This window comes from Streptomyces sp. NPDC005262 (genome assembly GCF_042872425.1).
In the GTDB taxonomy this organism is placed as follows: domain Bacteria; phylum Actinomycetota; class Actinomycetes; order Streptomycetales; family Streptomycetaceae; genus Streptomyces.
Map to the genome: position 1 here is coordinate 682,962 of NZ_JBIAKK010000002.1, position 112,384 is coordinate 795,345.

At 69.1% G+C, this 112,384-nt stretch carries 104 protein-coding genes, 4 tRNA genes and 4 pseudogenes (1 of these 112 running past the window's edge); 58 read left to right on the plus strand and 54 right to left on the minus strand.

Annotated elements, in window-relative coordinates; translation table 11 throughout:
- Nucleotides 1-662: 662 nt before the first annotated feature.
- A complete protein-coding gene (locus ACFYP5_RS08260) occupies nt 663-1,235 on the minus strand; it encodes a hypothetical protein (RefSeq protein ID WP_389032176.1) in 573 nt (190 codons plus the stop codon).
- Between the two features lie 25 nt (nt 1,236-1,260).
- Nucleotides 1,261-1,431 (minus strand): annotated as a pseudogene (locus tag ACFYP5_RS08265) (GntR family transcriptional regulator); the annotation flags it as partial.
- 31 nt (nt 1,432-1,462) lie between these two features.
- Between ACFYP5_RS08265 and ACFYP5_RS08270 the strand changes: the two are divergent.
- Entirely contained in the window at nt 1,463-2,452 is a 990-nt protein-coding gene (locus ACFYP5_RS08270; protein ID WP_389032177.1) for an NAD(P)H-dependent flavin oxidoreductase, read from the plus strand.
- A 413-nt stretch (nt 2,453-2,865) separates the two neighbouring features.
- Here the strand turns inward: ACFYP5_RS08270 and ACFYP5_RS08275 are convergent, their stop codons facing one another.
- The 4 genes from ACFYP5_RS08275 to ACFYP5_RS08290 form a co-directional block, all read right to left on the minus strand.
- Entirely contained in the window at nt 2,866-3,600 is a 735-nt protein-coding gene (locus ACFYP5_RS08275; RefSeq protein ID WP_389032179.1) for a translation initiation factor IF-2, read from the minus strand.
- Nucleotides 3,601-3,687: 87 nt separating this feature from the next.
- Nucleotides 3,688-3,870 (minus strand): hypothetical protein, encoded by a 183-nt coding sequence (locus ACFYP5_RS08280; RefSeq protein WP_389032182.1) that lies wholly within the window; start codon nt 3,868-3,870, stop codon nt 3,688-3,690.
- A gap of 263 nt (nt 3,871-4,133) precedes the next feature.
- Nucleotides 4,134-4,538: a VOC family protein gene (locus ACFYP5_RS08285; RefSeq protein WP_389032185.1), complete on the minus strand. Its 405-nt coding sequence runs from the start codon at nt 4,536-4,538 to the stop codon at nt 4,134-4,136.
- Nucleotides 4,539-4,664: 126 nt separating this feature from the next.
- Nucleotides 4,665-5,648, minus strand: a complete 984-nt coding sequence (locus ACFYP5_RS08290; RefSeq protein WP_389032188.1) for an aldo/keto reductase — start codon at nt 5,646-5,648, stop codon at nt 4,665-4,667.
- Nucleotides 5,649-5,767: 119 nt separating this feature from the next.
- Between ACFYP5_RS08290 and ACFYP5_RS08295 the strand changes: the two genes are divergently transcribed.
- From ACFYP5_RS08295 to ACFYP5_RS08305, 3 genes are all read left to right on the plus strand, one after another.
- Nucleotides 5,768-6,346, plus strand: coding sequence for a TetR family transcriptional regulator (locus ACFYP5_RS08295; protein WP_389032190.1), 579 nt, complete (start codon nt 5,768-5,770; stop codon nt 6,344-6,346).
- Between the two features lie 5 nt (nt 6,347-6,351).
- A complete protein-coding gene (locus ACFYP5_RS08300) occupies nt 6,352-6,696 on the plus strand; it encodes a hypothetical protein (protein ID WP_389032193.1) in 345 nt (114 codons plus the stop codon).
- A gap of 672 nt (nt 6,697-7,368) precedes the next feature.
- On the plus strand, nt 7,369-7,710 hold the full coding sequence (locus ACFYP5_RS08305; RefSeq protein ID WP_389032196.1) for a hypothetical protein: 342 nt from the start codon (nt 7,369-7,371) through the stop codon (nt 7,708-7,710).
- 527 nt (nt 7,711-8,237) lie between these two features.
- On the opposite strand, the gene ACFYP5_RS08310 is transcribed toward ACFYP5_RS08305, so the two are convergent.
- On the minus strand, nt 8,238-10,133 hold the full coding sequence (locus ACFYP5_RS08310) for an immunoglobulin domain-containing protein (RefSeq protein ID WP_389032198.1): 1,896 nt from the start codon (nt 10,131-10,133) through the stop codon (nt 8,238-8,240).
- 287 nt (nt 10,134-10,420) lie between these two features.
- Here ACFYP5_RS08310 and ACFYP5_RS08315 point away from each other — a divergent pair.
- Nucleotides 10,421-10,597, plus strand: a pseudogene (locus ACFYP5_RS08315) (site-specific integrase); the annotation flags it as partial.
- Between the two features lie 282 nt (nt 10,598-10,879).
- Here the strand turns inward: ACFYP5_RS08315 and ACFYP5_RS08320 are convergent.
- A complete protein-coding gene (locus ACFYP5_RS08320) occupies nt 10,880-11,317 on the minus strand; it encodes a hypothetical protein (protein WP_389032200.1) in 438 nt (145 codons plus the stop codon).
- A 463-nt stretch (nt 11,318-11,780) separates the two neighbouring features.
- On the opposite strand from ACFYP5_RS08320, the gene ACFYP5_RS08325 reads away from it, so the two are divergent.
- The 3 genes from ACFYP5_RS08325 to ACFYP5_RS08335 all read left to right on the plus strand — a co-directional run bounded on the left by ACFYP5_RS08325 (nt 11,781) and on the right by ACFYP5_RS08335 (nt 15,405).
- Nucleotides 11,781-12,353 carry a flavoprotein gene (locus ACFYP5_RS08325; protein ID WP_389032202.1) on the plus strand — a complete coding sequence of 191 codons (573 nt, stop codon included), beginning with the start codon at nt 11,781-11,783 and terminating at the stop codon, nt 12,351-12,353.
- Between the two features lie 220 nt (nt 12,354-12,573).
- Nucleotides 12,574-14,586, plus strand: coding sequence for a TerD family protein (locus ACFYP5_RS08330; protein WP_389032983.1), 2,013 nt, complete (start codon nt 12,574-12,576; stop codon nt 14,584-14,586).
- A 372-nt stretch (nt 14,587-14,958) separates the two neighbouring features.
- Entirely contained in the window at nt 14,959-15,405 is a 447-nt protein-coding gene (locus tag ACFYP5_RS08335; RefSeq protein WP_389032204.1) for a hypothetical protein, read from the plus strand.
- Nucleotides 15,406-15,411: 6 nt separating this feature from the next.
- Here ACFYP5_RS08335 and ACFYP5_RS08340 read toward each other — a convergent pair whose 3' ends face one another.
- From ACFYP5_RS08340 to ACFYP5_RS08355, 4 genes are all read right to left on the minus strand, one after another.
- The gene (locus tag ACFYP5_RS08340; protein ID WP_389032207.1) at nt 15,412-15,609 is read right to left on the minus strand and encodes a hypothetical protein; all 198 of its coding nucleotides are present in this window, start codon (nt 15,607-15,609) and stop codon (nt 15,412-15,414) included.
- Nucleotides 15,610-15,815: 206 nt separating this feature from the next.
- Nucleotides 15,816-19,670 (minus strand): NACHT domain-containing protein, encoded by a 3,855-nt coding sequence (locus tag ACFYP5_RS08345; RefSeq protein WP_389032210.1) that lies wholly within the window; start codon nt 19,668-19,670, stop codon nt 15,816-15,818.
- A 757-nt stretch (nt 19,671-20,427) separates the two neighbouring features.
- On the minus strand, nt 20,428-20,904 hold the full coding sequence (locus tag ACFYP5_RS08350; RefSeq protein ID WP_389032213.1) for a hypothetical protein: 477 nt from the start codon (nt 20,902-20,904) through the stop codon (nt 20,428-20,430).
- A gap of 12 nt (nt 20,905-20,916) precedes the next feature.
- Nucleotides 20,917-21,387, minus strand: a complete 471-nt coding sequence (locus ACFYP5_RS08355) for an NUDIX domain-containing protein (protein ID WP_356713375.1) — start codon at nt 21,385-21,387, stop codon at nt 20,917-20,919.
- An 18-nt stretch (nt 21,388-21,405) separates the two neighbouring features.
- Here ACFYP5_RS08355 and ACFYP5_RS08360 point away from each other — a divergent pair, with 18 nt between their 5' ends.
- The 13 genes from ACFYP5_RS08360 to ACFYP5_RS08420 all read left to right on the plus strand — a co-directional run bounded on the left by ACFYP5_RS08360 (nt 21,406) and on the right by ACFYP5_RS08420 (nt 29,398).
- A complete protein-coding gene (locus ACFYP5_RS08360; RefSeq protein WP_356713377.1) occupies nt 21,406-22,185 on the plus strand; it encodes a GntR family transcriptional regulator in 780 nt (259 codons plus the stop codon).
- A 139-nt stretch (nt 22,186-22,324) separates the two neighbouring features.
- Nucleotides 22,325-22,678: a hypothetical protein gene (locus tag ACFYP5_RS08365; RefSeq protein ID WP_356713379.1), complete on the plus strand. Its 354-nt coding sequence runs from the start codon at nt 22,325-22,327 to the stop codon at nt 22,676-22,678.
- Between the two features lie 2 nt (nt 22,679-22,680).
- Entirely contained in the window at nt 22,681-24,036 is a 1,356-nt protein-coding gene (locus tag ACFYP5_RS08370) for an FtsK/SpoIIIE domain-containing protein (RefSeq protein ID WP_389032216.1), read from the plus strand.
- Between the two features lie 83 nt (nt 24,037-24,119).
- Entirely contained in the window at nt 24,120-24,323 is a 204-nt protein-coding gene (locus ACFYP5_RS08375) for a hypothetical protein (protein ID WP_356713383.1), read from the plus strand.
- Complete coding sequence (locus ACFYP5_RS08380) at nt 24,323-25,009, plus strand: DUF2637 domain-containing protein (protein ID WP_389032986.1); 687 nt, start codon at nt 24,323-24,325, stop codon at nt 25,007-25,009. The genes ACFYP5_RS08375 and ACFYP5_RS08380 overlap by 1 nt, the downstream gene beginning before the upstream one ends.
- A 21-nt stretch (nt 25,010-25,030) precedes the next feature.
- Nucleotides 25,031-25,222, plus strand: coding sequence for a mobile element transfer protein (locus ACFYP5_RS08385; RefSeq protein ID WP_389032219.1), 192 nt, complete (start codon nt 25,031-25,033; stop codon nt 25,220-25,222).
- A gap of 19 nt (nt 25,223-25,241) precedes the next feature.
- Complete coding sequence (locus ACFYP5_RS08390) at nt 25,242-25,397, plus strand: hypothetical protein (RefSeq protein WP_106972736.1); 156 nt, start codon at nt 25,242-25,244, stop codon at nt 25,395-25,397.
- Between the two features lie 23 nt (nt 25,398-25,420).
- A complete protein-coding gene (locus ACFYP5_RS08395) occupies nt 25,421-25,741 on the plus strand; it encodes a SpdD-like protein (protein WP_356713388.1) in 321 nt (106 codons plus the stop codon).
- Between the two features lie 89 nt (nt 25,742-25,830).
- Nucleotides 25,831-26,382, plus strand: coding sequence for a GGDEF domain-containing protein (locus ACFYP5_RS08400; RefSeq protein WP_389032222.1), 552 nt, complete (start codon nt 25,831-25,833; stop codon nt 26,380-26,382).
- Nucleotides 26,383-26,482: 100 nt separating this feature from the next.
- Complete coding sequence (locus tag ACFYP5_RS08405; protein ID WP_356713392.1) at nt 26,483-26,677, plus strand: hypothetical protein; 195 nt, start codon at nt 26,483-26,485, stop codon at nt 26,675-26,677.
- Nucleotides 26,674-28,056, plus strand: a complete 1,383-nt coding sequence (gene repSA / locus ACFYP5_RS08410; protein WP_356713394.1) for a replication initiator protein RepSA — start codon at nt 26,674-26,676, stop codon at nt 28,054-28,056. The genes ACFYP5_RS08405 and repSA overlap by 4 nt, the downstream gene beginning before the upstream one ends.
- Nucleotides 28,053-28,262 carry an excisionase family DNA-binding protein gene (locus ACFYP5_RS08415; RefSeq protein WP_030970352.1) on the plus strand — a complete coding sequence of 70 codons (210 nt, stop codon included), beginning with the start codon at nt 28,053-28,055 and terminating at the stop codon, nt 28,260-28,262. The genes repSA and ACFYP5_RS08415 overlap by 4 nt, the downstream gene beginning before the upstream one ends.
- Nucleotides 28,262-29,398 (plus strand): tyrosine-type recombinase/integrase, encoded by a 1,137-nt coding sequence (locus ACFYP5_RS08420; RefSeq protein ID WP_389032226.1) that lies wholly within the window; start codon nt 28,262-28,264, stop codon nt 29,396-29,398. Before ACFYP5_RS08415 ends, ACFYP5_RS08420 begins: the two co-directional genes overlap by 1 nt.
- Before the next feature lie 100 nt (nt 29,399-29,498).
- Here ACFYP5_RS08420 and ACFYP5_RS08425 read toward each other — a convergent pair.
- Nucleotides 29,499-29,573, minus strand: a tRNA-Val gene (locus ACFYP5_RS08425).
- Nucleotides 29,574-29,773: 200 nt separating this feature from the next.
- On the opposite strand from ACFYP5_RS08425, the gene ACFYP5_RS08430 reads away from it, so the two are divergent.
- The 4 genes from ACFYP5_RS08430 to ACFYP5_RS08445 all read left to right on the plus strand — a co-directional run bounded on the left by ACFYP5_RS08430 (nt 29,774) and on the right by ACFYP5_RS08445 (nt 32,897).
- Entirely contained in the window at nt 29,774-30,544 is a 771-nt protein-coding gene (locus tag ACFYP5_RS08430; RefSeq protein WP_389032229.1) for a DUF4097 family beta strand repeat-containing protein, read from the plus strand.
- A 71-nt stretch (nt 30,545-30,615) separates the two neighbouring features.
- Nucleotides 30,616-31,983, plus strand: a complete 1,368-nt coding sequence (locus ACFYP5_RS08435; protein ID WP_389032232.1) for a hypothetical protein — start codon at nt 30,616-30,618, stop codon at nt 31,981-31,983.
- 72 nt (nt 31,984-32,055) lie between these two features.
- Nucleotides 32,056-32,655 (plus strand): DUF4383 domain-containing protein, encoded by a 600-nt coding sequence (locus ACFYP5_RS08440; RefSeq protein WP_389032234.1) that lies wholly within the window; start codon nt 32,056-32,058, stop codon nt 32,653-32,655.
- Between the two features lie 29 nt (nt 32,656-32,684).
- Nucleotides 32,685-32,897, plus strand: coding sequence for a zinc ribbon domain-containing protein (locus tag ACFYP5_RS08445; protein WP_313937139.1), 213 nt, complete (start codon nt 32,685-32,687; stop codon nt 32,895-32,897).
- A 20-nt stretch (nt 32,898-32,917) separates the two neighbouring features.
- On the opposite strand, the gene ACFYP5_RS08450 is transcribed toward ACFYP5_RS08445, so the two are convergent.
- The 4 genes from ACFYP5_RS08450 to ACFYP5_RS08465 form a co-directional block, all read right to left on the minus strand.
- Nucleotides 32,918-33,577, minus strand: coding sequence for an O-methyltransferase (locus tag ACFYP5_RS08450; protein ID WP_389032237.1), 660 nt, complete (start codon nt 33,575-33,577; stop codon nt 32,918-32,920).
- 53 nt (nt 33,578-33,630) lie between these two features.
- Nucleotides 33,631-34,524 carry an HAD family hydrolase gene (locus ACFYP5_RS08455; protein WP_389032989.1) on the minus strand — a complete coding sequence of 298 codons (894 nt, stop codon included), beginning with the start codon at nt 34,522-34,524 and terminating at the stop codon, nt 33,631-33,633.
- Between the two features lie 83 nt (nt 34,525-34,607).
- Nucleotides 34,608-37,151, minus strand: a complete 2,544-nt coding sequence (locus tag ACFYP5_RS08460; RefSeq protein WP_389032240.1) for a phosphoribosyltransferase — start codon at nt 37,149-37,151, stop codon at nt 34,608-34,610.
- Between the two features lie 10 nt (nt 37,152-37,161).
- Nucleotides 37,162-38,325: an HpcH/HpaI aldolase/citrate lyase family protein gene (locus ACFYP5_RS08465; protein ID WP_389032243.1), complete on the minus strand. Its 1,164-nt coding sequence runs from the start codon at nt 38,323-38,325 to the stop codon at nt 37,162-37,164.
- Between the two features lie 220 nt (nt 38,326-38,545).
- Between ACFYP5_RS08465 and ACFYP5_RS08470 the strand changes: the two genes are divergently transcribed.
- Nucleotides 38,546-39,409, plus strand: a complete 864-nt coding sequence (locus ACFYP5_RS08470) for a TerD family protein (RefSeq protein WP_389032246.1) — start codon at nt 38,546-38,548, stop codon at nt 39,407-39,409.
- 107 nt (nt 39,410-39,516) lie between these two features.
- Here the strand turns inward: ACFYP5_RS08470 and ACFYP5_RS08475 are convergent, their stop codons facing one another.
- The 6 genes from ACFYP5_RS08475 to ACFYP5_RS08500 form a co-directional block, all read right to left on the minus strand.
- Nucleotides 39,517-40,251, minus strand: a complete 735-nt coding sequence (locus tag ACFYP5_RS08475) for a Tellurium resistance (RefSeq protein WP_389032247.1) — start codon at nt 40,249-40,251, stop codon at nt 39,517-39,519.
- A 139-nt stretch (nt 40,252-40,390) separates the two neighbouring features.
- Nucleotides 40,391-41,533 (minus strand): DUF475 domain-containing protein, encoded by a 1,143-nt coding sequence (locus ACFYP5_RS08480; protein WP_389032249.1) that lies wholly within the window; start codon nt 41,531-41,533, stop codon nt 40,391-40,393.
- A 70-nt stretch (nt 41,534-41,603) separates the two neighbouring features.
- Nucleotides 41,604-42,179, minus strand: coding sequence for a TerD family protein (locus ACFYP5_RS08485; protein ID WP_030925921.1), 576 nt, complete (start codon nt 42,177-42,179; stop codon nt 41,604-41,606).
- A gap of 173 nt (nt 42,180-42,352) precedes the next feature.
- Nucleotides 42,353-42,928 carry a TerD family protein gene (locus ACFYP5_RS08490; protein ID WP_277326038.1) on the minus strand — a complete coding sequence of 192 codons (576 nt, stop codon included), beginning with the start codon at nt 42,926-42,928 and terminating at the stop codon, nt 42,353-42,355.
- Between the two features lie 170 nt (nt 42,929-43,098).
- Nucleotides 43,099-43,557 (minus strand): peroxiredoxin, encoded by a 459-nt coding sequence (locus tag ACFYP5_RS08495; RefSeq protein WP_277326039.1) that lies wholly within the window; start codon nt 43,555-43,557, stop codon nt 43,099-43,101.
- A gap of 189 nt (nt 43,558-43,746) precedes the next feature.
- Entirely contained in the window at nt 43,747-44,184 is a 438-nt protein-coding gene (locus ACFYP5_RS08500; RefSeq protein ID WP_030925917.1) for a DUF3052 domain-containing protein, read from the minus strand.
- 499 nt (nt 44,185-44,683) lie between these two features.
- Between ACFYP5_RS08500 and aceE the strand changes: the two genes are divergently transcribed.
- Entirely contained in the window at nt 44,684-47,416 is a 2,733-nt protein-coding gene (gene aceE / locus ACFYP5_RS08505; protein WP_389032253.1) for a pyruvate dehydrogenase (acetyl-transferring), homodimeric type, read from the plus strand.
- A 95-nt stretch (nt 47,417-47,511) separates the two neighbouring features.
- Here the strand turns inward: aceE and ACFYP5_RS08510 are convergent, their stop codons facing one another.
- Nucleotides 47,512-47,898 (minus strand): peptidase inhibitor family I36 protein, encoded by a 387-nt coding sequence (locus tag ACFYP5_RS08510; RefSeq protein ID WP_389032255.1) that lies wholly within the window; start codon nt 47,896-47,898, stop codon nt 47,512-47,514.
- 196 nt (nt 47,899-48,094) lie between these two features.
- Nucleotides 48,095-49,705: an MFS transporter gene (locus ACFYP5_RS08515; RefSeq protein WP_389032257.1), complete on the minus strand. Its 1,611-nt coding sequence runs from the start codon at nt 49,703-49,705 to the stop codon at nt 48,095-48,097.
- Nucleotides 49,706-49,822: 117 nt separating this feature from the next.
- Between ACFYP5_RS08515 and ACFYP5_RS08520 the strand changes: the two genes are divergently transcribed.
- The 3 genes from ACFYP5_RS08520 (at nt 49,823) to ACFYP5_RS08530 (ending at nt 52,999) form a co-directional block, all read left to right on the plus strand.
- A complete protein-coding gene (locus ACFYP5_RS08520) occupies nt 49,823-50,518 on the plus strand; it encodes a TetR family transcriptional regulator (protein WP_389032259.1) in 696 nt (231 codons plus the stop codon).
- Between the two features lie 224 nt (nt 50,519-50,742).
- Nucleotides 50,743-51,963 carry an alpha/beta hydrolase gene (locus ACFYP5_RS08525; RefSeq protein WP_389032261.1) on the plus strand — a complete coding sequence of 407 codons (1,221 nt, stop codon included), beginning with the start codon at nt 50,743-50,745 and terminating at the stop codon, nt 51,961-51,963.
- Between the two features lie 76 nt (nt 51,964-52,039).
- A complete protein-coding gene (locus tag ACFYP5_RS08530; RefSeq protein ID WP_389032263.1) occupies nt 52,040-52,999 on the plus strand; it encodes a DUF4429 domain-containing protein in 960 nt (319 codons plus the stop codon).
- An 82-nt stretch (nt 53,000-53,081) separates the two neighbouring features.
- Here the strand turns inward: ACFYP5_RS08530 and ACFYP5_RS08535 are convergent, their stop codons facing one another.
- Nucleotides 53,082-54,095: an aldo/keto reductase gene (locus tag ACFYP5_RS08535; protein ID WP_389032266.1), complete on the minus strand. Its 1,014-nt coding sequence runs from the start codon at nt 54,093-54,095 to the stop codon at nt 53,082-53,084.
- A 5-nt stretch (nt 54,096-54,100) separates the two neighbouring features.
- Nucleotides 54,101-54,556 (minus strand): MerR family transcriptional regulator, encoded by a 456-nt coding sequence (locus ACFYP5_RS08540; RefSeq protein WP_030925902.1) that lies wholly within the window; start codon nt 54,554-54,556, stop codon nt 54,101-54,103.
- A 112-nt stretch (nt 54,557-54,668) separates the two neighbouring features.
- On the opposite strand from ACFYP5_RS08540, the gene ACFYP5_RS08545 reads away from it, so the two are divergent.
- Nucleotides 54,669-55,493, plus strand: coding sequence for a serine hydrolase domain-containing protein (locus tag ACFYP5_RS08545; RefSeq protein ID WP_389032268.1), 825 nt, complete (start codon nt 54,669-54,671; stop codon nt 55,491-55,493).
- 31 nt (nt 55,494-55,524) lie between these two features.
- Here the strand turns inward: ACFYP5_RS08545 and ACFYP5_RS08550 are convergent, their stop codons facing one another.
- On the minus strand, nt 55,525-56,181 hold the full coding sequence (locus ACFYP5_RS08550) for a pirin family protein (RefSeq protein WP_389032271.1): 657 nt from the start codon (nt 56,179-56,181) through the stop codon (nt 55,525-55,527).
- Between the two features lie 171 nt (nt 56,182-56,352).
- Here ACFYP5_RS08550 and ACFYP5_RS08555 point away from each other — a divergent pair, with 171 nt between their 5' ends.
- From ACFYP5_RS08555 to fabF, 5 genes are all read left to right on the plus strand, one after another.
- Nucleotides 56,353-57,552, plus strand: a complete 1,200-nt coding sequence (locus ACFYP5_RS08555) for a CdaR family transcriptional regulator (RefSeq protein WP_030970314.1) — start codon at nt 56,353-56,355, stop codon at nt 57,550-57,552.
- An 89-nt stretch (nt 57,553-57,641) separates the two neighbouring features.
- Entirely contained in the window at nt 57,642-58,556 is a 915-nt protein-coding gene (locus ACFYP5_RS08560; protein WP_389032274.1) for an ACP S-malonyltransferase, read from the plus strand.
- Nucleotides 58,557-58,569: 13 nt separating this feature from the next.
- Entirely contained in the window at nt 58,570-59,571 is a 1,002-nt protein-coding gene (locus tag ACFYP5_RS08565) for a ketoacyl-ACP synthase III (RefSeq protein WP_389032276.1), read from the plus strand.
- A 63-nt stretch (nt 59,572-59,634) separates the two neighbouring features.
- Nucleotides 59,635-59,883, plus strand: a complete 249-nt coding sequence (locus ACFYP5_RS08570) for an acyl carrier protein (RefSeq protein WP_030925892.1) — start codon at nt 59,635-59,637, stop codon at nt 59,881-59,883.
- 77 nt (nt 59,884-59,960) lie between these two features.
- On the plus strand, nt 59,961-61,223 hold the full coding sequence (fabF, locus tag ACFYP5_RS08575; RefSeq protein ID WP_030925891.1) for a beta-ketoacyl-ACP synthase II: 1,263 nt from the start codon (nt 59,961-59,963) through the stop codon (nt 61,221-61,223).
- A gap of 164 nt (nt 61,224-61,387) precedes the next feature.
- On the opposite strand, the gene ACFYP5_RS08580 is transcribed toward fabF, so the two are convergent.
- Nucleotides 61,388-61,882 (minus strand): DUF3145 domain-containing protein, encoded by a 495-nt coding sequence (locus ACFYP5_RS08580; protein WP_389032279.1) that lies wholly within the window; start codon nt 61,880-61,882, stop codon nt 61,388-61,390.
- Between the two features lie 351 nt (nt 61,883-62,233).
- Between ACFYP5_RS08580 and ACFYP5_RS08585 the strand changes: the two genes are divergently transcribed.
- A complete protein-coding gene (locus tag ACFYP5_RS08585) occupies nt 62,234-63,151 on the plus strand; it encodes an SGNH/GDSL hydrolase family protein (RefSeq protein ID WP_389032281.1) in 918 nt (305 codons plus the stop codon).
- A 24-nt stretch (nt 63,152-63,175) separates the two neighbouring features.
- Nucleotides 63,176-64,174, plus strand: coding sequence for an aldose epimerase family protein (locus ACFYP5_RS08590; protein WP_389032284.1), 999 nt, complete (start codon nt 63,176-63,178; stop codon nt 64,172-64,174).
- Between the two features lie 80 nt (nt 64,175-64,254).
- Here ACFYP5_RS08590 and ACFYP5_RS08595 read toward each other — a convergent pair.
- The 7 genes and pseudogenes from ACFYP5_RS08595 to ACFYP5_RS08625 all read right to left on the minus strand — a co-directional run.
- Nucleotides 64,255-64,624 (minus strand): annotated as a pseudogene (locus ACFYP5_RS08595) (fibronectin type III-like domain-contianing protein); the annotation flags it as partial.
- Nucleotides 64,625-64,725: 101 nt separating this feature from the next.
- Nucleotides 64,726-65,334 carry a LysE family translocator gene (locus ACFYP5_RS08600; protein ID WP_267005318.1) on the minus strand — a complete coding sequence of 203 codons (609 nt, stop codon included), beginning with the start codon at nt 65,332-65,334 and terminating at the stop codon, nt 64,726-64,728.
- Nucleotides 65,335-65,355: 21 nt separating this feature from the next.
- Nucleotides 65,356-66,144 carry an EI24 domain-containing protein gene (locus ACFYP5_RS08605; RefSeq protein ID WP_389032287.1) on the minus strand — a complete coding sequence of 263 codons (789 nt, stop codon included), beginning with the start codon at nt 66,142-66,144 and terminating at the stop codon, nt 65,356-65,358.
- A gap of 4 nt (nt 66,145-66,148) precedes the next feature.
- The gene (locus tag ACFYP5_RS08610; RefSeq protein WP_389032290.1) at nt 66,149-66,406 is read right to left on the minus strand and encodes a hypothetical protein; all 258 of its coding nucleotides are present in this window, start codon (nt 66,404-66,406) and stop codon (nt 66,149-66,151) included.
- Nucleotides 66,388-66,846: pseudogene (locus tag ACFYP5_RS08615) on the minus strand (alpha-L-arabinofuranosidase); the annotation flags it as partial. The gene ACFYP5_RS08610 and the pseudogene ACFYP5_RS08615, both read right to left, overlap by 19 nt.
- 212 nt (nt 66,847-67,058) lie before the next feature.
- Nucleotides 67,059-67,487 (minus strand): organic hydroperoxide resistance protein, encoded by a 429-nt coding sequence (locus ACFYP5_RS08620; protein ID WP_389032292.1) that lies wholly within the window; start codon nt 67,485-67,487, stop codon nt 67,059-67,061.
- Nucleotides 67,488-67,575: 88 nt separating this feature from the next.
- The gene (locus tag ACFYP5_RS08625) at nt 67,576-68,595 is read right to left on the minus strand and encodes an NADP-dependent oxidoreductase (protein ID WP_376509080.1); all 1,020 of its coding nucleotides are present in this window, start codon (nt 68,593-68,595) and stop codon (nt 67,576-67,578) included.
- Nucleotides 68,596-68,755: 160 nt separating this feature from the next.
- Between ACFYP5_RS08625 and ACFYP5_RS08630 the strand changes: the two genes are divergently transcribed.
- Complete coding sequence (locus ACFYP5_RS08630; RefSeq protein ID WP_389032295.1) at nt 68,756-69,208, plus strand: MarR family winged helix-turn-helix transcriptional regulator; 453 nt, start codon at nt 68,756-68,758, stop codon at nt 69,206-69,208.
- A gap of 174 nt (nt 69,209-69,382) precedes the next feature.
- Here ACFYP5_RS08630 and ACFYP5_RS08635 read toward each other — a convergent pair whose 3' ends face one another.
- Entirely contained in the window at nt 69,383-70,336 is a 954-nt protein-coding gene (locus ACFYP5_RS08635; protein WP_389032297.1) for a hypothetical protein, read from the minus strand.
- 78 nt (nt 70,337-70,414) lie between these two features.
- Here ACFYP5_RS08635 and ACFYP5_RS08640 point away from each other — a divergent pair, with 78 nt between their 5' ends.
- The 3 genes from ACFYP5_RS08640 to ACFYP5_RS08650 all read left to right on the plus strand — a co-directional run bounded on the left by ACFYP5_RS08640 (nt 70,415) and on the right by ACFYP5_RS08650 (nt 73,766).
- Complete coding sequence (locus ACFYP5_RS08640) at nt 70,415-70,990, plus strand: hypothetical protein (RefSeq protein WP_389032299.1); 576 nt, start codon at nt 70,415-70,417, stop codon at nt 70,988-70,990.
- 130 nt (nt 70,991-71,120) lie between these two features.
- Nucleotides 71,121-72,158, plus strand: a complete 1,038-nt coding sequence (locus ACFYP5_RS08645) for a rod shape-determining protein (protein WP_389032301.1) — start codon at nt 71,121-71,123, stop codon at nt 72,156-72,158.
- An 18-nt stretch (nt 72,159-72,176) separates the two neighbouring features.
- On the plus strand, nt 72,177-73,766 hold the full coding sequence (locus ACFYP5_RS08650; RefSeq protein WP_389032304.1) for a GAF domain-containing protein: 1,590 nt from the start codon (nt 72,177-72,179) through the stop codon (nt 73,764-73,766).
- Here the strand turns inward: ACFYP5_RS08650 and ACFYP5_RS08655 are convergent.
- Nucleotides 73,744-74,175: an Lrp/AsnC family transcriptional regulator gene (locus tag ACFYP5_RS08655; RefSeq protein WP_277326066.1), complete on the minus strand. Its 432-nt coding sequence runs from the start codon at nt 74,173-74,175 to the stop codon at nt 73,744-73,746. The genes ACFYP5_RS08650 and ACFYP5_RS08655 overlap by 23 nt on opposite strands.
- 129 nt (nt 74,176-74,304) lie before the next feature.
- On the opposite strand from ACFYP5_RS08655, the gene ACFYP5_RS08660 reads away from it, so the two are divergent.
- The 4 genes from ACFYP5_RS08660 to ACFYP5_RS08675 all read left to right on the plus strand — a co-directional run bounded on the left by ACFYP5_RS08660 (nt 74,305) and on the right by ACFYP5_RS08675 (nt 79,384).
- Nucleotides 74,305-75,543 carry an MFS transporter gene (locus ACFYP5_RS08660; protein ID WP_389032306.1) on the plus strand — a complete coding sequence of 413 codons (1,239 nt, stop codon included), beginning with the start codon at nt 74,305-74,307 and terminating at the stop codon, nt 75,541-75,543.
- Between the two features lie 9 nt (nt 75,544-75,552).
- Entirely contained in the window at nt 75,553-77,028 is a 1,476-nt protein-coding gene (locus ACFYP5_RS08665; RefSeq protein WP_389032309.1) for an acyl-CoA synthetase, read from the plus strand.
- Nucleotides 77,021-78,385, plus strand: coding sequence for a carboxyl transferase domain-containing protein (locus tag ACFYP5_RS08670; RefSeq protein ID WP_389032312.1), 1,365 nt, complete (start codon nt 77,021-77,023; stop codon nt 78,383-78,385). The genes ACFYP5_RS08665 and ACFYP5_RS08670 overlap by 8 nt, the downstream gene beginning before the upstream one ends.
- A 198-nt stretch (nt 78,386-78,583) precedes the next feature.
- Nucleotides 78,584-79,384 carry a VOC family protein gene (locus tag ACFYP5_RS08675; RefSeq protein ID WP_389032314.1) on the plus strand — a complete coding sequence of 267 codons (801 nt, stop codon included), beginning with the start codon at nt 78,584-78,586 and terminating at the stop codon, nt 79,382-79,384.
- A gap of 89 nt (nt 79,385-79,473) precedes the next feature.
- Here the strand turns inward: ACFYP5_RS08675 and ACFYP5_RS08680 are convergent, their stop codons facing one another.
- From ACFYP5_RS08680 to ACFYP5_RS08705, 6 genes are all read right to left on the minus strand, one after another.
- A complete protein-coding gene (locus ACFYP5_RS08680; RefSeq protein WP_389032316.1) occupies nt 79,474-80,742 on the minus strand; it encodes an MFS transporter in 1,269 nt (422 codons plus the stop codon).
- 42 nt (nt 80,743-80,784) lie between these two features.
- Nucleotides 80,785-82,668, minus strand: a complete 1,884-nt coding sequence (locus ACFYP5_RS08685) for an ABC transporter ATP-binding protein (RefSeq protein ID WP_389032319.1) — start codon at nt 82,666-82,668, stop codon at nt 80,785-80,787.
- A gap of 261 nt (nt 82,669-82,929) precedes the next feature.
- On the minus strand, nt 82,930-83,124 hold the full coding sequence (locus ACFYP5_RS08690) for a hypothetical protein (protein ID WP_389032322.1): 195 nt from the start codon (nt 83,122-83,124) through the stop codon (nt 82,930-82,932).
- Between the two features lie 885 nt (nt 83,125-84,009).
- Nucleotides 84,010-84,083 (minus strand) — tRNA-Ile (locus ACFYP5_RS08695).
- Between the two features lie 224 nt (nt 84,084-84,307).
- Nucleotides 84,308-84,380: transfer RNA gene (locus ACFYP5_RS08700), tRNA-Asn, on the minus strand.
- Between the two features lie 5 nt (nt 84,381-84,385).
- Nucleotides 84,386-84,458: transfer RNA gene (locus tag ACFYP5_RS08705), tRNA-Asn, on the minus strand.
- A gap of 204 nt (nt 84,459-84,662) precedes the next feature.
- Between ACFYP5_RS08705 and ACFYP5_RS08710 the strand changes: the two genes are divergently transcribed.
- The 4 genes from ACFYP5_RS08710 to ACFYP5_RS08725 all read left to right on the plus strand — a co-directional run bounded on the left by ACFYP5_RS08710 (nt 84,663) and on the right by ACFYP5_RS08725 (nt 90,303).
- Nucleotides 84,663-84,968, plus strand: coding sequence for a YtxH domain-containing protein (locus ACFYP5_RS08710; RefSeq protein ID WP_326608456.1), 306 nt, complete (start codon nt 84,663-84,665; stop codon nt 84,966-84,968).
- Between the two features lie 60 nt (nt 84,969-85,028).
- Nucleotides 85,029-86,474 carry an FGGY family carbohydrate kinase gene (locus tag ACFYP5_RS08715; protein ID WP_389032324.1) on the plus strand — a complete coding sequence of 482 codons (1,446 nt, stop codon included), beginning with the start codon at nt 85,029-85,031 and terminating at the stop codon, nt 86,472-86,474.
- A gap of 170 nt (nt 86,475-86,644) precedes the next feature.
- Nucleotides 86,645-88,378 (plus strand): ABC transporter ATP-binding protein, encoded by a 1,734-nt coding sequence (locus ACFYP5_RS08720; RefSeq protein WP_389032326.1) that lies wholly within the window; start codon nt 86,645-86,647, stop codon nt 88,376-88,378.
- On the plus strand, nt 88,378-90,303 hold the full coding sequence (locus tag ACFYP5_RS08725; RefSeq protein ID WP_389032328.1) for an ABC transporter ATP-binding protein: 1,926 nt from the start codon (nt 88,378-88,380) through the stop codon (nt 90,301-90,303). The genes ACFYP5_RS08720 and ACFYP5_RS08725 overlap by 1 nt, the downstream gene beginning before the upstream one ends.
- 16 nt (nt 90,304-90,319) lie before the next feature.
- On the opposite strand, the gene ACFYP5_RS08730 is transcribed toward ACFYP5_RS08725, so the two are convergent.
- The 6 genes from ACFYP5_RS08730 to ACFYP5_RS08755 form a co-directional block, all read right to left on the minus strand.
- Nucleotides 90,320-91,447 carry an RNA polymerase sigma factor gene (locus ACFYP5_RS08730; protein WP_389032331.1) on the minus strand — a complete coding sequence of 376 codons (1,128 nt, stop codon included), beginning with the start codon at nt 91,445-91,447 and terminating at the stop codon, nt 90,320-90,322.
- 235 nt (nt 91,448-91,682) lie between these two features.
- Nucleotides 91,683-93,587 carry a DNA primase gene (gene dnaG, locus ACFYP5_RS08735; RefSeq protein ID WP_389032334.1) on the minus strand — a complete coding sequence of 635 codons (1,905 nt, stop codon included), beginning with the start codon at nt 93,585-93,587 and terminating at the stop codon, nt 91,683-91,685.
- A 150-nt stretch (nt 93,588-93,737) separates the two neighbouring features.
- Nucleotides 93,738-94,997 (minus strand): NAD(P)/FAD-dependent oxidoreductase, encoded by a 1,260-nt coding sequence (locus tag ACFYP5_RS08740; RefSeq protein WP_389032337.1) that lies wholly within the window; start codon nt 94,995-94,997, stop codon nt 93,738-93,740.
- Nucleotides 94,998-95,441: 444 nt separating this feature from the next.
- A complete protein-coding gene (locus tag ACFYP5_RS08745) occupies nt 95,442-96,752 on the minus strand; it encodes a deoxyguanosinetriphosphate triphosphohydrolase (RefSeq protein WP_389032340.1) in 1,311 nt (436 codons plus the stop codon).
- A 36-nt stretch (nt 96,753-96,788) separates the two neighbouring features.
- Nucleotides 96,789-97,724, minus strand: coding sequence for a sirohydrochlorin chelatase (locus ACFYP5_RS08750; RefSeq protein WP_389032342.1), 936 nt, complete (start codon nt 97,722-97,724; stop codon nt 96,789-96,791).
- A 66-nt stretch (nt 97,725-97,790) separates the two neighbouring features.
- A complete protein-coding gene (locus ACFYP5_RS08755) occupies nt 97,791-98,618 on the minus strand; it encodes a Cof-type HAD-IIB family hydrolase (protein ID WP_389032345.1) in 828 nt (275 codons plus the stop codon).
- Between the two features lie 193 nt (nt 98,619-98,811).
- Here ACFYP5_RS08755 and ACFYP5_RS08760 point away from each other — a divergent pair, with 193 nt between their 5' ends.
- Both ACFYP5_RS08760 and ACFYP5_RS08765 read left to right on the plus strand, forming a co-directional pair.
- On the plus strand, nt 98,812-99,516 hold the full coding sequence (locus ACFYP5_RS08760; RefSeq protein WP_389032348.1) for a vancomycin high temperature exclusion protein: 705 nt from the start codon (nt 98,812-98,814) through the stop codon (nt 99,514-99,516).
- Nucleotides 99,517-99,649: 133 nt separating this feature from the next.
- Nucleotides 99,650-101,740: a molybdopterin oxidoreductase family protein gene (locus tag ACFYP5_RS08765; RefSeq protein WP_389032350.1), complete on the plus strand. Its 2,091-nt coding sequence runs from the start codon at nt 99,650-99,652 to the stop codon at nt 101,738-101,740.
- Here the strand turns inward: ACFYP5_RS08765 and ACFYP5_RS08770 are convergent.
- The gene (locus ACFYP5_RS08770; protein ID WP_389032353.1) at nt 101,700-102,167 is read right to left on the minus strand and encodes a gamma-glutamylcyclotransferase family protein; all 468 of its coding nucleotides are present in this window, start codon (nt 102,165-102,167) and stop codon (nt 101,700-101,702) included. The genes ACFYP5_RS08765 and ACFYP5_RS08770 overlap by 41 nt on opposite strands.
- A gap of 2 nt (nt 102,168-102,169) precedes the next feature.
- Nucleotides 102,170-102,508 (minus strand): divalent-cation tolerance protein CutA, encoded by a 339-nt coding sequence (gene cutA, locus ACFYP5_RS08775; protein ID WP_389032355.1) that lies wholly within the window; start codon nt 102,506-102,508, stop codon nt 102,170-102,172.
- Between the two features lie 205 nt (nt 102,509-102,713).
- On the opposite strand from cutA, the gene ACFYP5_RS08780 reads away from it, so the two are divergent.
- Nucleotides 102,714-104,363, plus strand: coding sequence for a M4 family metallopeptidase (locus ACFYP5_RS08780; RefSeq protein WP_389032358.1), 1,650 nt, complete (start codon nt 102,714-102,716; stop codon nt 104,361-104,363).
- 59 nt (nt 104,364-104,422) lie between these two features.
- Here ACFYP5_RS08780 and ACFYP5_RS08785 read toward each other — a convergent pair whose 3' ends face one another.
- Nucleotides 104,423-105,040: an NADPH-dependent FMN reductase gene (locus ACFYP5_RS08785; RefSeq protein WP_389032361.1), complete on the minus strand. Its 618-nt coding sequence runs from the start codon at nt 105,038-105,040 to the stop codon at nt 104,423-104,425.
- Nucleotides 105,041-105,114: 74 nt separating this feature from the next.
- Here ACFYP5_RS08785 and ACFYP5_RS08790 point away from each other — a divergent pair, with 74 nt between their 5' ends.
- The 3 genes from ACFYP5_RS08790 (at nt 105,115) to ACFYP5_RS08800 (ending at nt 107,909) form a co-directional block, all read left to right on the plus strand.
- Nucleotides 105,115-105,906, plus strand: a complete 792-nt coding sequence (locus tag ACFYP5_RS08790; RefSeq protein ID WP_389032364.1) for an aminotransferase class IV family protein — start codon at nt 105,115-105,117, stop codon at nt 105,904-105,906.
- Nucleotides 105,907-106,348: 442 nt separating this feature from the next.
- Complete coding sequence (locus ACFYP5_RS08795) at nt 106,349-107,182, plus strand: hypothetical protein (RefSeq protein ID WP_389032367.1); 834 nt, start codon at nt 106,349-106,351, stop codon at nt 107,180-107,182.
- Between the two features lie 103 nt (nt 107,183-107,285).
- Nucleotides 107,286-107,909, plus strand: a complete 624-nt coding sequence (locus ACFYP5_RS08800) for a class F sortase (protein WP_389032370.1) — start codon at nt 107,286-107,288, stop codon at nt 107,907-107,909.
- A 15-nt stretch (nt 107,910-107,924) separates the two neighbouring features.
- On the opposite strand, the gene ACFYP5_RS08805 is transcribed toward ACFYP5_RS08800, so the two are convergent.
- Nucleotides 107,925-108,710 carry a sulfite exporter TauE/SafE family protein gene (locus ACFYP5_RS08805; RefSeq protein ID WP_389032373.1) on the minus strand — a complete coding sequence of 262 codons (786 nt, stop codon included), beginning with the start codon at nt 108,708-108,710 and terminating at the stop codon, nt 107,925-107,927.
- Nucleotides 108,711-108,903: 193 nt separating this feature from the next.
- Between ACFYP5_RS08805 and ACFYP5_RS08810 the strand changes: the two genes are divergently transcribed.
- A complete protein-coding gene (locus tag ACFYP5_RS08810; RefSeq protein ID WP_389032376.1) occupies nt 108,904-110,127 on the plus strand; it encodes an NAD(P)/FAD-dependent oxidoreductase in 1,224 nt (407 codons plus the stop codon).
- Nucleotide 110,128: 1 nt separating this feature from the next.
- Nucleotides 110,129-112,384 carry the 5' portion of a nitrite reductase large subunit NirB gene (gene nirB / locus ACFYP5_RS08815; RefSeq protein ID WP_389032378.1) on the plus strand. 333 nt of this gene lie beyond the right edge of the window, so only the first 2,256 of its 2,589 coding nucleotides appear in the window; it begins with the start codon at nt 110,129-110,131; the stop codon falls past the right edge of the window.

Below are 112,384 nucleotides of genomic sequence, written 5' to 3' on the forward strand. Positions count from 1 at the left end.
ACAGCCGACCACCGCCCAGTGATGGACCGGACGCCGTGTGAGCTCTCCGCCAGCGTCCTGCGCCCGTAGTTGGTCGTTGGCCTCGATCGGCCATGAGCCCTCATCGGTTCCCTGATGAGGGCTCATGTGCCTGTGTGGTGCGTTCTCTCCGGAGCGGGAGCCGTCTGGCGGCCCGGCTGTCGCGTGAGGTCAGCGCCGCCGGGATTCGAGTGGCGGCGGCCGGTGTACGCGGGCCAAGGGCTGTCCCGTAACCCCTGGCGGCCAGGGATTACGGGACAGCCCTTAGCGCTCTGCTGTCAGTAGTTTCGATCCACGGCGAGAGCCCGTTTTCGTCAACTTTCCCGATGATCGTCACAAAGATTGCCGGTAGCCGATCTTCCTCACGGCGACTGTTGCGGATGGTTATTACCGGAGACCTCTACTCCTAGGATGGTCGGTTTCTTGCTGTGCGCTCGGCCGAGTGTGAAGCTCCTGCTGGGAGCAGCGCTCGTCCCTAAGAGGTGTTGAGAGGGGACACCGTTCGTGAACGAGCGCCTGTCTTTCGCTCCGGTAGTCGAAGGGAGAAAGTCATGCGTGGCAAGCGGTACCTCGTCCGGCTCAGCCCACTGCTCATCGCTTCTCTGGCGTTCCCAGCAGGTTTCGCCGCGGAAACGGCCAGTGCCTCACCCCCAGCCGCTGTGGCGGCATCGGCCCCCGCGAAGGCAGCGCCAACGACCATCGACCAACCGCGTTTCCCGGGTCAGCAGCAACAGCAGCGGGGCGGCCTGCCGTGCTTCCCTGCGCAGCAACAGCAACAGGGCGGACAGCAACAGCAGCAGGGCGGCCTGCCGTGCTCCTTTGTGCGGCAACAGCAGCAGGGAGGCCGGCAGCAACAGCAGCAGGGCGGCCTGCCGGGCTTTGGCTTCGGTGGGCAGCAACAGCAGCAGGGCGGCCTGCCGGGCTTCGGCTTCGGTGGGCAGCAACAGCAGCAGGGCTAGTCGCTCTGTGCCCGAACTGCCACGCCCCTCACGGCCTACGGCCACAACAGGAAGAAGCTCCGACACCTCCTCGCAGCTATCCATGACTGCGTTGTGGAAGTCGAGCTCGGCGGCCCGGCAGGGTGCAGCGAAGAACATCTCCTGAGCTTGGGCGAGCCCGCATCCGACAACCTGCATGGTGGTCACGACGGCGTCCACCCCATCGCAGCCTTGCTCCTTCCAGAACTCCTGCAGGGCTGCACCGTCGCGGCTCTCCACCCAGACGGGTCCTGCCGCCGTCGCCGGTGATGCCGATCTCGGCCATCCGGTTCACGACGCCCGTCCCGGCGTGAGGCCCGCCCTCGGGGAGGACTACGAGGGTGCCGGTGGTGAGGTCGTACGGCTCCCAACTCGTCGACAGCTGAACGGGCCGACCGTCGGCGAGGAACTCGTACACGGTGCGGACGCACAGGTCTCTCCATGATCCTGCTGAGGCGGAGGCAGTGATGTTCTACACCCCGTTGTGTGAACTGCTCGGCATCGAGACGCCCATTATTTGCGCCCCGTTCGGTCCCTGGGACGAAGTCGCCCTGGCTGCTTCCATTTGCACTACGGGCGGTCTTGGCAGCCTGGGCAGTGCGGCTCGGACCGTGCCTGAGTTGAGGGGGCAGTGGTCCCGATTGCGTGAGCTGACCGATCGCCCCTTCGCGGTCAACCACACGACACGGCCGTTCGATGAAGAAGCCTTTGAGGCCACGCTCGAAGAAGGGCCCGCGGCCATCTCCTTCCACCTGGCGGTTCCCGAGGACCTGATCGCCCAGGCTCATGCTTCAGGAATCATGTGGATCCAGCAGGTGACGGACGCTCGCCAGGCGGCTCAAGCGCTGGACGCAGGAGCCGACGTCTTCATTGCCCAAGGCAGCGAAGCCGGAGGCCACAGTGGCGACGTGAGCACCATGGTGCTGGTCCCGCAGGTCGTTGACATGGCAGGCGACACTCCGGTCGTCGCTGCCGGCGGCATCGCAGACGGCCGGGGCGTCGCCGCGGCGTTCGCTTTGGGGGCCCAGGGCGTCTCGATGGGCACGCGCTTCCTCGCCTCCACCGAGATGAACATTTCCGACGAGTGGAAGCAACGGATTGTCCGGGCGGACGCTGTGGACGCCGTCAAGGCCCTCAACAGCGAACGGGTCCTCCCGCCCTACTCGCGTCCCGGCAGCTACGGCGTTCCCCGCGCGCTGCGTACCGATCTGGTGGATACCCTCCGTGATCACCCTGAGCAAGTGAACCCCGAGGACGCCATTCCGCGTTTGATGGAGGCCATCAGCCGCGGGCGCGGCGATGAATATCTGCCCTTCACCGGCCAATCTGCCGCACTCGTCCACGACATCCTCCCCGCAAGCGAGATCCTGCGCGGCATCTTGCAGGAAGCAGAGACTGTCCTCACCGCAGCTGCAGCACTCACAGATAACCGTGCTCCGAAGCGAACTCGGCCTTGAGCCACTCCTGCGGCATGAACTTGACAGCCACACCCAGTGCCCCTGGGCCTCCCGATCCTACGAGTGACCGGAATCAACCCATCATCAACGTAAGGAACTTGAATGAGCGATATCGGGCCGGCGAGGTCCACGGCTGATCCGCCAAGACTCGTGCGTGACGAAACACGAAGCAGACTTGCTGACCCTGTTGCGCGAACTCGATGATCCCGAGTGGTTGGAGCGGCCAGAGGCGAGTTCGCCGGTTGCGGTGTTGCGGCGGATCAGGCGCCGGTTCTTGTCGGCTCCGGTCTGTACCCATGCCCAGTCGTAGTAGCGCGGTCCTTTCGCTCCGGCGCCGGTGCTCGCGATGGGCGACATCGCGGAGGCCACGGGGAAGGTGCAGGCGGCTTTTCGCCGAAGCCAGGCACCCCCGTTCAGTGCGGTGACGGTCTCGGGTCCAGGGCGTTGCCGATGGTGCAGCCGCCCTCTCCGGGCATCCGCTGGATCCGGGGCGGCACCCACACCTCGGTGGCGCCGGGGCCCACGCGGGCAAGAAGGCAGTCCTGCGCGTCGAAGCCGTTGCCCTTCACCGACAGGAGAACGCCGACCCGGCCTCCGGCCGCCTTCACTTCGGTACGGATCGCCGGATGCAGGTCCAGGGCGGCGAGCGTACGGCGCACCTCGGCCTCGTCCACACGGCCGCCCTCCGGCACCCGGGGAAGTTTCGCGCGGAGCTCCTCGTAGGGCAGCCGGGGCGGTTCGGGTGGCGGGGCGAAGGTCAGCGGCGGGCCATCCGGGCAGTCCACGTCACGGGGATCCTCACGCCACTCCGACTTGGGTGACACCCGCACCGCGAAACAGCGCCGCACGACGACCTCCTCAGGGTCGAGCCATCCGTCGTACGCCGAGCCGGTCGTGCGGACGACCACGTCGACGCCGTCCCCGTCGTGTGTCGAAGTACCCGTCACCCGCAGTACCTCCACCCCGTCGATGCCGGAAGCGGAGCGCCCGACCTCCTCCGCCGTGCGCGGACGCTGGCCGTAGAGCCGTTCGCCGGCCTTCCTGGCCACCTCCCGTGCGGCGTCCGTCGCCTTGTCCTCGGAGGACGGCACCACCCCGCAGGCGACGGCGAACAGCAACAGCGGGGCGAGCAGCAGCAGTCGGCGCATGCGTTCACCCTTCCGGCGCCGCGCGCGGCGGGCAACCACTCGCGTACTCAGACCGGCGTAGGTGATCGTACTCAGCCGGTGCAGCGATCAGAGGTGGGGGCACCCCGTGAGGTTTCGGCAGCGGGTGTGCACCTCGATGTCGATCCTCATCCGGGGGTCGGCGAGGCCACAGACCATCATCTTGGTGGCGGGCTGAACGTCGCCGAAGCGGCCGCGTAGCAGGGGCCGGCCCAGCTCGAAGTCGTCGCGGTTGGGGAGGAGATGACGCACCTGGACGGCGTCCGGTGCGGTCCGCTTCCTTCAGCGCGCATTCGATGTTGCGGAGGCACTGCTCGGCCTACTCGACGACGTCGTACGAGATGGTCATCGTGCGGTGGTCGAAGCCGGTCGTCCCGTTACGCGCGCCCAGTCGCCGTCGACCACGGATCGGGCGTAGCCGATCTGCTCCTCGTAGGTGCCGGTGCTGGAGCTGCCGCCTTGAATCGGAGCAAGCCGGACCACCGCCCGTCAACGCGACCTTGCGAAAACCCAGGTCAGTCCTTGGAGTACTGCCACGCCTTGTACGTGAACTCAAGGCTGTACCCATCAGGATCGAAGACGCTGGCCGCGTAGTACCCAGGAGCGTAGTAGGGACGGTCCGCGGGTGCGCCGTTGTCGGTCGCACCCGCCGCCATGGCCGCCGCGTACGCCGCGTCGACCGCCTCCTTCGACGGCGCGGTGAAGCCGACGTGCGCGGCACGTCCCTCACTGACCCCGTCGCGCAACCAGAACACAAAAGCCGTGTCGGTACCGAACCCCTTGAGGTCGGGGTGGCCCTCCGGACCGGTCGAGCCGTCGAAGTCGATCACGTGGCTCATACCCAGTGGCTTCAACGTCCGGTTGTAGAAGTCGACCGAGCGGTCCATGTCGCTCACCGTCAGGAAAACATGATCGATCACTGTACTCATCTCTTTCTGGAGACTGAGGACGCCACCAACGGGAGCGTCCAGGAGTGGTTGTTGCTGCAGCTCGGCCTCCGGGAGAGACCGTGCCGCCGGCATGCCGCCTGCCGGCGTGCCCGGTACTCAGCCGTTGAGAAGCCGCATCTGTTCGGGGGTGTAGCGGTCGCCGGAGACGATCCCGTGCGGGGCGACCGCGTCGATGGCGGCCAGTTCGTCCGCGGTGATGGTTACGGCGGCAGCGACGCTGTTCTCCTCCAGGTAGCGGCGGCGCTTGGTGCCGGGGATGGCGACCGCGCCCTGGTGGAGGACCCAGGCGAGGGCCAGCTGGGACGGCGTGACCTTCTTGGCGGCGGCCATCCGGCGGACCTCGTCGACCACGGCCAGGTTGCGGTTGAAGTTCTCGCCCTGGAAGCGAGGGTCGGTGCGGCGGTAGTCGTCGGCGGCGAAGTCGTCCGGGCCGGTGATCGCGCCGGAGAGGAAGCCGCGCCCTAGCGGCGAGTAGGCGACCAGGCCGATCCCGAGCTCGTTCAGGGTGCCCATGACCCCGTCCTGCTCGATGCCGCGCTCGAAGAGCGAGTACTCGGTCTGGACCGCGGTCAGCGGGTGGATGCGGTGGGCGCGGCGGATGGTCTGCGGCGCGACCTCGGACAGGCCGATGTGACGGACCTTGCCGGCGTCCACCAGCTCGCCCATGGCGCCGACGGTGTCCTCGATCGGCACCTGCGGGTCGACCCTGTGCAGGTAGTAGAGATCGACGTAGTCGGTGTTCAGGTGGCGCAGGGAGCGGTCCAGAGCGCGGCGGATGTACTCGGGGCGCCCGTTGAGGCCGGTCACCGCACCGTCGTCGCCGATCTCGATTCCGGTCTTGGTGGCGATCACGGCCTGATCGCGGCGGCCGGTGAGCGCCTTGCCGAGTAGCTGCTCGTTGATGAAGGGGCCGTAGATCTCGGCAGTGTCGAACAGGGTCACGCCCAGTTCCAGGGCGCGGTCGATGGTGGCCAGCGATTCGGCCTCATCGGTGCTGCCGTAGAAGGCGCTCATCCCCATGAGGCCGAGCCCCTGGGCGGAGACGGCGAGGCCCTGGCTGCCGAGCGGGCGGAGTTCCATCGTGATCTTCCTTGTGTCGAGGTCATCCAGCAGAAGCTAACCAACTGGATGGTTTTCATAGTGGGGCACACCTCCAGAGGTGTCAAACCAACTGGATGGTTACTTGCTAGAGTGACGGCATGCCCCGAGATTCCGCCGCGACCAAGGCACGCCTTCTGGACGCCGCCTTCGCCGAGTTCGCCGCGTACGGCCTGGCCGGCGCCCGGGTGGACCGCATCGCCGAGGCGGCCAACGCGAACAAGCAAAGGATCTATGCCTACTTCGGCAACAAGGAGCAACTGTTCGACGCCGTGATCGACCGGGTGCTCACCGTGGGCGCGGAGACAGTGCCCTTCGACGCCGCGGACCTCCCCGGAGTCGCGGGACAGATCTTCGACAACCTGGTCGCCCACCCCGACCTGATGCGGCTGCTCTCCTGGAAGCTGCTGGAGCGCCCCGGCGCCACCGACCAGGAGGCCGCCACCTACACCGCCAAGATCACAGCCGTGGCGGCGGCCCAGGAACAGGGCCGAGTCGAGCCGGAGTTCGACCCGGAGGACCTGGTGGCTTTCGTGCTGACGCTGACCCAAGCCTGGTTCAGCCTCACAGGCGGCATGAGCCCAACCAGCGGAAGCGACCCATGGTCAACGCGACGATTGGGCCGGCACCGCGACGCCATCGTCGACGCGGTACGGCGGATCACCACACCGCACAGATAGAACAAGTGGCGGATCACTCACACTGGCTGCCCAAGCTCGTCGACGATGGCACTGTCGAAGCTCTCGGCCATGTTCACCAGGCGGTCGACTTACTGCCGCCCGGGGTAACCGAGCACGGACTGGACGACATGGTCGCAGCCGTGCTTCGCGCCAAGCGACCGGAATGCGGCAGAGTGTCGACGAGCAGGAGCGTGTTCCCCAACAGACAACTCATCAGGGGGAATTGGAAGATCAAACCAGTCGAACTGGATCTCCTCGCGCGGCGGGTGAGCGATGATCGCGACGTCGCGACCCTTGGTCGTCTGGTTCACAGCGCGGCCGCACGTCGTGGCGGCGCAGGGCTCGCGTGAACGCGCACCCGCCGCCCGCCGCCCGCCGCCCGCCAGACTCGTCGGGCGGATGACGACCACAGGCAGGTATCCAGACACGCTCAGATCCAGGAGACGGAAGATGAAACGCCCCACGGAAAATTGATACTGATGGAGAAGGTGGGGTTTGTGAGGATATGCCCCAATTTGTTTAGTTGGACAGTCAGCAATGTAACGATGCGCACGAGCAGTTGGGTGACACGTCGCGAAAAGCCTGCATAGCGCAGCGGGGACTGTGGAGCGTACGTACGGGCGACCGCGTACGACGCCAACGACGCCCACTCCTGAACATCAACAATCACTTGCGCCGAAGGTTCCTCGAGAACACGCCTCCCTTCAGATTGAGAGAGGGCGTGGAGAATTACCTCAAGCGCGGCCGCAGCCTCGTCCTCGGAGTCACCCGCTGCCTCGCACACCTCGTTGCGTACTCGCGTGGGGACTTCCACATTGCCTCCAAGACACAAGATTTCGACGGTCCCATCTTTCGTCCGGATGCGCGCGGATGCATCCGGACACCGCCACCCGGAGCAGCGCGAAGCCCCCCGGCCGGGTCATGGTCGAAGGCTCTGTCGTGATGGAGATCGACGGGCCTCATCACAACGCACGCCGAGCGCTCGATGTGACCAGAGAGCACTTGCTCTGCAGCGGCGTGACGTGGACCTCGAACGGCGGACCGTCTCCGTACGTCGCGCGCTCGCCGAGACGCGGACAGACGTGCTGCTGATCAAAGCCCCAAAGAGCGCGGCTGGCGTCCGTGCCGTCGCGTTCCCGGCGTCGCTGAGGAGCGAGCTGGTGGCGCATCTCGACAAGCATGCCGAGCCGAGCCGCACCGGTCTGGTCTTCACCGGAGCACGAGGCGGCCAGCTTCGTCGGAGCAACTTCCGCCGCATCTGGCTGCGGGCTGTCGAGGAGGCCGGACTCGGGGACGTGCACTTTCACGGACCTCCGGCACACGGGCAACACCCTCGCGGCGACCGGTGGCGCAACAACGCGTGAGCTGATGCAGCGCATGGGGCACTCGTCGGCCCGGGCGGCGCTGATCTATCAGCACCTGGTCAACGGACGCGACCAAGCCATCGCCGCTCATGTCGACGAGCAGATCAAGAAAGTCCGGCCGGCAGACACAACCGCGCACGAGCCCGGGGAGGCATCTGGCACGTAAGTGGCACGACGCCCCTCCCCCGCCGTAATCGCGGAGGAAAGATCAAGGCCCAGGCTCCCGGTTTACTTCCGGTGACCTGGGCCTTTGTCGTGCCTACTGCTGGTGGGCGCGGACGGTTTCGAACCGCCGACATCTGCTTTGTAAGTTCGATCTCCGGCTTCCGCGATGCCCGTGAACGTGGGTTCAGCGTGCAGTCCCGAGTGTGCCGATGACCTTCTCGATCCACCGCTGTCCGGCGTCGTTGATGTCAACGGTGGATGTCAGAAGGCCTAGTGTTCCTCGGGCGGTGGGTCCCGTGGGTGTCGTACCCGCTCGTCATTGGCGCCCATGGCGGCGGGGTTGGTCCCAGCCTCGGTGAGGCTCAGCGATGGTGGTGATGTGGCCAGTGGTGGTGGGGTCGGTGCCATGTGACCGTGAGGGTGGCGGTCTGGGTGGTGGCGGTGCCGGCCGGGTTGGTGAACACGGCGCGGTACTGGCTGCGGTTGTCGGCCCGAGTGGCCTTCGTCAGGGTGTAGGCGTTTTTGGTGGCGCCGGGGATGTTGGCCCACGCCGCGTTGTCGCCACTGCGGCGCTGCCACTGCACCGTCGGAGTGGGCTTGCCCGACGCACCAGCGGTGAACGTGGCGTCCTCGCCGCGGCTGACCGTCTGGTCCTTCGGCTGCTCCACGACGACCGGTGGGGTATTGACGGTCAGGGTGGCGGTCTGGGTGGTGGCGGTGCCGGCCGGGTTGGTGAAGACCGCCCGGAACTGACTGCCGTTGTCGGCCGACGTCGCCTTGCTCAGGGTGTAGGAGTTCGTGGTGGCGCCAGGAATGTCGGCCCACGCCGCGTTGTCGCCACTGCGGCGCTGCCACTGCACCGTCGGAGCAGGCCTACCCGAAGCAGCAGCAGTGAACTTGGGGTCCTGACCGGGGTTGACCGTCTGGTCCTTCGGCTGCCCGGTGATGACCGGCAGTGTGTTGACAGTCAGAGTCGCGCTCTGAGTGGCGGTCTTACCGGCCGGGTTGCTGAAGATCGCCCGGAACTGGCTGCCGTTGTCGGCCGACGTCGCCTTGCTCAGGGTGTAGGAGTTCGTGGTGGCGCCAGAAATGTCGGCCCACGCCGCGTTGTCGCCACTGCGGCGCTGCCACTGCACCGTCGGAGCAGGCCTACCCGAAGCAGCAGCGGTGAACGTGGCGTCCTGACCGGAGTTGACCGTCAGGTCCTTCGGCTGCCCGGTGATGACCGGCGGGGTGTTGACGGCCACAATCGCCAGACTGTGGTAGCCGCCGGCGGCGATTGCGGTGACAGTCTTGCCGACCAGCGACGCAGGCACATTCGTCTGCCCGATCTGATTGTCGCCCCAGGCGGTGACCTCGCCGTCGTCGGTCAACGCCAGACTGTGCAAATCCCCGGCGGCGATCGCGATGACGGTCTTGCCGTTTAGCGACGCCGGCGGCACATTCGGCAGATCGAAGCCCCCGTAGTAGAAGTAGCGGCCCCAGGCGGTGACCTTGCCGTCGGAGGTCAACGCCAGACTGTAACGACCCCCGGCGGCGATCGCGGTGACGGTCTTGCCGTCCAGCGACGCCGGCACATCCGTCTCCCCCTCGACGTTGTGGCCCCAGGCGGTGACCTTGCCGTCGGAGGTCAACGCCAGACTGTGCAAATCCCCGGCGGCAATTGCGGTGACGGTCTTGCCGTCCAGCGACGCCGGCACATTCGTCTGCCCTTCCTGATATTCGCCCCAGGCGGTGACCTTGCCGTCGTCGGTCAACGCCAGACTGTGGAAGAATCCGGCGGCGATCGCGGTGACGGTCTTGCCGTCCAGCGACCCCGGCACAGTGGCCTGCCCAGAGTCGTTGGAGCCCCAGGCGGTGACCTTGCCGTCGGAGGTCACCGCCAGACCGTTATGACCCCCGGCGGCGATCGCGGTGACGGTCTTGCCGTCCAGCGACGCCGGCACATTCGCCCCCGAGGAGCCCCAGGCGGTGACCTTGCCGTCGTCGGTCAACGCCAGACTGTGCAAATACCCGCCGGCAATCGCGGTGACGGTCTTGCCGTCCAGCGACGCCGGCACATTCGTCTGCCCTTCCTGATATTCGCCCCAGACGGTGACCTTGCCCCCCTCACCCGAGGGTGGCACCCCGACCGGATCCGCCACCGCGGAGCCCGCCGTGGCCACCAATAGAGCCATGAGGCCGGCCAACAGACCACGTACCACCATCGCCGACCGCCACGCCGCAGCCACCCCGCCCGCACGCCCCAGACCCACCACGACCGCACACCACCCAATCGACGGAGTTCGACTCTCCCATGAACGATCACGGAAAGTAGCATCGACGTGACTCTATGTATCTCACCGAAGGTGTCGGCGTGGCGGATCCGGCGAGCTCTTCCCCGTCCGCCGGAGGCGGACGGACGTCAGCGGGGACGGCTGGCGGCCGCCATGCTCGACGACGCACCTCGGGCGGAAGCGCGAAGCCGACTATTGGCGCTATCACTTCCGCAGCCCACCACTTCCACTTGCGAGGCCAAGACCGCCGGGCTCCGCGTCAGTCATCCGGCTGCGCGACCCTGCTGACCGCCGCCGGAGTCGCTCCCCGCGTCGTGATGGAGATCCTCGGGCACAGTCAGATCGCCGTCACGATGAACGTCTATGCCCACGTCGTCCAGGACACACAGCGCGAGGCCGTGAGCCACCTGGACCGCATGCTGAAGCGGCGTCCCGGCCGTGAGTGACCGCCCCCGTTGATGTCAAAAGTAGATGTCAAAGGCCCCCAACCATGATCGGTTGGGGGCCTTTGCACTGGTGGGCGCGGACGGTTTCGAACCGCCGACATCTGCTTTGTAAGCCTGGCAGCTGCCCTCAGAGAGTCCCACCAGGTCAGAAGCCCTGCCGCGGCACATGGGCAGTCTGCGGAGCGCTGCACCTTTATGCGCCCCAAGTAACCGTCACTGACCGCGCCATCTGGCACGCGACTGGCACGGCGACGCCAGCGGTTCCGTCAGGGCCCCAGTCGGTCACTCGAGCAACTGAAGAGCAAGCGGGAGCTGTTCCTTGTGGGGCCATGTGAAGGTGCGGTCGGTTTCAAGGTGCGCATCTCCCCAATGGATCGCATGGATGCCGCTCTCCGGGTCTGCCGTGAAGAACACGCATACGAGCTTCGTGGACGCACCCAGCTCCTCGAAGGCCTCGTGTAGTTCGAGGTAGTCCTCCGTTGTCAGGTCGTCGTCGAGTTCGAAGAGGGCGTCCTGAGGCTCCGGACCATGTGCCCGAAAAAGACGGCGTCGCGTAGGGGAGGTGTTGGAGGCGAGACGAGCCCGGTCAAGCGGCCTTGGCCGGTCCGCGTACCTGAATGGGAAGAGCGCGTGCTCGTTGACTACGGCGTACTCATATCCCCGCACGTCCCTGACAGACTCCCCCAGTTCCCGTGCCGTGTCTGCCAAGTTCTCGCGCACCGCTTCGGCCAGTGTGGAGCCGTACGGGCTCCGCTTCTTGAGCCCGGCCGTGAGGTGTACGGCGTGAGCCCGCCCGTGTGCCCGAGCCAGTTGAACCGGAAGCGCCGCGGCAAGCTTGCCGGCACTGCGCCCAAACCGCTCGACTGCCCAAGCCGAGGGCACAGCTTGTTCCTCACCCAACACAGACATAAATCGTCCCCTCCCCGGTCGCCCCACCTACTAACTGTGTGACAGGCGCACGAAGAGGGGGCAAGGGAGCGATCCGGCCACATGGTGCAAAGGTGAACCTGTTGCGAGCTGGCGAACCCCTCGATGCGAACTACCGGCACCGCGGTTGCTGAGGGCTGTAGGGCTGTCGGCAAGGGGTTTAGGGATCAACAGGTTGCTGATAGTCGCTGTGGTTGCGGTACCTCTCTGCTGTACTGCTGGCCGAGGGGACGGACCGATGCGGGGTGGTGGAACCGTGAGTGCAGGCAGCCGCGGAGTGCTGGGAGTCGTGGGCGCGGCAGCCGATGGAGTTGAGCAACTACGCACCGGCCTGGTCGAGCCAGCGATCGCCCTCGGCTGGCAGGTAGCCGTGACCCTGACCCCGAATGCCGGCCGATGGCTCAGGGCGAACGGCGAGCTCGAACGCCTGGAGGCTGTGACCGGCCTGCCCGTACGGGATGCACTTCGCCTGCCGACTGACCCTAGCCCACACCCGGTTGCCGACTGCTACGTCGTCGTCCCGGCCAGCGCGAACTACGTCGCCAAACTCGCAATGGGCGTCGCGGACAACCAGGCACTGACACAGGTAAACGAAGCGCTCGGCACGATCGGCGTCCCCGTCGTGGTGTTCCCGCGGGTCAACGCAGCACATGTACGGCACCCGGCGTGGGACGGACACGTCGCGACGCTACGGAAGGCGGACGTAGAGCTCATCCACGGTCCTGACGTCTGGGCACTCTACGAACCCCGCGAAGGGCCAGCAGTTCGACAGCTCCCCTGGACCACGATATTGGAATCCATCCAGCATCTGACGGCCCAGACTGCTTGACACCCGCCTTAGGAGTTCGCATGGAATCGCGAGCTGGCCCGTGCACGTCTGCTTGCCAGCAAGCGCGTTCTGTTTTCCTAGGCCGAATATCGCAACACACGCGCCGGGCGCTAAGGTTCACTTCGTACAGCGGGACGTGCTGTACAAGTTTCATGAGGCGCCGGGCTGCCCTGGGGAGGGCTCAGCACCGGCCGGTGCGCTGGGGGGCGACATGCTGGAAATGGTCAAGGGAGCTAACGTCGGGCTTGCTTCTCTAAGCGAGGACGTCAGCTCGGTGGTCCTGAGCCTCGCTTGGTGTAGCGCAACGGGGGACGGGGACGCAGATGTTTCTGTGCTGCTGTTGGACGCGAACGGTAAGGTGCGCAGCAACGCAGACTTCTTCTTCTACAACAATCCAGCCGCAACTGATGGCAGCGTGCAGCTCCTGGGCAAGACACCGACCGCCGTTGGGAGCGAGGATCGAATCAGCCTCGACCTGACTGCAATACCGTCGGGGGTGGAGCGCGTTGTTGTGGCAGCGAGCCGTGACGAAAACGCACGGTTCGGTGATCTGGACGATCTACGGATAACGATCGCCGACCGTACAGGTGAGGCTCTCCTCGGGTTTTCCATCACCGATGCCGGAGTGGAAAGTGCGTTCCTCTTCGGGGAGTTGTACCGACGGGGCGGGGAATGGAAATTCCGCGCTGTCGGCCAGGGGTACGAGACCGGGCTGGCAGGTCTGGCTACGGACTTCGGTATCGATGTGGACGACGCCCCCGAGGAAGAGCCGGAGGAGCCCGCGGGGGGTGCTGGTGTGGAGTCCTCCGCGGTGGTTGCCGGAGCTCCGGCCGAAAGTCCGGTGACCGTACCAGCGCAATCGGCGGCGCCTGAGGCTGCTACCGCAAGGCCGCGGCGTCCTCGTACTGCCAAGAAGAAGGTCACTCTCCCCAAGACGGCCCAGAAGTCGCTCGCCGAGAATGACGCGTGGCGGCAGGCCCGGCTCTTCCCGGCTTCGTCCCTGAAGAATGACCGAGAGCGGGAGATGCGGGCGACATCCGTGCTGCTTTCGGTAATGGCCCAGGTACCAGAGTTCGGGCGCAGGCTCACGGCCGCCTTCGGGGCTCCTGCCGGCCGAATGCAGACCTTCACCGAGGTCTCGCTACCGCACCGGGACACGCCTAAGCGCCCAGACGGCGTTATCCGCGTCGAACGTGCGGGCAAGTTGTGGACCGCCCTGATGGAGACGAAAACCAACGGCAATCCCCTGAAGCCTGAGCAAGTGCAGGATTACATGGACATCGCCGCCCGGCGCGGCTATGAGGCCGTGATCACACTGTCCAACGACGTGGCCCTCGAAGGTAGGCCGCTCGTCGACGTCAAAATCGATGGGCGGCGCAAGCACAAGGTCACGCTGTGGCATCTGTCCTGGGCGGAGGTCACTCACCAGGCACAGATGCTGATCCGCCACGAAGGCGTCGGCAACGCCGCCCACGCGTGGCTCCTCCATGAGTTGCTGCATTATCTCCAGCACGAAAACTCCGGCTGTCACGGCTTCCAGAACATGGGCCCCGCTTGGGTTCCGGTACGCAAAGGCATCGAGGAAGAGACGCTCTGCCAAGGCGATCCGCGTGCCGTAGAGGTGGCCGAGAGCTGGGAACGACTCGTGCGCCAAGTCTGCTTGCGGCTAGGCGGCGAACTGGGGCAGAAGGTTCTGCCTATCCCGCGACGCGGCAAGCGCGGCACTGATCCCCAGGCCCGCCGTGTCGCGCTCGCCGACAGCTTCTGCGAAAACGGCCGCCTGAACGCCGAAATCCACATCGATGGCACGCCGGGCATCATGGCCCTCGTCGCAGACCTGCGTACGGGCAAGCTGCGCACCTCGATCGAAGTGCCCGCGCCAGAGCAGGGCTACCCCCTCACCTGGGCCAAGCGCCTCATCCGCCAGCTCGCCGAAGCCCCCGCCGACCTTCACATCGAGACCCTCGTCCAGGGCGAAGGTGGAGGGCCGCGCGCCACCCTGGAACGGCTACGCCCCGAACCGGGCGACATCCTCCCGAAGGACGGCTCCCAGATCACCGGCTTTCGTCTGTCCCTCGTTAAGAGCGTGGGCAGCGCCCGTGGCAACGCAGAGTCCGGCTTCATCCGCAGCGTCGACGACGCCATGGACCGCTTCTACGCCAACGTCGTCACACATCTGGAAACCCGCCAGGCTCGCTCGTCGCAACCCGCGGAAGCAGCTACTACGGGATGACAGGAGCGGTCCCAGCCAGGCCCTGGGGGTGCCGACGTCCAGCCCCTCAACTCCGGTCTCGCGCATCGGAGTCGGAATGACTCGACATCCGCTTTAGGAGTTCATTCTCAGCTACATGCGTGCTGCCGCGTTGCTACCACAAGTGCTCAAGGTCCCTCCGTAACTGCCAAGGTCTCCGTGTGTGCAGCTCTGTTGCCGTCATCTTCTGCCGTCAGGATCCGCAAAGCACTGGCACCGGTGCTGTCAAGCTGACCGAGAGGGCCGCGTCCGGTGTAGACGAAGACTGCAGACCATGGAGATCTGAAGTTGATATTGCAATGATTCCGTGAACCGTCGAGACTGGCGCCCCGCCCTCACCGCACAGGAGCATGCATGCGCCGCCTCGCCGCCGCACTCGTCACCATCGCCGCACTCGCCATCGGCGGGGTGATCTGCATGTACCCCGTGACCATCAGCATCTTCGGCACCACCGGGACCTGCGGACCGGCCATCTTCGCGGCGCTCTCCGACCGGACCACCTACGGCACCGACGAGACCAGCATTGCCCTCCAGCCGGAGTGCCGATCCCAGGGCTGGAGCATGTCTCTGATCGGCGGCATCGTGGGAGGCGCCGGTCTAGCGGCGGGCGCGGCACTGCTGTGGCTGAACACGTCGAAGTGGCCGAAGACGGCGGCCAACCTGCGGACCACGGTCATGCAACTGCATTACTACGCCCCGGACGGGTACTGCCCGACCTGTCGGATCGTCTGGCCGTGTCAGACAGCGCAGGCAATCCGCGTCACGCTGGTTAGCGACCCCAGCACTGCCCCATCGCACTGAGCGGGGTCAAGCGGCAGCGTAGGTACGTCGGCCCACCCCGGTCTCCTGGGCGAGTTGCCGGGTGCGTGCGGCCAGCCGCCAGGTGAACATCGCGAGGACGAGCGTGCCGATGGCCACGAGTGCTTCCCAACCGAAGCCCCACGGGTCGTGGACCGCGACCTCGTTGAGCACGATCATCCGGCAGTCGCCTCTCGGTCTCGTCACGCAACGCGTTTGAGTGTCACCTTACGTGCCTGCCGGTAGGCATTATGGAAGAAACAGGGTGTTAGAGCCGCAAACCGCTCGGTTCGAGGAGCGCGGGATGACTGTTGCACTTCGGCTGATTGCCCATGCACCAGCGGCGGTGACTGGCGGCGCCGGACGCCGAGAGCGGCGACAAAATGGTGCGTCGTGGCTGAGGCGGCGGGCCCCTATAGGGCCCTCATTGAGCTGAAATCAATCTTGGTCGGAACGCTAGTCTCGTCAGCCACGAGCCGTTCCATTGCCACTTCCCACACTTCGTAATGAAGTTCTGGCGACGCATCGAGAAAGCCGAAAAGGAATCTTTGCTGGATAGCGTCGTGTGAGAGATGGATCTGCATTGCAATGTATTCAGGGTCGAGCGCTCTGGCCTTTACTGCCGTCGTAAGGACCTCAACCCTCGCAAAGTAATCTTCTTCGTCTCTACATGGCTCAAATGAGCTGACGACGAGGCAGATCGCTCCCCGGTGTCGAATGTCGATGGACGCATCTCGTGCGACTTTCTTCCACTCGCGAGAAAATGCGACGCGAAGTCCCCGAGGAAGGGCACCCGCCTCTACAGTACAAAGCGCGAGACCCAGTTCAACCTGAGAAAAGTCCTTGGCCCATTCCCGAAAAACCGAAGGCGGGACATGCGGAAGCCAAGCAGAACCAGAAGTGGTCCGCAGCGCTTGATTGAGCCATGCTCCGATCCCGTCCGGAAGTCTCCGTGCGCGCGACAGCCAAGAGAGGTCCACGTGGGCTCGCCCCTTCAAGGCAATCTCCGAAATCCCCTTTAGGCTCGCTATCGTTTCCTTTTCAGCCATTACTCCATCGAATGCATGTGCGCTGCCGATAATCAGTTGGGCCACATCTGACCTTACGTAGCCGGGTGCGGCAGAGAGGCATTGAAGAATTTCGGCAAGGTGAGCTCCCGGAACTAGTCTGCGCCCGCTTTGAGCCGGTGGGTCGAAACTCCGCCCAATGCTTGCCGCCAACGGAATAAACGGAAGGCAGTCACGGATGCTCGCCGTGAAGCTCTGCGCTAGGCGGTCAATCAATATCGGCTCTTGCCAGGAGCTCTCAATTCGTTGCCAATCGTCGAATTCTCCGACGCAGGAGTCATCTCCGAGAGAATCTCTGGATAGGAGTCCGTCTTTTACGTCCTGAAGTACAGCGACAATGGGCCACGGCAGAAATGAGCTACCCCAGACGAGATCGAATCCAGCCGCATCAACCGCCAGGGCCGACTGGGCGAGCGCCACTGCCGACGGCTCATCGTTGAATCGCTTGACTGCGTGCATCCAATGGTCGGCGCGAACCTCAGATAGATTGATATCACGCCAAATTTGATGATCTCTAAGTTTTGGGATATGGCAAGTGACCCTGCTGCCCCCAACTACGAGTGAAGCAGAGAAGTGTTCGTGGAACGCAGGTTGCTCGTAGGCGGTAATGAAGTTGGTTACCCACTCAGGACCTGAATCGATGTGCAAGGGACGAGAGTAAGGGCGCCTCCACCGGGCAGATAGGATTGCCGGAAGATCCCAAATAGGAACATCCAGAAGCCGCTCAGCTGCGACACTCAGCAATTTCGGCGAAGATACTTCGAAGGCAAGTCGCATTACACTTACTTGCGCAGCCTTATCCATACCTGCATAAACTGCATCGAGAGTCGTCTTAGCCCATGCATCACCCCTAGCAGCTAGCCTTGCCAGGAAGACAAGAAGACTTTCGCTCGCTCGCTTTCCTTCAAGAAGCCAATTTTCAACGTTCTCTTTTGCTGTTTGCAGTCCGCTATCGGATAGGGCCGGCACGAGCCGCTCTACATCATTGACTGTTGGCAAGCCAAATAGTTTCGTGGCTTGGTCAACCAAGACAGCCTCATGCTTGGGCGCCTTCACCATCCCATCAGCCAGAATGTCCAAAGCGAGGCGCGAACCTAGGGCGAGGCGTCGCGTGGGCGCCTGAGGACTTTTTGCGTGAATGTTCAACTCTGCCACGACTGCACTCACGGAGTCGCGTAGATGCCGTCTTTCAGCGTAGATCTTACCCACTGCAAATAGAAATACATTTCGCCAATGGGAACTTGCACTGATCAGGCTTAGCCGGTCTCGAACCTCTACATCGCTAGCCGACATCAAAGCATCTGCGGCCCAAAATTCCTGTAGTGATCGGATCTCAAATCCGACCTCTCCTGCACGAGACGGGACTAGGAAGACAAGGCGATCCGTAGCGGCGAGGCTGATAGATTTGGCCAGTGAATCTAGTGATGCCCCTACATGCCCCTCGCCTTCGAGGCGCTGCCGAATTATTGTGCTGAATTCTCCAATCGCAATCCTGGACTCCGTGTCTCCAGACCGTTCACTTCGCGTTTGAAGGAGAAGGCCCACATCGGCATGAATGGTGTCAATATCTGCTCTATGGTCTCGTAGGAGGTTTGTTGCTGCTCCTTCCTTCTCCAGTTCACGCTCGTAGATCACCCTGTAGTAATCTTTGAAAAGGGTATAGCGATCCTTGGGAGCTTTTCCCATTCGATCAAGCAACACTGCCATGATTGTGACTTGAAGTGGAGATGACATCAAGCGCGCAGTTGACACTTCATCCGCTGCTTGATTCAACCGATGCAAAAGCCTTGAGGTGCGTTCTGAGTCGGCACTATGGCGAGCAGTTGCCAGTTTTCCCGCGTAGTGAAGCGCGCGTTCTTTTCCGAGAGGTTTGAGCTCCAGATGCAAGAAATTCGAAGGTGAGAATTCCTCTGTGTATCCCTGGGGTCGGGTAGTAGCAATTAGTGTCACGTCGGCGGAGATTTCCTCAACATCCATGAGGAACTCGTTGATTACGGACAAAACCTGATCTCGGTTACTCGAAGCTGGCACTTCATCAAGGCCATCCAAAAGCAAAAGCCAAGGGAAAGTTGCAAGCCATTCACGTAGATCTTGTGGTGTGATGTTGACATCCGAGGAATCCGAGGCTCGCGCAGCAATGAATTGTAGAAGAGACTTTGAGCGACCATGCGCCAAGTCGTCCGCAAGTTGAGTCAGTGGCACTTTTACTGGCCATCGATGAGAATTGGGAATGAGTCTCTCGCGCGCGGCTTGCTCTGTAATTAGTTTTACTGCCTGCGCAACTTCCGTGGTGCGTCCTACAGCGGTTCCTTCGATGAGGCGTGCTCGGTAAATTTGACAAAGGAATTGACTCACGGTGCTTTTCCCTTGCCCCGGGCCTCCTACAATTACGTAACGCCGGTGACTCCCTTTCCGTCGGTCTGCCGTGTGCGATGAGTCTCTCCTGTCGCACGAATTGATAAGATTCCGTAGAATGTGAGCTGGTGCGCCTGAGTTATTCCCCCCTGGAGGCCCCATTGGTAGGTCGATGAAGACTTCTGCGAGTGGAATCTGCAAGTCGTCTGCGGAGCCGGCCTGGTCCAAGTTGACGTGGAGGTCACGTACCAGTTCTTTGGCCAGGTATCTTTGTAGCCCCTTTCCGACGTCCTTTTTGCGTGCCGAAAGTTGGGAGTGCAACTCGGCAAGCACATCACCCGGGAGAACCCATGCTGCATAACTAGTCCGGATCTTGGTGTGGATCTCCAGAAGGCGATTGACAGTCTCCCCGTGCCACACAATCCATTTCTTGATCCCTAGGGCCCCACATTGGGCCTTGAGCTCCTTGTCTACGCGGTCGATACCGCCTGTGCTTGGCACTCCCGAAAGCGTAACGTTTGTTGCAAAAATGAGGCAGTCTGGTTTTCTGGTTCGCTTGTTGGAAGTCTTCCAATCCTTTAGCTCAGCGCGAATCTGACTGATCAGCCAAGTCGCGTCCTTCTGAGGCGTGGTAAGAGTTTCGCAGTACTTAGCTTGAAGTACCCCGTATCCATCTACAGTCGGCCCGTCCTTACCCAAGGTGATGGGCCCGTCGAAGGTTGCCTCTCTCCCGCCATCTGGACCGGGACCAAAGACGCTCAGGGCTGAGCCGATTTCGGCAAGGGCCAGGGTCTGAGTGAGGTTCTCGAACTCGCGTGACCCCAGCTTGGAGAGATCAAACTTCATGGCCGCAGTATGTCGGACACTCGGCTTCCTCGCTGGGCCTTCTGAGAAGAAGACCATTCTGAGACCCCGCAGATGCAACGCGCGCCGTTCACGTAGCCAGATGCGTGCCAAGTCTTAGGAGGAACCGCGGGGGACCGCCGACCGAGCAGGCAGCGGCCGGCCCCCATGGCAGTTCCTCCGCACTTAGCCTCGACCTGCGATTGCTCCACAATCCCCACCCTCACACGATGCGGCCACCACGGGCGCATGATCGCCAAGGCAGCATGGCGGACCGGGGCGTCCATCGCCTACGGCTACTGGCCGGAGCGGGCCAGCAGGGTCATTCGGCTTCCGCCGCCCCCATCCCAACCCACCACGCACCTCAGCTTCCATCCCGTCCGCCTTCGGCCCACACATGGTGGAGCGGGCGTGGTTCAGGGCGTCAAGGTGGAGCGCGCCACTGTACGAACGACCTTGACGCCCTGGGCCGCGACTGCTCGGCTCTGCCTGGGACGAAGGTGGACGGGATGGGAGCCCACGACGCTCGCCACGATCCGGCCGGCACTCGCCAATGGCGCCCATCCTTCCCGGAGTCTGAGCGCCCCCCGCCGGAGGCATGTCCTTGACCTGCGGATGGCTTTCTCGCTTCCGCCTGCAGCACGCAGCGCGCCGCCTGGCGCGGCCAGCCGGGGCGAAGACAGAGGCAGGCCGCGCCGCTGAGGCGGTGCGCGCCCGCGCCGTGCGCGGGCCTTGATGAAGTAGAGAAACTCTTACCGCGCTACGAGCCCGTGGCTTCGAGGCTGGTGCGGTTGGCGTCGATGCGCGCTGCAAGGTCGATCAATGAGCACACGACTTGGGCCCTGGCGATCGGGTCGAAGTCCGCCACGACAGGTGCTGTGGAGAGGTAGTCCGAGGGGTAGATCCCCCAGCCTTCGATCAAGCTCCATCCAGCCTGGACCTCGGCGGTCTGCCCGTCGGAGGATGACACTCGTAGCCATGCGGTGCACTGGTCAGAGAAGTCGTACGGCAGGTAGACGGTGCCGCCCCCATCCCTGAGGCTGGCGAGCTGCGTGCCCCACTGCTCCAGCAGACGCGAGATCCTGGGGCCAAGGCCACCGGGGACGGTCGGAGAGTCGTCCAACGCCAGGTAGTAGGAATCGCAGCGGTGTTGGTAGGGGCCAATGCGCAACCGGAGATCGTTGTGAGACCCCTTCGTGCGGACACGGTCAAAGTGCAGCTCGACGTCCGCTGACATGAGCGTCCTCTTTCAGCGAGAGCTCGTGATGAGGTGCTTGCCGTCGTGGCTCCGCACGTGGGGGCCGGCCCCGTCCAGGGCGTCGAGCAGGCGGATTGCGTAGACCTCGGACATGCGCTCGGTGATCTGCTCCGGGGTGAGCCAGTCGACCGCGGTGGATTCGGCTGACGTTCGTTCGGTGCCCCCTGAGGGCTTGCACCGGAAGACCATGGCGACGATGCCTCTGGCCGTGTTCTTGTAGACGCCTGTGAGCTGGTCGACCTCGACGTGGATGCCGGTCTCTTCCCAGACTTCGCGGCTGACGCCTCGCTCCGGGGACTCGTCCAACTCCAGCACTCCGCCCGGCAGCTCCCATGTGCCGTTGTCCGCGCGGCGGATCGCCAGGAGTCGGCCGTCCTCGCGCACGACAGCCCCTGCCACGGACACACTGTGCTTCGGCGTTGACGGGGCTTCCTGGGCGCTGTTACTCATGTACAGGAGCATAGGAGAGTGGGTAGGTCTATGGGAACCGCGGTAGGAGATGGCAGGGCCGTACCTCGGTACGTTCAGATCGCCGACGAGATCGTTCAGCAGATCCGGTCGGGTGTCCTGAAGCCTGGCGACATGGTGCCGAGTGAGTCCGAGTTGGTCGACCGTTACGGGGTGTCCGGCGGCACGATCCGCAAGGCCATGGTGGAGGTGCGTGCGAGCGGCCTGGTGGAGACCCGGCATGGCAAGGGGTCCTTGGTGAAGGCCCGGCCCCCGGTGCGACATCGTTCGTCGGACCGGTTCCGGCGCTCGCATCGCAAGGGTGGCAAGGCCGCGTACCTCGCAGAGTCGGAGCAGGCCGGCGCGACCGCCAAGGTGAGTGTGCTGTTCATCGGCCCGGCCGACGCACCCGACGACATCGCGGAACGCCTCGGTGTGGATCCCGGAGCCAAGGTGCTTGCTCGCCGCCGCCTCTACTTCCGCAACGGCACTCCGGTCGAGACTGCTACGTCGTACCTGCCGTGGGAGGTCGTGAAGGACATCCCGGAGCTGTTCTCCGAGAACCCTGGCCCCGGTGGGATCTACGCCCGACTTGAAGACGACGGCCATGTCTTCGCGGAGTTCGTCGAGACCCTCCAGGCGCGGCCGGCCTCCAAGGCGGAGTCCTCCGAACTCGCGCTGAGCCCCGGTGCCCCCGTCATTCATCTCGTCCGGAACGCCGTGACTGAAGAGGGTCGTGTGGTCGAGGTCTGCGACACCCTCATGGCCGCTGACCAGTTCGTCTTTAGCTACAGGATCCCTGCCACCGACTGACGCACACTCAACTCCCCTCGGCCCGTTGCGATTTCTTCTTCGCGGCGGGTTGACTCATGTATAGGAGTGCTGCACTCTTCTTCATGTCACTCATATACATGAGTGGCGGAGTTCGGCACCTACAGAGGAGTGATCTGCTGTGCGTCAGATTCCCGTCGACACCACCAATGCGACCGTCATGGTCGCCAAGACCCCCCAGCCGAAGGTCAAGGACCGCCGTACTGGTGAGATCGCGCTCGACAAGGACGGCGTGACCCTGATGACGGTGGAGGTCATGTTCTCCACGCCGGACGAGGTGGAGATCCTCAAGCTCACCGTTCCCCAGCCGGGCGTCTCCGAGGACCTGGCCATGGGTACTCCGGTTGCGCTGACGGGCCTTGTCGCCTCGGCGTGGGAGAACGAGTTCAACGGGCAGAAGCGGCACGGGATCGCGTTCCGCGCGGTCGCGGTCACCTCGCTCGCCGCCGCTGCGTCTCATCCGAAGGCGGCCTGATCATGACCGGTTTCACGGTCGCCCTGGTGCTGGTTGTCGCTGCCGCAGTGATTCTGCGGTGGCGGCGCCCCGCCTGGTACTGGCTGGCCTTCGGCGCGGCCTTAGCCGCCGTGCGGGTGTCGGTCCGCTACGTCTCCGTGATGGACGCGTGTGGACTGACTGTCCCGCCCTCCCGCTGGCGCCTGGCCCTCGCCCGGATCGCCAGCCGGCCCGCGCCGGAGTCTCGCGCCCCGCGCATCCTGCGCGTTCATCCCACTCGCACCGGCCTCGTGTTCCGCCTCAAGCTCCGCCCCGGTCAGGACGCCTTCGACGTCTCCGCCGCGACAGACCGGCTGCGTCACTCCTTTGGCATGTACGGCGTGACCTCCCGTGAACTGCGCTCCGGTGTGGTCGAAGTGCGGATGACCGGCTACGACGTGCTCAAGCGGGTGCAGATGCCTGCCAAGACCGACCCTGCACCGATGCGGGTCCCGGTCGCCCTGCGCGAGGACGGGGCAGTCCACTACCGCGACTACCGCAGCGTTCCGCACGGGCTCACCCTCGGTGCCACCGAGTCGGGGAAGTCCGTCTATCAGCGCAACCTGGTGGCCGGCCTCGCGCCCATGAACGTCGCGCTGGTCGGAATCGACTGCAAGCAGGGCGTCGAACTCTTCCCGCTGGCTCGCCGGTTCTCCGCACTCGCCGACAACCCCGACACAGCCCTTGAGCTCCTCGACGCTCTCGTGACGCACATGGAGGACGTCTACCAACTGATCCGGGCTGAACAGCGGATCACGGTGAACGTGCCGGACGCGGAGATCGCCGCAGACATCTGGGACCTGCCCGACCACCTGCGACCTGTCCCGGTCGTGGTCCTGGTGGACGAGGTCGCAGAACTCGCCCTCTTCGCGACCAAGGACGAGGAGAAGCGCCGGGATCGGATCATCACCGCTCTGGTCCGGCTTGCCCAACTCGGCCGGGCTGCCGGGATCTACCTGGAGATCTGCGGACAGCGCTTCGGCTCCGAACTCGGCAAGGGCATCACCATGCTCCGCGCCCAGCTCACCGGTCGCACCGCCCACCGCGTCAACGACGAGTCCTCCGCCAACATGGCCTTCGGCGACATCGCCCCCGACGCTGTCCTCGCCGCCATCCAGATCCCCACCGAGACGCCCGGCATCGCCGTCACCGGCGATTCCTCCGGCGGCTGGGCCCGCATCCGCGCCCCGCACACCTCGCTGCGCCAGGCCGTGAACATCTGCAACCGGCACGCCGACCGCACCCCGGACCTGCCCGTCCTCGCAGCCTTCCGGCCCCTCGTCGGTGCCTTGGCCCCGGCCTCCGAGCCGCTCACCAAGCCTGCCTCCGTCACAGCCTGACTCGTCCCGCTCCCCGGTTGGCGTGACCGCATCGCGCCAGGTCCCTACCCGCTCCATGCCTGAAGGAAGGGAGAGCGACTCCCATGTGTGAGCACATCGAGGACTTCCACCGCACCGTGTTGATGCTCGGCGCCCTGGCCCTGTACGCCGAGCTCCCCGGCGCCGACGACGACTTCATCGACACCATCGGCCCCTCTCTGGCTGCGTCGCTCCCGGAGCCTCCGCCGGGCATGTTCCCGCCCGGATACGACCCCATCGGCGGCACCGACTACCCCGGCGGCTCGTGATGGCCCGGCCCGCGTTCCGCGTGGACGCCGTCCTGGTCCAGGCCGTCATCGCCGGTGCCCTGTCCTTCGCCCACCTGCACGACCTTGCCGACGCCGCTGGGCAGGACGGCTGGAAAGCGTGGGCCTACCCCATCTCGGTGGACCTGCTCCTGGTCGCGGCCTGGCGACGCCTGCGCAGTGAGGGCCCGTCCCGGCTGGCCTGGTGCTGGTTCCTGATCGCTCTGTTCGCCTCGCTCGGCGCCAACGTCGCCACCGCCGGATTCCTCGACCTCGCCCACCCGCCGGCCTGGCTGCGGTTCGGCATCGCGGGCTGGCCCGCCCTCGCCTTCCTCGGCGGCACCCTCCTCGCCCACTCGCACACCACCGAGGAGCCGGAGCCGGAGACAGTTCCGCCGGCATCCGCAGAGCAGGAGCCCAGTCCCGAAGTCGAGCGGGACACGGCCCCCGCTTCGCGACCGGAGCCCGAGCCCATCGCCGCGGCTGCCGAGGGCATCCCGGAACTCGCCCCCTCCACCCCCGTTGCCCCGGTTGGTCCGTCGGTTCCGGCCGCGCTGGTCGACCACGCCCGCAAGCTCGCCGACGACCACCAGGCCCGCACCGGAGCCCGGATCGACACCGACACCCTGCGCGCCCGACTCGGCGTCCCCCCGCAGCTCGCCGAGACCATCGCCGCCCAACTCGCCTGAACGGAAAGGAGAACCGCCGCCATGCCCGCTCGTGACCACTTCCACTCCGTGATTCGGATCGGCCCGGTGCAGATCGGCACACACCGCGACCGCCACGGCCACACCAAACACGCCGCCGTCTGCAGCGCTGACCGCTGCGGCTGGTCCGCCGACTACTCCAGCCAGAGCGCCGCCCAGCTCGCCGCCCGCACCCACCGCTGCACCGCCCGCTGACCACAGAGGAGATCGCGTCATGGACGTCCCGCTCTGGCTCGCCCTGATCGTCGTCGGCGCTCTCGGCATCAAGCTCATCCGCCCGCCGCTGTGGCTGGTCGCCGTCCTGCTCCTGGGCGGCTACCTCCTCGCGGACAGCTTCCTCGCCCCGGCCATCGACAGCGTCACCAAGTAACCGTTCTCGAAGGGAGATCCACCATGTTCAAGCCCAAGGTCCCCACCATGCCCCAGCCCACCGGCCGCATAACCCCGCCGACCATCGTCGAGCCCACCGCCGTGGTCCAGCACACCCCGCAGAACCCCACGCCTCTGGTCGCCCCGACCCCTGCGGCCAGGCCGACCGTCCAGCTCACGCCGGGTGCTGTCGTCGCACTCGTGGGTGGTGGGGCGACCGTCGTCCTGGTCGTCGGCGCGGTCCTGGTCTCGATGCTCCTCGCGGTCGCAATAACCGGCGTATCCGTCGCCATCTGCGCCCTGGTCATCCGCTCGCTCATCGCCTCTGACAACCAGCATCGCTGACCGGCCTCCGGGCGGTGCCACAAGCCGCCAAGCATCGCCACTGCCCGGACGGCCCACGCAACCCCTTCCAACCGCAACGAAGGAGAACCGTGGACACCCAAGCGCTCGCCCTCGCCTTACCGCTCATCGGCTGGGCCTCGCACACCGCCCTGCTCACCCACCGGCTCGTCACCGCCCGCCGGGACCCGCTCACCGGCCTTCGAACCCGCGCCGGATGGACCGCCCTCGCCGAACGCATCATCCGCCGGCACCGGGACGCCGTCGTCCTCCTGCTCGACCTCGACGACTTCAAAAACCTCAACGACTCCCACGGCCACGCCGCCGGGGACTTCGCCCTGGCCGTCACCGCCGAACGCCTCGCAGCCTGGTGCGGCCGTCACGGCATCGCCGGTCGCCTCGGGGGAGACGAGTTCGTCGCCATCGCCCGCCAGGCCCCGGACCTCGAAAGCCTCCACCGCGCCCTGCGCCAGCCCGTGGCCTACGCCGGACGTCGACTCCCGGTCTCCGTGTCCGTCGGCTCCTGCCACGTAAAAGACCTGCCGGTCCGCAGTCTCTCCGACGCGCTGGCCACCGCCGATTGCGCGATGTACGCGGACAAAGGAAAGGCCGGTCGACGCGGCACCCGTCCGCTCTCCCGCTGATCAAGCTCTGACCGGCCTCCGGGCGGCGCACAAGCCGCCAAGCATCGCCGCCGCCCGGACGGTCCGGCCCCTTCCAACCGCAATCGAAAGGACCACCATCATGACCCAGCACAGCCCTGCCCCGACGCGCATCTGCCCGGACTGCGACGGCTTCCCCGCCGTCGCCATCGACACCGGGACGCTCCTCGACGACGGCACCCGCGCCACCCTCCAGGTCACCTGCCGCCGCTGCCAGGGCACCGGCTCGACCCGCACCGCGGCTCCGGCCCCGGTCGCCCAGCGGGAGCACGCGTGACGGACTCGATCCTCGCGAGCCTGGACCCGGCCACCCTCGGCGATCTCCTGCGGGTGGCCGGGTCCACCGGCTTCGACCGCTGGCAAGACCAGATCCGCCGCACCGGTGGCTGCTCCAACCCCATCCACCTGTCCGGCTGGACGCTCACCAAGGACAAGACCACCGGCGAGACCCTGCACCGCTACTCCACCGACACCGAACCCGACGGACGACTCCGCGTCGCCTGCGGCAACCGCCGCGCCTCCCGCTGCCCGGCCTGCGCCTGGACCTACTCCGCCGACACCTACCACCTCATCCGTGCCGGGCTCGCGGGCGACCAGGACAAGGACGTCCCCGCCACCGTCCGCGACCATCCCCGCGTCTTCGCCACGCTCACCGCCCCATCCTTCGGCCCGGTCCACAACCGTCCCGACGCCGGCCGCTGCCGCTGTGGTGTCCAGCACCCACCCGAGGACGACACCCTCGGCACACCGCTCGACCCGGACTCGTACGACTATGCGGGCGCGGTCCTCTTCAACAACCACGCCGGGGACTTGTGGCAGCGCTTCACCAACCGCCTCCGCCGCGAGATCGCCGCCCGCGCCGGCCTCACCCAACGCGAACTCAAAGAAACGGCACGGGTCTCGTACGGCAAGGTCGCCGAGTTCCAGAAGCGCGGAGCCGTCCACTTCCATGCCGTTGTACGCCTCGACGGCCCGGAAGGGGCCGACAGCCCGCCGCCCTCCTGGGCCTCCGTGCAGCTGCTCAGCGACTCCATCCGCGCGGCCGTCGCGCACTCGTACACGACCATCACCGTCCCGGCCGCCGCCGGCCACCCCGCGCGCCCGCTGCGCTGGGGCACCCAGCTCGACATCCGTCCCATCCGCGCCTTCGACGCCGGTACCGACATCACCGAACAGGCCGTCGCCTCCTACGTCGCCAAGTACGCGACCAAAGCCGCCGAGACGACTGGCACCGTCGACCGTCGCGTCGGCAACCGTGAGGCCCTGGTCCTGCTCGACGTGCCCGACCACCCGCGCCGACTCATCGAAGCCTGCTTCGACCTCGATCCGCTCTACCCGGACCGGCGGCTGAGGGCCTGGGCCCACATGCTCGGCTTCCGCGGCCACTTCTCCTCCAAGTCCCGCCGCTACTCCACCACCCTCGGCGCACTCCGCCAGATCCGCGCCGACTACCGCGCCGCCCAGCAACGCGAAGAACTCGGCCTGCCCCACCCGGACCAGGACCCGACCGTCCTCGTCCTCACCGACTGGCAGTACGCCGGACAGGGACACAGCCCCGGCGAATCCGTCCTCGCCGCCTCGATCGCCAGAGACCTGCAACTCAACCGAGAAACCGCTCGCGAAGCCCTCGCCCTGGAAGGAGACATGACCGCATGACTGACCGACTGCTCACGGTGGAGGAGACCGCTCAACTCCTCGGTACAACCGCACGCTTCCCCCGCCGCCTCATCGCCGAGCGTCGCATCGTGTTCGTGAAGGTGGGGCGGCATGTCCGCATCCCTGAGGGCGCGTTGGCTGACTTCATCGCGGCCAACACTGTCCAGCCGATCGTCACGAGTCGCCGGTTCGGGGCGGTGGCCTGATGGCAAACCAAAAGGGCAAACGCCGTCGGTTCGGTTCGGTCCGCAAGCTGCCGTCTGGCCGCTTCCAGGCCCGGTATCCCGGCCCGGATGGTCTGATGCGTTCGGCGCCGGAAACCTTCCCCACGCAGACCGACGCTGATCGGTGGCTCGTCCGCAAGGAAGCGGAGATCCTCGACGGCCGATGGAAGAACCCCGACGACAAGATTCTCTTCGGGGTATACGCCGATGCCTGGTTCAGGGAGCGCGATTACGCGGCAACTACCCGTGAACGCAACGGCAGCGCGCTACGCCTCCACGTCCTGCCGACCTTCGCGAACGTGGTCCTGAGTGAGATCACGACACCGCAGATCCGCCGCTGGCGTGCTGGCCTCCTGGAGTCCGGTGTCGGTGAACCGACGGTCGCCAAGGCGTATCAGATCCTCCGCGCCATCATGAATACCGCGGTCGACGACGAGGTGATCCAGCGCAACCCCTGCCGTATCAAGGGTGCTGGGGCGGCCAAAACAGCCGAACGGCCGTTCCTAGATGTCACCGAGGTCTTCCAGCTCGCCGACGCCTTGCCGGCGCGCTTCAGGGTGTTCATTCTCCTGGCAGCCTTCACTGGACTCCGCTTCGGGGAGCTCGCCGCGCTCCAGCGCCATGACGTCGACCTCGGCCGGCGAACCGTCGCCGTACGGCGTGCCCTGGCAGAGACCCGCACGGACGGCATCCTGGTCAAGGGACCCAAGAGCGCGGCCGGTGTCCGTACCGTCGCCTTCCCGGACTCGCTTACGGAGAGCCTGGCTGCTCACCTCGCTGCCTACGCCGAGCCGGGTCGTACAGGCCTCGTCTTCACGGGAGCGCGGGGCGGGCAGCTTCGCCGGAACAACTTCCGCCGCCTGTGGCTGCGAGCCCTGGAGACGACCCGCCTCGGAGACGTGCACTTCCACGATCTGCGCCATACCGGGAACACCCTCGCCGCAACCGGCGGTGCGACCACGCGCGAGCTGATGCAGCGGATGGGGCACTCGTCGGTGCGGGCCGCATTGATCTATCAGCACCTGGTGAACGGCCGTGACCATGCGATCGCCGCCCATGTCGACGAGCAGATCAGGAAGGTTCGGCCGGCAGAGCCCGGCGACGCATCTGGCACGTGAGTGGCACGACGCCACTCCCCCGCCGAAATCGCGGAAAAACGATCAAGGCCCAGGTTCCCGGTTCGATACCGGTGACCTGGGCCTTTGTCGTGATTCCTACTGGTGGGCGCGGACGGTTTCGAACCGCCGACATCTGCTTTGTAAGAGCAGCGCTCTACCCCTGAGCTACGCACCCGTGGATGAGAGAACAGCGTACATGGCGCATGGCCCATGCTCACAAACGGTTGCCCGGGCCGACGAAGGGCGGGGGTTCGGGGGGATATCCCCACCCCGCATACGGTAGCCGCCCGGATTCACCCCGGGCTGCCGCGCTCCCTACGGTGGTCCCACACCGGTGGGAGGGGCCCCCCGGACCCGGACGGGGGATCGATCACCGTGGCACTCCATACCCGCACTCGCACACTCGTAGCGTCCGTAGGAGCCGTAGTCGTCGTGCTGGGTCTGTCCGGTTGCGGAAGTACGGATGTGGATGACGCACCGGTCGAGCACAAGTCGTTCGCGTTCGGGGGGAAGTCCCTGACGATCGACTCCGGCAATACGGCCGTGGAGCTCGTGCCGGCCGATGTGGACAAGGTCGAGGTGACGCGTCGTGTCGACGGGTGGGTGGTGCTCGGGAAGGGGCCCGACCCGCGTTGGACGATGCGGGACGGCAAGCTCACGCTGCGGGTGAAGTGCACGGCGGTCGTCAGCAACTGCGACGCCGTGCATCAGGTGAAGGTGCCGCGTGGGGTCGCGGTGACGGTGGACGGTGACAACGGCCGGGTCGTCGCCTCCGGGTTCGACACTCCTCTCACGCTCCGCTCCGACAACGGGAAGGTGACCGTGCGTGACTCCAGTGCGCCGCTGAAGCTGGAGAGCGACAACGGGGACGTCGTCGCGGAGCGGATCTCCAGCACGTCCGTCTCCGCGCAGTCGGACAACGGGGAGATCCGGATCGGGTTCACGGCCGTGCCGGATCGGGTGGACACCGTCAGTGACAACGGTCGGGTGTCCATCGAGCTGCCGAAGGGGTCGCAGGCGTACGCGGTGACCGCCGTCGCCGGGAACGGGGACATCTCCGTGCGGGTGCCGCGCAGCGACAGCAGCCCGCATGTGGTGAAGGCGCACAGCGACAACGGGGAAATCACGGTTCGAAGCGCGAACTAACGGGCCCGTGTGTTCGTCCTTACCTGGTGGGAGAATGAACCGGGCAAGGCGATACGGCACGGGAGAGGGATGTGACGGCGACACACGCGCGGCCGCAGGCAAGAGCAGGTGGCAGAACCGCCGTCAGGGACGTCCTCGGATTGATGCTGCTGCCGTTGCCGTTGCTCGCCGCGGCGTTGCCGGCCGCCTTCGCCGGTGGTGGTACGCGGCGCTGGTTCGGCGGTCGCGGGGAGAGCCAGCGCGCCGATGCGCAGGCGGCGAAGGACGCGGCCGCGGAGGCCTTCTACGAGCTGGACACGGCTCAGCGCGATCTGCAGATCTCGATCGAGACGATCACCGCGGTGGACAGCTCGCCCGCCGCGCGGAAGGTCGTGGACGATTTCGCCGCGCTGGGGCGGCGGATCGACGAGGCCAGTCATGCGTACATCACGGCGGTCGACGCCCACGACCTCGATCGCGACGATCTTGAGCCGGCGGTCGCGGCGCGGGCCCGGACGGAGCTGATCGCCGCCAAGGACGAGCTCGTGAGGATCAAGGGCGAGCTGGAACGGTTCGCGCAGGGACTCGGTCCCCTCCTGGGGAATGCCGAGACGCAGCTCGCCCGGCTCGCGCCCGCCGTCGAGCGGGCGCGACAGGCGCTCCTCGGTGCGAGCAATGCTCTCGATGCGGCGCGCGCCTCCGGACTGCGGGCGGACGATCTCGCCGCCCGCCTGGCGGCCCTCGCCCCCGAACTGACCAAGCTCAACCAGGGCGCCGGCCGGCACGGCGTACCGGACACGCTGCAACGCGCGGATCGCGTGCTGCGCGGCGCCGAGGCCGTGCGGGCCGAGGCGGCGAAGCTTCCCGAGCGCGCCGCGGAGATCGACCACCGGCTGGTGTCTCTGCGCACGCGAGCCCAGGCGCTCACGACGCGCGCGGGCTCGGTGGAACCGGTGCTGAGCGAGCTGCGCCGGCGGTTCACCGCTGCCTGCTGGCAGGACCTCCAGCCCGTGCCCGAGCAGGCCGCGGTCAATGTGCGGCAGGCCGAGGAGAAGCTCAAGGAGGCCACCAAGGCGCGGGACGAGCAGCGCTGGGCCGATGCGACGTCGCGGCTGTCCACCGTACGCGCCCTGCTGAACGCGACGGACGAGGCCGTGTCCGCGGCCGCTGACCGGCTGCGCCGCCTCGACGACGTGGCCAAGGACCCCCAGCAGGAGATCCAGCGGACCAGGTTCGCCATCCGCGACGCCCAGCGTCTGGCCATGGCGGGGCGCAACACACCCGAGCCGCGCCATGCCCGGCCGCTGGACGATGCCGTGGCCCGGCTGGAGCGCGCGATCGCCGGGCTGGAGGGTCGCCACCCCGACTACTGGCACTTCCTGACCGAGACCGAAGCCGTGCGGCAGACGGCGGCGCGGGTGGTCTCCGAGATCCGGGAGGAGCGGGGCGCCGGCGGCTGAGCCGTGGCTGAGCCGAGTTGTCGCGGCGGGGCGCGGGGCGGATCCTGGTGGTTGACGGGAAGGAGTCCGCTCATGGCCACCCATGCAGTGCATCCCCCGCGGCGACGTGTACAGAAGCCCGCACGGCGCAGCAGAGTCGCCCGGTTCGACGACCATCTCCCGGTCGATCACCGGCTCAACAGCGTCTACCGCATAGGAGCGGGGATGATGGGGCTGTTGCTCCTCGCCTTCGGCATCCTGGGACTCATCGACAAGATCGGCTTCTTCAACACGGGCGACGCCACTGTCGCGGGTCTGAACACCAACGGCGCGCTCAGTGTCCTCTCCATCTGTGTAGGCCTGCTCCTGTTCGTCGGGATGGTGATCGGCGGAAACTTCGCCTCGACGGTCAACATGGTCCTGGGCATCGCGTTCATCCTCAGTGGCTTCATCAATCTGGCACTGCTCGGCACCGGCTTCAATTTCCTCGCCTTCCGAATGCAGAACGTCCTGTTCAGCTTTGTCGTCGGGCTGATGCTGATGATGTTCGGGATGTACGGAAGGGTCAGCGGCGGGCTCCCGCACGACAACCCGTACTGGCGTGCCCGGCATCCCGATGAGGCCGCCGGGGAACAACGCCACGACCGGAGTTCGCCGATGCCGGTTGCCGGCCGGAGGGGCATTACGCAGTAGCCGTGGTGCCCGCCGGTTAGCCTGGGGTCATGCCTCGTTACGAATACCGCTGCCGCTCCTGCGGAGACACGTTCGAACTCAGCCGTCCGATGGCCGAGTCGTCCGCACCTGCCTCCTGCCCCGCCGGGCACGAGGACACGGTCAAGCTCCTCTCCACGGTGGCCGTGGGCGGGGCGTCGGCCAAGTCCGCGCCCGCCGCCCCGTCGGGCGGCGGTTGCTGCGGTGGGGGCTGCTGCGGCTGACCCGGCCGGCCGCGCGGTCGCTACCGCTTACGGGAGAGGGTCAGTCCGTCCGCCACGGTGAGCATCACGCTGTCCATCCGCGGGTCTGCGGCCACATGCTCGTTGAACTCCCTGATGGCCGCCGCTCCGCCGGTCGCGCGTGGGTCGGTCACACCGCCGTGGAACAGCACGTTGTCGGTGACGATCAGGCCGCCCCGGCGCATCCGGGGCACCAGCTCTTCCCAGTACGGAATGTAGTTGCCCTTGTCCGCGTCCAGGTAGGCCAGATCGATGTGCGGCTCGGACGGCATCGCTCCGAGGGTGTCGAGAGCGGGGGCGATGCGCAGCTCGATCCGGTCGGCGACGCCCGCCTTCTCCCACGCCTCGCGGCCGTAGGCGGTCCACTCCTCCGAGATGTCGCAGGCGATCAGCCGTCCGTCGGCGGGCAGTGCCTGCGCCATCGCCAGGGCCGAGAACCCGGTGAACGTCCCGACCTCGACGATGTGCCGGGCGCCCGTCAGCCGTACGAGGAAGGCGAGCAGTGGGCCCTGCTCCTCGGCGGACTGCATCCCCGCCTGTTCGGGAAGGTGCGCGTACGTGGTCGCGACGAGTTCACGCTGCACCGCGTCGAGCGGCGGGTTGTGCGCCAGCATGTACGCGTACAGCTCGTCCGTGATCTTTGTTTCGTTTCCCTTGCTCATCGCGCACTCCCTCTGTGCCTGCCGGGCAGGCGGTCACCTGCCCGGCACGCTGGTCACCTGCCGGGCAGACCGGTCACGGCCTCAGGTACCACTGTTCCCTGCCGGAGGCTCTGCTGCGGGACGGAAGCCCGGAGGAAACGCCGGAGGATCTCCTCACCGGCCGCCACACCGTTCTCCGTCAGTACGTCGACGTGCGGGGCGCTCCAGTTGGTGTCGGCGAGTTCGCCGTGGCCGGGGCGCCAGGCGTGGTCGGCGGCGAGAAGCAGATCGGCGTCGAGGAGCGAGTCACCGGCGGCGAGGGTGAGCGTGGCGCCGGCGCGGCGGGCGACTTCGTTCATCGCTGCGCTCTTGGTGAGCGGCTTGGGCACGGCGTAGATCTTGCGGCCCTGGAGGGACACGGTCCAGCCACGGGGGTCCGCCCACTCGGCCAGCTCCCTCACCCAGCCCGCGGGCAGCAGCGCGCGTTCGACGACGAGATAGACGAAGAGGTCCTCGGCGACCCGTTCCTTGAGGAGCCAGGCAGGGTCCGCGGTGGCGACGAGGTGGGCGCGGACTTCGGCGAGCGAGGCGCATTCGTCGGCGAGCCGGCGGGCCACCTGTGTCTGCCAGTCGGGGTCGGACACCCCGTCGACCAGGAGGTGTCCGCCGTTGGCGCAGATGGCGAACTGCGGTGCGGGGCCGGGGAGCCTGATGCGGTGGTACTGCTCACGGGTGCGGGTTGTCGTGGGCACGAAGACCGTGGTGCGGGCCAGCTCCTCGAGGAGTGCGGCGGCCGTCTCCGTGAGATAGGAGAGCGGCTTGTGGCCGTACACCTCGACGCAGAGCAGCCGGGGGGCTTCGGCGTCCGGCATGGCGAGCTGGAGCGCCGCGGCCGAGTAGATGAGGGTGCGGTCGAGGTCGCTGGCGACCAGCGTCACGGGGCGGGCCGGAGCGACCTGAGCGGCCATGGGGGCCGGAGCCGTGGGCGTTGGGATCGTCACGGAGCCAGGGGTGGTCAAGGAGCCGGGCGTGGTCAGGGAGTTCGGGGTGGTCACTGCGACGCCACCGCCTTGCCGTCCGCTCCGGTCGCTCCCCGCGTGTACTTCGGGTGGATCAGTCCGACGCAGGTGTACGGGAGTTCGTCGACCTCTTCGACCGGCACTCCGCGCTGTTCGGCCAGCAGTCTGATGTGCTCGAGGTCGGCGCCGGCGCCGCGCTTGGCGAGGATCTTCCACGGGACGCGTCGCAGCAGTACGCGGGTGGTCTCGCCGACGCCCGGCTTGACCAGGTTCACATCGTGGATGCCGTACTCCTCGCTGATGCGCTCGACGGCCGCCCAGCCGTCCCAGGTCGGGGCGCGGTCCGCGGCGAGCAGTTCCTTGACCTCGGCGTCCACTGCGTCGACGACCTCGTCGAAGTGCTCGGCGACGGTGTCGAGGAAGTGGCCGGACACATCGGCGTCCGCCAGCTCCCGGTAGAACTTCGCGCCGTGGAAGTCGTGCGGGCCGACCAGGTCGGAACGGAGCACCGTGCGCGAGATCAGTCCGGAGACGGTGGAGTTGAGGCAGGCGGACGGTATGAGGAAGTCCTCGCGGGTGCCGTAGGTGCGGACGCAGCCGCCCGGGTCGGCCAGGACCGCGATCTCGGGGTCGAAGCCCTCGAACTCGGCGAGCGCCGCCGACAGTTCACGGGTGATCGCCCCCTTGCCGGTCCAGCCGTCGACGAAGACGACGTCCGCCGGGTTGTGGTGGGCGGCCAGCCAGCGCAGGGCGTTTGCGTCGATGCCCCGTCCGCGCACGATGGAGACGGCGTAGTGCGGCAGATCGAGTCCGTGCCGGTGCTGCGCCCAGCGGCGCATCAGCACACCGACCGGGGTTCCGGCCCGGGCGAGGGAGACGAGTACGGGACGGGGGCTGCGCTCGGCGAGAACCGTCTCGGTGACGGTGCCGACGGCCCGTGCGATGCGGGCGGCCGACAGGTCCAGGGCCGCCTTGAACAGGTCCTGGTAATCGGCGGACGGCTGGTATTCGACGGGCAGCGACTCGGCGTAGTGCGCGCCACCGCTCTGTATCGCCTCCTCGCGCTCCTCGGTGGGCGCCTCCAGTTCGGTGTCCGAGAGGTCCTGGAGCAGCCATCCGACGTCGTCCGGCCCGTAGGAGGAGAAGACGGGGCCGCGAAGGGGCTCGGGCAGCATAGGGGGTTCCTGCCGTTCGGGGGCGGGTGAGGAGGCGTACGGGACGTACGAGGGGACGACGGCCAGCAGGACGTGGGCGGTGTGCGCGGCCAGCTCCGCCAGCAGGCCGCCGCGGGCGTGCAGCTCCGGGGTGTCGGCGGTGGAGTCGACCACCACCACCACCGCGTCGAAACCGGCGCCGGCGACGTTGTAGGCGAAGCGCTCGCCGGGGCCGTCGGCCGGGTTGTCGTGGGCCGGGAAGACCAGACGGCTGCGTATCGCGTAGCCGGGGTCGTCGACGGCGAGAACGGGGGAACGCGTGGTGGTCGAGTACCGCACCTCGGCGTCGGTGTGGTCCTCCAGGGCTGTGCCGAGCCGGAGCGGTGCGTACATCAGCTCCTCGAAGCCGAGGACCAGTACCCGGCGGGCGTCGCCGTCCAGGGCGTCGGCGATGCGGGCGGCCATGGCGGGAAGGGCCGCTTCCAGGGACGCGCGCTGTGCGGGGGTGAAGCCGTGCCGGCCGCCGTCGGGCACTCCGGCCGGCCACCGCAGCTCCACCCGGGTGCAGAAGGTCTCGGTCCCCCGCCCCGGTACCGACGATCCGGCTCCGGCTGCGAAAGCGGCGGCGCGGCCGTCGCCTGCCTCGGCGGCCCGCTCATGGGCGGCGACCAGCGCCTGCCCCTTCTCCAGGACGCCGTCCGGGAGGCGGACCGTGCCCGTTCCCCTCGCCACCAGGTCGACACGTGCGCCGATCTCCGCGGCGAACTCGGTCAGGCGTCCGCGGTCGGTCGGCGACCGCATGTCCACGAGGGCCACGATCACGTACCGGTCGCGGGGGTACAGCTCGTGCAGCGCGCGGATCGTGTTGAGCACGGTGTTGCCCGTGGAGAACTCGTCGTCCACCAGCACGAGCGGCTCTCCCGCCCGGCCCTCACCGCGGGTCCCGAGCAGTGTCGGATCCTCCGGCAGCAGCAGATGCGAGGTCGCGTGCGAGTGCGACTCCTCGAAGCCGCCCGCCCGGGCCACGCCCTCGACCGGGCGGCGCGTCGAATGGAGATACGGCGCCACTCCCAGCCCGTCGGCGACCGCATGGCCGAGACCGGTGGCCGTCTCCGCGTACCCGAGGACCACCGACCGGCCCGCCAGCGCCGCCCCGAGGAGCTCGCGCACCCGCAGGCCGAGTTCGAAGCCCGCCCCGTAGACCACGGACGGCCTCTGCGGCACATGCTTGCCCAGCACGTTGGAGACGAGCAGATGGGCCCGCTTGGGGTTGCGGCGCAGAGCGAGGCCCAGCAGCTCCCGGAGCTCCACGTCGCCTCCTGGCGCCCCGTTTCCGACGAGCTCGACGCCCAGTCGCTCCGCCACCCAGCTACCCGACCACACCACGTTCGCCGTCTCTTTCCTCGCTGCGCGCTCGCTCATCGAGGCGCGCTCATTCCGCGAGGCCCGCGGCCAGCAGATCCACGAACCCGACGTCTTCCTTCGCCACACCGAAGACCTCGGCCCGCAGCAGCGTGCGCTCGGCCCAGGCCCGGTGGGGCTTCACTTCGTTCATCTTGTTCGTATACGCGGAGCGCATCACTCCACCACCTCCCCGCTCCGGCCGAAGGATGTCCTGTGCATCGCTGAACTCCTCGTGGCTGACCACGGACAGTGCATGGACGGGCGCGACGTGCGAGGGGTGGATGCAGGTCTTGCCGAGCAGCCCGTTGGCCCGGTCGAGCTCGATCTCCCGCAGCAGCCCGTCCAGGTCGTGCTCGATCAGCTCTGTGCGCAGCTCCTCGGCCCGGCCCTCCAGGAAGGGGCTGCGGCGAAGCTGCGGCTTGAACATGCGCTCCTGAAGTCGGAAGTACTCCCACACCGGGCCGGTGATGGTGAAACCGGTGCCGTCCGCCCGGCCCAGCACGTTCACCACGTCGGCGATGACCGCGGCGACGAGCTGCACGTCGTACGCCGTCATGTCGGGGGCCCTGCGCAGTCCGTACGCCGAGCAGAAGTCGGTGACCCCGAGCCGCAGCGCGAGCACCCGGTCCCGGTACCTGTCCACGGTACGGGCGATTCCCTGCAGCGTCTCGCCACGGGACTCCAGATGCAGCAGCTCCGGGGATTCGAGGACGGGCATCGCGAAGAGCCGCCGGCTCGTGGCCGTCTCGGCCTTGGTGAGTGCCTCCATGAACGGCACACCACGCTCTTCCGTGAACTTCGGAAGTACAAAACCGGACAACAATCGGGCAGAGCCGCCGAGCCGGTTCACCAGGTCCGTTATCTGCTCCGGCTCACGGACCCGGATGAAGAGCAGCGGCACCTCGACACCGCGTGCCGCGAGGTCGGTGAACTGCCTGACCAGGTTCTCCTCGGCCTCCGTCACCTCGGAGTCGTCGATCGAGTCCTCCAGGCACAGCACCATCGAGACGACACCGCGCCCGGCCTGTTTGATGATGTCGTCCGCGAGCCGCGGCCGGGTGGCCGGGGAGTAGAGAGTGGCGCCCAGGGCGGCCGAAAGCATGCGGGCGGGCGAGCCCGCACCGAATTCGCCCGGCTCCCGATGGAACAGGCCCTTCCGCGCAGCGGGCGAGATGTGCCCGAAATGCCGCATATGTTTCCCCCGTACTGCTTGGCCGGCCGGACAACGCATGGCCGGTAATAGTACGTAAAGACTGGTGTCGAGAGTTCCCTGCGTGCATGAATTTCGGGTAACTCGTCCATTTCCCGACGGTTCCGCAGGGCGCGGCGGGCGTGGCTCCGACGTGATGCCGGGACATGGGTTGTGACCCCCGCGTTGTCTGCGCGGGCAGCCAGCAGGCAGGATGACCGCCATGACGCACGCGATGCTGAAGGGCTCGAACGTCCCCCTCGATGCCACGGCTGTACGGGCCGTGCTGCGCTGGACCCCGGGCACCGGGGTCCCCGACGTGGACGCTTCGGCCCTGCTTCTCGGCACCGGTGGCCGTGTGCGCTCCGACGAGGACTTCGTCTTCTACAACCAGCCAAGGCACCCTTCCGGCCTGGTACGACGGCTGCCGAAGCGCAGTGTCGCCGAGGGGCTGACCGACACCATCGAGGCCGACCTGGGCGCGCTCGACCCCTCGGTCGAGCAGGTGGTGATCGCCGCGTCCTCGGACGGCGCGGCCTTCCAGCAGGTCCGCGATCTGCGCATCCTGCTGTACGACGCGGGCTCGGCCGGCGTGGATCCGCTCGCCGTGTTCGATGTGCGGCCGGAGACCGGCGAGGAGACCGCGATCATCTGCGGTGAGCTCTACCGGCGCGGCGATGGCTGGAAATTCAGGGCGGTCGGCCAGGGCTACCCGACGGGTCTGGTGGGTCTCGCGACCGCGTACGGCATCTCGGTCGACGAGGCGGAGGCCGCGGCCGAGCCCGATGCGGTCGGATCGCCCAGCCCCTCGCCCGCACCGGCTGCCGCACCGCCCGCCCCCGTGTTTCCCCCCGCGCCCGGCCCCGACCCGCAGGCCACGGTCCAGCACCAGCAGCCCGCGTACGGCTACCCGCAGCCGACAGCGGTCGCAGCGCCCGTCCCCGCTCCCCAGCCGGCCTACGGCTACCCGCAGCCGGCCTCCGCACAGCCCGCGTACGGGTATCCGCAGCCCGCGGCGGCTGCGCAGCCCGCCCCGGACCCGAATTTCGTCCTGCCTCCGCAAGGCCCGCAGTTCGTCCGGTCCTGACCGGTCCGGCGCCGCGGGCCGCATCCGGGTCCGAGGACCGGCGATCGGTATCGCCGGAACTCAGGAGCGGCTCCCAGGTCACAGACCGGGGTGAAGCGCGGGCGGTCTCAGGCGCGTGACTTGTAGCCTCGGCCCCACTGCATCCCCCAGCCGTACAGCCGGTCCAGCTCCGACTGGAAGCCGTAGACGAATTTCACCTCGCGCCGCACGATCAGCTCGTCCTTGACGTTCTCCACGGTGAACACGGCGCACGAGCGGGCCTGCGGGGCCCTCTCGTCGAGCTCGATCTCGATCCGCGGCCCGTTGCCGGGGTAGAGCGTCACCTTGGCGTGCGTACGGTCGAAGGCCGGCGTCTGGTCGTAGATGTACACGAAGAACAGCAGCCGCTTGATCTGCTCCCGCTGGTCGAGGTTGACGTACACGGTCTCCCCCGACGGCGCCCCGAAGCGGTCGTCCCCGCTGAGCCTGATGTACGGCGGCCCGTTCAGGTCGCCGATCAGGTTGCCCAGCGGCTGCACGACACCCTTGGTGCCGTCCTTCAGCTCGTACATGCAGCCCAGGTCCAGGTCGACGTTGACCACGCCCTGGGTGTGGGCCTGGACCACATCGGGCTGGAAGAGCTTGAACGGCCGCAGCAGCCGGCCGCTCTGCCGCGATCGGCCCTCGATGTCGGACGTACGCATCCGCCAGGAGAGATTGACCCTGAGGTTGCCGGTCAGCGCGCCTTGTCTGGTCAGCGAGACCGTGGCGTGCCGCTTGGAGAGCACGATGGAGTTGGTCGCCGCGTTGCCCGACTCGAACTGCGCTTCGCGCCTCGGCCACAGGCCGTCCCAGAACGCCATCCCCAACCCCCATACGTCTCGCTACTGCCCGGCCCCGCGCACATCACTGCGGGGCGGCCCCCGGGCCGGCTCCGGGTGTCCCCGGAGAACCGTCGCCGTACGACCGCCCCGCTGAGAGCGTTCCTCAATCCCTACCGGGTCACACCCCGGACGGGACTTCCGCCTTGGAGCCCGAGTTGTCGTCGCCGCCTCCGGCCTCCAGCGCCTTGTTGCGCCGGACCGAGGACCAGAAGGACCAGGCGATCAGCACCACGCCGACGAGACCGGTGATGATCTCGTTGATCTGGTACTGGATGGTGACGAGCAGGATGACGGACAGTGCGCCGATCGCGTAGTGCGCGCCGTGCTCCAGGTAGACGTAGTCGTCGAGGGTGCCCTGACGGACCAGGTAGACCGTGAGCGACCGGACGTACATGGCGCCGATACCGAGGCCGAGGGCCATCAGCACGATGTTGTTGGTGATGGCGAAGGCGCCGATGACGCCGTCGAACGAGAAGGACGCGTCGAGCACCTCGAGGTAGAGGAACATGAAGAACGCGGCCTTGCCGGAGAGAACCACCGCGGAGAGCTTCTTGCCGGTCTTCCTGGCCTCTTCCTCGGCCTCGTGCTCGCGCTCCTCCTCTTCCTCGAGCTTGTTCTCGAAGTAGCTGGAGAGACCACCGACGATGAGGTACGTGATCAGACCCGCGACACCCGCGAGCAGAACGGTCTCCGCCTTGTCCGCGTGACCGCCGTGCTGGTGCGCCTGGGTCGCGAAGGTCATGGCCGAGATCAGCAGCACGATGAGCGCGATGCAGACCGACAGCATGTCGACCTTGCCGAGCTTGGCGAGCGGACGCTCGATCCAGCGCAGCCACTGGATGTCACGCTCCTCGAAGATGAAGTCGAGGAAGATCATCAACAGGAACATGCCACCGAAGGAGGCGATCGCCGGGTGGGCGTCCGTGACCAGTTCCTGATAACGGTCGGGCTGGTTGAACGAGAGATCGACCGCCTCGATGGGACCCAACTTGGCGGTGATGGCCACGATCACGACGGGGAAGACCAGCCGCATACCGAAGACCGCGATGAGGACACCGATCGTGAGGAAGATCTTCTGCCAGAAGGCATTCATCTTCTTCAGGATTCCGGCGTTGACCACCGCATTGTCGAAGGACAGCGAGATCTCGAGGACGGAAAGGATCGCGACCACCCCGAGGGCCTCCCACCCCCCGTAGAACACCGCTGCGACCAGGCCGAGCGCGGTAATCGCGAACGACCAGCCGAAGGTTTTCAGAAGCACTGGCTACCCCATCGTGTAAGTACGGGTCTCCCCCGGGCGTGTGCGGGGCTCCCCCGCGCCGTGCGCGGCTTTACGAAACGTTGACCCCGAAGTCTAGAGCGATGCCTCGCAGCCCCGACGCGTACCCCTGTCCCACTGCACGGAACTTCCATTCACCGCTGTACCGGTAAAGCTCACCGAAGATCATCGCGGTCTCCGTCGAGGCGTCCTCGCTGAGGTCGTAGCGCGCGAGTTCCTGGCCGTCCGCCTGGTTCACCACACGGATGAACGCATTGCTGACCTGACCGAAAGTCTGACCGCGGTTGTCGGCCTCATGGATCGAGACCGGAAAAACGATCTTGTCACAGTGGGCAGGCACCTGAGTGAGGTTCACGATGATCGACTCGTCGTCGCCCTCGCCCTCACCGGTGAGATTGTCGCCCGTGTGCTCCACGGAGCCGTCGGGGCTCGTGAGGTTGTTGTAGAACACGAACCACTCGTCGCCCAGCACCCGGCCCGACTGGCACAGCAGCGCGCTGGCGTCGAGGTCGAAGTCGGCTCCGGTGGTGGATCGCGCGTCCCAGCCGAGGCCGACGAGCACCTGGGTGAGGTTGGGTGCGGCCTTGGAGAGGGAGACGTTGCCTCCCTTGGCGAGCGTGACGCCCATGGTGTGTGTCCTCCCCGAGTCGATGAACCGTCTATCGATGAACCGTCCGTCGACGGACCGTCTGTTGTGCGCGTCCGGCGCCGCACTGGGTGCGGCGCCGGACGTTGACGTGCTGGACGTGACCGGGGCAGTGCCTTCGCAGGCGCTGCCCGGTCACGCCTTCTGGGCCGTGCTCAGACGTTGACGCCGAAGTCCTGCGCGATGCCGCGCAGGCCCGAGGCGTAACCCTGACCGATGGCACGGAACTTCCACTCCGCACCGTTGCGGTACAGCTCGCCGAAGACCATGGCGGTCTCCGTCGAGGCGTCCTCGCTCAGGTCGTACCGCGCGAGCTCGCTGTTGTCGGCCTGGTTGACCACGCGGATGTACGCGTTGCGGACCTGCCCGAAGCTCTGCTGGCGGGACTCGGCCTCGTAGATCGAGACCGGGAAGACGATCTTGTCGACATCGGCCGGAACGCCGGCCAGGTTCACCTTGATGACCTCGTCGTCGCCCTCGCCCTCACCGGTGAGGTTGTCACCGGTGTGCTCGACGGAGCCGTCCGGGCTCTTGAGGTTGTTGAAGAAGACGAAATTCCCGTCGCTGCCGACCTTGCCCGCCGCGTTCGTCAGCAGGGCGCTGGCGTCGAGGTCGAAGTCTCCGCCGGTGGTGGTACGGGCATCCCAGCCGAGACCGACGATGACCGCGGTCAGGTTGGGCGCGGCCTTGGTCAGCGAGACGTTGCCGCCCTTGCTGAGGCTGACTCCCACGAGTCCTCCCATTGGTTTCATTAGAGGCCGACAGGTGCCGGCGCCTCCATCGTGCGTTGGCATCGGATCAACGAGTGGATCCTAGTGACCGGTTCCCGGCCAAAACAGGCTTTTGGCCGGGAGGCCGGGAGATCGCCCGGATCTTCGCCGGAGGATCCGCCGAATCCGGATCAGATCGCGTCGAGGGCCTTGATGTAGTCGTTGAGGTCGCGTGCGTCGGGGAGGCCGTTGACGACGGTCCAGCGCACCACGCCCTCCTTGTCGATGATGAAGGTGCCGCGCACCGCACAGCCCTTCTCCTCGTCGAAGACGCCGTACGCCCGCGAGGTCTCGCCGTGCGGCCAGAAGTCCGAGACCAGCGGGTACTCGAGACCCTCCTGCTCGGCGAAGACACGAAGGGTGTGGATGGAGTCGTTGGAGACGGCGAGGAGCTGCGTGTCGTCGTTCTCGAACTTCGGCAGCTCGTCGCGGAGGGCGCAGAGCTCACCCGTGCACACGCCGGTGAAGGCGAACGGGTAGAACAACAGGACCACGTTCTTCTCGCCGCGGAAGTCGGAGAGCTTCACGGTCCGGCCGTGGTTGTCCTTGAGCTCGAAATCCGGGGCCTTGGTGCCGACCTCGATCGCCATGGATACGCGTCCCTTCACTGCTTCACCGGGCTGGGCTGTCCGGGTGGACTCCCACCCTACGCAGAGCCCTCCCGCAGGGCCCTCGGCGGGCCGCACGCCGCCCGTGTCCCGACTCCTGCGGGCCTGCTCCCGGGCATACGAAGACCCCCGCCGGTGCACGACCGGCGGGGGTCTCGTGGTGAGTGCGGTTCAGCGCTTGGCTTTGGCCGACTTCGGGGTGACAAGACGGCTGCCCGTCCAGTCCTTGCCCGCATTGATGCTCTTGGTCTGGGAAAGACCGGCTGTCTGCGCAGCCTCGTTGATGTCGCTCGGTTCGACGTATCCCTCGCGGCCGGTCTTCGGCGTCATCAGCCAGACCGCACCGCCGTCCTCGATCAGACCAATGGCATCCACCAGCGCGTCCGTAAGGTCGCCGTCCTCGTCGCGGAACCAGAGCAGAACGACGTCAGCGACGTCGTCGTAGTCCTCATCGACGAGTTCCTGGCCGGTAGTGGCCTCAATGCCCTCACGGAGCTCCTGCTCGACGTCGTCGTCGTAGCCGATCTCCTGGACCACCTGTCCGGGCTCGAACCCCAGCCGTGCAGCCGAGTTGGTCCGTTCCTCCGCGTGGTCCGCGGTCGCGCTCACGGGTTGCCTCCTGATCATGTTTCGGAAAATGCTTCAGCCACGCGCGTGCGCGGGGCGTTGGCCGTAGTCCACACGGGCGCGGCGGATCGCGCAAGTACCCAGCGTGCGAGACCGCCTAAACGGTGACGTTCCCTGCCACGTCGCCGCACGATCGGCATGTCCCTTGCGGGGTCCGGCGCTGCCGTCCACACCCTTTACGTGCTTGAACAGCATTACGTCCTTGAACAGCTTATGCCGTTTCGGTCCGCCAATCGGAGTCGAACAGCCTTTGGGAACGCTTGGACGGGTTGGGCGTATGGTTGCGATTTGGTCCCACCCGTCCGCCGGACCGTCCTCGCACACCGGACGTGATGTCTCACAACCTGACGGTTACCCCTGGGTAGAGATGACGTTTGCGTCCTCGCGGTACACGATGGTGATGACGTACATGCATACATCCCGGGGGCGTGCCTCCCGTAATCAGGCCCCGTAGAGCACCACCGAACAGCGAAGGAACAGCGTGGCTTCCGGATCCGATCGCAACCCGATCATCATTGGCGGCCTTCCGAGCCAGGTCCCGGACTTCGATCCTGAAGAGACCCAGGAATGGCTCGACTCCCTCGACGCCGCCGTCGACGAGCGCGGGCGTGAGCGGGCCCGCTACCTGATGCTCCGGCTCATCGAGCGCGCGCGCGAGAAGCGTGTCGCCGTGCCGGAGATGCGCAGCACGGACTACGTGAACACGATCGCCACGAAGGACGAGCCGTTCTTCCCCGGCGACGAGGAGATCGAGCGCAAGGTCCTCAACGCGACGCGCTGGAACGCGGCCGTGATGGTGTCGCGCGCCCAGCGCCCGGGAATCGGCGTCGGCGGCCACATCGCCACGTTCGCCTCCTCCGCCTCGCTGTACGACGTGGGCTTCAACCACTTCTTCCGGGGCAAGGACGACGGCCTCGGCGGCGACCAGATCTTCTTCCAGGGGCACGCCTCCCCCGGTATCTACGCCCGCGCGTTCCTCCTCGACCGGCTGAGCGAGGCGCAGCTCGACGCCTTCCGCCAGGAGAAGTCGAAGGCGCCCAACGGCCTGTCCAGCTACCCGCACCCGCGGCTGATGCCGGACTTCTGGGAGTTCCCGACCGTCTCGATGGGCCTCGGTCCGCTGGGCGCGATCTACCAGGCCCGGATGAACCGGTACCTGGAGGCGCGCGGCATCGCCGACACCTCCCAGTCGCACGTCTGGGCCTACCTCGGTGACGGCGAGATGGACGAGCCCGAGTCGCTCGGCCAGCTCTCCATCGCCGCCCGTGAGGGCCTGGACAACCTGACCTTCGTGGTCAACTGCAACCTGCAGCGCCTCGACGGCCCGGTGCGCGGCAACGGAAAGATCATCCAGGAGCTGGAGTCGCAGTTCCGCGGTGCCGGCTGGAACGTCATCAAGCTGGTCTGGGACCGCTCCTGGGACCCGCTGCTGGCGCAGGACCGCACGGGCATCCTGGTCAACAAGCTGAACACCACGCCGGACGGCCAGTTCCAGACGTACGCCACCGAGACGGGCGCGTACATCCGTGAGCACTTCTTCGGGGACGACCCGCGGCTGCGCGAGATGGTCAAGGACATGTCCGACCATCAGATCCTGCACCTGGGCCGTGGCGGTCACGACCACAAGAAGGTCTACGCGGCGTACGCGGCGGCCAAGGCCCACAAGGGCCAGCCGACGGTGATCCTCGCGCAGACGGTCAAGGGCTGGACCCTCGGACCGAACTTCGAGGGCCGCAACGCGACCCACCAGATGAAGAAGCTCACGGTCGAGGACCTCAAGCGGTTCCGCGACCGGCTGCACATCCCGATCACGGACAAGCAGCTGGACGAGGGCTACCCGCCGTACTACCACCCGGGCCGCGACTCGGAAGAGATCCAGTACATGCACGACCGCCGCAAGGGTCTGGGCGGCTACGTCCCGACCCGTGTGGTGCGCGCGAAGCCGCTGGTCCTCCCCGAGGACAAGACGTACGCGACCGCGAAGAAGGGTTCGGGACAGCAGTCGATCGCCACGACCATGGCGTTCGTCCGCATCCTGAAGGACCTCATGCGGGACAAGGAGATCGGCAAGCGTTTCGTGCTGATCGCGCCCGACGAGTACCGCACCTTCGGCATGGACGCGTTCTTCCCGAGCGCGAAGATCTACAACCCGCTTGGCCAGCAGTACGAGGCGGTGGACCGCGATCTGCTGCTCGCGTACAAGGAGTCGCCGACCGGTCAGATGCTGCACGACGGCATCTCCGAGGCCGGCTGCACGGCGTCGCTGATCGCCGCGGGTTCGTCGTACGCCACGCACGGCGAGCCGCTGATCCCGGTGTACGTCTTCTACTCGATGTTCGGTTTCCAGCGCACCGGTGACCAGTTCTGGCAGATGGCCGACCAGCTCGCGCGCGGCTTCGTACTGGGTGCGACCGCCGGCCGCACGACGCTGACGGGTGAGGGTCTGCAGCACGCGGACGGCCACTCGCAGCTGCTCGCCTCGACGAACCCTGGCTGTGTCGCGTACGACCCGGCCTTCGGGTACGAGATCGCGCACATCGTCAAGGACGGTCTGCGCCGGATGTACGGCGAGAACAGCGAGGACGTCTTCTACTACCTCACCGTCTACAACGAGCCGATCCAGCACCCGGCCGAGCCGGAGAACGTGGACGTCGAGGGCATCCTCAAGGGTGTCTACCGCTTCAAGAGCGGCGAGCGGGGCATGATCCCGGCCCAGATCATGGCGTCCGGTGTGGCGGTCCCGTGGGCGGTCGAGGCGCAGCAGATCCTCGCCGACGAGTGGAACGTCAAGGCGGACGTCTGGTCGGCGACCTCCTGGAACGAGCTGCGCCGCGAGGCCGTGGAGGTGGAGCGGTACAACCTGCTGCACCCGGAGGAGGAGCTGCGCGTCCCGTACGTCACGCAGAAGCTCTCCGGCTCCGAGGGCCCGTTCGTGGCGGTCTCGGACTGGATGCGTTCCGTGCCGGACCAGATCGCACGCTGGGTGCCCGGCGCGTACCAGTCGCTGGGTGCGGACGGCTTCGGCTTCGCCGACACCCGTGGCGCGGCCCGCCGGTTCTTCCACATCGACGCGCAGTCGATCGTCCTCGCGGTGCTCACCGAGCTCGCGAAGGAGGGCCGGATCGACCGCTCGGTGCTGAAGACGGCGATCGACCGGTACGAGCTCCTGGATGTGGCAGCGGCCGATCCCGGCGCGGCCGGCGGCGACGCCTAGGCACGGTCGGCGGACGAGCCGAACCGAAGGGCGGCGGACCTCCTGGTCCGCCGCCCTTCGGCGCTCTCCGACCGGTTCCTCGTCCGGCTCCGCGGTCAGTTCTCCCAGATCTTGAATGCCCTGACCTGGTACGGGGACTGCGGCACCCAGGTCCCGCCGCCCGGATACGTCTCGAACTCGCCGGTCTCGGCGCACTCCGCGGACTGATAGGTGGTGACGGGACGGCCGGTGCGGTTGGCGAGTGCCTGGGCCTTGCCGCCCGGCGGCAGCGGGACACAGCTCTCGATGTCGGTGCCGGACAGTTCATGGATCTGCCGGGCGCCGGTGAAGTCCGGCTTCGCCCAGAAGCAGAGCTGACCGCTCCCGCATGTCCCGAGGCGGACCGGTGCCGTGTGCGCGGCCGGTGCGCTCTGCGACGCCGAAGCGGCCGCCGGGATCAGTGCGCCGGCTGCCAGTACCGCGGCAAGTACGGTCGTACGCATGTCAATCAACCCCCGTGGTGGTGTGGATCAGTTGCACGCACCCTGACCTGCGGGACCACGCCACCGGAAGGGGCTCCGGGCCACACCACCCGGATAGGCGACAGCCCCGCCGGAAGGGTCCGGCGGGGCTGTCGTATGCACGGGGTTGACGCGCGGGCGTCATCGACGCCCGGGCCGACGAGGGCCGGCGGCAGGCTCAGATGTGGCCTGCGCCCGCGCCCGCCTCGGCGTTCTCACCGCGCTTGGTGAGCGTGGCGACCAGCGCCGCGACCACCGCGACGATGCCGGCGACCATGAACGCGGTACTCATGCCGGACACGAACGTGTCATGCGCGACGCTCGTGATCTTCTCCACGACCGGCGCAGGCAGGTCGGGTCCCACCGGCGGAATGCCGACCTCGACGGCCGAGGACGCCTGGTCCAGCTGCTGGGGCGAGAGCGGCGGAAGCTGCGCGTCCGCCCAGTTGCCGGCGAGGTGGGAGTCGACCTGGGAGGCCATGACCGCGCCCAGCACCGCCGTACCGAGGCTGCCGCCGACCTGCATGGAGGCCTGCTGCAGTCCGCCCGCGACACCGGAGAGCTCCATCGGGGCGTTGCCCACGATGACCTCGGTGGCGCCGACCATCACCGGGGCGAGGCCGAGACCGAGCAGACCGAACCAGACGGACATCGTCGCCGTGCCGGTGCCGGTGTCCAGCTGCGACATCCCGAACATGGCGACCGCGGTGCACACCATGCCGCCGACGAGCGGGACGCGCGGGCCGAGCTTGGTGATCAGCACGCCCGCGAGCGGGGAGCCGACGATCATCATGCCGGTCAGCGGGAGCAGGTGCAGACCCGCGTCGACGGCCTTCATGCCGTGCACGTTCTGCAGGTAGAAGGTGACGAAGAACAGTCCGCCCATGAAGGCGAATGCCATCAGCACCATCAGGACGACACCCGCGGACAGCGGCACCGAGCGGAACATCGCCAGCGGGATCAGCGGTTCCCTGACGTTCTTCTGCGAGAAGGCGAACACCGCGAAGAGGCCCACGGCGGCCACCAGGAAGGCGATCGTCTTGAAGTCGCCCCAGCCCCACTCGGCACCCTTGATGAGCGCCCAGATCAGGCAGAACATCGCCTGCGACAGCAGCACGATGCCGCCGATGTCGAAGGAGCGCGGGGCGTTCTCGGCCCGGTGGTCCTTGAGGATCACCGCGCCGAGCAGGAGTGCGATCACACCGACCGGCACGTTGATGAAGAAGACGGACTGCCAGCTGACGTGCTCGACGAGCACACCGCCGAGGATCGGGCCGCCTGCGGTCGAGGCGCCGATGACCATGCCCCAGATACCGATCGCCATGTTCAGCTTCTCGGCCGGGAAGGTGGCGCGCAGCAGGCCGAGCGCGGCCGGCATCAGCAAGGCACCGAAGAGGCCCTGCAGTACCCGGAACGTGATCACCAGGCCCACGCTGCTGGAGAGGCCGATGGCCCCCGAGGCCGCGGCGAAGCCCACGACCCCGATCAGGAAGGTCTGGCGGTGGCCGAACCGGTCACCGAGCTTGCCCGCGGTGATCAGGGAGACCGCGAGTGCGAGCATGTAGCCATTGGTGATCCACTGGACCTGGGCGAGCGAGGCGCCCAGGTCCTGCTGGATGGCGGGGTTGGCGATCGCGACGATCGTGCCGTCGAGCGCGACCATCATCACGCCGATGGCCACGGAGAAGAGCGTCAGCCAGGGGTGGCCGCGCAACCCCTTGGCCGGGGCGGGGGCGAGGGTCTCCTGCGGCTCCCGCGACGCCTTTTCTACGGTGGTCTGACTAGTCATGCCCGGGAGATTAGTGTCAGTCACTGACAGTTGACAAACCATTTCACAAGTCGGTAACTGTCTCGTAGCTCACAGGTTCACCAAGTCGGACAAAATATCAGAAAGAGGACCAGTTAAGTGACCGACGGGCAGCGAGTCGTGGACCATCCACCCGGATTGCGCGAGCGCAAGAAGCGACGCACCCGGGACGCCTTGCTGCACGCCGCCCTCGAACTCTTCACCACCCAGGGGTACGAGGAGACCACCGTCGACGAGATCGTCGACGCCGTCGACGTCTCCCAGCGCACCTTCTTCCGCTACTTCGCCAGCAAGGAGGAGACCACCTTCGCCGTCCAGGAGATGGTGGAGTCACGTTTCCTCTCGGAGCTGCGCCAACGGCCCGCCGCGGAAAGCCCGTTCGAAGCCATGCGCAGCGCGGTGCTGTGCGCCTGGAACAGCATCGGCGAAGCGATCGAGGAACTCGTCACGGTCGAACTCCACATGCGTACGTACCGGATGATCGAGTCGACCCCCTCCCTGCTCGCGGCCCACCTGCGGCGCAGCATCGACCTGGAGAACCAGATCGCCGAAGTGATCGCCGCGCGCGAGGGTCTCGACATCGCGACGGACCCGCGGCCGCGGGTCGCCGTCGCCGCGTTCTCCGGGGTGATGCGGGTGACCGGGCAGCTGTGGGGACAAGGGCGGGACACCAGCGTCGACTCGCTGCGGACGCTGACCGAGATCTATCTGGACCATCTCGGAGCCGCGCTTGTAGGGAACTGGCACGCACCGGTCGAACGGACTGCCGAGACACCTCACACCTCCGCCGGGTAGATCCGTACCTCGATGTGCCGAATACCTCAAATAGGAACATGACGGACTTCACAACAGCCGCGCCACGAACGCCACATGTGGCGTTCGTGGGGCACGGGAGTTCGCCGGAGCGTGCGCGGCGCGCGCACGGAGCGTAAGGAAGCACCCCTTCAATTCCCTATGGACGGGTGATGTGCGTCACCCGCTTCACAGCTGCCGTCGCGCGTCTCCTAGTGTGGGCGGCAGTGACTTCCTTCGACTCCTCCCCCACGCTGACCGCATGGCGCGCGCTTCTCGCCGTCGCGGTCGTGTTCGTGATGCTGGCGACCACAGGTTGGACCGCCGTACGTCACCAACGCTCCGACGAGCCACGCGACATCGCACTCAGCTCCTGGGCGCGGGGCCGGATAGGAGGTCACCCCCTGCCGGATGCCGATGCGTCGCCGTACCGGCTGGCCCAGTTCTTCGCCTCGCTCACCGCCGCGCAGCGCACCGCTCTCGCCGACAAGTACCCCTTGGTCGTCGGCAATCTGAACGGCGCCCCGGTCACCCTGCGCTACCACGCCAACCGGCGGGCTCTGGTGCAGGCGCGGGCGGTCGAGCAGCAGCGCATGCACGACGTCCGGCTCTCCCCCGACGGCCGCAGCGACGCGCTCCGCCGGATGGAGCGCTTCCGGTCGATGCTTGCCCACGGCCGGCACTTCCTGGCCTTCGACCCGTCCGGGAAGGGCCACGCCGCCGAGGTGTTCGGCGATCTCGACACGGCCGAGCGGGTCTCGCTGGTGGTGCCCGGTGTCGACACCAGCCTGCTGACGCTGGAGCGGACCGGACTCAAGGTCAACGCAGCGCCCGTCGGCATGGCGAAGTCGCTGTACGCGGCGGAGCGCGCCGCGAGCCCCGGCACCCGGACCGCGGTCATCGCCTGGGCCGACTACACCGCGCCCGCCGGCATCGGGATGGACGCTGCCCTGGGGAACCTCGCCGAGCGCGGGGCCGTCCGGCTCACCGCGCTGGTCGACGCCCTGCCCGGCACGTCGAAGATCTCGCTGTTCTGCCACAGCTACGGCTCCGTGCTGTGCGGTGTCGCCGCTAACGAACTGCCGTCCAGGGTCGCCGACATCGCGGTCGCTGGCAGCCCCGGCATGCGGGCGAAGAACGTCGCGCAGCTGCACACCGCGGCCGATGTCTGGGCGATGCGGGACCGCGACGACTGGATCCAGGACGTACCGAACATGGAGGTCGGCGGGCTCGGCCACGGTGCCGATCCGGTGGACCGCGGCTTCGGTGCACGCATCGTCTCGGCGGGCGACGCGATCGGGCACAGCGGCTATTTCGAGCCGGGCACCGCGAGCCTCAGCAACTTCGCCGCCATCGGCGTCGGTGCCTACGATTCGGTGACCTGTGCGAGCGCCGGCAGCGCCTGTCGCGACGGAATTTCCGGTACCGAGGCCGTCCGACGCGCGTAGATCACCGCAACTGCCGGTGAATTGCGGTCCGCTCGGAGGGGGGACGTGCGGACGAATGCCGCATACGATGAGGCACATGGGTGATGTGCTGGCCGGAATTCATGCCACCTGGGAGTTCGACACCGACTCCGTGCTCATCCGCTTCGAACGGGGGATCCGCACGCCGAGGCTCTTCCAGAGCCTGCGTGAACGCCGCATTCCGCACGCGGCGTTGTCGTCGGTGACACTGACCCCGGGCAAGCGAGGCACGGTGGTTCTGCATGCGGTGCCGAGACCCGGTGCCGATCCACTGCTGGAAGCCGCGGCCGGGCAGCTGAAGGACGGCAGCGATCCGTACCGGCTGGTGCTGCCCGCCGAACGCGAGACGCTGGCCGAGTACTACGCGGACGAGCTGCGCGTGCTGCTCGGCCCGGACGCGGCGGAGCCCGCCGAAAGATTCCTGGTCGCGGCCCCCGAGGCGCCGATGCACTTCAAGGCGTACGACGGCAGGGCCAGCTTCGACGGGGACCGGATCTCCTTCCGGTGGTTCTGGACGGGTGCCTCCACGGCGAAGTGGAAAGCAGGGGACCAGACGTTCCCGGTCAGCGAGCTGAGCGGGGTCGAGTGGCGCTCGCCGGAGGCCTTCGACGGCTATCTGCGACTGGTGCCACGCGGCGCCCTCGGCACGGACATCGGGGCGGGCACTGCCATGCCTCCGGTTACGGGCAAGGGTGCCGCGGCGCTCCGTACGGTCAGCGCGCCGCCCGGTCCGCAGGCCTCGGCCCCAAGACCCACCCAGGCCGATCAGGACCCGGCCGCGGTGATCTTCGGGCTCGGCTACGGCCCGGTGCACGAGTCGCTGCCGTTCGCCGCCGCAGTACTGGAGTCCGTGCGCAGGAGACAGCCCATGCCCGTCGCCGTGCCGGCGAGTGCGATGAGGCGCGATCCGGCGGACATCGCCGAGCGGATCCGGCACCTCGGGGAGCTGCACCAGGCGGGTCTGGTGACGGACGACGAGTTCAGCGCCAAGAAGGCCCAGCTGCTCGCGGAGCTCTAGCCGGACGGACGGGAGGAGACCAGCCCGTCCGGCCCCTGCGTTGAGCACGGTCCGGGGGCTCCCCGGACACCTCCGGGAGCGGCTACTCGCGCGCCGCCGACGTCGAGCTCATGTCCGGGTAGCGGTCGCCCGCCACCTGGCCCGCGATCGGCTCCAGCACGGCCAGCTCCTCCGGCGTGAGGGTGAGCCGGGTCGCCCCGACGTTCTCCAGCAGCCGGCTGCGCTTACGGGTGCCGGGGATCGGGACCACGGTCAGACCGTGCACCTCGGCACGCTGCTGCACCCAGGCGAGCGCCACCTGCGCGGCCGTCGCCCCGTGCGCCGCCGCGATCTTGTGGACGGGTTCCAGGAGGGCGGCGTTCGTCTTCGCGTTGTCGCCGGTGAAGCGGGGCTGGTACTGGCGGAAGTCGGCCTTGGACAGGTCCTTGGCGGCGTCGGCGAACGCCCCGGTCAGGAAGCCGCGGCCGAGCGGCGAGTAGGGCACGAAGGTGACCCCGAGTTCGACCGCCGCGGGCACGGCGCTGCGCTCGACGTCCCGGCTGAAGAGCGACCACTCCGACTGCAGGGCAGCGATCGGGTGCACCGCGTACGCCTCGCGCAGCTCAGCACCGGTCACCTCGCTCAGCCCGAGCTGCTTGACCTTGCCCTGCTGGACGAGCTCGGCCATCGCGCCGACGGACTCGGCCAGCGGCACGGAGGGGTCGCGGCGGTGCATGTAGTACAGGTCGATGACGTCGGTGTTCAGTCGGCGCAGGCTGTCCTCGACGGCCTGGCGGATGTACGCGGGGTCGTTGCGTACGCCCCGGTAGTGCGGGTCGTCGGTCCGTTCGATGGCGAACTTCGTGGCGAGGGTGATCTCGTCCCGGTGCACTCCGACGAACGGGGCGAGGAACTTCTCGTTGGCGCCGCGACCGTATACGTCGGCGGTGTCGAAGAGCGTGACGCCCGCCTCCAGCGCGGCCTCCAGGGTGTCCCGGGCGGCGGCTTCGTCGGTGTCCCCGTAGAACTCGCTCATGCCCATGCAGCCGAGTCCCTGCACGCCCACCTGCGGGCCGCCGTCGCCGAGCTCCACAGTTGCGATCTTGTTTTCGGTCATCAGGATCAAGGCCTTTCCGACGCCCGCCGGGCGCCCGCATAAAAGTCGATCTTGTAATCGAGGACGGCGAGGGTGTCCTGGAGCTCCGCGATCCGCGTCTTCACATCGCGGCGGGTCGCCTCCAGCAGCTCCTGCCGCTCCTCGAAGGTGTGCTCGCCCTCGCGCAGCAGCTCCGCGTACCTGACCATGTGGGCGACCGGCATGCCGGTCAGCCGCAGCTTGCCCACGAAGGCCAGCCAGTCCAGATCGCGATTGGTGAACCGGCGCTGGCCGGTGTGCGACCGGTCGACGTGCGGCATCAGGCCGATCCGCTCGTACCAGCGCAGGGTGTGTGCGGTGAGCCCGGTGAAGGCTGCGACCTCGCTGATGGTGTAGCGGTCCTGGCCCTCGGGACGTGGATGCGCCCGTGGAGCCGATGCGCAGGCGTCGGTCGTCGCGGTAGTGCTCTCCATCACCGTCATGACCTCCACGCTAGAACCTTGGAGTGCACTCGAAGCAAGCGCCATCGGCGACAGGTTTTCCGGCCACCGGCCGGATGACGGGTGTTCGGCGGCAGGTCTTAGTCTCGTAGTCATGCAGAGCCTGGCGATGATCGAGAACTGGCCCGTCCCCACCGCGGCGGCCGCCGTCGTACGAGCGGACGGCACTGTCGTCGGCGGTCACGGACCGACCGCGCACCGCTTTCCGCTCGCCTCCGTCACCAAGCCGATCGCCGCCTATGCCGCGCTCGTGGCGTACGAGGAAGGCGCGGTGGAGCTCGACGAACCGGCCGGACCCGAGGGTTCCACAGTCCGGCATCTGCTCGCGCACACCAGCGGTCTCGCCTTCGACGAACACCGGGTGACGGCCGCTCCCGGCACCCGGCGGCTCTACTCCAACGCGGGCTTCGAGGTGCTCGGCGACCACATCGCCAAGGCCACCGACATCCCGTTCCCCGAGTATGTGCGCCAGGCGGTCCTCGAGCCGCTGGGCATGGCTTCGACGACGATGGACGGCTCGCCCGCCCGGGACGGCGTCTCGACCGTCGACGACCTGGTGCGGTTCGCGGCGGAGGTGCAGGCGCCGGGGCTGCTCGATCCGCGTACGGTGCTGGCCGCGCAGACCGTCGTACACCCCGGCCTGAAGGGCGTCCTGCCGGGTTACGGCCACCAGAACCCCAACGACTGGGGGCTCGGCTTCGAGATCCGGGACCACAAGTCGCCGCACTGGACGGGCAGTTCCTCATCACCCGCGACCTTCGGGCACTTCGGGCAGTCGGGGACGTTCCTGTGGATCGACCCGGCCGCGGGCGCGGCATGCATCGCCCTGACCGACCGGGCCTTCGGCCCGTGGGCGGCCGAGGTCTGGCCGCCGTTCACGGACGCGGTGCTCGCGGAGCTCGCACGTTCGGCGGGGTAGCGCCCTCAGCCGGCTCCGGCCGAGACCTCGCTCAGTCCGACAGCTCCCACACCAGCGCCTGCGCCGGCACCTCGGCCACCAGCTCCAGCCCCGCCGCCCCGGTGATCCGCGCCGCGTCCCCCGGACCGAGCGTCTCGCCGTCGAGCCGCACCTCGCCGTCGATCACGTGCACATACGCCCGCGCCGCGTCCGGCACCGCGGTGCGCTCCCCGGCGGCCAGCCTGCGCACATGCAGCATCGCTCCGGCTTCCGGGAGGGCGTACGGGGTGGAGTCCGCGATGCCGGGGACGGTCGTGTACGAGGGTTCGCCGCCCGGTTCGAGCGGCGCCAGCCACATCTGAAGGAACGTCAGCGGTATGTCCCCGTCGTTCCGCTCGACGTGGCGTACGCCGGCCGCCGAGCTGAGGTGCTGGACGTCCCCGGCCCGTACCACCGTGGCATGACCGGCCGAGTCGCGGTGGGTGAGCTCGCCCTCGACGACCCAGGTGACGATCTCCGTGTGGCTGTGCGGGTGTTCGTCGAAGCCCGCACCGGGCGCCAGCCGTTCCTCGTTGCAGGCCAGGATCGCGCCGAAGCGCAGGTTGTCCGGGTCGTAGAAGGAGCCGAAGGAGAAGGCGTGCCGGGACAGAATGCCCGCGGCCTCGTCGCCGCCCGTATGCCGGTCGTCCGCGCGCTGTACGGAAATCACGGGTCCACGGTAGCCCGGCCGGGCGCCCCTGTGTCCCGGTCGGGACCGGCCGGATCCCGGTCGGGGACGAGCCGTGTCCACCTCGGAAACCGGCCGTCCGCTACTCGGCAGTACGACCCGCGGCCGCCCCGGCCCTCCGTGCCCGTGGTCCGATAAGGCAGTCTTGTGTCCGTGCCCCGACCCGATCCTGAGCAGCCCGCTGCGAATGACGCCCACCTGCATGCCGCGACCCTGAAGCGGCTGGAGCAGTCCTCCGGCCGGCTGGCCGCGAACGCGATCGCCCGCATGGACGAGTCGCTGCCCTGGTACCGGGCGATGCCACCGGAGAACCGGTCCTGGATCGGCCTGGTGGCCCAGGCCGGAATCGCCGCCTTCACCGAGTGGTTCCGCCACCCGGAGACCCCGCAGGCCATCTCCACCGACGTGTTCGGTACGGCCCCGCGCGAGCTGACCCGGGCGATCACGTTGCGCCAGACGGTCGAGATGGTGCGGACGACGATCGAGGTGATGGAGGCCGCGATCGAGGAGGTCGCCGCGCCCGGCGACGAGTCGGTGCTGCGCGAGGCGCTGCTCGTCTACGCGCGGGAGATCGCCTTCGCGACCGCGCAGGTGTACGCGCAGGCCGCCGAAGCGCGCGGCGCCTGGGACGCCCGGCTCGAATCACTCGTGGTGAACGCGGTGCTGTCCGGCGAGGCCGACGAGGGCGCCGTGTCGCGCGCCGCCGCACTCGGCTGGAACTCCCCCGAACATGTCTGTGTGGTCCTCGGTACGGCCCCCGACGGTGACAGCGAACTGACCGTCGAGGCGATCCGGCGGGCCGCCCGGCACGCCAAGCTCCAGGTGCTGACCGGGGTGCTCGGCAACCGGCTGGTCGTCATCGCGGGTGGCAGCGACAACCCGCTGCATGTCGCGAAGGCCCTGATCGGCCCGTACGCGGCCGGTCCCGTCGTGGCCGGACCGGTGGTGTCGGACCTGCTGGCGGCCACCCGGTCCGCGCAGGCAGCCGCCGCCGGGCTCAAGGCGTGCAGCGCCTGGCAGGACGCCCCGCGGCCGGTTCTGGCCGACGATCTGCTGCCGGAGCGCGCCATGGCGGGCGACCCTGCCGCGCGTGACCAACTGGTGGAGGAGATCTACAGACCGCTCGAAGAGGCGGGCTCCGCACTGCTGGAAACGCTGAGCGTGTATCTGGAACAGGCAAGCAGTCTGGAGGGTGCCGCCCGGATGTTGTTCGTCCACCCCAACACCGTGCGCTACCGGCTCCGACGTGTGACGGACGTCACCGGATGGTCGCCTTCTGATGTCCGCTCCGCGTTCACTCTGCGCATCGCCCTGATTCTGGGGCGTCTGGCCGACAGAGATCCCCAGTCCTAGACTTTTGTCGGACATCAACAATTCCCCCTACGGTTCTTCGTCCCTGTCCCCACGGGTGTTCCGGACCGTTCACAAGAGAGAGTGTGAGGGTGCTCGTACTCGTCGCTCCCGGCCAAGGCGCTCAGACGCCCGGCTTCCTGACTCCCTGGCTCGACCTCCCCGGTGCCACCGACCGCATCGCGGCCTGGTCCGACGCCATCGGGCTCGACCTTGCCCACTACGGCACCAAGGCCGACGCGGACGAGATCCGCGACACCGCGGTGGCGCAGCCGCTGCTGGTCGCCGCGGGTCTGCTGTCTGCCGCCGCACTTGACGCGTCGCCCGCTGTCGTCGCAGGTCACAGCGTCGGTGAGATCACCGCCGCAGCTCTCGCGGGCGTCCTCGACGACGAGGCCGCGCTCCGTCTCGTACGCACCCGTGGGCTCGCCATGGCCGACGCCGCAGCGGTCACCGAGACCGGTATGGCGGCGCTGCTCGGCGGCGACCCCGACGTGACGATCCCGCACCTGGAGATGCTCGGGCTGACCCCGGCGAACGTCAACGGGGGCGGCCAGATCGTCGCCGCCGGCACCGCCGCGCAGATCGCCGCGCTGACCAAGGACATGCCCGAGGGCGTGCGCCGCGTGGTGCCCCTCAAGGTCGCCGGCGCCTTCCACACGCACCACATGGCTCCTGCGGTCAACCGGCTCCGCGATGCCGCCGCAGCACTGAAGGCCGCCGATCCGACCGTGACATATGTCTCGAACGCCGATGGAAAGACGGTCGCCACGGGCGACGAGGTCATCTCCCGGCTGGTCGGCCAGGTCGCCAACCCGGTCCGCTGGGACCTGTGCATGGAGACGTTCAAGGCACTGGGCGTCACCGCGCTCATCGAGGCCTGCCCGGGCGGGACCCTCACCGGTCTCGCCAAGCGCGCACTGCCCGGGGTACAGACCCTCGCGCTGAAGACCCCCGACGACCTCGACGCGGCCCGCGCGCTCATTTCCGAGCACGCAGACGCCTAAGGAGCCCGAGAGCATGTCGAAGATCAAGCCCAGCCAGGGCGCCGCGTACGCACGGATCATGGGTGTCGGCGGCTACCGCCCGACCCGTGTCGTGCCCAACGAGGTGATTCTCGAGAAGATCGACTCGTCCGACGAGTGGATCCGCTCCCGGTCCGGTATCGCCACCCGCCACTGGGCCTCCGATGAGGAGACCGTGGCCGCGATGTCCGTCGAGGCGGCCGGGAAGGCCATCGCCGACGCCGGGATCACGCCCGAGCAGATCGGCGCGGTCATCGTCTCCACCGTCTCGCACTTCAAGCAGACCCCGGCCGTCGCGACCGAGATCGCCCACAAGGTCGGCGCGGGCAAGCCCGCCGCCTTCGACATCTCCGCCGGCTGCGCGGGCTTCGGCTACGGCCTGACCCTCGCCAAGGGCATGATCGTCGAGGGCTCGGCCGAGTACGTGCTGGTGATCGGCGTGGAGCGGCTCAGCGACCTGACCGACCTGGAGGACCGGGCAACGGCCTTCCTGTTCGGCGACGGCGCGGGCGCGGTCATCGTCGGCCCCTCCAATGTGCCCGCCATAGGCCCGACGGTCTGGGGCTCCGAGGGCGACAAGTCCGAGACGATCAAGCAGACCGTGGCGTGGGACGAGTTCCACGCCGAGCGTCCGGAGAAGTTCCCGGCCATCACGCAGGAGGGCCAGGCGGTCTTCCGCTGGGCCGTCTTCGAGATGGCGAAGGTCGCCCAGCAGGCGCTGGACGCGGCCGGGATCGCTCCGGAAGACCTGGACGTCTTCATCCCGCACCAGGCCAACATGCGGATCATCGACTCGATGGTGAAGACCCTGAAGCTGCCGGAACACGTCACGGTCGCCCGCGACGTGGAGACCACCGGCAACACCTCCGCCGCCTCGATTCCGCTCGCTATGGAGCGGCTTCTGGCGACCGGTCAGGCGAAGAGCGGCGACACCGCGCTCGTCATCGGCTTCGGGGCGGGTCTCGTCTACGCCGCGACGGTCGTTACTCTCCCCTAGGCACACCGGACCTTCCGGTCCGGACGTCCGAACCCTGCTGAAACACATCGAAGGAGCGCCAACATGGCCGCCACCCAGGAAGAGATCGTCAACGGTCTCGCCGAGATCGTCAACGAGATCGCCGGTATCCCGGTCGAGGACGTCCAGCTGGACAAGTCCTTCACCGACGACCTGGACGTCGACTCGCTGTCCATGGTCGAGGTCGTCGTCGCCGCCGAAGAGCGCTTCGACGTGAAGATCCCCGACGAGGACGTCAAGAACCTCAAGACGGTCGGCGACGCTGCCGACTACATCCTGAAGCACCAGGCCTGATCCAGCCGGCTCGTGTGTCGCCACCCGGCGGTGGCGCCGCTGATTCACGACCCTCTACACGTGGAGAAGATTTTCCAGTGAACTCGACCAATCGCACCGTGGTCGTCACCGGTATCGGCGCAACCACTCCGCTGGGTGGCGACTCCGCGTCGACCTGGGAAGGTCTGATGGCCGGTCGTTCCGGCGTCAAGCCTCTCGAGGGCGAACGTTTCGCCGAACTGCCCGTCCGGATCGCTGCCCTCGCGGCCGTCGACCCGGGCGACGTACTGCCCCGCCCGCTCGCCCGCAAGCTGGACCGCTCGGCGCAGTTCGCGCTGATCGCGGCCCGCGAGGCATGGGCGGACGCCGGCTTCACCGGCAAGGCCGGTGAGGACGACGCGATCCAGCCCGAGCGGCTCGGCTCGGTCATCGCCTCCGGCATCGGCGGCGTGATCACCCTGCTCGACCAGTACGACGTGCTGAAGGAGAAGGGCGTACGCCGCGTCTCCCCGCACACCGTGCCCATGCTCATGCCCAACGGCCCGGCCGCCAACGTCGGCCTGGAGGTCAACGCGCAGGCCGGTGTCCACACCCCGGTCTCCGCCTGTGCGTCGGGTGCCGAGGCCATCGGGTACGCCGTCGAGATGATCCGCACCGGCCGTGCCGATGTGGTCCTCGCCGGTGGCACCGAGGCGGCCATCCACCCGCTGCCGATCGCGGCGTTCGCCAACATGATGGCGATGTCCAAGAACAACGACGAGCCCCAGAAGGCGTCGCGTCCGTACGACACGGGCCGTGACGGCTTCGTGCTCGGCGAGGGCGCCGGTGTCGTCGTCCTGGAGTCCGCGGAGCACGCGGCCGCGCGTGGCGCCAAGGTCTACTGCGAGGTGCTGGGCCAGGGTCTGTCCGCGGACGCCCACCACATCGCCCAGCCCGAGCCGACCGGTCGCGGCATCGCCGCCGCCATGCAGAACCTGCTGGACCAGACGGATCTCAAGCCGTCGGAGGTCGTGCACCTCAACGCGCACGCCACGTCGACGCCGCAGGGCGATGTCGCGGAGCTGAAGGCTCTGCGCAAGGTTCTGGGCGACGACCTCGACCATGTCGCGATCTCCGCGACGAAGTCGATGACCGGTCACCTGCTCGGTGGCGCGGGCGGCATCGAGACCGTCGCGACGGTTCTGGCGCTGCACCACCGGATGGCTCCGCCGACGATCAACGTGGAGAACCTCGACGAGGCGGTGGAGGCGGACATCGTGCGCGATGAGCCGCGGCCGCTGCCGGAGGGGTCGATCGCCGCGATCAACAACTCGTTCGGGTTCGGGGGGCACAACGTGGTGCTGGCGTTCCGCAGCGTCTGATCCCCGCCGCCCAGGCTGTACGACGAAGCCCGCCTCCCCGCTCGAGCGGGGAGGCGGGCTTCGTCCGCTCGGTTCTCGGCCTCGCCGGCGTTCGAGGTTCGAGGAACGGGGTCCCGTTTGGGGACGGGGCGGCCGGGGCGACAGGGATGCCGCGGCCCGCCCCCTCACACCACCTGGTGGAGCCAGCGGACCGGGGCGCCCTCGCCTGCGTGGCGGAAGGACTCCAACTCGTCGTCCCACGGCTTGCCGAGGAGTTTGGCGATCTCCGCCTCCAGGTCCGTCTCCCCGCGCACCGACCGCGCCAGCGCAGCCCGCAGCCGGTCCTCCGGCACCAGGATGTCACCGTGCATGCCGGTGACGGCGTGGAAGATGCCCAGTTCGGGCGTGGAGCTGTAGCGCTCGCCCTCCGCCGTGGCGCACGGCTCCGCCGTCACTTCGAAGCGCAGCAGATCCCAGCCGCGCAGCGCGGAGGCAAGCTTCGACGCGGTGCCCGCGGCGCCCTTCCAGGAGAACTCGGACCGCCAGGTGCCGGGCGCAGCCGGCTGTCTGACCCAGTCGAGCTGGACCCGCGCACCGAGGACACCCCCCACCGCCCATTCGACATGTGGGCAGAGCGCGCGCGGTGCGGAGTGAACGTACAGAACTCCACGTGTCGTCACCGGGACCTCCAGTGTGGGACGAGGTTCGCCTTCCCCAGCGGCCTCGCGCCCGTACCGCCTCTTCATGGCCGGCTCCCGAGGCCGTCATCAGTAAACAGCATCGGGAGTGAATATCCTGAAAAGGGACAGTATGTGACGTGATGTGATTTTCCGATACCACCCGATTGGAGCCGGGTGGTGGAACGTGGCACTGGTTCGACGTGGAAAAGCTACCGTGCGGCGGCGCCCCAGGTGTGACGTACCGTCGGTCCTGGGCCCATGATTCGCTCAGCATTCACCCGGCAGGGCGCCCGGGCCTGCTGCCTGGAGCTATAAGGAGTTGCCGGGGGCATAAACGGGAGGGCACGAGGGATGCAGAATCGTTTCGCACGTCACCGCTCGCGCACCGCTGCCGCCGTGCTGACGGTGCTTCCGGTCATCGCCGCGGCCGCGCTGACGGGCTGTGACGCCGGGCAGGACGCGACGACGAAGGGGGCGGCCGCCGCGAAGCACCGCTCCTCCGCCGCGCATGCCCCCGTCTGGGACCGCAGCCCCGAGTCGGTCGCCGCCGTCGGGGACTCCATCACACGCGGATTCGACGCCTGTTCGGTACTGACCGACTGCCCGGAGGTGTCCTGGGCAACCGGCACGGACAGCGAGGTCCGGAGCCTCGCGGTGCGGCTGCTCGGCACCTCGCGCGCGGCCGCGCACAGCTGGAACCACGCCGAGACCGGCGCCCGGATCGCCCAGCTGCCGGAGCAGATGGCCCTCGCCGCGCAGCAGAAGCCGGATCTGGTGACGGTGATGATCGGCGCCAATGACGCCTGCCGGGACTCGGCGGAGATGATGACGCCGGTGGCGGACTTCCGGGCGTCGTTCACGGCGTCGATGCGTCAGCTGCGCAGCAGGGCGCCGAAGACGCAGGTCTACGTGTCGAGCGTGCCGGATCTCAAGCGCCTCTGGTCGACGGGGCGCGGCAACGCACTGGGCAAGCAGATCTGGAAGCTGGGGATCTGCAGGTCGATGCTGGGCGAGGCGGACGACATGGGTGCCGCGGCCGTGGCACGCCGCGCCTCGGTGCAGAAGCGGGTCGTGGCCTACAACAAGGTGCTGCAGGGCGTGTGCGCGAAGGATCTGCGCTGCCGGTACGACGGCGGTGCGGTCTTCGGATACCGGTTCACCGGCAAGCAGCTCAGCCAATGGGACTGGTTCCATCCGGGTCGCAACGGACAGGCCCGGCTGGCGGAGATCGCGTACCGCAATGTCACGGCGCGGAAGCCCCCGGCATAGCCACGTGGTCTAAGGTCCGTGATCATGGACACGGGTTCGAGCACGGCGATACGTACGGAAGTCTTCGGCACCCTCGCGGACGGTACCGCCGTCCACCGCTGGACGCTGGAACGGGCCGGTACGCGCGTACGCGTCCTGACGTACGGCGGCGTCGTGCAGTCGGTCGAGGTGCCCGGGCGGGACGGCGTCCGGGCCCCGGTGGCGCTCGGGCTGCCGGATCTCGCGGCGTACGAGAGGCCCTCCGGTCCGTATTTCGGGGCGCTGGTCGGGCGGTACGCGAACCGGATCGCGCGCGGCTCCTTCGTACTCGACGGGCGGACCCACCGGGTGACCCGGAACGAGGGGCGCAACCATGTGCACGGCGGGACCCGTGGCTTCGACAGGCGTGTGTGGGAGGCGCGGCAGCTCACCGACGGTGTGGAGCTCTCCCTGGTCGCGGAGGACGGCGAGGAGGGCTTCCCGGGGCGGCTGGCGGTCTCGGCCGCGTACACCCTGGACGAGGACGGGGCGCTGCGCATCGCGTACCGGGCGACGACGGACGCGCCGACCGTGCTGAACCTGACCAATCACACGTACTGGAACATGGCCGGCGCCGACAGCGGCAGCGCGGTCGGGCACACGCTGCGGATCGCGGCGGAGCGGATCACGCCGACGGACGCCGAGTCGCTGCCGACGGGTGAGTTCCTTCCGGTGGACGGAACCCGGTTCGACTTCCGGGAGACGAAGGCCGTCGGTGACGGGTACGACCACAACTTCGTTCTGGACACCGCCGCCGACGGTCCGGTGGCCGAACTGTGCGACCCCGTGTCGGGGCGCGTCCTGACCGTCACGACGACAGAGCCGGGGCTGCAGCTGTACACCGCCGACCACTTCGACGGGCGGCCGTACGGGCCGTGCGCCGGTATCGCACTGGAGACGCAGCACTTCCCGGACTCGCCGAACCGGCCGGAGTTCCCGAGCACGGTGCTGCGGCCGGGCGAGGAGTACGTGTCGACGACGGTGTACGGGTTCTCGGTGCGCTGATGCGGCGGACGACGGGCAGGGGGAGAGAGCCCTCGGGTCGGGGTCAGGTACCGCTCCGGGGCTCTTCCGTCCGAGGGGCGCTACTCCTTGATCTCCGTGGCCGCCGTCAGGCGTACGTCGCCGAGCGAGTGTGCCGCCTGCACCTCGTAGCCGCCGGGTACGAGCGTCCAGTCGCAGGCCGTCTCGTCCCATAAGTTCGTACGCCCGCCGCTCCAGCTCGATCACGGCCTCGGCGGTCTCGCCCGGCGCCACCTCGACGCGGGCGAACCCGGCCAGCCACCGGGCCGGCCGTTCGGCGCTGCCGGACTGCGGTGCCAGGTAGATCTGGATGGTCTCGCCGCCGTGGCGGGTGCCCGTGTTACGAAGGCGGACCGTGGCGGAGTCGGGGGTGGCGGCCAGGGACTCGTACTCCCAGGTGGTGTAGCCGAGTCCGTGTCCGAAGGGGTAACTCGCCCGCGACGGACTTTCTGCGACTGTTGCGGCCGGAGCCCTCGGACGCCCCGGACGGACCCGGCGTGCACAGCGGCTGACCGGCTTGCGGCGGGCGTCCCTCAGCGGGCGAGGCCCAGCGTGACGCCCAGCCCGATGAGTACCGAACCGATGCCGCGGTTGAGGACCTTCTGCCACCGCAGCATCGCGGTGCGCAGCTGCTCGTGCGAGAAGAACAGCGCGACCAGTGCGAACCAGCCGAGGTGGGCGGCGGACATGAAGAGCCCGTAGCCGGCCTGCTGCCACAGGCCGGTGTCCTCTCCGACGACCTGGGTGAAGGTCGACACGACGAAGAGTGTGGTCTTGGGGTTCAGCGCGTTGGTCAGGAAGCCGGTGCGCAGAGCCCCGAGCCGGGTCAGGGCCGGCTTCGATTCCAGGTCGACGACGAGATCGTTGCGGGCGAAGAACGTCCGTACGCCGATGTAGACGAGATACGCCGCACCGGCCAGCTTGATCGCGGTGAACAGGGCGGTCGAGGACGCGATCAGCAGCCCGACGCCGAGCATCGTGTAGGTGACATGGACGAGGACACCCGCGGCGACTCCGGTGGCCGCGAGGAGTCCGGTCGTCCGGCCGTAGAGGTAGCTGTTGCGCACGACCATCGCGAAGTCGGCGCCCGGGCTGATGACGGCGAGGACGGTGATGACGGCGACGGCGATGATCTCGGTCATGACTCCGGGTCTCCTCGGTCCTCAGTTCTTGTCGAGGCTGTACGGGGAGGGGGCCGCGTCCTCGTCGTCGGCGGGCGGTGCCGTCAGGTCCCGCGCGAGCAGGGTGGCCCCGGCGACGGCACCCGGCATCAGGAACACCGCGACGAACGGGACCAGGAAGGCGAGTCCCAGCGGTACTCCGAAACCGAGGGTCAGCAGGCGGCGGCCGCGGAGCAGGACGAGCCGGTCCGCCAGGACCAGACCGCGGCGCTGGAGCGCGACCGCGGTGAGCTCCTCGGCGAGGAAGTAGCCGGTGACGCAGAAACCTATCGCGGGGACCACGGTCTGGCCGACGACCGGGACGAACCCGAGGGCGAAGAGCAGTACGGCGTACAGCGAGACGCGGACGAGAATGCGGAGGCTGTCACGGGCGGAGATCCACAGTTCGCGCCAGAGCGGCAGCCCGGACTCAGGGACGTCGCCGCCCTCCGACCGGTCCACCTGCTCGGAGAGCGACTCGTAGAAGGGCTGGCCGACCAGCAGCGTCACGGCGGTGAACGTGATCACGGCGAGGAACAGCCCGAGCGCGAAGACCAGCACGGTGAGCGTGACCCGGAGCAGACCGAGCCAGGGCGAGGACCAGTCGTCGGCGAACGGGGTCACCCAGGCCACGAAGTCGTCGGCGCCGTAGCCGAGGCCGACGAGCGCTGCCGCGTACACGACGAGCGTGATGAGGCCGGGGATCAGGCCGAAGCCGAACCAGCGTCCATGCCGGCCGACCCAGCGCTGCCCCTTGATCAAATAGCTGAAACCCACCCCTAGATCGCGCATGGCGTCAGCGTAACCGGGGCGGTAGGAGGTGCGTTGACCGGGGAGTTGGGGGGCGGGCCGGACTTCCCCGAGCGGTCGATCCTCGATCTCCGGGCGGCCGGTCCGTCCTCGGCCAGGTCAGGCGGATCATGTTCCAGGACATGGGTTCCAGCGTCGCCCTCAGCACCGCACCGTCGAGCGTCGTGTCCTGCGCCGGATGCGGGGTGACGCGGTCCGGATCGGTGAGGGTGTTGCGGGCGTCCGGGTCGCTGTCCGCGAGCACCTGGTGTTCGACGATCTTCTCGAGGAGCCGCAGGCGACGAGTTCGACGGACGGGTCGATCTGCCGCATCGCCCGCGCCGTCTCGGCGGCGAGCCGCCCGTACTCCTCGGCGGTCTTGTGGCCGGTCTGCCAGGGGCCGTCCATCTCATTGCCCAGGCACCACAGTCCGATGCCGAAGGGGTCCTTGTCGCCGTGTGCGATGCGGCGGTCGGAGAGTTCGGTGCCGGCCGGGTGGTTGGCGTACTCCTGGAGTTCGATGGCTTCCCGGACGCCGCGGGTGCCGAGGTTGACGGCCATCATGGGCTCGGCCCGCGGACCGATCTTCTTCAGGAACGCGATGTACTCGGAGAGCCCGAAACGGTTCGTCTAGGTGGCGCGCCAGGCCAGGTCGAGGCGGCGCGGCCGCTCGTCGACGGGGCCGACGCCGTCCTCCCAGCGGTAGCGCGGGCATGGGCCGAAGAGCCGGGCAGCGTCCGCACCGCTTGCTCCCGCGGCTTCGAACGGACCGTAGGATCGAAGCGCTTGCGCGTCAATGGCGAGCACGAGAATTTCGAACAACGTCCGATATATCGAACGCAATTGAAGGCGGTACGTGACTGAGGGCCGCACCCGGCGGGGTGCGGCCCTCACACACGTACAGGCAGTGCGGACGATCAGACGACCGACAGCTCGACCTTGATGTTGCCGCGCGTCGCGTTCGAGTACGGGCACACCTGGTGGGCCTTCTCGATGAGCGACCGGGCCGTGGCGGTGTCGACGTTCGGGATGGTCGCGGAGATCGCGACCTCCAGGCCGAAGCCACCCTCGGCGGTCTTGCCGATGGAGACCGCGGCGGTCACGGTGGAGCCGGAGATGTCGGCCTTCTCCTGACGGGCCACCACACCGAGGGCGCCCTGGAAGCAGGCGCTGTAGCCGGCCGCGAAGAGCTGCTCCGGGTTGGTGCCCGCACCGTTGCCGCCCAGCTCCTTCGGCGGGTTGACGACGACGTCGAGCCGGCCGTCGTCGGAGGAGACGCGGCCGTCACGGCCGTTCTCCGCGGTGGCGACGCCGGTGTACGCGACGGTTATTCCCTGAATGGCCATGCTGAGGTTTCCTCTGCTGTAGCGCCGCGACTCGCGCCCACGATCGCGACGGCCTGCGGATGAGCCTAACGGTGACGACGAACGGCTGTCAGCCGAGGGAAACGATCATCTTTCCGGTGTTCTCGCCGCGCATCAGGCCGAGGAACGCGTCGAAGCCGTTCTCGATGCCCTCGACGACGGTCTCGCGGTACTTCAGCTCACCGGAGGCCAGCCAGCCGGCGACCTCCTGGACGAACTGCGGCTGGAGCGCGGCGTGGTCGCCGACGAGCATGCCCTGCAGACGCAGCCGCTTGCCGATGACGAGGGCGAGGTTGCGCGGGCCGGGGGTGGGCTCGGTCGCGTTGTACTGGGCGATCATTCCGCAGATGGTGGCGCGGCCGTGCACGTGGAGCGAGGAGATCGCCGCTTCGAGGTGCTCGCCGCCCACGTTGTCGAAATAGACGTCGATGCCGTCGGGGGCGGCCTGGCGCAGCTGCTCGGCAACCGGGCCGTTCTTGTAGTTGAAGGCGGCGTCGAAGCCGTACTCCTCGACGAGGAGCTTGACCTTCTCATCGGATCCGGCCGAGCCGATGACCCGCGAGGCACCCCTGAGCTTCGCCATCTGGCCGACCTGGCTACCGACGGCACCGGCGGCACCGGAGACGAAGACGGCGTCGCCCTCCTTGAAGGACGCGACCTCGAAGAGGCCCGCGTAGGCGGTGAGCCCGGTCATGCCGAGCACGCCGAGATAGGCGGAGAGCGGGGCCAGGTCCGGGTCGACCTTGACGGCGTGCTGGGCCGGGACGTCGGCGTACTCGCGCCAGCCCAGACCGTGCAGGACGTGGTCACCGACCGCGATTCCCTCGGCGCCTGAGGCGATGACCTCGCCGACCGCGCCGCCTTCCATGGGGTGATCCAGCTTGAAGGGCGGGGTGTACGACTTCACGTCGTTCATCCGGCCCCGCATGTACGGGTCGACCGAGAAGTGCAGATTGCGGACGAGGACACGGCCCTCGGCGGGAGCGGCGACCGGGGCCTCACGCAGCGCGAAATCCTCGGCCTTCGGCCAGCCGTGGGGGCGGGCGACAAGGTGCCATTCACGGCTCGACGTGGGAAGTGCTGCAGACATGGGCTCGGGTTCTCCTCGATGTCATACGGGTGGGGGAAGCGTTCCGCCGGGTCCCGCCGGGTCCGGTCCGCCGGGTTGCGTCGCAGAAAAGCTTCATGACGTGAAACAACCATGCTCCTGAATATTTCATGTTGTCAAGTAACTGGGTATCCTGGGTGTCATGGCCACCACGCGAACAGACCCACTGACCCTCGAAGTCGTCGAGCTCATCGGCACGGTCGTGGCGCGCTACTACGAGGAGTACGACCGGGCCGCGGCCGCACACTCCCTCACCGGTGCGCAGGCTCGGGTCCTCGGGCTGCTCTCCGTGGAGCCGACACCGATGCGCAAGATCGCACAGAAGCTGAAGTGCGAGCCGTCGAACGTGACGGGGATCGTCGACCGGCTGGAGACGCGTGGCCTGGTGGAGCGCCGGCCCGACCCGGTCGACCGGCGGGTGAAGCTGGCCGCCGCGACGGAGAAGGGTGCCCGGACGGCGCTGCAGCTCCGCGAGTCGCTCGGCTTCGCACGCGAGCCGCTCGCCGAGCTGTCGCACGCGGAGCGTGCGGTGCTGCGGGACCTGCTGCGACGGATGCTGGGTGTGGACGCGGTGGGTGCGGACGTGGAGCCCTAGAGCTGCAGGCCCAAGGGCCGCCCCGCGCCCTCCGGCGGGCGCACGGGGACGGCCACGGCACGCCGCCGCCTTGCCGGAGCGCCCGCACGCGCCCGGTACGAGGGCGCCTCTCCGCCTCGCGCTGCGCCGCATTCGACGCCGCGCGCTGATCCACCGGGGATCACGGCACAGCCCTCAGAAGCAGAAGATGAGCCAGCACGACTCGCTCTTGGTCGGGCTGGGCGTGGGTGTAGGCGGGTTCGGAGGCTTCGACGGGTGGCCGGTCGGGGTGCCCGACGGGTCGCGAGGCGATCCGGAGGGACTCGGTCCGGACGACGGATCCGTGGAGGACGTGGCGCCGCCGGAGGGCGTGGTGGTGGCCGCGGGCGGGGCGGAGCCCACACCTCCGGGCCCAGCGCCGCCGGTGCCGGTAGCGGTGCCCGGAGGCCCGGTGCCGGAGGTGTGCGCGTCGGTGACGGGGACGGTGGAGGGACTGTCCACCGGTCCGGGGCGGTCGATGTCGTGGCTCGACGAGGGTTTCGGCGCCGGCGCGGTCGTCACGTCGGTGGCCTCGCGTACGTAGTCCGAGGCACCGTCGTCACCCTTCGGCTCGATCGCCAGCTCGGCGAGGCTCAGCGCCCCGGCGGCGAGCACGACACCGAGGATGGCGAGCAGGGCGGTACGACCGCGGCGGCGGTGCGAACGGCGGCCCCGCCCACCCCGGCCGCCACGTTGCCCCCTGGCGCCTCGTCGTTCCCGGCGGTCACGCTCGTCTCTCGCGACGAGTTGCTCCCTGGCGACAAGCTCGTCCTCGGCGAACAGCTCGTCCCCGGCAGCACGCTCGTCCGCGCCGCCTCGCTCATCGCGGCGCGCCCGACGCGATCGCCCCGACGCGCGTGCGTTCGCGGACCCGCGTCTGCTTCCGGACGCGCGCGCGCCACGCCCGCCCGCGGCGGGCTCGGTGGCGCCGCGGGACCGGCGGCGGCGTCCGCCTGGCGCTGACGGCACGGCTTCCACACGCTCCGCGTCCGGTTCGTGGCCGGAGAGGGCGGGCGTGGCGTAGTGGCTCAGCGCCTCGACGGGGGTTCCGCACCCGGCGCAGGCGAGGGCGCCGTTGAGATGCCGCTGACACGGGTGGCAGTAATCCATGGCGCCCGCAGATTAAGTGCCGATAGGACAACAGAGAAAGCCGGTCACGTGAGGATCCTGTGTGGAAACGTTTATTCCATGACCACCGCCCCTTTTGGCCCACACGAGTTCCAGCTCGTCCTGCTCCGCCGGATGGCCGACCACCAGCCCGGCCTCGTCGAGGACGCCCGGCACGAACTCAGCGCCTCGCTCGCCGAGATGCGAGAGGCCAACCGCCGCTGGCAGGCGATGGTGCGGGCGCCCCCCGGCCGCGGCTCGTTGCGCCGCTACCGCTCGGTGCTGGGCGAACCCGAGTCCTCCGCGCACCACCGGATCGGTGATCTGGAGTGCGACGCCCTGCTCTGGCCGGTGCCGCTCTGGCCTGAGCTGCGGTTCGAGGTGATGGTCGCTCCGGGCGGGGCCGTATGGAACGAGTGGCTGGTCAGAGCCCCGGGGGCGAGCGGCCCCGAGTTGCGCACGATCGACGATCTGCACCCCTGGTCGTGCACCGTCGACGAGGTCGCCCGGGCTTTCCCGCCGGCCCGCCCGATGGAGGGCAGCGCACCGACCCGATGGGCGCTCGCCATCACCGACCCCAGGACGGGTGCGCCGTACGTCGCCGAGTTCACCTGGGGGCTGTTCCAGCGACTGCTCCAGGGCACACCCCGGCCCTGACCTGGCAATCCGTCAGCTCCGCACCCCCTGATGGCCCATCCCAGCGGGCGCCGGGACCGCGCGCGCCGCACGATGCGAAGAGGGCCGGCCGCCGCCGGCACCGCCCATCAGCGCTCCCGGGAGACCTGCCGTGACCGTCAGTCTTGAGCAGTTGCGCCGCTGCCACGTCGCCGTCGACCTCGGGGCCGCCCGGACCCGCGTCTACATCAAAGGGCTCGGACTCGTCGTCGACGAGCCGAGTGCCGCCGCCATCAACACCCGTAGCGGCTCGCTCATCGCCGTCGGCGAGCTCGCCGAGAAGATGACAGGCCGCACCCCCGACTACATCCGGGTGGTCCGTCCGGTCTCCGGCGGTTCGGTCATCGACATCGAAATGGCCCAGCGCATGCTCCGCCATCTGCTCGGCGAGAAGCTCCGCCGTCAGCTGCGCCGCAAGCCGCGGCTGCGCGCCGCCGCCTGCAGCCCGCACGACAGCGATCCGCTCGCCCAGCGCGCCACCATCGAGACCCTGGTCGGGCTCGGCGCCCGGCGGGTCGAGCTGGTCGACACCCTGCTTGCGGCGGCGGTCGGCTGCGATCTCCCGGTCGAGCAGCCGGTCGGGAGCATGATCATGGTGTGCGGGGCGGCGACCACGCAGATCGCCGTGCTCTCGCTCGGGTCGATCGTGACCGCCGTACGGATCCCGATCGGCGGCGACGCCATCGACCACGCGGTGATCCAGCATCTGCGCCAGCAGCACGAGTTGATGCTGCCGAGCCAGTCGGTACGCCCGTTGCAGCTGGCCCTCAGCGGCAACGGCCTGACCTCGCACGGGCCGGCCGTGACCGAGATCCATGGCCGTGACGTCGTGACCGGTCTGGCCCGCTCGGTGCAGGTCGACACCGCCGCCGTGCGGCGCGCCATCCACACCCCGCTGACCGCGGTCCTCGACGGTCTCGGCAAGGTGCTGCGCCACTGCCCGCCCGATCTGGTGGCCGACCTCGCGGACTGCGGGATCATGATGGTCGGCGGCAGTGCCCTGCTGCCCGGACTCGACCAGATGCTGCGCGACGCGACGGGCATGCCGGTACACATCGCGGAGCGCCCCGATGTGTGCGCCGTCCTGGGGCTCGGCGCCATGCTGGACGGCAAGGTCGAGCCGATGGTCCTCAACCCGCTGGCCGCCTGACGGCCGTCGGGGCGGCGGATGACTTACGAGAGCGAAGGCCGGGGTGCGGCGGGCGGGCCCCCCAGCAGCCGGCCCCGCAAACTGCCGGCACTCCTGGAAGCGGTGCTCAGCGTCGGCACCGATCTCGAACTGCGGGCCACCCTCCAGCAGATCGTGGACACCGCCACCGCGCTCACCGAGGCCCGGTACGGCGCGCTCGGCGTCCTCGACCCCCACCGCAGCACCATCACCGAACTGTTCACCTCCGGTCTGACCGATGCCGAACGGCAGCGCATCGGCCGCTTCCCGGACGGGCACTCGGGGCTGCTCGGCGTGCTCGTCGAGGAACCCGAACCGTTGCGCTCGGACGATCTGACCGCCGACCCGCGCTCCAGCGGCGTGCCGCCCGGCCATCCACGGATGCGTTCCTTCCTCGGAGCGCCCATCCGGGTGCACAGCGAGGTGTTCGGCAATCTCTATCTCACCGAGAAACGCACCGGACACTTCACCGATACGGACATGGCGCTGCTGCAGGTCCTCGCCGCTCAGGCCGGGATCGCGATCGGCAACGCCCGGCTGTACGAGACGGTCTGCCAACGGGAGCGCTGGATCGAGGGCGCGGCGGCCGTCACCACGGCCCTGCTGGGCGGCACGAACGCGACGGACGCGTTGATGACCGTTGCCGAGCGGGCCCGCATTCTCGCCGATGCCTCGGCCGGGGTGATCCTCCAGCCGACCGAGAACGGCGGGATGGAGATCGTCACCGCGTCCACGCTCGACGACCCGGCCGGCATCGTCGGCACCACCATCGAGCCTGGCTCCCCCGTGCTGGTGCAGCTGCTGGGCGGTGAGCCGGTCTTCATCGACGACTCGGCGACCGATCCGCGGATGACGACGCATGTGCGTACCCGGTTCGGTCCCAGCATGATGCTGCCGTTGCAGAGCGGCGGCAGGCTCATCGGCACCCTCGCACTGCCCCGGCGGCGCGGCGGCCGCCCGTACACGGCCGTGGACCGGCTGCTGGCCACCCAGTTCGCCTCGCAGGCCGCGCTGGCCCTGGTGCTGGCGGACGCGCAGCACAACAGGGAACAGCTCGCGGTGTACGAGGACCGAGACCGGATCGCCCGCGATCTGCACGATCTCGTCGTCCAGCGGCTCTTCGCGACCGAGATGATGCTGGAGTCGACCCGCCGCCGGGCGGCCGCCCCGGAGACGGCCGAGCTGCTCACCCGGGCTGTCGACGAGCTGAACTCCACCATTCAGGAAGTACGGACCGCGATCTTCGCCCTCCAGCAGCCTCCCACCGATGCACCCAGCACCTTCCGCGGCCGGGTGCTCCGGGAGACCGGGGGTGCGGCCGCCGTTCTCGGCTTCCAGCCGTCGGTGCAGTTCATCGGGGCGGTGGACTCACTTGTGCGGCAGCCCGCGGACCGGCAGCTCCTCACGGCACTGCGCGGCGCGCTCGCGGCGGCGCACCGGCGGACCGGGGTGTCGGCCATCGAGGTGGAGGTGGACGCGACGGCGCGGCTGTCCGACGGGCGGGCCGCGGTCCGGCTGGCGGTCGCCGACGACGGGCGTGGCGACGACGGCTCGCGCTCCACGACGTTCACCTGGCAGGCGCCGCTCTGAGCGCTACCCGGGTGCTGGAGTGGGCGACGCCCGCTTCCCGCTTGAGACGGCGCAGCAGTCCGTCCAGGGCGGCGGTGTCGGCGACCGTGGCCCGTACGAGATAGTCGTGTCCGCCGGTCACGTGCACCACTTCGGTGATGCCGGGCAGCGAGAGCACCGCCCGTTCGAACACCTCGTTGGTGGTGTCGATACGCAGCGTCACATCGATGAAGACGACCAGGCCCGTTCGGGTGTCGGCGGCCGGGTCGATGATCACGGTGAAGCCGCGGATGACTCCGTCGCGGCGCAGCCTGCGCACCCGGTCGGCCGCGGCATTGGCACTGAGGCCGACCCGTACCCCCAGATCGCGGTACGAGATCCGCGCGTCCTCCTGGAGGACGCTGAGGATTTCCCTGTCCAGACGGTCCATACCGCGATTGTCGCAGCTTGTGCCGGATTATGACTGCGGAGACCACGACGGCCCGCCACGGGGCCTCCCGTACCTCCGCATGGCGCAGTCCGACGGGCCCCCGGGGGACGACCGGCCTTGACTTGCAGGGTGGAAGCAGCCGTCAAGCAGTCCCCCGCAACGGTGGCTCGGCCGTCCGCCGTCGCATACCGCAACCTTGTGGTGGCCACGATCGGTTTCGCGCTGACCTTCTGGGCCTGGAATCTGATCGCGCCGCTGTCGGGGGAATTCGGACTCGGGCTTAGTTCGTTCCAGCAGTCGCTGCTGGTCGCCGTGCCGGTGCTGATCGGTTCGCTGGGCCGGATCGCGGCGGGGGCGCTCACCGACAAGTACGGCGCCCGGCTGATGTTCCCGCTGGTCTCGGCGCTGACCGTCATTCCGGTCCTGCTGCTGATCCCGGCTCGGCACTCGTACGGCGCGATGCTCGTCGTGGGCTTCCTGCTGGGGCTGGGCGGCACCACGTTCGCGATCGGCATCCCGCTGGTCAACTCGTGGTTCCCGCCATCCCAGCGAGGGCTGGCCCTCGGTGTGTTCGGCATGGGCATGGGCGGGGTCGCACTCTCCGCATACTTCACGCCGCGGCTCGCCGAGCGCGGCGACAACCTCCCGTTCCTCGTCGTCGCCGCCGCACTGGTGGTGTACGCGGCCCTGGCCGCGGTGCTGATCACCGATCACCCGGACCGGAAGGTACCGATCGCGTCACTCACCCGCCGGCTCGGCGAGGCCGGGCGCCTGCGGGTCACCTGGGAACTCTCCGCGCTGTACGCGATCGGCTTCGGCGGCATCGTGGCGTTCGGTGTCTATCTGCCCACGTATCTGAAGACCTGGTACCACCTCTCGGCGACCGACGCCGGCACGAAGGCCGCCGGGTTCGCACTGGTCACCGTCATCTTCCGGCCGATCGGCGGCTGGCTCTCGGACCACATCCACCCGGCGCTGATCACCTCGGCGGCGCTGGGACTGGCCGCGCTGACGGCGATCGTCCAGGCCTTCGACCCGCGACTGTCACCGGGCGGTGCGATCGTGCTGCTGTGCATGGCGGCCGGTCTGGGCACGTCGAGCGGCAGCATCTTCGCCCTCGTCTCGCAGGTGACGCCACAGCCGCAGGTGGGCAGCGTCACCGGAATCGTCGGCGCGATGGGCGGACTCGGCGGCTTCGTACCGCCCCTGGTGATGGGCGCGATCTACAGCGCGAAGGACTCGTACTCGATCGGCTTCATGCTGCTGTCGGACCTCGCGCTGGCCGGATGCGTGTACGCGTACGGGCGGATGCGGAACATTCAGAGGCAGCAGAGGATGCCCGACCCGGCTCCACGGCACAGCCCTTAGGGTCGGAAGGTGACTTCTCTTCTGCCTGCGCTGCACGACGGATCCGGTCCCGCGGCCTCCCGGGAAGCCGTCCGGTTCGGTGAACACACCCTGACGTACGCACAGCTGGCCGCGGCCTCCGACGCGCTCGCCGCGCGGCTCGCGGGAGCGGGGAGGGTCGCCGTCTGGGCCACGCCGACCGCCGAGACCGTCGTCGCGGTGGTGGCGGCGCTGCGAGCCGGGGTGCCCGCCGTCCCTCTCAACCCGAAGAGCGGCCCACGCGAACTGGCGCACATCGTGGCCGACAGCGCCCCGTCGGCGGTGCTGGCCGGGACGGGCGACGTGCTCCCGCCGGCGCTGGCCGCGCTGGACCGTAAGGATGTCGACACGGCAGCGGCGGCCGACGGCGTCGTCTTCCCCGAACCCTCCCCCGAGTCCCCCGCCCTGATCGTCTACACCTCCGGCACCACGGGTCCGCCCAAGGGTGCGATCCTGCCCCGCCGCGCGATCGCCGCCTCGCTGGACGCGCTGGCGGACGCCTGGCAGTGGACCGGCGACGACGCCCTTGTGCACGCGCTGCCGCTGTTCCACGTGCACGGCCTGATCCTGGGCGTGCTCGGGCCGCTGCGCCTGGGCGGATCCGTGCGGCATCTGGGGCGGTTCTCCACCGAGGGTGTGGCCCGGGAACTGTCGTCCGGCGCCACGATGCTGTTCGGCGTACCGACGATGTACCACCGGATCGCCGAGGCACTCGGTACGTCGGCACCGGCCGCGGCCGGGCTGGCGCTGGCGGAGGCGCTCGCCGGGGCCCGGCTGCTGGTATCGGGGTCGGCCGCGCTTCCGGTCCATGACCACGAACGCATCGCGGCGGCGACCGGCCGCCGCGTGATCGAGCGGTACGGCATGACGGAGACCTTGATGAACACGAGCATCCGGGCGGACGGCGAGCCTCGCCCCGGGACTGTCGGCGTACCGCTTCGGGGCGTCGAACTCCGGCTCGTCGAGGAGGACGGCACCCCGCTCGGCGATCCTACGGCCGAGGGCGCGGTGGGCGAGATCCAGGTACGCGGCCCGAACCTCTTCGCCGGCTATCTGAACCGCCCCGACGCGACGGCGGCCGCCTTCGCCGAGGACGGCTGGTTCCGCACCGGAGACATGGCCTCCCTCGACGCCGACGGCTATGTACGGATCGTCGGCCGCAAGGCCACCGACCTGATCAAGAGCGGCGGCTTCAAGATCGGCGCGGGCGAGATCGAGAACGCGCTGCTGGCCCACCCGGGTGTCCGCGAGGCCGCCGTCACCGGGGAGCCGGACCCGGATCTGGGCGAGCGGATCGTCGCCTGGGTGGTGCCGGCCGACCCGGCCGCGCCGCCCACGGAGGCCGAGCTCGCGGACCACGTGGCGGCCCAGCTGGCCCCCCATAAACGCCCGCGCACGGTCCGTTATCTGGAGGCGCTGCCCCGCAACGACATGGGCAAGATCATGAAGCGGTCGCTCGGTGCGTAGGCGATTGACGGCACGGCAGGCGATCGCGGCGGTCACCGACGGCTTCACCGAGGCCGACACCCCGCCCGGCGCGGAGATACCGGCGGACGGTCCGCTCTCCTGGTCGGGTTACGCGGACGCCCGGGCCCGCGCCGCGGCACGTACGGGCGAGGAGGAGTCCGTCGTCCACGGCCTTGCCACGGTCGGCGGCCGGCCGTGTGTGATGGTCTCGTTCGAGTTCGGCTTCCTGGGCGGATCGCTGGGGCAGCGCACCGGGGACCTGCTGGAAGCCGCGTACGGTGCCGCGCTCACCCGGCGGCTGCCGCTCGTCTCGATCGTCGCGACGGGAGGCAGCCGGATGCAGGAGGGCATGATCGCGCTCACCCAGCTCCAGCGGGTGGCACGCGCCTCGGCACGGCTGCGGGCGGCGGGTCTGCCGCAGCTCGCGATCGTGCGCGATCCGACGACGGGCGGCGGCTGGGCCACGCTGGGGGCGGGCGCCGATGTGATCCTGGCGCTGCCGGGGGCCCAGATCGGGTTCGCCGGATCGCGGGTGCGGCCGGTGGGCGCGGACCCGTCGGCGTACGCCGCGGAGGGCCAGCTGGCGGCGGGCCAGATCGACGCGGTCGTCCACGCGGACGAGCTGCCACGGACGCTGGCGCGGTGGCTGGGCGCGCTGGGGGCGGCAGGCATCGACGAGTCCCGCGTCCCCGCGCCGGTCCCGGGCGCTCTCGCGGCCACCGGGCTGCCGGCGACCGGCTGGGAGGCGGTGCGGCAAGCCCGTTCCTCGGCCCGGCCGCGTGCGGGGGCGTATCTCGACGCATACTTCGACCACCTGCTGCCGCTCAGCGGCGACCGGTGCGGCGGTACGGATCCGGGACTGCTCTGCGGGTTCGGGGTGCGCGGCGGCCGGCCGATCGCGTACGTCGCCCAGTGCGGCACCGCGACCCGCCCGGCCGGCTACCGCACCGCGGCCCGGGTGATCCGGCTCGCCGACCGGCTCGGCGTCCCTGTCCTGACTCTGATCGACACCCCGGGGGCGGCGAACGACGCCGAGGCGGAACGGGCGGGCGCGGGGGCCGCCATCGCCGATGCGTTCGCGGCGATCGCCCAGGCCCGGGTCCCGGTGACGACGCTGGTGATCGGCGAGGGCGGCTCGGGCGGGGCACTCGCCCTGGCGGCGCCGGAGAACACATATGTCACCCCGGACAGTTACTTCTCCGTCATCGCCCCGGAGCTCGCGGCAGCCATCCTGAAGCGCTCCCCCGACGCCGTGCACGCCACGGCCGACCAGCTGCGCCTGCGCCCCCAGGACCTGGTGGGGCTGGGGGTCGCCCGCGGCATAGCGTCCCCGGAGGCCATGGCCGCCGACGGGTAGTTCGGCGGGAGGTGTGCGGGACGGCCGGCCGAGGGCTGTCCCGTGATGCGGGCGCACGACGACAGCCACGGCACCTCGCCGCGTTGCCGGAACGCCCGCGTGCCCCCGGTACTGACGCCGCGCGCCGATCCACCAGGCACCACGGGACAGCCCTTAGCGTGAAAAACCGGACCGAATCACCGAGTCAGGAGCGCAACCATGGCTGTGGAACCAGAGGGCACCCCGTGCTGGGCGGACGCGATGTTCACCGATGTCGAAGGGGCGAAGAGCTTCTACGGTGACGTGCTGGGGTGGACGTTCGGTGAGTCGTCATCGGAGTTCGGCAACTACACCCAGGCGTACGCGAACGGCAAGGCGGTGGCCGCCGTCGTACCCCCGATGCCCGGCCAGGAAGGGCAGTCGGCATGGTGCCTGTACCTCGCGTCGCCGGACGCCGCGGCCACCGCCGCAAAGATCCGCGACAGCGGTGGCGAGGTGCTGATGGAGCCGATGCAGGTCGGCGACTTCGGCTCGATGGCACTGGCCCGCGACCCGGGCGGGGTGGTCTTCGGTGTGTGGCAGGCGGGGCAGCACGAAGGGTTCGAGGCCAGGGCCACACCGGGCGCGTACTGCTGGGCCGAGGTGTTCACCCGGGACCCGGCGAAGTCGGACGCATTCTTCCCCGCTGTCTTCCCGTACCGCGTGAAGCAGATGCAGGACGACGCGATCGACTTCGCGCTCTACGACCTGGGCGCCGACCCGGTCCTGGGGCGGATGAAGATGCCGGACGACTTCCCGCCCGAGGTACCGCCGTACCTCAATGTGTACTTCACCGTCGAGGACTGCGACGCGGCGGTCGCGAAGGCGACGGAGCGCGGGGCGATCCTCCGGTTCGGTCCGATGACCAGCCCGTTCGGCCGGTTCGCGGCGCTGAGCGATCCACAGGGCGCGGCGTTCTCCGTGATCGACGTCAAGACGGCCGAGGGCGAGATGCCGAAGTTCTCCGACGCGACCGCCTGAGCGGAGGAGCCACGCCGCCGGGGGCCGGTCGGCCCGCACCCGTGACCGGCCCCACGTGGCCGGTCGGCCCGGGTGGCCGCCCCGGCCTGTCAGGGCTGTGCGTCCCGGGCGTCGTACCGGGCGAACCCCCGCCACTTCAGCGCGAGCAGCGACACCGCGACCACGCAAGCGATGCCGCCCCCGGTCGCCGCCACCGTCGGGGACGCCAGATCGGCCACCGAACCGGCCAGGAAGTCCCCGAGCCGCGGCCCACCCGCCACCACGACGATGAACACGCCCTGCAGCCGCCCCCGCATCTCGTCCGGCACCGCCGCCTGGAGCATGGTGTTCCGGAAGACCATCGAGACGGTGTCCGCGCAGCCGGCGAGCGCCAGCAGGACCAGCCCGAGCCAGAGCTGCCGGGTCAGCCCGAAGACGGCGATGGCGCTGCCCCAGCAGGCCACGGCGGCGATCACCGCGAGCCCGTGCCGTCTGATCCGGCTCAGCCAGCCGGAGAACACCCCGCCGAGCAGTGCGCCCAGCGCCGGAGCCGCGACCAGCAGCCCGGTGGTCTTCGCGTCACCGCCGTACCAGACCACGGCGACGACCGGGAAGAGCGCCCGCGGGTGGGCGAGGACCATGGCGCACAGGTCGGTGAAGAAGGTCATCCGCAGAACGGGCCGTGCCGCCAGGAACCGCAGGCCGCCCGCCACGGACGCCCGCTTCTCGCTCCCCGCGTCGTCCCCGCGCTCGGGGAGCATCGAGGGCAGCCGCCACATCGCGTACAGCGCGGCGGTGAAGGTGACGGCGTCGACGGTGTACGCGGCCCGGTAGCCCCACCAGCCGACCATGAGCCCGCCCAGCATCGGCCCGACCAGTGCACCGGTGGTGCTGGTGATGGAACTGAGCGCGTTGGCGGCGGGCAGCTGCTCGGCCGGCAGGAGGCGCGCGACCATCGAGCTGCGGGCCGGTGAGTTGAGCGCGAAACAGACCGCCTGCAGGGCGACGACCGCGTACAGCAGCCCCAACTGCTCGACCCCGGCGACGGTCGCGGCGACCAGTGCGACGGCGAGCACGAACGAACCGGAGGAGCTGGCCAGCCCCAGTTTGCGCCGGTCGACGGTGTCCGCGACGGCGCCGCCGTACAGCCCGAAGACGACCAACGGCAGAAACGAACAGAACCCGATGAGCCCGACCGAGAAGGCGGACCCGGTGATGTCGTACACCTGGAGCGACACGGCGAGCGCCGTCATCCCCTGCCCGATCCAGGAGACCGTGTTACCGAACCAGAGCCGCCGGTAGTCGGGCGAGGTCCGCAGCGGCGTCAGGTCGGCGAGTATGCGCGTGCGATGTACAGGTTCTTCGGTCGTTTCGGTCACAGCGGATGGTAACGACCGGTCCGGAGCCGGTCTCCCTAGGGCCTACCGCCAATGGATTCCCGATGGGCGCGCATGCTTGGCGTGTGCGTTCACGGTGCCGTTGCGACGCGCGGGCTTGGCGTCGAACAGCGTGGCGTACAGGCCGCTCCGGCCGAGCAGTTGGGTGTGCGTGCCCGACTCCACCAGACGCCCCTCGTCCAGCACCAGGATGCGGTCGGCGTCGGCGGCGAGTGCCAGGTCGTGCGTGATGACGATGGTGGTGCGTCCCTCGGCGAGGCGCCGCAGCGGGCCGAGGATGCGCTGTGCGGCCAGCGCGTCCAGGCCGGTGGTGGGCTCGTCGAGGAGGAGAACGGGCGCGTCGCGGACCATGGCCCGGGCGATCGCGATGCGCTGCAACTGGCCTCCGGAGAGCCGGGACGTGCCGGGTGAGACGACGGTGTCGTAGCCGTCGGGAAGGGCACGGATGAAGTCGTGCGCGTCGGCCGCCCGCGCGGCCTCCTCGATGTCACGCAGGGTCGTATCGGTGCGCCCGCACGCGATGTTCTGCTCGATGGTGTCGTGCAGGACGAGGGTGTCCTGCGGCAGCAGCGTGATGTTCCGGCGGAGATAGGTCAGCGGCAGCTGGTCCACGGATGTGCCGTCCAGCCGGATGCTGCCGGAGTCCGGGTCGTAGAACCTCAGCAGCAGAGCGGCGAGGGTCGACTTGCCGGCGCCGCTGGGGCCGGTGATGACCAGCAGTTCACCGGGGACCGCGGTGAACGAGAGATCGCGGAGAACCGGTTCCGGGTTGCCGGGGTAGTGGAAGTCGACCTGCCGCGCCTCCACCTCGCCGACGGCGCGCGGCCGGGTCGGGGCCGCGACGGATGCGCCCGGGTCGGTGACGGTCGGCTCGGTGTCGAGGATCTCCAGAAGCCGCTCGGCTCCGGCGGTCGCGGCGGTGGCCGTCAGACCGAGCTGGCCCAGGGAGCGGATCGGTGGGTAGAGGGAGCCGATGAAGGCGGCGAAGGCGAGGAGCTGCCCGAGTGTGATCCCGCCCGTGGAGATCTGCCACGCACCCAGACCGATGATCGCCAGGACGCACACGGTTTCGAGGACCTCCACGAGTTGCTCGTAGAGCTCGGCGAGCCGAGTGCCTCTCACCGTCGCCTTGAACCGGGCACGTGCCTTGCCGAGGAGCCGTTCCTCCTCGTCGTGCTGCCGGTTGTACGCCTGGGTCATGACGACGTTGACCAGCGTCTCCTCGACCACGGCAGTGATGGCACCGTCCGCCGCACGTGCGCGCCGGGACACTGCGCGCAGAGGCTCCGTGAACACGCGGGTGACGAGGTAGAAGAGCGGGACCATGGCAAAGGTGGCGAGGGCCAGTTTCCAGCTCAGCCACACCGCGGCGGCAGCGTAGAAGAACGTGTTGAAGAGAGCGGTCGCAGCCCCGACGATGCCGGAGACCACGAGGGCTTCGATGGCTTCCACATCGCCGGTGAGCCGCTCGACCAGGTCACCGCGGCGATTGCGCTGGTAGAAGTGGGGCGGCAGCGTCTGCAGATGGCTGAAGACGCGGGCCCGCAGCCGCATCACGAAGCGTTCGGCGGTCCAGACCGCGAGCGAGCTGCAGAGATACCCCACGATCGCACCGATGACGCCCACGGTGAGCCACTGACCGGCAGGTTTCCAGAAGGCGCTGACGGATCCCTGCTGCAGAGCGTTGTCGGTCAGTTCCGCGAAGAGAAGGATGGTGATGGTCTCGGCGATCGCGGTCACGCTCGCGAGCGCGCAGATGAGCACGAGCCAGCGCCGGTCGCCATAGGTGAGCGGCCAGAACCGTCGGAACGACCGCACCACGCTGATGGGATCGGTACGGATCGGAACGTCCGTCACCGATTCCGGGGGCGGCTCGTCGGGGCGCGCGAGGGGGCCGAGAAGGCGCATGGGCCTCACATCACTGAGGAGGGCGGAATGCGGACCGCCGCCAGAGCCTGTTCCCGGATCGGGGCCGGATCACGGCTCGATCTGCGATGCCGTCGTGATTCAGCTTGAAGAGCGCCTGCGGAACGCCTGCCAGGGGCCGGGCCGCAGGTCGACATGATCCGAACGGGAGGCCCTGGGGCGCGGGCCCCAAAACCACGAGGCGTGACCCGCGCGGTTGCGCGGGCCAGCCTCGTGTAAGGGGTTTGGGGATTCTGGGTAGGCCTAGCGGTAGCCGCCGTAGCCGCCGTAGCCGCCGTAGCCGCCGTAGCCGCCGTAGCCGCGGCCTCGACGCCCGAAGCGTCCACGTCGGCCGAAGCCGAAGCCGTAGCCGCCGTAGCCGCCGTAGCCGCCGTAGCCGCCCCAGCCACCCCAGCGACCCCTGCCACCCCCATGGCGGAAGACGTCACGAACGTTCATCTTCGCCTCCTTTGGGAAGTTTGGTATGCCGCACCCTGTTTCTGCCGCGGCACTATCGACACTACGACGCCTCAACGGGACCAACAAGTCGTACGCGTATGAATTCGGGCAAAAGCCATATTTCTAGGCAAATATTCGAGGCATCACCCTGCTCGACAGGCGGGCTGAAAGTGGCCCGCGGGGCGCCTCATCGGCACAACGGGGCCCACCCGCACCCTCCCTGACGACATCGGCCCGCGGTAACCCCTCACCCCCCGGAGATCGGGGTCGACAGCCGACAGGCACCCGCGGGCATGGACGGGGCGCGACGGAACGGTCCCGGAGTGTGACGGTGCGCCGCCGCCGTTCGACAGTCCGCCCGGAGTCACGACGAGCGATGCGCGTTGCTCACGCAAAGAAGATTGGCCGTACCGATCGTCAAGGCGCAGCCGCGGGACGCCACAGCTGCCGCATGCCCTCTCAACACCGGTGACAGCCGTCCCACTTGGCGCATGCCCGGACGAAACCGGGCGGTGCGTGCCGAGTTCGGGCTCCGCACGGAACCTGAGGGCCGGCCCGTGAGCCCTGGCGGGCGCACGACGACAGCTACGGCACCGCGCTGCGTTGCCGGAGCGCCCGCACACGTACGACATGAGGACGCCCTCCGCCTTGTGATGCACCGCATCCGACGCCACGCGCCGATCCACCAGGGATTACGGGACAGCGCTCAGGACGGAGCCCCGGCCGCATGTGCGGCCGGGGCTCCGTCCTGCTTCGATCCGTCAGCCCTCCGGGCCGACAGGAGGCCCATGAAGGACCTTCAGCGTGTCTTGCACGTTCGACGCTGCCGCGCGTGCATCCTTGTTTCCAGGAGGCTGGAACGTTCCTGCGCTGCGGCCGCCGTAGTGGGGCGGGTGGGACTCGAACCCACGGCCGACGGATTATGAGTCCGCTGCTCTAACCGGCTGAGCTACCGCCCCTTTTCGGCGTGGCGCGTACATGTGTGCGCGCCGTCTGCCGCAGCATAGCCGGTCATACGATCTCTCGCTCCGGATGGTCGGCTTCGCCTGACCTTGAGGACTGCGCTGTCGGCTGCCCGGTTCCGGAGGGCGTGAAGCAGACACCGAAGAGTCCGGCATCGACCGTCGAACCACCTTCGGCCCGGCACGCGAAAAAGGACCCCGAAGGGCCCTCTTCCGTTCCGCTCCCCCGACTGGACTCGAACCAGTAACCCTCCGGTTAACAGCCGAATGCTCTGCCAATTGAGCTACAGGGGATCGCGCTCCCCCGACTGGACTCGAACCAGTAACCTGCCGGTTAACAGCCGGCTGCTCTGCCAATTGAGCTACAGGGGATTGCTGCGTTTGCACCGAACCCTACCTGCCTGGCTGCTGCCGGGCGGCGCGCGTTCGCTGCGACACATACATTAGCGCAAGCAGGGGGGTGCTCCGCCAATCGGTATCGCCCCGGGTGATCTCGGGCTCTGGCGGGTAGGCGGGCAGCACATGTCGCACCGAGCACATACGCAGCAAGCACGGAGCAGGAGAAGGGTGGCAGCCATGCGGTACCGGCTCACGTTCATCGCCGGCCTGGCCCTCGGTTACGTCATCGGCACTCGGGCCGGACGCGAGCGCTACGAGCAGCTGAAGAAGTCCGCACGTCAGATCGCCCAGAACCCGGCCGTGCGCAATACCGCCGAGTCCGCGGCACAGAGCAGCCGCGAGTTCGCAGGCAAGGCGTACCACGCGGTGAGCGTGAAGGTCGGTGACAAGGTGCCCGCCTCGGTGGTCGAGCGGGTGCGGTCGGTGCGGGAGCGGAGCCAGGGCCAGGGTGTCGAGGACGACTGGGGCACCAGCAATACGTGACAGGGGGCCCCGCCCGCCTTCCGTACGGGAAAGCTCCTGCGGTGCGGCAGAATCTTCACCATGGGCATAGTCGCCGGCTTGGACAGTTCTTCGGCCTTCACACACATCGTCGTCTGCGACGCGGACACGGGTGCCGTGCTCCGGCAGGGGTACGCCGCACATCCCGTCGAGGCGAAGGCCACCGAGGTCGATCCGCAGGTGTGGCTGCTCTCACTCGGTGAGGCGGCCACCGGCGGGTTGCTCGAAGGCGTCCAGGCCATCGGCGTGTCCGCGCAACAGCACGGTCTGGTGCCGCTCGACCGGCAGGGCAACCTCGTACGTCCGGCGCTGCTCGGCAACGACAAGCGGGCGCAGGTCGCCGCGGCCGATCTGATCGACGGGCTCGGCGGGCGGCAGGCCTGGGCCCAGGCGGTCGGGGCCGTACCGCAGGCCGCGCAACCGGTGTCGAAGCTGCGATGGCTGGCACGGACCGAGCCGGAGGCGGCGCAGCAGGTCGCTTCGGTCCTGCAGCCGCACGACTGGCTGGTCTGGCAGCTGCTGGGCCGGCCGAACCGGCGGACCACCGACCGGGGTGCCGCGTCGGGGACGGGGTACTGGTCGGCGGGGAGCGGGGCGTACCGGCCCGATCTGGTGGAGCTGGCGCTCGGGCACCAGGCCGGGCTGCCTGAGGTGCTGGGTCCCGCCGACGCGGCAGGGACGACGCCTGAGGGGCTGCTGATCTCGGCCGGCACCGGCGAGACGATGGCAGCGGCGTTCGGGCTCGGGGTCGGGCCCGGCGACGCGGTGGTGTCGCTGGGAGCCTCGGGTTCGGTGATGGCGGTGCACCACGAGGCGCTCGCCGATCCGTCCGGCATGATCACGTCGTTCGCGGATGCCACAGGGATGCATCTGCCGGTCGTATATACGCTCAATGCGGTGCGTGCGCTGCGGGGGACCGCCGAGATGCTGGGCCTGGAGGGTCTGGAGGAGCTGTCCGCGCTGGCGCTGAAGTCGACGCCGGGTGCCTCCGGACTCGTACTGCTGCCGTATCTGGAAGGCGAGCGCACCCCGCATCTGCCGCACACCGCCGGCACGCTGAGCGGACTGCGGCGGGAGTCGATGAAGCCGGAGCATCTGGCGCGGGCGGCGTTCGAGGGGATGCTGTGCTCGCTGGCCGACGCACTCGATGTGCTGCGCGGCCGCGGGGTCGAGGTCCGGCGGGTGTTCCTGCTGGGTGCGGCGGCCGAGCTGCCCGCCGTGCAGGGACTCGCGCCCGCGCTGTTCGGTACGCAGGTCGTCGTACCGCAGCCGGCCGAGTACGCGGCGCTGGGTGCGGCCCGGCAGGCGGCCTGGGCGCTGGGGGTCTCGCAGGGGACGCTCGATCCGCGCACCCCCCCGGCCTGGCAGGGCGCGGCGGCGCAGGTGCTGGAGCCGGGCGAGGAACTGCCGGTCGGTCAGGCCGTGCGGCAGCAGTACCGGGCGACGCGGGACCAGACCCATCCCGGGGCGTTCGACTCCTCGCTCTGATACGACAGCTCCGGGTGACAAGGCCGGTCCTCCGGCCGGAGGTTCGGTCTCCGGCAGGTGGACCGGGTCTCGTTTTTGACCTGGGCTTGAGGAAAAACGTTCGCTGTCACCCCGGGCCTTGCCGGAAAATGAGTCGACTCCCGACCTCCTGCCGACTCCGAGAGACACGCGTGCTCATAAAACTCCTGCGGGCCTGTCTCGGCCCGTACAAGAAACCGATCATGCTGTTGGTGGCTCTCCAGCTGCTGCAGACCTGCGCCACCCTCTATCTCCCCTCCCTCAACGCCGACATCATTGACAACGGTGTCGTCGAGGGGGACACCGGCTACATCCTGGAGTACGGCGGCATCATGATCGCCGTCTCCATCGCCCAGGTCGTCTGCAACACGGGGGCCGTCTTCTACGGTGCGCGCACTGCGGCAGCACTGGGCCGGGACGTCCGGGCGTCGGTCTTCGACCGGGTCCAGTCGTTCTCGGCACGTGAGGTCGGGCGCTTCGGGGCACCCTCTCTGATCACCCGTACGACCAATGACGTCCAGCAGGTCCAGATGCTGGTCCTGATGACGTTCACCATGATGGTCTCGGCGCCGATCATGTGTGTCGGCGGCATCATCATGGCGCTCGGTCAGGACGTCCCGCTGTCGGCGGTGCTGCTCGCGGTGGTGCCGGTGCTCGGCATCGCGGTGAGTCTCATCGTGCGGCAGATGCGGCCCCTGTTCCGCACCATGCAGGAGCGGCTCGACACGGTCAACCGGGTGCTGCGCGAGCAGATCACCGGCAACCGCGTCATCCGCGCCTTCGTCCGCGACGGGTACGAGGAGAAGCGATTCCGCGGCGCCAACACCGAGTTGACCGATGTGGCGCTCTCCACCGGGCGTCTGATGGCGCTGATGTTCCCGACCGTGATGACGGTCGTGAACGTGTCGTCGATCGCAGTGGTCTGGTTCGGCGCGCACCGGATCGACAGCGGCGGGATGCAGATCGGCGCGCTGACCGCGTTCCTCTCCTACCTGATGCAGATCGTCATGTCCGTGATGATGGCCACCTTCATGTTCATGATGGTGCCGCGCGCCGAGGTGTGTGCCGAGCGCATCCAGGAGGTGCTGGAGACCGATTCGAGCGTGGTGCCGCCGGTCAAGCCGGTGCAGGAACTGCGCGCCCACGGTCATCTGGAGGTGCGGACCGCGGACTTCCGCTACCCCGGCGCCGAGGAGCCCGTGCTGCGGTCGGTGGATCTGGTGGCACGGCCCGGCGAGACGACCGCGATCATCGGGTCGACGGGCAGCGGGAAGTCGACGCTGCTCGGTCTCGTACCGCGGCTGTTCGACGTGACGGACGGTCAGGTGCTGGTCGACGGCACGGACGTACGGACGCTGGAGCCGGCGCTGCTGGCGAAGACGGTGAGTCTGGTTCCGCAGAAGCCGTATCTGTTCTCCGGGACGGTCGCGACGAATCTGCGGTACGGAAACCCGGACGCGACCGACGAGGACCTGTGGCACGCGCTGGAGGTCGCGCAGGCCAAGGAGTTCGTCGAGGAGCTGGAGCACGGGCTGCACGCGCCGATCGCGCAGGGCGGCACCAATGTCTCCGGCGGCCAGCGGCAGCGACTCGCGATCGCCAGGACGCTGGTGCAGCGGCCGGAGATCTATCTCTTCGACGACTCGTTCTCCGCGCTCGACTACGCGACGGACGCCGCACTGCGCCGGGCGCTCTCGCAGGAGACCGCCGAGGCGACCGTGGTGATAGTCGCGCAGCGGGTGTCCACCATCCGTGACGCGGACCGGATCCTGGTGCTCGACGAGGGCCGGGTCGTCGGGTCCGGCACCCATCACGAGCTGATGGACGCCAATCAAACCTACCGGGAGATCGTCCTCTCCCAGCTGACGGAAGCGGAGGCCGCGTAATGGCCGGGCCTGGCGGACGCATGATGGCGGGCGGGGCGCCGACCGAGCGGTCCATGGACTTCAAGGGGTCGTCGAAGCGGCTGCTGAAGCGCTTCGCGACGGAGAAGGCCTCGCTGTACGGGATGCTGGCGGCCTGTGTGCTGAGCGTCGGCCTCTCGGTGGTGGGACCGAAGATCCTCGGCCGGGCGACCGACCTGGTGTTCGCCGGGGTCATCGGCCGGCGGTTGCCCGAGGGCACGACCAAGGAGCAGGCCGTCGAGGGCCTGCGCAAGACCAACAGCGGCCTGGCCGACCTGCTCTCCGGGGTCGACTTCGTCCCGGGCCACGGCATCGACTTCGGTGCGGTGGGCGACGTGCTGCTGACGGCGCTGGCGGTCTACGTCGGTGCCGGTCTGCTGATGCTGGTGGCCACCCGGCTGTCGATCCGGATCATCAACCGGGTCGTGTTCCAGCTGCGCGAGGACATCCAGACGAAGCTGTCGCGGCTGCCGCTGTCGTACTTCGACCGGGCCAAGCGCGGCGAGGTGCTCAGCCGGGCGACGAACGACATCGACAACATCTCCCAGACGATGCAGCAGACGATGGGCCAGCTCATAAACTCCCTGCTCACCATCGTCGGTGTGCTGATCATGATGTTCTGGATCTCGCCGCTGCTGGCCCTGGTCGCGCTGGTGACGGTGCCGCTGTCGGTGGTCGTGGCGACGAAGGTCGGCAAGCGGTCGCAGCCGCAGTTCGTGCAGCAGTGGAAGGTGACGGGCAGGCTCAACGCCCATATCGAGGAGATGTACACCGGGCACACCCTGGTGAAGGTCTTCGGGCGGCAGGAGGAGTCCGCGAAGGACTTCGCCGAGCAGAACGACGCACTGTACGAGGCGAGTTTCCGGGCGCAGTTCAACAGCGGGATCATGCAACCGCTGATGATGTTCGTGTCGAACCTGAACTACGTGCTGATTGCCGTCGTCGGTGGGCTGCGGGTCGCGTCGGGTGCGCTGTCGATCGGTGACGTCCAGGCGTTCATCCAGTACTCGCGGCAGTTCTCGATGCCGCTGACGCAGGTCGCCTCGATGGCCAACCTGGTGCAGTCGGGTGTCGCCTCGGCCGAGCGGATCTTCGAGCTGCTGGACGCCGAGGAGCAGGGCTCCGACCCCGTGACGGGTGAGCGCCCGGCGGATCTGCTCGGCAGTGTCTCACTGGAGAAGGTGTCGTTCCGTTACGAGCCGGACAAGCCGCTCATCGAGAATCTGTCGCTGAACGTCGAGCCGGGCCACACGGTCGCGATCGTCGGCCCGACCGGCGCCGGCAAGACGACGCTGGTCAACCTGCTGATGCGGTTCTACGAGGTGACGGACGGCCGGATCGCACTCGACGGCGTCGACGTGGCGAAGATGTCGCGCGACGAGCTGCGGTCGGGGATCGGCATGGTCCTGCAGGACACCTGGCTGTTCGGCGGTTCGATCGCGGACAACATCGCGTACGGCGCTTCGCGCGAGGTCACCCGGGAGGAGATCGAGGAGGCGGCGAGGGCGGCTCACGCCGACCGCTTCATCCGTACCCTGCCGGACGGTTACGACACCGTGATCGACGACGAGGGCACCGGGGTCAGCGCGGGCGAGAAGCAGCTGATCACCATCGCGCGGGCGTTCCTGTCGGACCCGGTGATCCTGGTGCTCGACGAGGCGACGAGCTCCGTCGACACCCGTACCGAGGTGCTGATCCAGAAGGCGATGGCCCGCCTCGCGCACGGCCGTACGAGCTTCGTGATCGCGCACCGGCTCTCCACCATCCGGGACGCGGACGTCATCCTGGTGATGGAGAACGGGTCGATCGTCGAACAGGGCACGCACGACGAGCTGTTGGACGCGCAGGGGGCGTACGCCCGGCTGTATGCGGCGCAGTTCGCGCAGGCGGTCGCCGAGGTCGACTGATCTCCTCGGTACGACCTCAGTCCAGGTAGCCGCGCAGCTGGTCGGCGAAGGCGTGGTCCCGCAGCTTGTTGAGGGTCTTGGATTCGATCTGGCGGATGCGTTCGCGTGTCACGCCGAAGATCCGGCCTATCTCTTCGAGTGTGCGGGGCCGGCCGTCGTCCAGCCCGTAGCGCAGCTGGACCACCTTCCGCTCCCGCTCGCCCAGGGTGGAGAGCACCGCCTCGAGGTGCTCGCGCAGCAGCAGGAACGCGGCGGACTCCACGGGGGACGCCGCGTCTCCGTCCTCGATCAGGTCACCGAGCGCGACGTCGTCCTCCTCGCCGACCGGTGCGTGCAGCGAGACGGGTTCCTGGGCGAGCCGCAGCACTTCACCGACCCGTTCCGGCGTCAGGTCGAGCTGCGCGGCGACCTCTTCGGGCGTCGGCTCGTAGCCGCGTTCCTGGAGCATCCGGCGCTGGACCCGTACGACGCGGTTGATCAGCTCGACGACGTGGACCGGGACCCTTATCGTCCGCGCCTGGTCGGCGAGGGCCCGGGACATCGCCTGCCGGATCCACCAGGTCGCGTACGTGGAGAACTTGTAGCCCCGGGCGTAGTCGAATTTCTCGACGGCCCTGATCAGTCCGAGGTTCCCCTCCTGGACCAGATCGAGCATGGTCAGTCCGCGGCCTACGTAGCGCTTGGCGACGGAGACGACGAGGCGCAGGTTCGCCTCGATCAGCCGGCGTTTCGCCATCCGCCCCATGACCACCAACCGGTCGAGATCGACGGCGAGTCGGGAGTCCGGGTCCGGGGTTCTCGCGAGCCGCTCCTCGGCGAAGAGGCCGGCTTCGACGCGGCGGGCGAGCTCCACCTCGTCGGCGGCGGTGAGGAGCGGGATGCGTCCGATCTCCCGCAGGTACTGACGGAAGAGGTCGGAGGACGGGCCGCCGCTGTCGGGGCGGCCGCGCGGCTCCGGGAGTTCGGGCACCTCCGCCTGCTCCTCCAGGACGGCGTCGGCAGCGACGACCGCCTCGGGCGGTTCCGACGGTTCGGGCGGTTCGGGTCTCTGTGGGTCCACCGCTGCCTCCGGATGACGCATGGCCCGGTTCTGCGCGGGGACGGCCGAGACACGCTCGGTTGTGGTCAGGGTCCGGGTCTGCACGGGGGCGACCTCCAGGTGATCGCTGCCGGATCGCGGGGATGGGAGGTCCACCGTGCAGTGGGCCGACCGCGCTCCGATGACTCAGGCACCGCCCCCCAGTGTGGGGGAAGACACATCGCCGCCACGAGGGGCGTGCGCGGACTTTCTGAGTCCGGTCCGTAACCGGCCGGTTACGCGCGAGGAGGGCGGCCCCGGCCATGATCCGCCGGGCGGAACCGGGCCGTACCGGAGCGCCTCAGAGCGCGTCGGCGCCGTTGTTGCGCAAGGACTGGGCGTACTGCTGGAGGACCCAGACCTCGTTCTGCGCGGCCGCGAGATGGTCGGGCGCCACATTGCTGCCGAGACGGCTGAGGCTGCCCTGGACGTCGTTGATCCGGCGGTCGACGGCGCGCAGCCGGACCTTGACCAGGTGCTCGCCCGCGTACGCCTCGTCGATGGACTTGCCGTGGAAGACCTCCACGGCGAGCTCGGTGACCAGCTTGCGCACCGTGTCGTCGGGAGCGGCACCGAGGACGCCGACCAGATACTCGCGGGTGTCGGCGAGGCCCCGCTCGGCGCCGCCCGCCTCCGCGATGCACTGCCGCACCGCCGCGTACGGCGGGGCGGTGAACTCGTCGACCCCGTAGGCGTCGAAGGCCGGGGAGACCAGGGCGGGCCGTTGCAGGGCGAGCTTGAGCAGCTCGCGCTCGGTGCGGTGGGCGGGGCTGCGGAGATGGAGCGCCGGGCCCGACGGGCCGGCGGGAGGCCGGGCCTGCTGATGCTGGGGACCGCCACGGGTGGGCGCGGGGGCGGGGCCCCGGTCGCCGCGGTCGCGGGCCCAGCGGGCCAGCTGGGCGACGCGTTTGACGACGAACTGGGTGTCGAGGATGCCGAGCATCCCGGCCAGCTGGACGGCGACCTCGTGCTGCGAGGAGCTGTTCTTGATCCGGGCGACGACGGGGGCGGCCTCGTCGAGGGCGGCGCCGCGGCCCGCGGGGGTCTCCAGGTCGTACCGCCCGACGATCTGGCGGAGCGCGAACTCGAAGAGCGGCGTGCGAGGTTCGACCAGGTCGCGGACGGCCTCGTCGCCCTTGACGAGCCGCAGATCGCACGGGTCCATGTTGTCCGGGGCGATCGCGATGTACGTCTCCGCGGCGAACTTCTGGTCGTCCTCGAAGGCCCGCAGGGCGGCCTTCTGGCCGGCCGCGTCACCGTCGAACGTGAAGATCACCCGGGCGCTGCCGTTGTCCATCAGGAGCCGGCGGAGGATCTTGATGTGGTCGCCGCCGAAGGCCGTGCCGCAGGTGGCGATAGCGGTGGTGATGCCGGCGAGGTGGCAGGCCATGACGTCGGTGTAGCCCTCTACGACGACGGCCCGGCTGGCCTTCGCGATGTCCTTCTTCGCGTGGTCGATGCCGTACAGCACCTGCGACTTCTTGTAGATCGCGGTCTCGGGGGTGTTGAGGTACTTCGGCCCGTTGTCGTCGTCGCGGAGCTTGCGGGCACCGAAGCCGACGACCTCGCCGGACGTGTCGCTGATCGGCCACATCAGCCGGCCGCGGAAGCGGTCGATGGGACCGCGGCGGCCGTCCTGCGAGAGGCCCGAGGTGATCAGCTCCCGGTCGCTGAACCCCTTGCCCCGGAGGTAGCGGGTGAGGTGGTCCCAGCCGGCCGGGCTGTACCCGACGCCGAAGTGGGCGGCCGCCGCCTGGTCGAAGCCGCGCTCGGCGAGGAACTTCCGGCCGATCTCCGCCTCGGGGCTGTCCAGCTGCTCGACATAGAACTGGGCGGCGGCCTTGTGCGCCTCGACCAGCCGGATGCGCTCGCCGCGCTGGTGGGAGGGGTTGTAGCCGCCCTCCTCGTAGCGCAGGGTGATGCCCGCCTTGGCGGCGAGCCGCTCGACCGTCTCGGAGAAGGAGAGGTGGTCGATCTTCATCACGAACGCGATGGTGTCGCCGCCCTCCTGGCAGCCGAAGCAGTGGAAGAGTCCCTTGCTCGGGCTGACCTGGAAGGAGGGCGACTTCTCGTCGTGGAACGGGCAGAGCCCCTTGAGGTTGCCCCCGCCCGCGTTCCGCAGCTGGAGGTACTCCGAAACGACGGCGTCGATCGGGACCGCGTCCCGGACCGCCTTCACATCGTCGTCATTGATCCTGCCTGCCACGGGTGAAGTCTACGGGTGAGGGCGGACAGCAGGAGTGCACGGTCGTCGTCGCGGACGCCGGACGGGATCATGATCACGACCGCCCGGCGACGGAGCACGCGACGGAGAAGACGGTGGGGAGGACGGCGCGGAACACCGTCCTGATACGGCTCAGATCAGCGACTCCAGCGGCACCGACGGGTCCGCGAGCGCGTCCGGGTCGATCTGCCGGCCGGTCCGGATCAGCTCCTGCACGGTCTCGGTGACATCCCACACATTGACGTTCATCCCGGCCAGCACCCTGCGGTCCTTCAGCCAGAACGCGATGAACTCCCGCTTGCCCGCGTCGCCGCGGATGACGACCTGGTCGTACGAGCCCGGCGGCGCCCAGCCCGAGTATTCGAGCCCCAGGTCGTACTGGTCGGAGAAGAAGTACGGCACGCGGTCGTAGCCGACGTCCCGGCCGAGCATGGCGCGGGCCGCGGCCGGGCCGCTGTTCAGCGCGTTCGCCCAGTGCTCCACGCGCAGCCGGGTGCCGAACAGCGGGTGCGGCATGTTGGCCACGTCCCCGGCGGCGTAGATGTCCGGGTCGGAGGTCCGCAGCGAGGCGTCGACCGCGATGCCGCCACCGTCGCCACGGGCGGCGATCGCGAGACCGGCGGCTTCGGCGAGGGCGGCGCGCGGGGCGGCGCCGATCGCGGCGAGGACGTCGTGGGCGGGGTGTTCCTCGCCGTCGTCGGTGCGGGCGGCGAGGACCATGCCGTCCTGACCGATGATCTCGGTGAGCCTGGTGCCGAAGTGGAAGCGGACGCCGTGGTCGCTGTGGAGTTCGGTGAAGATCTGGCCGAGCTCGGGGCCGATGACCCGGAGAAGCGGGGTCGCCTCCGGCTCGACGACGGTGACCTCGGCACCGTATCCCCGGGCCGCCGCCGCGACCTCCAGGCCGATCCAGCCTGCCCCGGCGATCACCAGATGGCCGTTGTCGCGGCCGAGCGCGGCCAGCACGTTCTTCAGCCGGTCGGCGTGGGCGAGGCGGCGCAGATGGTGGACGCCGGCCAGGTCCGTACCGGGGATGTCGAGGCGGCGTGGTTCGGCCCCGGTGGCGAGCAGCAGCTTGTCGTAGTGGATGACGGTGCCGTCGCCGAGCTCCACCGAGCGGGCGTCACGGTCGATGGCGGTGACGGGCTGGCCGAGGTGGAGCTCCACATCGGCACCCGCGTACCAGGCCGTCTCATGGACGAAGACGCTTTCCCGGGCCTCCTTGCCGGCCAGATAGCCCTTGGAGAGGGGAGGCCGTTCGTACGGATGGTCCCGCTCATCGCCGACCAGGATCACCCGGCCGCTGAAACCCTCCGCCCGGAGTGTCTCGGCTGCCTTCGCCCCTGCCAGTCCTCCCCCGACGATGACGAACGTCCGATGTGCGTCGACCACTTTGGTGCCTCCTCGGTGCTTGCTTCGCTCCGCCGCCACCTGCGAGCGTCCCGCACGCAGCGTGATGGCGAAAGAGGGTGTACCCCGATCAGGTCACGTCCGGTGGCCGCAGGCCGGGGCCGATGCCGCGCGGAACGGGCCCCTGGCGGAGCCGCGCGCCCGCCCGGCGTGGCATGTGCTCCCAGCACATCACCTGCGCCGTTGCCGACCGTCATCGCCGCGCCCCACGGCCGCAGGACTTGCCCGGGGACGCGTCGGACAACCAGGCGAAAATTCGTGTGTGGGGGCCGCCGCCCGTGTCCCGGGCGGCGGCCCATCGGGCGCCTCTCACCCACATCGCACAGGTGACCCGGAGCGCGGACGGCCGGTCCGCGTCCGGGCAGGACGCTCGATGGCGGGGCGATCAGGGCCGGGGCGGAACCGGGTGGCCGCCCGGCCGTCCCCTCACTGCCCCCGGGAGGTGAGCAAGGTGTGCAGTGAGCGGGCCGAGGCGTCCGTGAGGGCCGCGATCTGGTCGACCAGGACGCGCTTGCGGGACCGGTCGTCGCAGGCGTGCTCGTACAGCGCGCGGAATTGTGGTTCCAGGCCGTCCGGGGCCCGGGCGGTCAGCGCCGCGGCCAGTTCCGCGATGACGATCCGCTGGTCGGCACGGATCGCCTCCTGTTCGGCGCGCTGCATCACATAGCGGTCGGCCACCGCCTTCAGGACGGCGCATTCGTTGCGTGCCTCGCGCGGGACGACGAGCTCGGCCGCGTACCTGCGGAGGCGGCCGGCTCCGTACGCCTGGCGGGTGGCGGTCTCGGCGGCCAGGCAGAACCGGCCGATCAGCTGGCTCGTCGCGTCCTTCAGCCGGGCCTGGGCGACGGCGGATCCGTCGTATCCGTGCGGCCACCACTCCTGGCCGATGAGCCGGTCGAGGGCCTCGGCCAGCTCCTGCGGGTCGGTGTCGGGCGGGACGTATCGCCCGATCGCCACCTTCCAGATCTCGCGGCGCTCCGGCTCCGCGAAGAGGCAGTCGGGGTCGATGTGGCCGGCGTGCAGACCGTCCTCGAAGTCGTGCACCGAGTAGGCGACGTCGTCGGACCAGTCCATCACCTGGGCCTCGAAGCACTTGCGGTACGACGGGGCGCCCTTGCGGGCCCACTCGAAGACCGGCAGGTCGTCCTCGTACACCCCGAATTTCCGGGAGCCGGGGTCGGTGGGGTGACCGCCTCGCGGCCACGGGTACTTGGTGGCGGCGTCCAGCGCCGCCCGGGACAGATTGAGCCCGACGCTGACCAGTTCGCCGGTCCGCACGTCGCGCACGAACCGCTTCGGCTCCAGCCGGGTCAGCAGCCGCAGCGACTGGGCGTTGCCCTCGAAGCCGCCGCAGTCGGAGGCGAAGTCGTTGAGCGCCTGCTCGCCGTTGTGCCCGAACGGCGGGTGGCCCATGTCGTGCGCCAGACAGGCCGTCTCGACCAGATCGGGGTCGCAGCCGAGCGCCGCACCGAGCTCCCGGCCGACCTGGGCGCATTCCAGGGAGTGCGTGAGTCTGGTCCGCGGGCTGGCGTCCCAGGCGAGGCTGCGGGTGCCGGGCGTGACGACCTGGGTCTTCCCGGCGAGTCTGCGCAGCGCGGCCGAGTGCAGCACGCGGGCACGGTCGCGCTGGAAGGCGGTACGGCCCGGCCGTTTGTCGGGCTCGGTGTCCCAGCGCTCGGTGTCGGCCGCGCCATAGGGCGTGGTGCCGTGTTCCTGTGTGCCCCGCGTACCGTCCATGGTCCCGACACTAAACGGCCGGACCGGCAAGAAGGCTCAGGCGGACGCCAGGAGATGGTCGTTCGTCGCGACTTCATGTGCCGGGAGTGCGCCGGTCAGCGCCTGGTCGTACCGGTGCAGGAGCAGCCGCGCCATCGCGGGATGCGCGCCGAGCGGCGCCGCGGCAGTACCGGGGGCGGCAGCGGCGGCCGCCGTCGCGAAGCGGCCGGGTGCGGTGAAGTACGAGGCGACGGCGACCCGGTCCCGGCCGCGGGCGGCGAGGGCGCGCAGCGCGACGGGGACGGTGGGCGCGGTGGCGGAGGCGTACGCGGGGACGACGGGCACCCCGCCGAGCCGTTCGCTGAGCATCTGTGCGGTGCGGCGGGTGTCGGCGGCCGAATCGGGGTCGCGCGAACCGGCGGCGGCGAGGACCACGGCGGAGCCGCGGCTGACGGCCTCCTCGGCCGGCCAGCCCGCTTCGACGAGCCGCCCGTACAGCGCCTCGACGAGTAGGGGGTGCGGCCCGAGCGGCGCGGCGATCGTGGCCCGCAGGGACGGTGCGGCGGCGACCGCCGCAGGTATGTCCCGCTTCACGTGGTGGCCGCGGCCGAGCAGCAGCGGTACGAGAACGGCGTCACCGGATCCCAGGCCGGACAGGGCTGCCGGCAGGAGCGGCTCGTTCAGCTCGATGTGGCCGAGCCCGACGTCCAGCCCCGGGCGCAGTTCCCGCACCCGGTCCAGCAGCTTCATGACCGTGCGCAGCGCCTGCGGATCGCGGCTGCCGTGCGCCACCGCGACGAGGGCGGGGGCGCGGGTGATGGTGGCGGCGCCCGGTGCGGAGCCGCCGGTGCGGTGGTGCATGGGTCTGCGCGTTCCGTTCAGGGAGACATGGCTGAGCTGGGCGCCCAGCTGGGCGGTGATGCGGGTCAACAGTTGCGCTGTGCTGTCGAGAGGCAGGGACTCACGGGGCTGTGCCGATGCCGACTCCGTCATGGACCGATGGTGGCGGGCGCAGGTTGCCAGGTCGTTGCGCAGGGGTGACGGGTCTTTGCCACGGGCTCACGGCGCGGTCGGCGGCCCGAAGAGGCGCTCCAGGACGAGGGCCACCCCGTCCTCCTCGTTCGACATCGTGTGGGACGGTACGGCGGCGAGCACGGCCGGGTGGGCGTTGCCCATGGCGTATCCGGTGCCCGCCCAGTCGAGGACGGTCAGGTCGTTGGGCATGTCGCCGAAGGCGATCACCTCGGTGGCGTCGATGCCGCGCCCGGCGCAGAGCTCCGCGAGAGTGGCCGCCTTGGTGACCCCGAACGCGCTGATCTCCAGGAGTCCGCGCCCGCCGGAGTGGGTGAACTGGACTTCGCTGCCTGCCAGGCCCACCCCTTGCCGGGCTGCGGCCAGCAGGGTGTCCGCGTCGAGCCGGTCGGACCAGGCGAGGAGTTTGGTGACGGGCACCTCGGTCAGCCACAGGTCCGCCAGGGACGCCACGGGCAGTTCGGCGTCGATGTCCTCGGACATTCGCAGCCGGTACGCCGGTTCGTACAGGACCTGGTTACCGGTCTCGAGGGCGAAGCCCACCTCCGGCAGGACGGCGGCGATTGCGATGGCCACGCGTCGGGCGACGGTGACGGGCAGGACGCGGGAGGAGACGACCGTGCGCGTTGCGATGTCGTAGACCAGCGCACCGTTGCTGCACACCGCCGTCCCCGTCAGCCCCGTCGCCTCGGCGAGCCGGTCGACGAACCTGGGCGGCCTGGCGGTGACGAGGACGACCTCCGCACCGGCGCTCTCGGCCGAGCGCAGAGCGCGGAGGGTGCGGGAGGAGAGGGTGCCGTCGCGGCGCAGAAGAGTGCCGTCGAGGTCGGAGGCGATCAACCGGGGAAGCGACATCGGCCGATGTTATGACGCGGGGTCCGCGCCCGGTGTGCGCACGCCACGCATGGCCGCCGCATGCCACCGGCGCGGCCGCGAAGGCGTGTCGGGCTGCCACCGGTCCGGATAAGGAATGTCGCGGCGTGGAGAACCCTTCTGACCTGATACTCGTCCGATGAGTTGACGCAATGACACCGACCGAGGGACTCCGATGCGAGGGAAGCGGCCGCAATGGCTGGGGTGGCTCGGGCGGCTGCGGCCGCGCACGCGGCGTGGGCAGCGGTGGGCCGTGCAGGGGGTGATGGCGGCCTGTGTGCTGGGCCTGGCTCCCGCGACCTGGATGTACTCCGTCGCCGACGCCCGGGTCCGGACGACCGCGGACGCGCCCGCGCAGCAGGTCGCCGTGGTGTTCGGGGCCGGCCTCTGGGACGGGAAGCCGTCGCCGTATCTCGCGAACCGGCTGAACACGGCCGCCGAGCTGTACCGGGACGGCAAGGTGAAGGTCGTGCTGGTGACCGGTGACAACAGCCGCGAGGAGTACGACGAGCCGGATGCCATGCGGGCGTATCTCGTGGCGCACGGGGTTCCGGACAAGCGGATCGTCAGCGACTTCGCCGGGTTCGACACGTGGGACTCCTGCGTGCGGGCCAGGAAGATCTTCGGGGTCGACCGGGCCGTGCTGGTGAGCCAGGGGTTCCACATCCGGCGGGCGATCGCGCTGTGCCGGTCCGCAGGCATCGACGCGTACGGGGTCGGGGTCGACGCCAAGCACGACGCGACCTGGTACTACGGCGGGACTCGGGAGGTGTTCGCGGCGGGGAAGGCGGCACTGGACGCGATGTTCAAGCCGGATCCGCACTTCCTGGGGCCCGAGGAGCCCGGGGTCGGCGAGGCCCTGGCGACCGGCGGGCGGTGAGGACGCCGACCGGCCTCACCGGCCCGGTGGAGGCCGACCTCACGAGCCCGGCGTAGGTGGGCTGAGGTCCACGTTCCGGCGGCGTAACCGGTCGCGGGCGTCCGCGTAACACCTGGCTCGCAGGCTGGAGCCCATGGCCCGCACCGAGATCGCCCCTACCGCGACCCACTGCCCGTACTGCTCGCTGCAGTGCGGGATGAATCTGCGACCGGTCACCGGCGGCCCGGTGGTCGAGGTCGTGGAGCGTACCGATTTTCCCGTCAACCGTGGCGCCCTGTGCGGCAAGGGCCGGACCGCGCCGGCCGTGCTCTCCTCACGGGTACGGCTGACCGGACCGCTCGTGCGCGACGCGGTCAGTGGCGAGCTGGAGCCGGCCGGCTGGGACGAGGCGCTGGCCGCGATCGCCGACGGGCTCCGGCGCACCCGGGCCGTGCACGGGCCCGATGCCGTGGGGGTGTTCGGCGGTGGCGGGCTCACCAACGAGAAGGCGTACGCGCTCGGGAAGTTCGCACGGGTGGCCCTGTCGACCTCCCAGATCGACTACAACGGGCGGTTCTGCATGTCGTCGGCGGCCGCCGCGCACCAGCGGGCCTTCGGCCTCGACCGCGGGCTGCCGTTCCCACTGGAGGACATCGCGCGCACCGGATGCGTGATCCTCGTCGGGTCGAACCTCGCCGAGACGATGCCGCCCGCGCTGCGCTTTCTGACCGAACTGCGCGAGAACGGCGGCCGGTTGATCGTCATCGATCCGCGCCGGACCCGCACCGCCGAGCAGGCCGATCTGCATCTGGCGCCCCGGCCCGGCACGGATCTCGCGCTCGCACTCGGAATGCTGCATCTGGTGGTGGCGGCCGGCCGGGTGGACGAGGAGTTCGTACGCGACCGTACGGCCGGCTGGGACGATGCCAGGGCCGGAGTCATGGCGCACTGGCCGGAGCTGGTGGAGCGGCTGACCGGGGTGCCGGTGCCGCAGCTCCGGGAGGCCGTCGAGATGTTCTGCGATGCGCCGGACGCAATGGTGCTGACCGCGCGCGGACCCGAACAGCAGTCCAAGGGCACGGACACGGTCGGCGCCTGGATCAACCTCTGCCTGGCCACCGGCCGGGCGGGCAGACCGCTGTCCGGGTACGGGTGTCTGACCGGGCAGGGCAACGGTCAGGGCGGGCGCGAACACGGGCAGAAGGCCGACCAGTTGCCCGGCTACCGCAAGCTCACCGACCCGGCGGCGCGCCGTCATGTGGCGCAGGTGTGGGGGGTCGACCCGGACTCGCTGCCGGGGCCGGGGCGCAGTGCGTACGAGCTCCTCGACGCGCTGGGGACGGACGTGCGGTCGCTGTTGGTGATGGGGTCCAACCCGGTGGTGTCCGCGCCGCACGCCGCGCATGTGGAGGAGCGGCTGCGGTCGCTGGACTTCCTCGCGGTCGCGGACGTGGTGCTGTCGGAGACGGCGGCGCTGGCCGATGTGGTGCTGCCGGTGACGCAGTGGGCGGAGGAGACCGGCACGACGACCAGTCTGGAGGGCAGGGTGCTGCTGCGGCAGCGGGCGGTCACCGCGCCGGACGGCGTCCGCAGCGATCTGGAGGTGCTGCACGGGCTGGCCGCGCTCCTCGGGCACGGCAAGGGGTTCCCCACCGACCCCGAGGAGGTCTTCGACGAGCTCCGGCGCGCTTCCGCGGGCGGTCCCGCCGACTATGCGGGGATCACGTACGGGCGGATCGCGGCGGAGAACGGGGTGTTCTGGCCGTGCCCGGACGAGCAGCATGCCGGTACGCCGCGGCTGTTCCTGGACCGGTTCGCCACGGACGACGGGCGGGCGCGGTTCGTACCCGTGACGCACCGTCCGGCCGCCGAGGAGACCGACCGGGAGTATCCGGTGGTGCTGACGACCGGCCGGGTGGTCGCCCAGTACCAGTCGGGTGCGCAGACCCGCCGGGTGGACGAGCTGAACGCCGCGGCCCCCGGCCCGTTCGTGGAACTGCATCCGCGGCTCGCCGAGCGGATCGGGGTGGCGGAGGGCGATCCGGTGGCGGTCACCTCGCGGCGGGGGCGGGTGGTGGCGCCCGCCCGGATCACCGGTGCGATCCGGCAGGACACCGTCTTCATGCCGTTCCACTGGGCGGGTGAGGGCCGGGCCAACACGCTGACGAACCCGGCCCTGGACCCGGTGTCGCGGATGCCGGAGTTCAAGGTGTGCGCGGTGCGGGTGGAGGCGGCCGCCGGGTGAGCCAATCGCCTCCGGGGATGGGGATGCCGCCGGTACGGAGGGTGCGGGTGACGGGGGCGGCGGCGAGGTATACCCAGGCGCGGGCGGTTCCGGAGGCGGGCGGGACCGCGCCCGGCAGGCGGACTTCGCGGACGACCCGCTCGTAGAGATTGCGCGGGTTCCCCGGTCCGACGTACTCCTCCAGCCGGTCGAGGAGGACGAGCAGCTCCGCGTACATGACGGGCGCGGCCGTGACGAGCGTGCCGCGCACGGTGCCGTGGCCCTCGATCGCGTACGGGTAGCCGGGGCCTTCGTACAGCAGGGCGCCAGGCAGCAGGGCCGGCTGTTCCGCGATCGCCCGGTCCCGGAGGAAGAGGTCGTGGTTGTGCTCGCCGGGGAGCAGCGTGCCGTAGACGAAGAAGGGCAGTTCGGGGTCGGTCCGCGGCATGGTCAGAGAGCCGTGGCCGGGGCCGTCTCCGCAGTCACCCAGGCGAGGTAGCGGTCGCTCCCCCGTGCCACCGGTGTCGCGATGATCTCCGGAATCTCGTAGTCGTGCGCCGCCCGGAGGTGTTCCTCCAGTTCGTCGTAGCGCCCGGCCACCGTCTTGAAGAGCACCTGCCACTCCTCCGTGGTCTCGATGGCGTTCCGCCACCGGTAGACGGAGGTGACGGGTGCGGAGATCTGCGCGCATGCCGCGAGCCGCGCCTCCACCGCGCCCTGGGCGAGGGCGTGGGCCTTCTCCTCGCTGTCCGTGGTGGTCAGAACGGTCAGCCATGCCGGCGTCGTCACCGTCGGTCTCCTCAGCTCTTCGGCTCTGTTCTTCGGATCTTGTGCCTGTGGCGTGTCCTTCTCGTCGATTGTCGGGGCGGTTCGGTGCTGTGTCCTCCTTCATCACCCTTGCGGTATGGACATGACATGTCATGAACCCTTAAATCTGAGGCGAGTTCAGAAGTACCGCTCAGAACACCCTTTCCCCCGCACTCCGAGGAGTCCGATGAGATCGATTCGGCATGCATCGCGCCTCACCCCACTCGGCATAGCCGCTGCCGGCGCCACTCTGCTGGCCTCCGCCCTCACCGCGACCACGGGCGCCGCCGCGGCCGGTCACCCGGCCCCGAGCCCTGCCGCCGCCGTCCGTCACGCCGAGGCCGCACTCACCGGGCACGCCACCGCACTGGGCCTCACCGGCGCCCAGGACACCGCGGTGCGCGATGTGGTCGTCGACAAGGACGGCAGCCAGCATGTGCGCTACGACCGCACCTACCGCCAGCTGCCCGTCCTCGGCGGCGACTTCGTCGTCCACCTCGCACCCGACGGCGCGTACCGGAGCGCCGACCGGGCCGTCCGCGGCGATCTCGCCGTGCCGACCGTGACCCCGGCCCTCTCCGCGTCGGGCGCCGCCGACCTGGGTGCCGCCGCACTGCGCTCGGCCCACCGCGGCGTGCAGCTCCGCAAGGTCGCCGCACAGCCGCAGCTCGTCGTGGACGCCCTGCACGGCGCGCCCAAGCTGGCCTGGCGCACCGAGGCGGCCGGCAAGGACTCACTGGGCAACCCGGTCGCCCGCGTCGTGCTCACCGACGCGCGCACGGCCCGGCAGATCGACGCCTGGGACAGCCTGGAGACGGCGTCCGGCGACGGCCGGTCGCTGTACAGCGGCACGGTCCCGCTGCAGACGACCCAGTCGGGATCGACGTACCAGCTCAAGGACGCGACGCGCGGCAACACCTACTCCGGCGACGCGCAGAACAAGACCGACGGCTGCATCCTCACCATCTGCTGGAGCCGGGCGCCCGCGGTGCTGTTCACCGACGCCGACAACCACTGGGGCAACGGGACCGCCTCCGACCGCGCATCGGCGGCGGTCGACGCCCAGTACGGCACGGACACCACCTGGGACTACTACAAGAGCGTGCACGGCCGGAACGGCATCGCCGGGGACGGCAAGGGCTCGTACAACCGGGTGCACTACGGCAACGGCTACAACAACGCCTTCTGGGACGACACCTGCTTCTGCATGACGTACGGGGACGGCGACGGTTCGACCTTCGGACCGCTGGTCGCGCTGGACGTGGCCGGGCACGAGATGTCGCACGGCGTGACGTCCAAGACGGCCGCCCTCACCTACTCCGGTGAGCCGGGCGGCCTCAACGAGGCCACCTCCGACATCTTCGGCACTCTGGTGGAGTTCCACGCGAACAACCCGCAGGACCCGGGCGACTACCTCATCGGCGAGAAGATCGTGAAGCCCGGCTTCGGGAAGGCCGCGTTGCGGTTCATGGACCAGCCCTCCAAGGACGGCAACTCGGCGGACTGCTGGAGCTCCTCGGTCGGCAATCTGGATGTTCACTACTCGTCCGGTGTCGCCAACCACTTCGCCTATCTGCTGGCCGAGGGCAGCGGCCCGAAGGTCATCGGCGGTGTCCAGCACAACGGCACCACGTGCAACGGGGCGACGCTGAGCGGCATCGGCAAGGACAAGCTCGGCAAGATCTGGTACCGGGCGCTGACCGTCTACATGACGTCCTCCACCAAGTACGCGGGTGCCCGCACCGCGACGCTCGACGCGGCGAAGGACCTGTTCGGCGCCGGCAGCGCGGAGCAGAACGCGGTGGCCGCTGCCTGGTCGGCGGTTTCGGTCGGCTGACCTGGCGCAGGTCCCGGAGTGGCTGCCCGCTCCGGGACCTGCAGCGGTCTGATCTACCGTCAATCACCGTACGGACGAACCGCCTTGGCCTCGCGCAGTGCCTGCCCCCACCAGACCAGCTGATCGAGAAGTGTCTTCGCCGCCGCGTCCACGGCCGCCGGATCCCGGTGCCTGCGGTCGTCGTCGAACAGGGCGCCCGCGTTGTGGAACGACACCGTGTCGCGGATGGAGACGGCGTGCAGTTCGGCGAAGACCTGACGGAGGTGCTCGACAGCCCGCAGACCGCCGGACACTCCCCCGTACGAGACGAAAGCGACGGGCTTGGCCTGCCATTCGGCGTGATGCCAGTCGATGAGGTTCTTCAGCGGGGCAGGGAACGAGTGGTTGTACTCGGGCGTGACGACGACGAAGGCGTCGGCGGCAGCCAACCGGGGTGAAATCTCTGCCAGTTGTGCAGATGCCTCAGGGCCGGGGCGGTGCGAGAGTGCGTACGGGAGATCGAGGTCGGCGAGGTCGACGAGATCGGTCTCGATGTCCGGGTGGTCCGCCGTACGCGAGAGGAACCAGTCGGCGATCACGGGGGCGAAGCGGCCCTCGCGGTTGCTGGCCAGGATGACCGCGACCTTCAGGGGTGCGGTGGTGACGGATGCGACCGGGGCAGGTGTCATGAGGTCCATGCAGCGAGACTCGTACCTCAACCAAGATTGAGGTCAAGCCGCATCCTCCACCCCTTCGGCATACGGTGGAACACATGACGACCGCCGCACCCCTGTACGCCGAGTTCAACGGACACGCAGCAACGGAGGCGGACCTCCTGATCCCCGCCTTCTCCAACTACGGCCACTTCACGGCCATGCAGGTCAGGGGCGGAAAGGTGCGCGGCCTCGCCTTCCACCTGGCCCGGCTGGACGCCGCGAACCAGGAACTGTTCGACCACGGCCTGGACGGCGCACGGATCCGCGGGCTGATCCGGCACGCACTCGACGGTGCGGGGGTACGGGACGCCTCGACCCGGGTGCATGCCTTCCTGCCGTCCGGCGACACGGAGGCGACGGTCATGGTCACGGTGCGCGGACCGGCACAGAAGTCCCCCGCACCGCACAGCCTGATGTCCGTGCCGTATGTGCGCACCGCGCCGCACATCAAGCGCCCCGGCGACTTCGGCCAGACGTATTACGGGCGGCTCGCCGCACGCTCCGGATTCGACGAGGCACTGCTGACCGCGCCGGACGGAACGGTGACCGAAGGCGCGATCACCAACATCGCTTTCTGGGACGGCACTTCGGTCGTCTGGCCCGCCGCACCGTCGCTCCACGGCGTCACCATGGCCCTGCTGGAACAGGAGCTTCCGGGGGCCGGACTGGCCTCCGTGCGGCGACCGGTGACGCTGGACGGGATCGGCGCCTTCCGGTCGGCTTTCCTCACCAACTCACAAGGCATCGCGCCGATCCGGCGGATCGACGACGCGGAGTTCACCGTCGACGAGGAACTGATGAAGCAGGTGGGGCTGGCGTACGAGGGCGCCCCCTGGGACACCGTCTGAGGCCGCCCACGCGGCGGCTCCGGTGCGCTCGACCGCCCGGCCGAGTACACCGCGGCCGCCGGGCCGCTCGGCTTCACCCTCGAACGGAGGCCGCCCCCATCGGGCCCAGGGGGGAGTGGGTCCGATGGGGGCGGCGGCCGGGCGGCCGAAGGAGCCGTCCCGTGGGGGGTGAAGTGCGTGTGCCCGGGGTCGGCGAGGTCATGCATGTGACGTACACCACTCATGCCCCGAAGGTCGTCACCCAATCGGCACGGCGTGTCGCGGGACGGGCTGAACCCACCTCAAACAGGGATCTGACCTGCAGATATACCGCCCGGCAAGGAGGCGGGGCCGGGCCGATCGAGTGAAAGCTGACTCGACGTCAGCAGGCGTGGGTGGCGGGCCGCCCGTTAGCTCGGAGTCAGGAGACACCAGCCAGCGCCTTCGCTCGGAGGAACCCCCCATGCCCCGTCCTGCCCGCCTCGTGACCGGCACCGCCGCCGCAGCTCTCACAGTTGCTGCTGTCGGCCTCTTCACCGCCGCGCCGTCAGCGTACGCAGGTGAGCTCGGGTCACCGGAGATATCTCCGGTCGCCGCGGCTCAAGGGGAACCGGTCGGAACCACGGCCTCCGGGAGCGACGCGAGGGCCACCGGGCAGGACAACGCCTCCGGTGACGACCCGGGCAGCGGGTCCAACGTGCCTTCCCTGGACGACCTGGCCTCCAGGGGAGAGAACCTCCTCGGGAACGCGAACCCCTTCGGGCTCGGGACCTCCACCGGGCAGTCCGATACCGGAAACGGGCGCGACACCGGGAACGGAAACGGCGGACGCGACACCGGGAACGGCGGGCGGGAGAACGGGAACGGCAACGGCAACGGCAACGGCGGACGCGACACCGGGAACGGCAACGGGAACGGCGGACGCGGCACCGGGAACGGCAACGGGAACGGCGGGCGCGACACCGGAAACGGCGGACGCGACACCGGGAGCGGCAACGGGAACGGGAACGGCGGGCGCGACACCGGAAACGGCGGACGCGACACCGGGAACGGCAACGGCGGGCGCGACACCGGAAACGGCGGACGCGACACCGGGAACGGCAACGGGAACGTCGGCGGCGGCGACAGCTACGGCTCCCCCAGCGGCCCTTCCGGGCACGTCAAAACTGGTGTAGGCGGCTCCGTCCGCCCGGACACCACCCAGATCGCGGCGGGTGTCGGCGTTCTCGCCGCATCCGCCGTCGGCGGAGCCTGGCTCCTGCGTCGTCGGGCGAGCGGCACGCAGGCCGGCAGCTGACGGAGGCGTATCCACGCCCCCGTCACCGCCAGGATTCCGTCCCGGTGGCCTCGCGCCACCGGGACGGGACCCATTCCCACCTTCTCCACCCCGGAGGACAACCGTGTCCCAGAAGGCCAAGGGCTGGCTGGTCGCCGTCGCAGTGCTGGTCGGCCTCTGGCTGATCCGGAACGGCTCCGAAACCCAGCTGATGCCGCCGCAGCCGACAGCGGCCCAGGCCTTCGCGGCCGGTCCCGAAGTGCAGCCCGGCTCACCGGTCGCCGAACCGCTGCGCCCTTCGACACCCGTCCGCCTCCGCATCCCCAGCATCAGGGTGGACGCCCCGATGATCCGGCTCGGGCTCAGGTCCGACGGCAGCCTCGCCGTGCCGCCGGCCGAGGACCGTAACGTCGTCAGCTGGTACAAGGACGGCACCCCGCCCGGCGCCAAGGGCACCGCGCTCGTCGCGGGTCATGTCGACAACGCGCAGGGGCGATCGGTCTTCTACAACCTGGGGTCCCTGGCGAAGGGCAGCACCATCGAGGTGGACCGCCGGGACGGGCACACCGCCGTCTTCTCGCTCGACGCCATCGAGGTGTACGCGAACAAGGACTTCCCCGACCAGAGGGTGTACGGCCCCTCGCCGAACGCCTCGCTGCGGCTGATCACCTGCGGCGGCGGCTTCTCGAGGACCACCGGCTACCAGGGCAATGTGGTGGCGTACGCGCACCTCACCGGCGTGCGGTGACCCTCGCCCGCACCCTTACGTCCACTGGTCGAAGGCGAGTCGAGCGACCAGTGACAACACCACGACCAGCAGTACGCCCCGGACGAACTCACTGCCTTTCCGGAGTGCCGTCCGCGCGCCCAGCAGCCCGCCCACCAGGTTGAACACCGCCATCAGCGCCGCCAGCTGCCACATCACATTGCCCTGGTAGGCGAACATCGCGAGGGCGCCGCCGTTGGTGCAGACGTTGACGATCTTGGCGGTGGCGGACGCCGTCACCAGATCGAGGTGCAGTACGGCGGTCAGCGCGAGCACCAGGAACGTGCCTGTACCGGGTCCGAACAGCCCGTCGTAGAAGCCGATGCCGCCGCCGACCAGCACGATCGCGGTGACGGTACGGGCCCGGGTGACCTTGCGGTCCGTGGCCCCGATGGCCCCCTTGCCGAACTGGGGTCGCAGCATCACGAACGCCGCGACCGCCAGCAGCACCACCATGATGACCGGGCGCAGCACGTCACTGCTGATCCCGGCGGCGAAGACGGCTCCGGTCATCGACCCGGCCAGCGCCATGAGCCCGATCCGGACGGCGGTGCCGACCTTCACCGGCGCCTTGCGCGCGTAGGTCACGGCGGCGCCGGACGTACCGACGATCGCGACCGCCTTGTTCGTGCCGAGGACGTGCGCGGCAGGGACGTGCGGGAGGCCCAGCAGCAGCGCGGGCAGCAGGAGCAGTCCGCCGCCGCCGACCACCGCATCGATCCAGCCTGCGGCGGCAGCGGCGAGGCAGAGGACGACAAGGGTGGTCAGGGTGATGTCGGGCATGGTCGCGACTTTAAGGACGAGATACGTGTCCCGTCCAACTTTCCTGTCCGGATCCCCGGAAAGTTGAGCCAACTCTGAGGTTCCCGGACGTCAGCCCCCTCACAGACGGCTTCCGGGGACGCTGAGCGCAAGGTTCCTCCCGGGAAACAGCGAGGATCCGGTCGGGTAACACCGGCCGCACAGGCTGCTCACTATGACGACAGCGACGGCGGACGCGGCACGTGTGGTGGTGGTCGGCGCCGGGATGGCGGGCGCGCGGCTCGCCGCCCGGGTGCCCGGCGTCACCGTCATCGGCGAGGAGACGCACGCCCCGTACAACCGGGTGCTGCTGGCGGAGGTGCTGGCGGGGCGGTACGCGGCCGAGGTCATCGCCCTGCCCCCCGCCGAGGTGCGGCGCGGGGTGCGGGTGGTGCGGATCGACCGCGCGGACCGGCTGGTGCACTGCGACGACGGAAGCGTCGTGCGGTACGGGCGGCTGGTGCTGGCCACCGGGTCGAACCCGGTGCTGCCACCGCTGCGCGGGCTCGGCACCACGATGCCGGACGGGGTGCATGCGTTCCGTACGCTCGACGACTGTTTTGCGCTGCGGGAAGCAGTGAGTGTCGGCGCCCGGGGTGTGCGCGCTGTCGTCATCGGGGGCGGGTTGCTCGGTGTGTCCGCCGCCCGCGCACTCGCCGCATGCGGTGCGCAGGTGGTGTTGGCCCAGCAGGGTGAGCACCTCATGGAACGGCAGCTGGACGCCGAATCGGCCGGGCTGCTCCGGCGCCACCTGGAGAGTCTCGGGGTGGAGGTGCACACCGAGTGCCGGGTGCGCGGACTGCGCTGCGCCGACGGCGCGGTGCGGGCGGTGGAGCTCGCCGACGGCTACGAGCTGGCGGCCGAGATCACGGTGCTGGCCTGCGGGGTACGGCCCAGGACCGGGCTCGCGCAGGCAGCCGGCCTGGACGTGCGCCGGGGCATCGTCGTCGACGACGAGCTGCGCACCTCCGATCCGTACATCCATGCGGTCGGCGACTGCGCCGAGCACGATGGCACCGTGTACGGCCTGGCGGGCCCGGCGCTGGAGCAGGCCGATGTGCTCGCCCAGGTGCTGGCCGGGCGGCCCGCCCGCTACGAGGGGACCCGCGCCCTGACCCGCCTCACTCTGCACGGTCCGGCCGCCGGCCCCGCGGGCCCCTTCGATCTGGCCGCGTTCGGGGAGTCACGGCCGCTGCCCGGCGACGACGTCGTCCGGCTCGCCGACGCCACGCGTGGCGCGTACCGCTCGGTCGTCGTGCGCGGCGACCGGCTGGCGGGCGGTGTGCTGCTCGGCGATCTCGCCGCGGTCGGCGCGCTCGCCCGGACCTGGGAGGACGACGAACCGCTCCCCGCCGAAACGTCCCTGCTCCATCTGCTCACCAACGACGGAGGCTACTGAGATGCCGGTGTCCACTCCCCCGACCGACCACACCGCCCCGGTGCCCACGATCGTGGTCGTCGGACACGGCATGGTCGGCCAGCGGTTCCTGGAGGCACTCGCCGACCGCGGACTGACCTCGACCGCAGGCACCGCCCGGGTCGTCGTGCTCTGCGAGGAGCCCCGCGCCGCCTACGACCGGGTCCAGCTCACCTCGTACTTCGCCGGGCGGACCCCGGACGAGCTGTCGCTCGCCGAACCGGACTTCATGGACCGGCACGGCTTCGAACTGCGTCTCGGCGACCCTGCCGAGAGCGTGGACTGCGAGGCCCGTACGGTCACCGCACGCTCCGGGCAGACCTTCGCGTACGACACGCTGGTACTGGCCACCGGCTCGTACCCCTTCGTGCCGCCGGTCCCCGGCAAGGACGCCGCAGGCTGCTTCGTCTACCGCACCATCGAGGACCTCCTCGCCATCGAGGAGTACGCGAGGACGGCGACCACCGGTGCGGTGGTCGGCGGCGGGCTGCTCGGGCTGGAGGCGGCGGGCGCGCTGAAGGGGCTCGGCCTCGACACGCACGTCGTGGAGTTCGCCCCCCGGCTGATGCCGGTGCAGGTCGACGAGGGCGGTGGCGCGGCGCTGCTGCGCACCATCGAGTCCATGGGCCTCACCGTGCACACGGGCGTCGGTACGCAGGAGGTGACCGCGGGCGAGGACGGCGCGGTGACCGGCATGGCACTCTCCGACGGTTCGTCGCTCGCCACCGACCTGGTGGTCTTCTCGGCGGGGGTACGCCCCCGGGATCAGCTGGCCCGCGACTGCGGTCTGGCGGTCGGACCGCGCGGCGGCATCATCGTCGACGAGGAGTGCCGCACCTCCGACCCCGTGGTCTTCGCGATCGGCGAATGCGCACTGGCCGCGGACGGCCGGGTGTACGGACTCGTCGCGCCCGGTTACGAGATGGCGCAGACGGCCGCCGAGGTGATCGCGGGCAGGACGGCGGCGTTCACCGGCGCCGATCTGTCGACGAAGCTGAAGCTGCTCGGGGTGGATGTGGCGTCGTTCGGCGACGCGCACGGCACAGCCGAGGGCTGCCTCGACGTGGTGTACGCGGACTCCCGCACAGGTGTGTACAAGAAGCTCGTGATCGGCCGGGACGGCACCCTGCTCGGCGGGGTGCTGGTCGGGGACGCCGAGCAGTACGGCACGCTGCGGCCGATGACCGGTACGGTCCTGCCGGTCGCCCCCGAGCAGCTGGTGCTGCCGGCCGGTGCGGGCGGCCCCGTCACGCTCGGGCCGTCCGCGCTGCCGGACGACGCGGTGATCTGCTCCTGCCACAACGTCACCAAGGGCTCGATCTGCGAACACACCACACTGCCCGAGGTGAAGAGGTGCACCAAGGCCGGTACCGGCTGCGGCAGTTGTGTGAAGGTGATCGGGCAGCTGCTGCCGCAGAGCCAGGACAAGGGCCTGTGCGGCTGCTTCTCGCACACCCGCAGCGAGTTGTACGAGATCGTCCGCACCCTCGGTATCGCCTCGTACGCGGAACTGCTCGACTCGCACGGCCGTGAGACCGCGCGCGGCGGGGACGGCTGCGAGATCTGCAAGCCGACGGTCGGCTCGATCATCGCGTCGCTGGCTCCGGCGCTCGGCGCGAGCGGCTATGTGCTGGACGGCGAGCAGGCGGCCCTGCAGGACACCAACGACCACTTCCTGGCCAACCTCCAGCGCAACGGCTCGTACTCCATCGTGCCGCGCATCCCGGGAGGCGAGATCACCCCGGAGAAGCTGATCGTGATCGGTGAGGTCGCCCGCGACTTCGGTCTCTACACGAAGATCACCGGGGGCCAGCGGATCGACATGTTCGGCGCGCGGGTCGACCAGCTGCCGCTGATCTGGACGCGTCTGGTGGACGCCGGATTCGAGTCCGGGCACGCGTACGGAAAGTCGCTGCGCACGGTCAAGTCCTGTGTGGGCCGGACCTGGTGCCGGTACGGCGTGCAGGACTCGGTACGGATGGCGATCGACCTGGAGCTGCGCTACCGCGGGCTGCGCTCGCCGCACAAGCTGAAGTCGGCGGTGTCCGGCTGCGCCCGGGAATGCGCGGAGGCCCGTGGCAAGGACTTCGGGATCATCGCCACCGCGGGCGGCTGGAACCTCTACGTGGGCGGCAACGGCGGCGCCGAACCGCGCCACGCGGACCTGCTCGCCCAGGACCTCTCCGACGCGGAACTGGTGCGCCTCATCGACCGGTTCCTGATGTTCTACATCCGCACC

What these genes read in the sequence shown, in the direction of transcription:
- ACFYP5_RS08540 (WP_030925902.1), bottom strand. Translation starts at nt 54,556, where the DNA reads ATGACGGTGATGGAGAGCACTACCGCGACGACCGACGCCTGCGCATCG.
- ACFYP5_RS08405 (WP_356713392.1), top strand. Translation starts at nt 26,483, where the DNA reads ATGACCCAGCACAGCCCTGCCCCGACGCGCATCTGCCCGGACTGCGAC.
- ACFYP5_RS08690 (WP_389032322.1), bottom strand. Translation starts at nt 83,124, where the DNA reads ATGAACGTTCGTGACGTCTTCCGCCATGGGGGTGGCAGGGGTCGCTGG.
- ACFYP5_RS08350 (WP_389032213.1), bottom strand. Translation starts at nt 20,904, where the DNA reads ATGTCAGCGGACGTCGAGCTGCACTTTGACCGTGTCCGCACGAAGGGG.
- ACFYP5_RS08675 (WP_389032314.1), top strand. Translation starts at nt 78,584, where the DNA reads ATGGCTGTGGAACCAGAGGGCACCCCGTGCTGGGCGGACGCGATGTTC.
- ACFYP5_RS08750 (WP_389032342.1), bottom strand. Translation starts at nt 97,724, where the DNA reads ATGACGGAGTCGGCATCGGCACAGCCCCGTGAGTCCCTGCCTCTCGAC.
- ACFYP5_RS08545 (WP_389032268.1), top strand. Translation starts at nt 54,669, where the DNA reads ATGCAGAGCCTGGCGATGATCGAGAACTGGCCCGTCCCCACCGCGGCG.
- ACFYP5_RS08590 (WP_389032284.1), top strand. Translation starts at nt 63,176, where the DNA reads ATGGACACGGGTTCGAGCACGGCGATACGTACGGAAGTCTTCGGCACC.
- ACFYP5_RS08655 (WP_277326066.1), bottom strand. Translation starts at nt 74,175, where the DNA reads ATGGACCGTCTGGACAGGGAAATCCTCAGCGTCCTCCAGGAGGACGCG.
- ACFYP5_RS08475 (WP_389032247.1), bottom strand. Translation starts at nt 40,251, where the DNA reads ATGGCGTTCTGGGACGGCCTGTGGCCGAGGCGCGAAGCGCAGTTCGAG.
- ACFYP5_RS08355 (WP_356713375.1), bottom strand. Translation starts at nt 21,387, where the DNA reads ATGCTCCTGTACATGAGTAACAGCGCCCAGGAAGCCCCGTCAACGCCG.
- ACFYP5_RS08790 (WP_389032364.1), top strand. Translation starts at nt 105,115, where the DNA reads ATGACGACCGCCGCACCCCTGTACGCCGAGTTCAACGGACACGCAGCA.
- ACFYP5_RS08565 (WP_389032276.1), top strand. Translation starts at nt 58,570, where the DNA reads ATGTCGAAGATCAAGCCCAGCCAGGGCGCCGCGTACGCACGGATCATG.
- ACFYP5_RS08295 (WP_389032190.1), top strand. Translation starts at nt 5,768, where the DNA reads ATGCCCCGAGATTCCGCCGCGACCAAGGCACGCCTTCTGGACGCCGCC.
- ACFYP5_RS08360 (WP_356713377.1), top strand. Translation starts at nt 21,406, where the DNA reads ATGGGAACCGCGGTAGGAGATGGCAGGGCCGTACCTCGGTACGTTCAG.
- ACFYP5_RS08420 (WP_389032226.1), top strand. Translation starts at nt 28,262, where the DNA reads ATGGCAAACCAAAAGGGCAAACGCCGTCGGTTCGGTTCGGTCCGCAAG.
- ACFYP5_RS08620 (WP_389032292.1), bottom strand. Translation starts at nt 67,487, where the DNA reads ATGGCCATTCAGGGAATAACCGTCGCGTACACCGGCGTCGCCACCGCG.
- ACFYP5_RS08330 (WP_389032983.1), top strand. Translation starts at nt 12,574, where the DNA reads ATGGTCAAGGGAGCTAACGTCGGGCTTGCTTCTCTAAGCGAGGACGTC.
- ACFYP5_RS08805 (WP_389032373.1), bottom strand. Translation starts at nt 108,710, where the DNA reads ATGCCCGACATCACCCTGACCACCCTTGTCGTCCTCTGCCTCGCCGCT.
- ACFYP5_RS08530 (WP_389032263.1), top strand. Translation starts at nt 52,040, where the DNA reads ATGGGTGATGTGCTGGCCGGAATTCATGCCACCTGGGAGTTCGACACC.
- ACFYP5_RS08770 (WP_389032353.1), bottom strand. Translation starts at nt 102,167, where the DNA reads ATGCCGCGGACCGACCCCGAACTGCCCTTCTTCGTCTACGGCACGCTG.
- ACFYP5_RS08760 (WP_389032348.1), top strand. Translation starts at nt 98,812, where the DNA reads ATGCGAGGGAAGCGGCCGCAATGGCTGGGGTGGCTCGGGCGGCTGCGG.
- ACFYP5_RS08685 (WP_389032319.1), bottom strand. Translation starts at nt 82,668, where the DNA reads ATGCGCCTTCTCGGCCCCCTCGCGCGCCCCGACGAGCCGCCCCCGGAA.
- ACFYP5_RS08630 (WP_389032295.1), top strand. Translation starts at nt 68,756, where the DNA reads ATGGCCACCACGCGAACAGACCCACTGACCCTCGAAGTCGTCGAGCTC.
- ACFYP5_RS08710 (WP_326608456.1), top strand. Translation starts at nt 84,663, where the DNA reads ATGCGGTACCGGCTCACGTTCATCGCCGGCCTGGCCCTCGGTTACGTC.
- ACFYP5_RS08440 (WP_389032234.1), top strand. Translation starts at nt 32,056, where the DNA reads ATGGCCACCCATGCAGTGCATCCCCCGCGGCGACGTGTACAGAAGCCC.
- ACFYP5_RS08535 (WP_389032266.1), bottom strand. Translation starts at nt 54,095, where the DNA reads ATGACCGAAAACAAGATCGCAACTGTGGAGCTCGGCGACGGCGGCCCG.
- ACFYP5_RS08465 (WP_389032243.1), bottom strand. Translation starts at nt 38,325, where the DNA reads ATGCGGCATTTCGGGCACATCTCGCCCGCTGCGCGGAAGGGCCTGTTC.
- ACFYP5_RS08795 (WP_389032367.1), top strand. Translation starts at nt 106,349, where the DNA reads ATGCCCCGTCCTGCCCGCCTCGTGACCGGCACCGCCGCCGCAGCTCTC.
- ACFYP5_RS08395 (WP_356713388.1), top strand. Translation starts at nt 25,421, where the DNA reads ATGTTCAAGCCCAAGGTCCCCACCATGCCCCAGCCCACCGGCCGCATA.
- ACFYP5_RS08380 (WP_389032986.1), top strand. Translation starts at nt 24,323, where the DNA reads ATGGCCCGGCCCGCGTTCCGCGTGGACGCCGTCCTGGTCCAGGCCGTC.
- ACFYP5_RS08455 (WP_389032989.1), bottom strand. Translation starts at nt 34,524, where the DNA reads ATGGCCGCTCAGGTCGCTCCGGCCCGCCCCGTGACGCTGGTCGCCAGC.
- ACFYP5_RS08585 (WP_389032281.1), top strand. Translation starts at nt 62,234, where the DNA reads ATGCAGAATCGTTTCGCACGTCACCGCTCGCGCACCGCTGCCGCCGTG.
- ACFYP5_RS08510 (WP_389032255.1), bottom strand. Translation starts at nt 47,898, where the DNA reads ATGCGTACGACCGTACTTGCCGCGGTACTGGCAGCCGGCGCACTGATC.
- ACFYP5_RS08765 (WP_389032350.1), top strand. Translation starts at nt 99,650, where the DNA reads ATGGCCCGCACCGAGATCGCCCCTACCGCGACCCACTGCCCGTACTGC.
- ACFYP5_RS08335 (WP_389032204.1), top strand. Translation starts at nt 14,959, where the DNA reads ATGCGCCGCCTCGCCGCCGCACTCGTCACCATCGCCGCACTCGCCATC.
- ACFYP5_RS08715 (WP_389032324.1), top strand. Translation starts at nt 85,029, where the DNA reads ATGGGCATAGTCGCCGGCTTGGACAGTTCTTCGGCCTTCACACACATC.
- ACFYP5_RS08445 (WP_313937139.1), top strand. Translation starts at nt 32,685, where the DNA reads ATGCCTCGTTACGAATACCGCTGCCGCTCCTGCGGAGACACGTTCGAA.
- ACFYP5_RS08270 (WP_389032177.1), top strand. Translation starts at nt 1,463, where the DNA reads ATGTTCTACACCCCGTTGTGTGAACTGCTCGGCATCGAGACGCCCATT.
- ACFYP5_RS08785 (WP_389032361.1), bottom strand. Translation starts at nt 105,040, where the DNA reads ATGGACCTCATGACACCTGCCCCGGTCGCATCCGTCACCACCGCACCC.
- ACFYP5_RS08450 (WP_389032237.1), bottom strand. Translation starts at nt 33,577, where the DNA reads ATGAGCAAGGGAAACGAAACAAAGATCACGGACGAGCTGTACGCGTAC.
- ACFYP5_RS08625 (WP_376509080.1), bottom strand. Translation starts at nt 68,595, where the DNA reads ATGTCTGCAGCACTTCCCACGTCGAGCCGTGAATGGCACCTTGTCGCC.
- ACFYP5_RS08745 (WP_389032340.1), bottom strand. Translation starts at nt 96,752, where the DNA reads ATGGACGGTACGCGGGGCACACAGGAACACGGCACCACGCCCTATGGC.
- ACFYP5_RS08470 (WP_389032246.1), top strand. Translation starts at nt 38,546, where the DNA reads ATGACGCACGCGATGCTGAAGGGCTCGAACGTCCCCCTCGATGCCACG.
- ACFYP5_RS08495 (WP_277326039.1), bottom strand. Translation starts at nt 43,557, where the DNA reads ATGGCGATCGAGGTCGGCACCAAGGCCCCGGATTTCGAGCTCAAGGAC.
- ACFYP5_RS08605 (WP_389032287.1), bottom strand. Translation starts at nt 66,144, where the DNA reads ATGCGCGATCTAGGGGTGGGTTTCAGCTATTTGATCAAGGGGCAGCGC.
- ACFYP5_RS08415 (WP_030970352.1), top strand. Translation starts at nt 28,053, where the DNA reads ATGACTGACCGACTGCTCACGGTGGAGGAGACCGCTCAACTCCTCGGT.
- ACFYP5_RS08375 (WP_356713383.1), top strand. Translation starts at nt 24,120, where the DNA reads ATGTGTGAGCACATCGAGGACTTCCACCGCACCGTGTTGATGCTCGGC.
- ACFYP5_RS08755 (WP_389032345.1), bottom strand. Translation starts at nt 98,618, where the DNA reads ATGTCGCTTCCCCGGTTGATCGCCTCCGACCTCGACGGCACTCTTCTG.
- ACFYP5_RS08650 (WP_389032304.1), top strand. Translation starts at nt 72,177, where the DNA reads ATGACTTACGAGAGCGAAGGCCGGGGTGCGGCGGGCGGGCCCCCCAGC.
- ACFYP5_RS08515 (WP_389032257.1), bottom strand. Translation starts at nt 49,705, where the DNA reads ATGACTAGTCAGACCACCGTAGAAAAGGCGTCGCGGGAGCCGCAGGAG.
- ACFYP5_RS08600 (WP_267005318.1), bottom strand. Translation starts at nt 65,334, where the DNA reads ATGACCGAGATCATCGCCGTCGCCGTCATCACCGTCCTCGCCGTCATC.
- ACFYP5_RS08345 (WP_389032210.1), bottom strand. Translation starts at nt 19,670, where the DNA reads ATGAAGTTTGATCTCTCCAAGCTGGGGTCACGCGAGTTCGAGAACCTC.
- ACFYP5_RS08485 (WP_030925921.1), bottom strand. Translation starts at nt 42,179, where the DNA reads ATGGGCGTCACGCTCGCCAAGGGAGGCAACGTCTCCCTCTCCAAGGCC.
- ACFYP5_RS08810 (WP_389032376.1), top strand. Translation starts at nt 108,904, where the DNA reads ATGACGACAGCGACGGCGGACGCGGCACGTGTGGTGGTGGTCGGCGCC.
- ACFYP5_RS08390 (WP_106972736.1), top strand. Translation starts at nt 25,242, where the DNA reads ATGGACGTCCCGCTCTGGCTCGCCCTGATCGTCGTCGGCGCTCTCGGC.
- ACFYP5_RS08570 (WP_030925892.1), top strand. Translation starts at nt 59,635, where the DNA reads ATGGCCGCCACCCAGGAAGAGATCGTCAACGGTCTCGCCGAGATCGTC.
- ACFYP5_RS08640 (WP_389032299.1), top strand. Translation starts at nt 70,415, where the DNA reads ATGACCACCGCCCCTTTTGGCCCACACGAGTTCCAGCTCGTCCTGCTC.
- ACFYP5_RS08635 (WP_389032297.1), bottom strand. Translation starts at nt 70,336, where the DNA reads ATGGATTACTGCCACCCGTGTCAGCGGCATCTCAACGGCGCCCTCGCC.
- ACFYP5_RS08275 (WP_389032179.1), bottom strand. Translation starts at nt 3,600, where the DNA reads ATGCGCCGACTGCTGCTGCTCGCCCCGCTGTTGCTGTTCGCCGTCGCC.
- ACFYP5_RS08780 (WP_389032358.1), top strand. Translation starts at nt 102,714, where the DNA reads ATGAGATCGATTCGGCATGCATCGCGCCTCACCCCACTCGGCATAGCC.
- ACFYP5_RS08725 (WP_389032328.1), top strand. Translation starts at nt 88,378, where the DNA reads ATGGCCGGGCCTGGCGGACGCATGATGGCGGGCGGGGCGCCGACCGAG.
- ACFYP5_RS08290 (WP_389032188.1), bottom strand. Translation starts at nt 5,648, where the DNA reads ATGGAACTCCGCCCGCTCGGCAGCCAGGGCCTCGCCGTCTCCGCCCAG.
- ACFYP5_RS08460 (WP_389032240.1), bottom strand. Translation starts at nt 37,151, where the DNA reads ATGAGCGAGCGCGCAGCGAGGAAAGAGACGGCGAACGTGGTGTGGTCG.
- ACFYP5_RS08385 (WP_389032219.1), top strand. Translation starts at nt 25,031, where the DNA reads ATGCCCGCTCGTGACCACTTCCACTCCGTGATTCGGATCGGCCCGGTG.
- ACFYP5_RS08370 (WP_389032216.1), top strand. Translation starts at nt 22,681, where the DNA reads ATGACCGGTTTCACGGTCGCCCTGGTGCTGGTTGTCGCTGCCGCAGTG.